This is a genomic window from Cupriavidus sp. 10L45, assembly GCF_056395225.1.
This window is the reverse complement of record NZ_JBFTJC010000006.1, coordinates 171,013-283,398: the sequence shown is the minus strand read 5'-3', so window position 1 is coordinate 283,398 and position 112,386 is coordinate 171,013. Positions and strand designations below refer to the sequence as shown.

Here is a 112,386-nt window from a genome sequence, read left to right as displayed (position 1 = left end):
TGGGAGATCAAAAACGGGGAGGGTGGGCGCCGGGTCCGGGGGGCAGGCCGGCAGGCATCCCAGAACATACTAGGCGACGGTCACGGCCGCACCATGTCAAAAATGCTCAGCACAGGGTTGCCGGATGTTAAAGGCACAACGGGGGTGTATCGCGGGTGAAACGAGTCTTGCCGCCGGATGGCGGCCGGGGGCGAACGCGGCGGCGTCAGATATTGCGATGCATATGGCTGACAGTGCAGACGCCGCCGCGCTGGCTTACTCGCCGATGATCTGCTTGGTGAACACGGCGCGCTCCATCTCCTGCACGTTCACGCTGACCTGCACGCTCTGGCCGGCGCCGGGGCGCACCGCGTCGGTGAGGACATCGCACACGGCCTGCGCCACCTGCTTGCGCACGGCCTGCTCGCGCCCGTCCAGAATCCAGACGGTGGCGTGCACGAAGGCGCGGTCACGGTTTTCCGTGCCCTGGCGGTAGGTGGTCAGCGTCACGCAGCGGGACTTGATGTCCGGCTCGCGGAACTGGCCGGTGGCCAGCAGCGCGGCGTTGGCTTCGTCCAGCAGCTCGTCCTGCGAGCAGGTCAGGCGGGTGTTTTCGGTGAGTTCGATGATCAGTTGCGGCATGGCGGGAGCGTCGAAGGATCGGAGGGAAAGCCAGCATCGTACGGCAAACCGGCGCCCTCCGGGAAACCCCCCGGCTCAGGCCGCCACGCCGAACGCGGCCTCGATGCGGCGGATGTGGTCGCGCAGCAGCGGGCGCACCTTTTCCAGCAGATGCGCCGGCGGCACGATGGCGTTCGGGCCGCTGCAGCTGAGGGTCATCGGCGGCAGGGACTGGCCGGGCCGGAAAGCGACGGCGATCGAGTTGATGTCGGGCAGCCATTCGCCGAACGAGGTGGTGCAGCCCAGCCGGCGCGCTTCGTCGCGGCTGGCGGAGAGCACGCCCTCGGCATGGGCCGCGCTGACGCGGTCATCGGCGCGGAAGGCGGTCAGCGCCTGGCGCTGCTCGGCCGGCGGCAGGGCCACAAGGTAGGCCCGCCCGGCCGCCGTATTGAGCCCGGAAACGCGGCTGCCCACGGCCACGCGCAGCGTGAGGTAGCTCTCCGACTGGCAGTTCTCGTAGATCAGCATGCGGCCCCGGTCGCGCACGATCAACGAGGCCACGCCCTGCGAGAGATCCGCCAGTTCCTGCATGTACGGCCGCGCAACCGCCAGCACGTCCGCGCCGGGCTGGCCGGACGGCACCAGCGCCAGCGCGGAACTGCCCAGCCGGTAGCGCATCGGCTCGGTCAGCGCCTGGAGGTAGCCGAGTTCGGTCAGCGTGTGCGTGAGCCGGGAAATGGTCGACTTCGGCAGCCCGCAGCGCTGGGCCAGTTCGGCATTGCCGAGTTCGCTGTCGAAGGCGCGGAAGCACGCCAGCACGTCGAGCCCGCGCGCCAGCGCGGTCACGAAATGGCGGTCTTCCTTGCGGTTGTCCACCTTGGGCGTGGCGGGCGGGAGGTCGGGGAGGGAATCGGCCTGGCTATCCATGTGCGTGGCTCAAAGGTTGCCGGAGGCAAGCTGCTCGCGCAGCTTCGCCTTGAGGATCTTGCCGGACGGCGCCGCGGGTAGCTGCGCCACCACGCGGATTTCGGCCGGCATCTTGTAGGGCGACAGGCGGTCGCGCAGGAAGGTGCGCAGCGCGGGCTCGTCCAGCGTCATGCCGCCGCGCACCTCGACGAAGGCGATCACTTCCTCGTTGCCCTCGGTGGCCCGGCCCACTACGGCCGATTGCAGCACGGCGGGGAACGCATTGAGCGACTGCTCGACTTCCTCCGGATACACGTTGAAGCCCGAGTGGATGATGATTTCCTTCGAGCGGCCGACGATGGACACCGCGCCGTCCGGATCGATGCGCGCGAGGTCGCCCGTATGGAGCCAGCCGTCGGCATCGATGGTCTGCGCCGTGAGGTCCGGGCGCCGGTAGTAGCCCTTCATCACGTTGGGGCCGCGCACCAGCAACTCGCCGCTGCCGTCCGGCAGGGGGGAGCCGAGGCGGATTTCCACGTCCGGCACCACCGGGCCGACCGAGCAGTCGGCGCGCGGGGCATCCACGCGGGTCTGGCACACGGTGGGCGAGGTCTCCGTCATGCCGTAGCCGTTGTTCAGCACGATGCCGAAGGCGTCTTCGAACGATGCCTTGAGCGACGCCGTGAGCGGCGCGCCGCCCGACTGCGCCATGCGCAGCGACGGCGTGCGCAGCGACTGGCCCTGCGCGCGGCTCCATTCGATCACCTTGGCGTACATCGCCGGCACGCCGTGCAGCACGGTGAGCTGTTCCTCGACCAGCGTGCGCGCCAGCTTCTCCGGGCGGAAACGCGGCTCGTAGTAGACCGTGGCGCCGTTGGACACCGGGCCCACCAGCAGCACGGACAGCCCATAGACGTGCGAGATCGGCAGCACGCCGTAGACGCGGTCGCCGGCCTGTACGCGGGCCTGCAGGCGGTTGGAATGGCCGATGAACATCAGGTTGGCGTGCGTCAGCATCACCGCCTTCGAGGCGCCCGTGGTGCCCGTCGTATAGATCAGCGCGGCCACCTGCTCGCGGGCCTCGGCGGCTACCGGCTCCGCCACGGCCGTCTCGTCGATGGCGCTGACAAGCAGCTTGCCGACGTGTGGCCACACGGCAGCATCGGCCCACTGCGCGCCGCGCGCCAGCCCGTGCTCGCGGGCTTCGGGGAAATCGTTGTCCAGATAGAAGGTCACGCGCGCGCCGGCGTGCTCGACGATATTGGCAATCTCGCGCGCCGACAGCCGGGCATTGACCGGCACCGACCAGGCGTCGATGGCGCTCAGCGCCAGCAGCAGCACGGCGCAGCCGACGCTGTTCTCGGTGACCAGCACCACGCGGTCGCCGCCGCGCACGCCGAGCGCGGTCAGCGTCTGGGCGGTTTCGCGCACGGCCAGGTCCAGTTCGCCATAGCGCAGCGCGCGGTGGGCATCCATCACGGCCACGCGGTCAGGATGGCTGGCCACCCACGGGCCCATGGTCTGGTGCAGGCGCTGGAAGGCGGGGCGGAAGGAGTCGGATTGGGCGGGGGTGGACGCGTGACCAGAACGGTCCGCGGGGGAAGCGGTACTGCGCATGCATGTCTCCGGGCAAGGCTTCCGGCGTGAAGTCGCCGGTATTGATGCGTGGCATCGTCCCATCGATCCCCGGAAGCTGTCAACCGCAGCGTGGAATGGGGGTTCTGCAATGCAGAATTACTGGGATTTCCGTCTATGGGCTTTTCGCGACATGTCTTCAATGTCTACCCCGCCATAACCCGCCGAAATGCGAGGTCTGAAAGACAATGCATATGAGAACGCTTATCATTGCTGCTTTCACGGAATTCGCAGCAACATGAAGCAGGGCATTTCGACCGGTTATCGCGTGGCGGTCGCGTCGCGGGCGATCGCCGGCATCCTGGGGGGCTACGGGCTCGCAGCACTCGCCACGGGCTGCGTCTCGCTCGCGCTGGCACGCTGGACCGATATGGCGCGCGCCGAAGCGGTAGTCACCGCCTCCCTGCTGTCGTTCCTCTGGTACGCGCTGGCCGTGATCTGGGTGTTCGCCGTCGAGTCGGCATGGCGCGCGTGGATCGGACTGGCCGTGCCCTGCGCGGTCCTGGGACTGGGCTGGCTGGCCCTGCGGAGCGCGTAATGGCCGAATTGCGAAAGGGTCAGGGGCTGCGCCAGTCGATGGCGTGGCTGCATACGTGGGCGGGCCTGCTGGTGTGCTGGGTGCTGTTCCTCGTCTTCTGTAGCGGCACCGCCAGCTATGTGAAGGACGAGATCACGCTCTGGATGAAGCCCGAACTGCACGCGCGGCTGGGTGGCGACACAGACGCCGACGCGACCCGCCGGGCTGCCGACGGCGCCATCGCCTTCCTCCGCGAACAGGCACCCAATGCCGAGCGCTGGTTCATCAATCTCCCCGACGACCGCCGTCCCACCACCTCGGTGTTCTGGCTGCGCCAGCCGCGCCCCGAGGATGCCGGCAAGGGCAACCGCGCCCGGCTGGAGACGCGCACGCTCGACGCCGTGACCGGCACGCCCGTGCCCGGCGCCCGCGAGACGCGCGGCGGCGAGTTCCTTTACCGCCTGCATTTCGATCTCCACTACATGTCGGCGATCTGGGCGCGCTGGGTCATCGGCTTCTGCACGATGTTCATGCTGGTGGCCATCCTGAGCGGCGTGATCACCCATCGGCGCATCTTCGCGGACTTCTTCACGTTCCGCGCCCGCAAGGGCCAGCGCTCGTGGCTCGATGCGCACAACGCCACCGCCGTGCTGGCGCTGCCGTTTCACCTGATGATTACCTACACGGGCCTCGTGACGCTGCTGTTCCTGTACATGCCGTGGGGCGTGCAGGCGGTCTATAAGGGCGATACGAAGCGGTTCGACACCGAGCTGGGCCTCCGCGCCCCGCGCGTGCAGGCGTCTGGCGTGCAGGTGCCGCTGGCCCCGGTGGGCCCGATGCTGGCGCAGGCGACCGCCCGGTGGGACGGCGTGGCCCCGGCCCGGATCACGGTGGAGCGCCCCAACGACGCCAACGCCCTCGTCACGATGACGCGCGATGCCGGGCGCAGCCTGTCGTCGGTGCAGCCGACCGTCCTGTTCGCCGGCACCACCGGCGCGCTCAAGGAAACCTTCGGCGACGATCCGGCCAATGCCAGCGCCACGCGTGGCGTGATGGTGGGGCTGCACATCGCGCACTTCGCGCCGCCGCTGCTGCGCGGGCTTTTCTTTGCCTCCGGGCTGGCCGGCTGCCTGATGGTGGCGACCGGCGCGCTGCTCTGGGCCGTGAGGACGCGCAAGAGCCACGCCCACACGATTGCTGCCACGGGCCGCACGCCGTTTGGGCTGCGGCTGGTGGAAGCGCTCAACCTTGGCGTGATTGCCGGCCTGCCGATCGCATTCGCCAGCTACTTCTGGGCCAACCGGCTCGTGCCGGTGGGTATCGCGCAGCGGCCCGACATGGAAATCCGCATGTTCTTCGCGGCCTGGGCCATCGCGGCGCTGGTCGCCCAGATCCGCCCGACGCGCGGCATGTGGCGCGTGCTGCTGGGCATCGGCGCCGTGCTGTTCGCGGGCCTGCCGCTGCTGAACGCGCTGACCGGCACCGCCCATCTGGGCGTGACGCTGCTGCATGGGCCGGCGGTGCTGGCGGGCTTCGACCTGACGGTGCTGGCGATTGGCCTCGGGCTGGGCGCGGCGGCGTGGTGGCTCGGGCGGACTCGTCCGGCGGCACGCGGCGCAGACGCGTCGGCGCGCACCGGTGCCATGGGGGAGGCGTCATGAGCGCACCCGCCATGTGGCCGGCCTGCGTGGCCGGCATCGGATTCGCCGTGGGCGGCTTCACCTGGCTGGCCCAGACCATCGACCGGCATCACGCCGACATCTTCGGCCGGGGCGCCGAGCCCCCGCCGGCCCGCGTGCGCCGCCTGCGCTGGCAGGGCTGGATCGCGCTGGCACTGGCCCTGGCGGCGTGCGTGGCCGCCCAGGGCTGGGCCTTCGGCGTGATCTATTGGGCCGGCCTGCTCACCGTCAGCGCCCTGACAGTGGTGGGCGCCTTCTCTTATGCACCGCAGGTCACGCCGCGCATCGCGCGCGGGGCGATCGGCATCGGTGTGGCGGCTGCGCTGAGCGCGATCCTGATCGTGCAGGCGTAGCGGCACAAACGAGCGTCGCCGTCAGAGCGACGCCACCATCCAGACGGATACGGGAAAAAACCCGCCCGCCGCGATCAGCGGCGCGGACGGGCATGAAATCGTTTTACTTGGGAGTGTCACCTTGTCTTATTCCGTACCGCGTGCCGGACGTGCATCCCGCACGCCGCTGCGCCATCTCGTGGCCGCGCTGGCCGCTGCCGGCGTGCTGCCGACCATCGCCTTCGCCCAGGAAGCGGCCCAGCCAGCCGCCAGCGCGGAGAGCGCCACGCTGCCCGCCGTCACCGTCCATGCCGACGCCTCGGCAGACCAGCTGCCCGCGCCCTATGCCGGCGGGCAGGTCGCACGCGGCGGCCGCCTTGGCGTGCTGGGCAACCAGGACTTCATGGATGTGCCGTTCAGCGTGACGTCGTACACGTCCCAGCAGATCCAGAACCAGCAGGCGCGCAGCATTGCCGGTGTGCTGGCCGATGATCCGGCGATCCGCACCGCCTACGGCTTCGGCAACTTCGCCGATACCTTCGTGGTGCGCGGCTTCCCGCTGACCACCGACGACATCCAGTACAACGGCCTGTTCGGCATCGCCCCGCGCCAGCTGGTGGCCATCGAAGGGCTGGAGCGCGTGGAAGTGTTCCGCGGCGCCAGCGCCTTCCTGAACGGCGTGTCGCCGAGTGGCTCCGGCACGGGCGGCATGATCAACCTCGTGCCCAAGTACGCCACGGCGGCGGACATCACCCAGGCGACCATCGACTATACGAGCGACTCGCAGGTGGGCGGCCATGTGGATGTGGGCCGCCGTTTCGGCAAGAACAAGGAATTCGGCGTGCGCGTCAACGCCATGGCGCGTGGCGGCGATACCCCGGTGGACAACGAGAGCCGGCAGCAGCGCCTGTTCACGCTGGGCCTGGACTACCAGGGCGACGCGTTCCGCGTGAATGCGGACTTCGGCTACCAGAAGCAGCGGATCAACCAGGGCCGCAGCACGGTCCAGCTGTCGGGTACGGCTTTGCCGGCGGTGCCGTCCGCCTCGACGAACTTCGCCCAGCCATGGACGTATTCCGAGCTGGAAGACACCTACGGCACGATCCGCGCCGAGTACGACGTCACCAGGAACTGGACCACCTACGCCGCCTTCGGCGCGCACCACAGCAACGAGTTCGGCAACTACAGCGGCGCGAACGTCGGGAATAACGGCTTTGGCACGGCCACGCGGCTGACCGTTCCGTTCAAGCAGGATACCTACACCGGTGAAGTGGGCGTGCGTGGCCGCTTCGAAACCGGCCCGGTCAAGCACACGGTGAACCTGAGCTGGTCCGGCCTGGAGCAGGAGAAGAGCAGCGCGTTCCAGTCCTCGCCCGCGTTCCCAACCAATCTCTACAACGCGCCGACCGTGCCGTACCCGGCCGCCCCGACCACCGGCAATATGGCCGATCCGAACGTGACGGGCCGGGTCAACATCAACGGGGTGTCGTTCTCGGACACGCTGTCGTTCCTGAACGACCGCGTGCTGCTGACCGGCGGCGTGCGCCAGCAGGTGATGAACATCCGTGGCTACGCAACGGCCACGGGCGTGCAGACGGCGAACTACAGCGAGTCCGCCACGTCGCCGATGTTCGGCCTGGTGGTCAAGCCGCTCCAGAACGTCTCGCTGTACTACAACTACATCGAGGGTCTGGCGCAGGGCGGCACCGCGCCGTCCAACACCATCAACGCCGGGCAGGTGTTCGCGCCGGCCAAGTCGAAGCAGCATGAAGTGGGCGCGAAGTACGACGCGGGCAGCTTCGGCACCACGCTGGCGTTCTTCCAGATCGAGCAGCCGACGGGCGTCACGCAGGGCAATGTGTTTGCCGTGCGGGACCAGCGCAATCGCGGCGTGGAGTTCAGCGTGTTCGGCGAGCCGCTGCGCGGCGTGCGCCTGCTGGGCGGCGTGTCCTATATCGACTCGAAGGTGTCGAACACGGGCAACGCCAACACCGAGGGCAAGCCGGGTGTGGGCGTGCCGATCTACACGCTGACGATGAGCGGCGAGTACGACCTGCCGTTCCTCCCGGGCGCGACGGTGTCCGGCCGCTATATCCAGACCGGCCGCCAGTCCGCCAACACGACCAACACCATCAGCCTGCCGTCGTGGAACCGATTCGATCTCGGGGCGCGCTACGCGTTCAAGGCGTCGCAGCTGCGCTATACGGTGCGGGCGGGCGTCGAGAACATCGCGGACAAGGACTACTGGGCGTCGTCGAGCGGCGGCATCCTCGTGATCGGCCAGCCGCGTACCTTCAAGCTGTCGATGACCGTGGACTACTGAGTCCGCAACCAGTCGCGCGGGGACTGGCCGACCTTGGCCAGGAACGCACGCGACAAGGCCGACGGGTTGGCGTAGCCCAGCTCGTCGGCCATCAGTTTCAGCGGCACGCCGTCACGCAGGCGCGCCTGCGCAAGGCTGATGCGCCAGTCGGCCAGATAGTCGGCTGGCGTCTGCCCCACCACCTCCCGAAACGTCGCCGCGAACGCGCTGCGCGACATCCCGGCGCAACCCGCCATCGACTCCACGCTCCATGCCTCGCCCGGTGCCTCGTGCACGGCGACCAGCGCCCGCGCCAGGCGCGCATCGGACAGGCCAGTGATCAGGCCCGGCTGGATGCCGGCTTGCTCGGGATGGTCGAGCAGCCAGCGCAGCAGCTGGATCAGCACCACTTCGAACAGCCGGTCGGCCAACAGGCGCTGGCCACAGCGCACGCGCTCCGTCTCGGCGAACAGCAGCGCGAGCGCGGGATCGAGCCCATCTACCTGTGCCAACGGCAGCACGATCAGGGGCGGCAGGGCGCGTGCCAGCGGATTCATGGCCCCGCCATCGAAATCGAGCGTGGCGCAGGTGAACTGGGAACCCTCCACCGGCGGATTGTGGAAGGTGTGGACGGCGTAGCGCGGATAGAACAGCAGCGACGGTTCCTCGATCACCAGCCGGGTGGGCAGGGCGCTCGCGCCATGCGTGACCTCGGACGCCAGGCGATTCAGCCGGCACCCCGGGAGCCTCTCTCACTGTCGCTCTATATATAGGAGTTCATCATGACCGCACGTGTTTCCCTGCCCAACGCCAGCAACGCCCCCGCCGGCAGCGCCGCCGCCCTGGCCCAGATCCAGGCCGCCTTCGGCACGACCCCGCAGATGTTCCGCGCCGTGGCCAATTCGCCGGCCGCGCTGCAATCGATGTGGGGCGCGTTTGGCGCGCTCGGTGGCGGTGTGATTCCGGCGCAACTCGGCGAGAAGATCGCCGTGGCCGTTGCCGACCGTAACCGCTGCGAATACTGCCTGGCCGCCCATACGGCGCTGGGCCGCAAGGCCGGCGCCACCGCTGAGGAGATGGCTGCCGCCCAGGCTGGGCGTGCCGAGGATGCCCGGACGGCCGCCGCGCTGGCCTTCGCGCTGAAGCTGGTGAACGACCGGGGCCAGGTGTCGGACGCCGACGTGGCCCAACTGCGGGAAGTCGGCTTCGGCGACGAAGAAATCGTGGAAATCGTCGCCCACGTGGCCCTGAACCTGTTCACCAACTACATCAACGTGGCGCTAAACGTGCCGGTGGATTTCCCCGGCGTGAAGCTCAACCCACGTTGAGCCGGTAAGCCGCCGTCTAGCGCAGCAGGTTCGACCGCGCCAGCTCGATGACCTCGTCGGCGCGGCCGTTCATCACGGCCTTCATCGCCCACAGGCTGAAGCCCTTGACCTGCTCCGCCTTCAGGGACGGCGGCATCGCCAGTTCCTGCGTGTTGGTCACCACGTCGAGCAGGGCGGGCCCGTCATGCGCCAGCATGGTGGCGATGGCCTCCGGCAGCAGCAGCGGGTCTTCCACGCGCTGGGCATGCACGCCGATGGCGCGCGCCATGGCCGCGAAATCGGGATTCTGCAGCGACGTGCCCGACTCCAGGTAGCCAGACGCCTTCATCTCCAGCGCGACAAAACCGAGCACGCTGTTGTTGAAGATCACCACTTTGACGGGCAGGCCCTGCTGGGAAAGCGTCAGGAAATCGCCCATCAGCATTGCAAAACCGCCGTCGCCGGACAGGCTGATGACCTGCCGCCCCGGATAGGCGGACTGGGCGCCAATCGCCTGCGGCAGCGCGTTCGCCATCGACCCATGCGCGAGCGACCCGATCAGCCGGCGCTGGCCGTTCATGCGCAGGTAGCGCGCGGCCCAGATCGTCGGCGTGCCGACGTCGAAGGTGAAGACGGCGTCCTCGGCGGCCTGCTCGCTCAGCAGGCGGGCCAGGTACTGCGGATGGATGGGCTTGCGGCCACTGTCGCCCGTGGCGAGGTCGTCCAGTTGACGGCGTGCGTCGCGATAGTGGCGCAGGCTCGCCGCCAGATGGGCTTCGTCGGCCTTGGGGGCCAGGCGGGGCAGCAGGGCGTCCAGCGTGGCGCCGACATCGCCGACCAGCCCCATGTCCAGCCGCGTGCGGCGCCCGAGGTTTTCCGGACGGATATCGATCTGCACGACCTGCGCGCCCTCGGGGTAGAACTGGCGATAGGGGAAATCGGTGCCGAGCATCAGCAGCGTGTCGCATTCCTGCATGGCGTGGTAGCCGGAGCTGAAGCCGATCAGCCCGGTCATGCCCACGTCGTACGGATTCTCGTATTCGATGTATTCCTTGCCGCCCAGGGCGTGCACCACGGGTGCCTTCAGCGTGGCCGCCAGTTGCACCACCTGGTCGTGCGCGCCGGCGCAGCCGCGCCCGCACAGCAGCGTTGTGCGCTGGCTGCCGCGCAGCAGGCTGGCCAGGGCGTCGAGCGAGTCGGCGTCCGGCGTGACCACGGGGGGCCGCAAGGCGATGGCGGCGGGCGCGGACTCGGCGAACGTGCCCTCGCGCAGCGCCACATCGCCCGGAATCACGATCACGGCCACGCCCCGCCGGCCCACTGCCGCGCGGATCGCGGATTCGAGTACGCCGGGCAACTGCTCGATGCTGGTGACGAGTTCGCAGTAGTGGCTGCACTCCCGGAACAACTGCTCGGGGTGCGTCTCCTGGAAGTAGCCGCGGCCGATTTCGGCGCTCGGGATATGGGCGGCGATGGCCAGCACCGGCACGCCGGAGCGGTGGCAATCGAACAACCCATTGATCAGGTGCAGGTTGCCGGGGCCGCAGCTCCCGGCGCAGACGGCCAGCTTGCCGGTCAGGTGCGCCTCGGCGCCCGCTGCGAATGCGGCGGTCTCCTCGTGGCGGGTATGAATCCAGTCGATGTCGCCGCGCTGGCGCAGCGATTCAGTGATGCCGTTGAGGCTGTCGCCGACGACGCCGTAGATGCGTTCGACGCCCACTGCGTGCAGGACGCGGGTGATGAGGTCGGCTGCGTGGTTGGCCATGGTGCTCTCCTTGTACGATCGGTGCCTGCGAGCGAGGCGGAATCCCAAGGTACAAGGGTAGGCGGTGATGGCCGGGGAGGATAGCGCGCGGGGCCGGTCCTGTCCGATCCGCACGGCGCGTCGGCATGTCGAATGCGCCCGGACCATGAAAAAGGCCGCCATGGCGGCGGCCTTGCGGGGGCGCGGCGCGTCGCTTAGGCGTGCAGCGCGGCCGGTTGCAGCGATTTGCCGGTCAGGCTGGCTACGGCGACGGCCATGGCCTGCTCGCGGGCCTCGGCGGCGGCCGGCGCGGGCATGAAGCGCTCGGGGGCTTCGCGCGCCAGTTGCTGGAGGTGGCGCAGCTTGGCCTGGAGGCCGGGTTCTACGCGCGAATCGGGCGTCACCGTCGACGGGCAGGCCACGCCGAGGATGTCCAGTGCCTGGCGGAAGTTCTCTACCGTCAGGCCCTCGACCGGATTCACCTGCACGAGGTGGCGGCGCTGCGCATCCGTCATCGAGGCCGGTGCGGCCGTCGACAGGATCACCCAGCTACCCGGCGCGGCACGCTGTGCGAACCACGCGTCGATCTCGGCGCCATGGCCGCCCGCCACGCGCGGGGTCATGCCTTCCACCTGGAGGTCGAGTTGTTGCAGGATCGCGGCCGGTGTGCCACGGCGCCAGGCGTCGGACACCACCACGCGGGCGCCGGCAATGCCGAACAGCCGGCGCAGGAAGCCCAGCGCGATCGGATCGAAGAAACGGACATCCCTCAGGGTGCCGCTCATTGGCGTACCGCCCAGGCGGGCAGCGGAGCGGTCCGAGTAGAGGACGCCGGGTACGTCCAGCATGATGAGGCGTTCAGACATGATTTCCCTGTGGTAGTCGGTACTGTTTGGTCGAGACAAGCGTACTCGGCAATTCGGCTTCTGCGGCGACACAAAACGTGCGTAAGTGCAACAGTTCTGTAACTTCTACACCGGAGGCGTAAATGCCCGTTACCCCTTGTTCTCAAATGTTTCCGGCCGACACACCTGCCTGAATCCGGGGTCGATTCCGGCGCGGATGTGGGGCCAATGGAGAAGAAAACGAATGCACCAGCGCATCGGTTGACACGTTGCGATTAGGGGAATTACTAGGATTTACCCGAGGCGGGATTGGAGGCTGAGAAGGGGCGGGCAGGGACGGTGGGGCGATGGGGGGGGCGGTGAGGCGGCTTACCGCTTGCGCAGTAAACGCATTTCGAAATGCTCGAATGATTGCTGGCACGCCGCGCTGCAAAACAGCACGGTCGGGGCCACGGGTTGCTCGCAGCCATGACAGGCGCCGCACGGCTTGAGCCGTGGCGCCCAGTCGCGGCCCGCCGCGTCGAGATCATCATGAAAGGACGAATCGTCCTGCACTGCCTTGCGTAGCGCCATGCCTGGTCCTTGCTGTGCGTCTCGATTGAGAGGCAAGCGATCATGCTAGCCGGGCCGTGACCCGGGGAGAATCAGCATTCGCTTATTTACGACAGCAAAGACCGGAAACTTTAACAATGGCGTGACATTGCTGCGGTGCAGCGTGGCAGGGCTACTGGAACTGGAAGCGCGACACGTCAGATTCCAGCGCGGCGGCTTCCTCGTCGAGCCGGTTGGCGTGCTGTGCCACGGTGTCCACCAGCGCGCCGTTCTGCGCCCCGGTCTGCCCGAGTTCCGCGAGGGCATCGCCCACGGTGCGGATGCCGGCGGCCTGTTCCTCGGCCAGCGCGCGCAGATGGCCCGCGAGGCTGTGGCTGCGATCGACCGCCGACTCGATCCCTTCCATCGCCGCCACCACGGTGCCGCTGAGGCTGGCGCCGCGTTCGATCTCGCGCGTGGCGTCGCCGACGATGCCGCCGATCTCGCGGGCGGCGTTGGCGCTGCGCTGGGCCAGCGCGCGCACTTCCTGCGCGACCACCGCGAAGCTGCGCCCCGCCGCGCCGGCGCGCGCGGCTTCCACGGCGGCGTTGAGCGCGAGGATATTGGTCTGGAACGCAATGCCCTCGATCACCGTGACCACCTCGGCGATATTGCGCGAATGGCCCAGCACGTTGGCCATGGTCCCGTTCATGTCGCGTACCACCGCCATGCCGGCGCCCGATGCAGTGCGCGCCTGGTTGGCCATCGTGCTCGATTCATTGGCCTGCTCATGCACCTGTTCGACGAGCGCGGTCAGGCGAGTCATGCTGGCCGCCGCGTGGCGCAGTGCCTCGGCCTGCTGCGCAGTGCGTGCCGCGAGTTGCTGGTTGCCGTCGGCAATATCGCCGCTGGTGTCCGTGATCTCGTGCGCTGACTCCTGAATGCGGGCCAGCACGCCGGCCAGTTCGTCGCGCATGCCAGCCAGGAAATAGAGCAGGCTGGTCTGATCGTCCCTGCGCAGGTTGATATGCGCGGTCAGGTCGCCGCTGGCGATGCGGTTGGCCGCCGCCGCGGCGTCGCGCGGTTCGCCGCCGAGTTCGCGCGTCAGGCTGCGCGCTGCAAACCACGCCAGCGCGCCGGCCGCCACGAAGCTGGCCACGAGCAGCGCGGCCATCAGCGTTTGTGCGCCGATCTGGCTCGCGGCAACGCCCGCCACGGTGTCGGCGGCCTGCCGCTCCAGGCCGGCGCGCGTGGCTTCCATCAGCGCGCCGAGCTTTTGCAGTTGCTCGCCCAGGAAATGGCCGTCGACGGAAACGGCGCTGTCGAACTGCAGGGCGTCCAGCGGCTGCTTGTTGATCAGCGCCACGTAGCCTTGCATCAGTTCACCTGCCGCTGCGCGCTCCTTTTGCAGCGCCTGTGCCTGGCGCGGCGCGGCCTGGCGCACGCCGTCCACGGCGGCGTCGAGCTGGCGCATGGCCTGCCGGATGTCCGCGCCGGCAGCGTCGCGCTCGGTGGTGCTCGTGGCCAGCGTCAGCGCCAGTTGCGCGCGGCCCAGCATAGCCAGTGCGGCCTGCGCGCGTTCCGCCGAAATGGCGCCGCGCATGTCGCGTTGATACAGGATGTCGGTGTCCTGCTTGAGGGTAACCAGATTGAGGATGCCGATCAGGCCGACCACGGCGCCGAAGACATAGACCAGAATGAATGCGGCGGACAGCCGCGCCGCCAGCGGCAGTCGCACCAGCCGTTGCCACACGGCTTCGCCGCGTGCGCGCGGCAGACTCAGTTGGATGGCTTGCAACACGAAACAGACTCCTGCCGGGATTGCCCCGGCCATGCCATGACCCGATGCCCGCCGCGTGGCTGCCTGACCGTGCCGCCCGGTGTGGACGACCGGGGCATATTCCCGTTGCGGTGCGCCGCCATGCTCGGCGAACGGTGTGACGCAGGCGTGACACCGTCGCACAACGGGGAGATCGGCGCAGGCCGCAGAGGGCGGGTTACGGCTGGAGCAACGGCTGGCCGGGTGGGCCCGTCAGGTCGGCGCGGACGGTCTGGTCGAGGATGTCGAGCCGGTAGCCCTGCGCGTACACGACATTGACGGTGACGCCGTTGGCCGGGCAGAGATCGAGCGTGCGGCGCATGCGCGAGACCAGCCCCGCCAGCGCGCGCGAGAGCGGTGGCAGGTCATGACCCCAGATCATATGTTCGATCCGCTTGCTGGCCAGGATGCGGCCCGCGTTGGCGAACAGCAGCGTGGCAAGGTCGAACTCCTTCGGCGTCATGGCGATGCGGCGCCCATTCAGCATGGCGAAGCGGCCGGGGCTGTTCAGCTCGTAGGGGCCGGCGCGCATCGGCAGGTTGTTGCGGAAGCGCGCGCCGCACATGCGTCGGCGCAGAGCGGAGATGCGCGCCAGCAGCACGCGGTTGCTCAGGGCCTCGAGCACGTAGTCGTCGGCGCCGGCGTCGAGCGCCTCCACGAGGTCGTTGTCGTTGTTATGCTGCCCGCCGATCATGATGATCGGCATGTCGCGGGCGCGCACGGCGCGCACGGCACGGATCACGTCGATGGCGGAAATGTCTTGCAGGTCGCGGTCGACCAGCAGCATGTCGTAGCTGTCATGGCTGAGGCCGTGGATCAGGTCCCGGCCGGCAAGGAAGAGGGTGCACTGGAAACCCGCGAGGGAGAGCAGGTCCTGGATGGGGTGGAGGCGGGCCGCGCGGCTGGCCAGTAAGGCAATGTTGGTCGAAACACTCATGCTACAACTACCAGAAAACTGAAACGGATTGACGGAGAGGAACCGTCAGAGCGTAGCGGCGGCATGCCCGGCCGGACAATCGCCATTCCCTTAAATGTGGGATCGCCGCGAACCGGGTCAGGCTTATCCACAGAACGTGTGGATAACTGGCGGGTGGGCGGAGGCGCACCGGCGCCGGCACGCCATTGCATCGGCGCGCCTAAAAATGAGGCAGCCCGACCGGCATATGGCGATCGGGGGATGCCCTCATGTGACGGGTATGCCAGAATACGGCTCATCCATGTACGGGCCCGCAGCGCCGAACCATCCGCCTATGTTGATGAGTCCTAGCGTGATCGCCGCAGTGATGGTCGCCTTCCATATCGTGGGCGTGATGGCCGCATTGCATGCCGTGATGACGGTCCGCACCGCGCCCGGCGCCATTGCGTGGGCGGGGTCGCTGGTGATGATGCCGTACTTCGCGCTGATTCCGTACCTGATCTTCGGCCGCAGCACCTTCGCCGGCTACGTCAATGCCCGCCGTTTCAATAATGACCGCCTGCGCGAGATCCGCCGTGGCATGACCGCGTCCGAGCGCGAGGCCATGTCAGCCTGCGTGGTGACGGCGCCGGCGCAGGCTTGCATGCGCGCGCTGCCCGGTCTGACCGGCATGCCGTGCCTGGCCAACAACGACGTGCGCCTGCTGATCAACGGCCAGCAGACCTTCGAAGCCATCTTCGCTGCCATCGACGCCGCCACGCAGGTCGTGCTGGTGCAGTTCTTCATCGTCCATGACGACGAACTGGGCCGCGAACTCCAGCGCCGCCTGTGCGAGCGCGCCCGCGCCGGCGTGAAGGTCTATTTCCTGTTCGACAGCATCGGCTGTCACGGACTCGGACGCGGCTATGTGCGCACGCTCCAGCAGGCAGGGGTGGAGGCGCGGTCCTTCGCCACGCATCCCGGCTTCGTCAATCGTTTCCAGCTGAATTTTCGCAACCACCGCAAGCTGGTGGTCGTGGACGGCGCGCGCGCCTTCCTGGGCGGGCACAACGTCGGCAACGAATACCTGGGCGCGCGGGCGCCGCTCTCGCCGTGGCGCGATACGCATATCGAAATTCGCGGCGCGGCGGTGCTGGAGCTGCAGATGGCGTTTGCCGAGGACTGGTACTGGGCTGCGAAGGAGGTGCCGTACCTGATGCTGCCGCCGCATGGCGATGTGGGCGAGATGATCTGCCAGGTCGTGCCGTCCGGCCCGGCTGACGCGCAGGAGACCTGCTCGCTGTTCTTCGTCGAGGCGATCCAGTCGGCGCAGAAGCGGGTCTGGATCACCTCGCCGTACTTCGTGCCGGACGAGGCGGTGTTCGCCATGCTGCGCCTTGCCGTGCTGCGCGGGGTGGACGTGCGCATCCTGATTCCGTCGCGCCCGGACCACCTCGTGGTGTACGCGGCGTCCACCATCTACGCCTACCAGGCGGTGTGCGCAGGCGTGAAGGTCTACCGCTACCAGCCCGGCTTCCTGCATCAGAAGGTGATCCTGATCGACGATGAGGCCGCCGCCGTGGGCACCGCCAATCTCGACAATCGCTCGTTCCGGCTCAATTTCGAGATGATGGTGATGACCGCGCATCCGGCCTTCGCGCGGGACGTCACGCGCATGCTCGAGGCCGACTTCGCCGAGGCGCGCGAGATCAGTCGCGACGAATTTTTGGCCTCGCCCGCGCTGCTCCGGGTGGCGATGCACGTTGCCAAGCTGTTCGCCCCCATCCTCTGAGCAAATCCGCTGCCGCCGTTGTCCACATTGGCGGCTGGCGCTCCTTGTGTACACTGTCTACTATACAAAGCAGAATGAGTGGACGATGTCCACATGGGAGTTTGATATGAGCCGAGTCGCCGCCACGCCGCCCACGCGGAGCACTTATCGACATGGCGATCTACGGCGCGCCTTGCTCGAAGCCGGGATCGATCTCGCACGCACTGGCGGCCCGGAGGCCGTGGTGCTGCGTGAAGCCACGCGCCGCGCGGGCGTGGTGCCGAATGCCGCGTACCGTCACTTCGCGAGCCGGCAGGACCTGTTGGAGGCGGTGCGCGCCGCGGCCTTGTCCGGCCTGGCCATGGCCATGGAGACCGAACTGGCAGCGCTGCCCGCCAATGCCTCCGCCACCGAGCGCGCGCGCGGGAGCCTGCGCGCGGTGGGTGCGGGCTACCTCCGTTATGCGCTGGCCGAGACAGGCCTGTTCCGCACCGCCTTCTCGGTGCCGGACGATGTAGAGGACGACCCGGACCCCGCCAAGGCCGGCAACAGCGGCCTCAACCCGTTCCAGTTGCTGGGCGCCGCGCTCGATCATTGGGTCGATGCGGGCCTGCTGCCAGCGGCGCGCCGCCCCGGCGCAGAGTATGTCGCCTGGTCCGCCGTCCACGGGTTAGCCATTTTGTTGATCGACGGCCCCCTGCGCAGCCGCGCGCAGGAACAGGCCGGCATCATCGGTGCGCGGCTATTGGACATGGTGGAGAACGGCCTGACGGTGGCCTGAGACCAAAAAAATGCCACGTGGCGGGGACCACGTGGCATCCAAGTAAAAGAATGCCAGCGAGGGGTCAACTCTGGCACTCCATCGGGTGCCTGCATTGCACAGGCGGGGCCAAGTGTAAGAAGACGATTCTGATTCGTGAATAGGAATAGTCCGAAAATGGATTTCCGCCCCGCAAATACTGTCTAACGGCCATGGGGCGACGGTCGAAGCCGCCCTCGGCTTTGATGCAGGTCAATGGGAGTGCACGATGAATGGGGCGCGCGGTTGGATGATGGCGGGCATTGCGGGCGCCACATGGATGCTGGGCGGCTGCGTGGCATATCCCGGCTATGACACGTACTACGGCAGCTATCCGTCCGGCTATGCCTCGTCAGGCTATGACTCGTCGGGGTATTACGGCGGCTACTACAGCGGCTATCCCGCCTATGCCTACGGCTATCCGTATGCCGGGTATCCGTATTACTACCGACCCTGGTATGGCGGCTTCTACGGCAGTGTCTGGTATGGCAGCGGCTATCGCGGCTACTACGGGCGTGGATATCGTGGCTATTACGGGGGCTACCACGGCTACCACGGGGGACACGGCGGGTACCACGGCGGCTATGGCGGCTACCGTGGCGGCGGTTATGGCTATGGCGGTGGGGGCGGGGGAAGAGGCGGCGGCGGGCGCGGTCGACGCTGAGTGCCAGCGCGCCCGCGCGATGCCGGCAGGAGCAATGCCTACGGCAACTGCCGAAGCTGTCCGATCACGGACATCAACCGCCCGTGTGCCACGATGACCGACGACTCGTCCTGCAGCGCCTCCTGATAGCGCTTGCGAAACGCCTCGTCCCCGCGCTCGCTGAACAGCTTCTGCGCGGCGGCGGCCACGGCCCGGCAGGTATCGTCATGATGTTCGTCGCCCTCGAGTTCTTCGTCGATCTCGATGATGAGGCGCGACAGCGGGTCCAGCCAGCGAAAGAAAGATTCTTCGGTGACCAGCTGCACGAACTGCCCGGCTGGAATCGGACCGTGCAGACGCTCGTATTGACCACGGTCGTAGCCGATGACTTCCTTGTGTACCTGGAGCAATGCCGCGCGCAGGGCGCGCAGGCCTAAGCGGCGGGTTTCCTGGGTGGCAAGGAACTGTTCGCTGGGCATGCCTTTTCTCCACTTTCCTGTTCCAGGGCAGGGCGTGTCGACATGACCCGTCGGCGGGGTCCTCCCGGGAACCGCCATCGCCTGCCCGATCGTTTTCGGTATGCATCGCCATGCGGCATGACATGGAGTATGCGTGAGTCAGTATAGGAAGCGCACGTGGCGCAGACCAGCGCGCAAGCCTAGCGAGATACCCGTATTGCGGCCCTGCGGCAAACCGTGGCGGCCATGTGGGTGAGTCTGAAACAAGATGTCGATGGTGCGATGCAAGGCACCGCTCAGGCACCCGGACCTTGCAACGATGCCCCCGCCGTGGCGATGATTTCCTCTGGGGAAGGATGTGCGCGCGCAGTCAACCGCATGCGTGCGAGCAGCGGAAGATGATCGGACGCCAGCCGCGTCAGCGCGCTGCGATGGCCCGCCACCGACACCAGGTGCGCGCGTGGCGAAGTCCAGATCCGGTCCAGCGCGAGGAAGGGCCAGCGCGACGGAAATGTCGAGACATGGGGTGTGCGTTCGAAGTACGCATGCAGCCAGCGCAGCGGGCGCCCCCACAGGAACCACTCGTTCACATCGCCGAGCAGGATGGTGGGCTGCTCGGGCGCCTCCGCCAGCGCGGTGAGCAGCCGGCGCACCTGCCAGCGCCGCTCGCCGGGCATCAGTCCGAGGTGCGTGGCAATCACGCGCAGCGCGAAGGTGTCGTGCTCCACGGCGTTGCATTCGAGCATGGCGTCGATGGCGCCGCGCGGTTCATGCCCCTTCACGCTGAGGTCGATATGGCGAATGCGCAGCGGCCGGTAACGCGTGAGCAGGCCGTTGCCGTAGTCGCCGTCCTCGCGGACCAGCGTGGGGCCGGGAATGGCGTGCAAGCCGCTGTGCGCGGCGAGGAAGCGCAGCATGTCGAAGCCGGTATGGCGCGACTCCACTTCCTGCAGGGCGATCAGGTCCGCGCGCAGTTCCGTCACCACATCCGCGATGCGCTTCGGCACGAAATGCCCATCGGTGCCCACCCCGCCGTGGATGTTGTAGCTGGCCACGGCGATGTCCGCGTGCAGGGACCCGGAGGCGTCCGACGCGGGATTCGATGCGGGAGGCAACGGCGCGTTCATCAGGCCCCCTCGCGCGAAGGCGCGCTGGTGCACGGTGGCGGGTGCCGCGCCGCCGCTGTCGCGGCCGTCGCAGCCGTCGCTGCCGCATGGAGTTCGGCGTTCGTCGCACGCTCCCGGCGCTTGCGCCGCCGGCGCAGCAACACTGCCACGGTGATCGGAATCAGCAGCACCAGCGCCAGCAGGGCGAAGGTGCCCGCGCCGGGGTCTTTCGCCACGGCGGCAATCCGGTCCACCAGCGAGGCCGTGACAACAATGCCCGGCGTCATGCCGATGGCAGTGCCCAGCAGGCAGTCCCGCAGCCGGATGCGCGAGGCGCCCACCACCAGGTTGACCAGCGTGAACGGCGCCACGGGCACAAGCCGCAGCACCACCATCGCCAGCACGCCATGCTGGCGCACCTTCTGGCTCACGCGGTTCAGCCGGCGTCCGCCAAGGCGCCGCACCGCGTGGCGGCCCAGCAGCCGGCCCGCCGTATAGCCGCCGGCCGCGCTCAGCACCGAGCCGCACAGCGCCAGCAGCGCGCCGTACCACGGCCCGAACACGACCAGCGTGACCACGATCAACAGCGTCACCGGAAACATCACCAGCCCGCCCGCCACGAAGGCGGCCATCATCGCGCCCGGCGCAAACGGTATGTCGCGCACGCGCTCGATCATCGTCAGCAGGTAGCGGAAATCGGCCCACTCGCGCAGCGGCGTATAGCGCCACGCGAAGGCCATGCCGCCCAGCACGAGTACCAGCAGCACGAACACCGCCACCCGGTTGGCCGCGTGGGGGCGGGCCTCCTGGCTGACGAACTCGGCCATGATCTGCTCGCTGTCGATGGGCTCGATGGGGTCCAGCAGCCGTGCATCGGGCAGCGCGGCATCCACTTCTTCCGGCACGGTCGGCGAGAACCGCTCCAGCGTGCGCCCGTCGCTGCGGTGCAGGGTTTCGATGGCGGCGTGCAGGCCGCCGGCATCCGCCAGCGCGGTGTCGAGTTCCTCCGGCGTGACGGCGAGGTGCTCGCTCAGCAGCCGCCCGCGCATGGCCCGGATGCCGGCGGCGATCTTTGGATGGCCGTTGGCCTCCACCACGAGGTTGCATTCGGTATCGAGCCCGAACGAGCGATTGCTGAGATTGGCCGACCCGATGGTCAGCAATTGGTCGTCTACCACCATGACCTTGCTGTGGACGTTGACGCAGGCGTCGCCAAGGTCCGGCACATGCGGGCAGTACAGGTGGAACCGTTCGTGCTGGTCCGCGCCGCGCAGCCGCCGGCAGAGCCGCGCGCGCAGCACCCCCATGCTCGCTTCTTCCAGCCAGCCGCTCTCGGTGCGCCGCGAGACCAGCGCAATCTCCGGCCCCTCGGGCTCGCGCAGGCGCTTGGTGAACGCGTCGGCGATCAGGCCGGAGCTGAAATACTGGTTCTCAAGGTAGATGCCCTCGCGCGCCGCGCCGATGGCATCCAGATACAACTCGCGGATCTCGGACACGCCGGGATCGTCCTCGCACGCCGGCGCGGTCCGGCTGATGCCGACGTCCACATTGGTGAGGTCAGGCTCGACGCTCTCCGGCCACGCATCCCCCAGCGGCTGGTCCGGCACGCGCGGCTGGCGGCCCGTGGCGCGCAGCCAGCGCGCCGCCGCCAGGTCGCCCAGCGCGGCGGCGGCGTCGCCATCGACCACGCACTGCACGTCATGGAAGGGCGGATAGGGCTTGCCATCCAGATCCACGCGGCGCGGGTCGTCGGCCAGATGATGATGGGTGTCCCAACGCCGGATGGTCAGGTCCAGGCCGCCCACGAAGGCCACCTGATGATCGACCACCACGACCTTCTGATGATGCGAGGCCCCGGGCGGATGGTTGCCATCGAGCCGGAAAGACAGCCGCCGATGGGTCTGCCAGTGCATCTTGGCGTCGGGCAGCCACTCGCGCTCCAGCGCGAACACCATCGCGAAATCCCAACTCAGCACGTAGATCCGCAGCCCACGCCGGCGTTTGCACAGCGTGTTCAGGAACTCGCGCAGCGTGGGCGGCAGGCCATCGGGCGGGTCATCGCCGCCCGGGTTCATCACCATCCGGCTGTCGATGTCCCAGCCGAGGATGAACACGCTGTGCGTGGCCTTGGCCAGCGCCTCACGGAGTGCGGAGAAATACGCATCGGCGTCGACCAGCATCGAAAACCGCTGGCACGGCTCCACCCGCCAGCAGTTGTGGCCGGGACGCAGGAGCGGGGAATTAGGAAGGGCGTCGGACATCACCCCGCCACAGGCGCAAGTTTTGTACCGGATGGGGATCTGGGGCTGAGGCTAGGGTCTGGCGATAGCGGAGCACCGCCGCCGGTGTGCGCTTTACTCGGCTTTGTAATTTTGACAATCGACGGAGAGGGATGGCGAGCGCGTCAGCCGCGCCGCGCCGCCCCACGCCAAGCTCCCGGCGGCAGGCCGAAGCGGCGGGCGAACGCGCGGGTAAAAGTCGTCTGGTCGGGATAGCCGACGCCGAAGGCGATGTCGGTCAGCGGCATCGTGCCGGCCATCAGCCATTGCACGGCCTGATCGAGGCGCAGGCGGGTCTGGTAGCCGTGCGGCGTGTCGCCGAAGGCTTCGCAGAAGAGGGTATGGAAGTGGCGGGCGCCCCAGCCGAAGCGGCTGGCGAGTTCGTCGGCGCGGGGTGGTTCGGCGAGGCTGGCGCGCAGGCAGGCGTCGATCGCCATGACCGGGAAGCGGGCGGCGTCGTGCCGGGTGAGGTCCTGCCCGAGCGAGGTGGCCAGATTGCCGGCGAGGATGGCCGCGCGCTGCCAGTCGTGCTGCGGCGGGGCGCCGGGGTGGGTTTTCGGGATGGTGACGAGCGTGCGCACTTGCGCGGCGAGCGGGCCCTCCAGCGCGAAGGTGCGCGGGCGGGCCATCAGCCGGGCCGGCAGGGCCACGGAACTGGCCGGGAAGTCGGCCACAAGCTGCAGGTTCTCGGTCAGGCCCACGCAGACATGGTGTTCGCCACCGGGCACGACCAGGCCGTGTTCGGCATCCACACGATAGGCGTGACCGTCGATTTCCAGTTCGATGGCGCCGTCCACGCCGAACAGCAACTGGTGGTAGTCGTGCGCATGGCCGAGCGGCTGCGGCTGGAATCGCCGCGGCTCGACCAGCGGGGCGGCGTGGTCAGCGCGCTTCGGCACGTTGCGTCCGTCCCTGGGTCTGGCACAGCCACACGCCGGCGCCGGCCACGGCCATGCCGAGCCACTGGAGCGGCACCAGATGGTCGCCAAACAGCAGCGCGGCCTGCACGGCGGCCAGCGGCGGGGCGAGGAACATCAGCGCGGCGGCGTTGGCGGCGCGCCCGCGGCGCACCAGCCCCAGCAGCAGCCACGTACCGAGCCCCGACAGCACCAGCGCCGCATAGGCCAGCGAGGCCCACAGCGTGAGGCCCGGCTCCCAGTGCAGCGCGCCCGGGCCGCCGTTGACCGTGACCAGCGCGCCGGCCACCAACATCGCGCCGGCATTCTGCCAGGCCGAGCTGGCGCGAATGTCGGCCTTGGCGATGGAGGTCTTCTGCAAGAGCGTACCCATGGTGATGGAAACAATGGCCAGCAGGCCGATCAGCACGATCCACGGCGACACCGCGTGCGGCGCGCCGGCCCGCATCGCCGGCAGGACGACCAGCCCCACGCCGGCCGCGCCGAGCGCGAGCCCGCGCCAGGTGCGCATCGAAGGTAGCTCTTTTAATAGTGGGATGGCAAGCAGCGCGGTCAGCAGCGGCTGCAGGGCGCCCAGCAGCGCCATCACGGACGGCGACAGCCCGTGCGCCACGGCGCCGTAGCCGGCACACAGGTAGATGCCCTGCATCAGCGCGCCAGCCAGCAGGTGGCGGGGCACCTCGCGCGCCGCCGGCCACGCCGCCCCGGCCAGCACCGCCGCCAGCGTGAACATCAGCCCGGCCAGCGCAAAGCGGGCGAGCAGGAACAGGCTGGTGTCGGCCACGGGCACGACCGCCTTGCCGACGATAAAGCCGGTGGACCAGATCAGGACGAAGGCCAGGCCAGGCAGCCAGGCGGGCAGGGGGCGCGACATGGAAGCGGTACTCGATCAGATTCCGGGCGGCCGGTCAGTGGCCGCATTGGGGGAGATTGTCCGGCAGGGTAGCGGGGCGGGAGGGGGCTGTCTTGGCGATTCCTGCAATCGACCTTCAGACAAATCCGATGGACCTCATGGACAATATGCGCCTTGTCCACGTCTTCCGGCCCCGATCGGGCCGCGTTCCCGCCATGCCAACGACCGCGCCGCATCACCGCCTGATCCAGGATCTCGGCCTCGTGCCCCATCCGGAGGGGGGATTCTACCGGGAGACCTACCGCGACGCCGCGCGGGTCCGCCGGGCCGACGGCGTGGAGCGCGCCGCCTCCACGGCCATCTATTACCTGCTGTGCGATGACGCGTATTCGGCGTGGCACCGCATCTGCGCGGACGAAGGCTGGCATTTCTACGCCGGCGGGCCGCTCGACGTGCATGTGATCGATGCCGCAGGCCGGTTGCACACCCACCACCTCGGCAACCCGCTGCACGACGCGGGCACCGCGTTCCAGGCGGTGGTGCCGGCCGGCTGCTGGTTCGCGGCGGAGCGGGTGGCGGGCTACGCCGGCGGCTATTCGCTGGTGGGCTGCACGGTGGCGCCCGGGTTCGAGTTCAGCGAGTTCGAACTGGCCGATGCGGCCGCCCTGGCCACGCTGGCCGCCGCCCATCCGCATCACGCCGAGGTGATCGCCCGGCTGGCGCCCCGGCTTCCGCAGGGCTGACCGGCCGCGCTCCCTACGTTCGCCGGCAAGTTTTACGCGTAGCGGGCGGGCCTGGCCGCTGCCGCACGCCGATTTGGCGGCGTCGGGCGGCCGGGAACGGCTTTTGCAGAACCGGTCCACGGACCCGTTTTCGCAATGTCCGCATCCCCACCCCGCAAAAACCCCACAGAACGAGGAGTCATCATGGATAAGTCCAAGATCCCGGTCGGCCAGCGTCCGGCCCTGAGCCTGTTGCTGGACGACCATCGCGCCGTCAAGAAGCTGTTCAAGCAGTTCGAGGAAGCCAAACAGGACAGCGCCAAGCAGTCGATTGCGGCGGAAACCTGCCACGCGCTGAGCATCCACGCCCAGATCGAGGAGGAGATCTTCTATCCCGCCCTGCGCGGCGTTTCGGACAAGATCGACGACATGCTGGACGAAGCCAAGGTCGAGCACATGGTGGCCAAGCAGTTGATCGCGAAGATCGAATCGGGCGATAAGGCCATGCTCGACGCCAACTACAAGGTGTTGACCGAGTACGTCGGGCACCACGTGGAGGAAGAGGAAAGCGAGCTGTTCAAGGCGGTGATCCAGGCCAAGGTCGACCTCAAGGCGGTGGCGGCGCAGCTCGAGGAGCGCAAGCACGAACTGGAAGGCGTGACGGCCTGATCGTTGGCGCGGACGAAAAAAGGCCCATCCGAGGTGGATGGGCCTTTCTTTATCGCTGCGATGCGTGGCGTTTAGATCGCTTTATCGYCCTTAACCTTGATTGGCGAGCAGATCGGCCAGTTCATCGGCGTGTTCTTCCTCGACGGCCAGGATCTCTTCCATCATGCGGCGCGTGGTCGGATCTTTGTCGCCCAGGTACTGGACGATCTCGCGATAGCTGTCGATCGCAATCCGCTCGGCCACGAGGTTCTCGCGGATCATGCTGGCGAGGTCGTCGCCCTCGGAGTACTCCGAATGGCTGCGCGTCAGCAGGCCGTCCGGCGACAGGTTGGGTTCGCCGCCCAGTTGGACGATGCGCTCGGAAATCTGGTCCGCGTGGCCTTGCTCCTCGTTGGAATGCTGGAGGAATTCGTCGGCAACGCTCTTCGAGTTCGGGCCCTTGGCCATGAAATAGTGGCGGCGATAGCGCAGCACGCAGACGATTTCCGTGGCGAGTGCGGTATTGAGCAACTCGATCACGGTGTTGCGGTCGCCGTCGTAGCCCTCGGTGACGGCGCCGTCTTCGATCTTCTTGCGGGCACGTTCGCGGAGAGTCTTGATGTCGGTGAGGAAGGGTTGGGATTGCATTGTGATGGACTCCTTTGCCAACCGTGAGCGGGGACTTGTGTGGGCACTTTATGTGGGGATTTGGTGCGTATCTATCTTAGAGTTCCGCGCACGCCGCGCGGCGTCAGCCCGTGCCCCATTCTGCTATCGGGTTCGGTCCTACAACCCGCCCGCCGGGGCTAGGCCGGCAGCAGCCGCGCGCGCAGGAAATCCACAAAAGCAGTGACTTTGGGCGATGCCACGCGGCGGCGCGGGAACACCGCGTGGAAGTCCTGCGCCGGCCCGGTCCACGCCGGCAGCACGCGGCGCAGCCGGCGCGCGGTCACGTCCGGGGCGAGGCTGCGGTCCATCGCCAGCGAGAGTCCTTCGCCGGCACACAGCGCGTCGTGCAGCAGCGCGGGGTCGCTCGCCACGATCACCGGATCGATCGGAAAATCCCGCGCACGGCCGGCGGCCTGCCGCAAGGGCCACGCATAGCCGCGCTCGCGCCGCGCCTGATGAAGCGCCAGCGTCGCGTGGTCGAGCAGGGCGGCGGGATGGTCTGGCACACCGTGCCGCTTCAGGTAGGCGGGGCTGGCATAGACGCCGGTCGGGAAACTGCCGAGCTGGCGTGCGATGAGGTCGGAATCGGGCAGCACGCCGAGGCGCAGCGCCACGTCGATCTCTTCGGCAACGAGGTCGAGCGGCACGTGCGAGGCAAGGATCTCCAGACGCACTTCGGGATAGGCCGCACGGAAGGCGGCCAGCAGTGGGGCGATCCACGTCGTGCCGAACGAGTACGGCAGCGTCACACGGAGCCAGCCGCGCGGGCCGTGCTGCAACTGCTCGACGGCGGCCTGGGCGTCGTCGAGGTGGCGGGCCAGGAGCTGGCTGTGCTCGAAGTAGGCCGCGCCGGCGTCCGTCAACGCCAGCCGGCGTGTGGTGCGGAGGAGTAGCTGCGTGCCGAGCTGGGCCTCCAGCGCCATCACGCGCCGGCTGACCGTGGTCTTGGGCATCTGCAACGCGCGCGCCGCCGCCGTGAAACTGCCCGATTGCACCACGCGCACGAAGATCAGCGTGTCGTTAAGGTCTGCCGCCATCGTTCTGGTCCCTGCTAAGGCCCGCTTTTAGGAGAAATGCGATTGTCCCATCAATGGGCCAATGCTGCCCGGATCCGGGGACTAATCACGACGCCACTCGCTCCGTAAGATCGCCCCATCGAATCCAACAAGGCAGGAAGGCGATCATGAAATTGAGCGAGTACGTGACCTATGACGCGGTCGGGCTGGGCCAACTGGTGGCGCGCGGTGAGGTGAGTGCGGGGGAACTGGCGGAAGTGGCCCGCCGTGCGATTGCCGCCGTGAATCCGAGGATTGGCGCGGTGGTGGAGGACTGGCCGGCCGATGCAGCCGGGTCTTCGGCGGCACCCGGCAGTGGGCCGCTGGCGGGCGTGCCGTTCCTCGTCAAAGATCTCGCGCTGTCGATGGCGGGCAAGCGGCTGGAGCTGGGCTCGCGGCTGGCGGCGGGCCTCGTGGCGCCATCGGACTCGTTCCTGATGCAGCGGCTGCGCGCCGCCGGGCTGATAACAATTGGCCGAACGGCTACGCCGGAGATGGCGTTCAGCACCGCGACCGAGTCCCTTCAGCAGGGCGCCACGCGCAACCCCTGGCAGCCGGCGTTGAGCGCGGGCGGTTCCAGCGGCGGGGCCGGTGCCGCCGTGGCGGCCGGGATAGTACCGCTGGCGCATGCGACTGATGCCGCTGGGTCGATCCGCGTGCCGGCGGCGTTCAACGGCCTGTTCGGGCTCAAATCCACGCGTGGCCGGGTCTCGAACGGTCCCGGTCTGGACGAAGTCTTCGCCGGGCTCGGCGTGCAGGGCGGGCTGAGCCGCACGGTGCGCGACAGCGCCGCGCTGCTCGACGCCATGCACGGCACCGCCGCCGGCGAGCCGTATCACACGCCCGCGCCGTCCCGACCCTTTCTCGACGAAGTGGGGCGGGAACCGGGCCGGCTGCGCATCGGCGTGATGGTGCCGCCGTTCAACGGGGCTGGCGTGGCCCCGGTCATGGCGCAGGCGGTGGCGGGCGTGGCCGCGCAGTTGGCAGGGCTGGGCCACCATGTCGATGACGTCACGCTGCCGCTGGGCGCATCGTGGGAGGCGGTCGTCCTGGCGAATGCGCGCATCTGGTGTGCCACGCTGGTCGGCTGGATCGATGGCGTGGCAGCGGCCACCGGGCGCCCCATCGACGCCACCACGCTGGAGCCGCAAACACTGGCGGCGTACCGCTACGGCCGGCGCGTCACCGGCCCCGCCTTCGCGGCAGCGCTCGACGTGCGCAACGCGGTGACGCGGGCCACGGCGACCTGGTTCGATGACATCGACGTCCTGCTGACGCCAACGATGCCGGCCCTGCCTGAGCCGGTGGGCACCTATGCCGCCGGCGCGGCAACCATGGATGGACTGGACTGGACCGACCGCGTGTTCCGGCACTCGCCCTACACGCCGGCGTTCAACGTGGCGGGGCTGCCGGCGATGTCCGTGCCGCTATGCGTGGACGCGGCGAGCGGGCTGCCGATCGGCATGCAGTTCGGGGCGGGGTTCGCGGAGGAGGGGATGCTGTTCCGGCTGGCGGGGCAACTGGAACGGGAGATGGGCTGGGCGGGGCGCCGGCCAGCCGTCTGGGCTGGCGCGGCGCAGGCTTGATGGGCGATCAATACCCGTAACGGTTGTAACCGGGGTTGTAACCTTGGTTGTAGCCCTGGTCATAGCCCTGCTGGTACTCGACCTGCCCGTAACCCGCCGGTGCGGCCGGCGCGCACGGCACGTAGGCGCGCTGGTAGTTGCTGTAGCAGTAGCCCGGTGGCACCTGCGGGGCGGCGTAGGCCACCGGCTGCGGCGGCGCGTAGACCGGCGCCGGTGCAGCCACCACGGGCTGGCTGAAGACCGCCGCGCCGATGGCCAGCGCCGCGATGGCGCCCACCGCCAGCGCAGCCGCGGCGCCGTCCGACCCGCCGCCACCGTGATGGCGGCCGCGGGCCGACGCCGGCCCGGCGGCCAGCATGGCGGCGCAGAGAACGGCAATACCGGTGTAACGAATCGATTGGCGCATGTCGGGCTCCTTGTCGGCCGATGATCGGCCTTGCTCGATGGAAGCCATCATGCCCTGCGACGCATTACAGTGGGTTACGCGATGGTGAGCAGATGTTACGGCTGCAACATATGGCGCCGTGCCCGGAAGCGACCCCGCTTACTCGCTGGCTTCGGCCAGGAACCAGGCGCGGCGCTGGGCCTCGTCGATCCAGTTCTCGAGCAGGCTCGCCGTGGCCACGTCGCCGTGGTCGTCGCAGACGGCGTGGGCGTCGAGCATGATCGCGGCCAGTTGCAGATTGTCGGCGCGCAGTTCCGCCAGCATGTCGCGCGGGGCCACGCGGTCGGCATCGTTGTCACGCAGGCGCTGCTGGCGGGTGACATCGCCGATGGAGCGCAGCGTGGTGGCGCCGAGCTTGCGCACCCGCTCGGCAATGTCGTCGGTGATGGCGAAGATCTGCGCCGACTGCTCGTCGAGCATCAGGTGATAGTCGCGGAAGTGCGGGCCGGACATGTGCCAGTGAAAGTTCTTGGTCTTCAGGTAGAGCGCGAAGACATCGGCAAGCAGCGGGTTGAGGTGCGCCGCGATGGCGGCGACGCCCTTGGCGTCCGGGACGGACGTGGCGACGGTGGTGGCAGTGACGAGGGAGGGTGCGGGCATGGTGGCTCCTGGTTGTCAGGGGGTTCGGCCCGCCATGATCGGGCCACGCCCCGCGCCGGCGTTGCCGCCGGCCCCCGGAATTGTCGATAACGCACGTTGGCGCGCCGGGCCGGGGGCGGCCGGGCAGGCTGCCCGCCGAGCCGGACCAGACTATACATACATATAGTTCCGCCGCAGGGATGGGCCTCGTATCATGCCAGCACGCATCCCGGCAAGTCGGTCCGGGCCCGCTGCGTGTTTCAGTCCGGTCGAGGTAGTCGCTTTGCACAACAAACAATTATTGGCCATCGTTGACGACGACGACTCCGTGCGAGTCGCCACGTCGCGCCTGGTTCGCTCCCTGGGCTGGGAAGTCATCCTTTTCGACACCGCCACGGCGTTCCTGAACTCCGGCTGTGCCGCCGAGGTGGATTGCGTGATCTCCGATGTCCAGATGCCCGGCATCACTGGCATCGAGATGCATCGCCGGCTGACAGAAGCCGGCGTGCACGTGCCCGTGATCTTCATTACCGCGTTTTCCGTGGAAGCCACGCGCAGGCAGGCGATGAAGAACGGTGCACTTTCCTTCCTCAATAAGCCGGTGGACGGCGCCGCACTGCAGGCGTGCCTGGATCGGATCGGCAAGGCGGCGCCGAGCGCATAAGTGCCGTGCCCTGCGGTGCGTCACTTTTGCCACCCGCTATGTATAATTCCTGCGCACACATCCCGCGGGATCGATGGCACGTCCGTGCCCGATCGCACCACGACTGTGCAAGCGACCGCCCCGCAAGACTGCCGACGGCCAGCGGTAGTTGAAACCGCCGAAGTCCCCCCCGAGGAGCCACCCAGAGCATGTCCGAGCCAACCGCCGTGCACAGGCCGAAATCCGAGAATCCGCGCGCGCTGCTGACCCTGGCGGCCCTGCTGACGCTGGGGATTTTCCTGATCGATGTCCTGACGCCGCTGACGATTGCCGTCGCCGTGCTCTACGTGGTGGTCGTGCTGCTGGTGGCTGCCACCGGCTCGCAGCAGGCCACGCTGTATTCGGCCATCGGCTGCGCCGCGCTCACCATCTTCGCCTTCCTGTTCCAGCGCACGGTCACCGAGGACGCCGGCCCGCTGGCGCGCTGCGTGTTCAGCCTGCTGGCGCTGGCCAGCACCTCGCTGCTGGCCATGCGCAACCTCGCCAAGACCGCCCAGCTCCACGAGGAAATGCAGATCCGCGCCACGGCCGAGGCTGCGCTCGCACGCAGTGAAGCCTTCCTGGCCGAAGCGCAGCAACTGAGCCAGACCGGCAGCATCGCCATGCGCGTGCCCGGCGACACGATGACGTGGTCCGACGAGGCCTACCGGATCTTCGGCTACGACCGCACGGTGACGCCGGGTCCGGACCTGGTCCTGGCGCGCGCCTATCCCGAAGACCTGCCGCTGGTGATATCCGTGCGCGACCAGATGCGGCAGGGCGTGCACCTGATCGACGTGCGGCATCGGCTGCGCATGCCGGATGGCACGGTCAAGCACGTGCACCTGGTGTCGCGCCTGCGCGAGTCGGCGTCGGACTATACCGAGTACGTAGGCGCGCTGATGGACATCACCGCCGCCGTCCAGACTCAGCAGGCCTTGCAGCGCACCTCCACCGAACTCGCGCACGTGATGCGCATGACCACGCTGGGCGAGCTGGCGGCGTCCATCGCCCATGAGGTGACGCAGCCGATCGCGGCCATCGTCACCTGTGGGGACTCCGCGCTACGCTGGCTGAACCGTGCGCAGCCGGACGTCGCCGAGGCCACCCAGTCCATCGACCAGATGATCCGCGACGCGCGGCGCTCCAGCGACATCATCCGGCAGATCCGCTCGATGGCGCAGAAGCGCGATCCGGTCTACGCCGAGACCGCGCTGGACAGCCTGGTGCGTGAGTCGATCGAACTGATGCGCCGGGAGCTGCAGGATCACCATGTGGAGTCGGCGATCGACCTGGCGCTGCCGGACGCGATGATCTGCGGCGACCGCGTGCAGCTTCAGCAGGTGCTGATCAATTTGCTCCTGAACGCCGTGCAGGCGATGGAGGGCACCGGCCGCCCCCGCAAGCTTTGGGTCAACACCGCGCTGGCCGAGTCGCGCCAGGCGCAAATCACCGTGCGGGACGCCGGCAAGGGCATCGCACCGGAAGAGGCCGGGCGGCTGTTCAGCGCGTTCTTCACCACCAAGGCCGAGGGGATGGGCATGGGCCTGTCGATCTGCCGCTCCATCGTCGAGGCGCACGGCGGCCGCATCTGGGCCGACTCGCCACCCGAGGGCGGCGCGGCCTTCCACATCATGCTGCCGCTGCATCTCGCCGATGCACCGGACGGCGAATGCGCGGCCCTACGGCAGACCGCGGAAGCAGGGAGCGAACATGGGCAATGAGTCGGGCGCGGTCAACGAGGCGGCGAGTGGCGTGGTCTATGTGGTCGATGACGACGAGTCGATGCGGATTGCCGTGGCGATGCTGCTGCGCTCCGTCGGGCATCAGGTGCAGACGTTCGCCTCCGCGCAGGAATTCCTGGCGTGCGAGCGGACCGACGCGCCAAGCTGCCTGATCCTCGATGTCCGGCTCAAGGGCCAGAGCGGCCTCGCCGTGCAGGAGCAGATCGGCGCGGACCAGGTCAGCATTCCCATTGTCTTCATGACCGCCCATGGCGACATTGCCATGTCGGTCAAGGCGATGAAGGCGGGTGCGACGGACTTCCTCGCCAAGCCGTTCCGGGACCAGGACATGCTGGACGCCGTGAACAGCGCCCTGGCGCGCGACGCCCAGCGGCGCGTGGCCGATCAGTCGAGCGCGGACTTGCGCCAGCGCTTTGCCACGCTGACCCAGCGTGAGCGGGAAGTGATGGCACAGGTGGTGCGCGGGCTGATGAACAAGCAGATCGCGTCGAACCTGGGCCTGAGCGAGATCACGGTAAAGATCCACCGTGGCCAGGCCATGAAGAAGATGGGCTCGCGTTCGCTGGCCGACTTCGTGCTGAAGGCCGAAGCGCTCGGCATGACGCCGGCGGCTTCGCAGTAAGCCATCAGCGATCGCGTCAGACCGGCGCCCACGTCGAGATCAGGGCCGCCATGCCGCAGCAGGCGGTGCAGACACCAAGCCAGTAGCAGATCATCTTGCGTTCGCGTCGCGTGACGGCGACGGGGTAAGACACGTGCTGGGCGGACATGGTCGGGGTGTGGATGTGCATGATGGGCTCCGGGGGGCAGGCCGGAGCATCGGCGTGCCGGATGCCTGTCGCGATGGCCCGCTGTCGGGGCATCGCAAGAGGCGGTCGCTGGGTGCGTGGGCCTGGACTTAGGCGTCCGACTTCTCGGGCGATGCCGAGACGCCGGTCAGGTCGCGCCCGGCCAGTTGCAGCGTGGCGGAGGCATTCGCGGGCTGGTCGAAGCGTGCGCCCTGGGTGTACGGGTCGCGCGGAGAATCGACACGGGCACCATCGGTGTAGGGGTCGCGCGGCGAGTCGACGCGGGCACCGTCGGTGTACGGGTCACGCGGCGAGCTGACGCTGGCGTGGGCCACGGAGGCGAGGCCGCCGAGGCTGCCCAGCACGAGCAGGGCGGTTGCGGAAACGATGCGTTGGGTGCGTGTGGTCATGGGAATCTCTCCATCAGTGAGGGTGCAGCTTTGGGTTTCCTGGCGGCTGCCGCGCATTGCTGGCTGCCTGGAATCAAGCTTAGAGACTCACGCCCCGAAAATCATTTGTACATCCGTCGCCGCCGATAGCGCATTCGTTGCGGGACCTCATCCTTAGGTTTAACTCGCCGCAACCCCGGCCACGACGGCCTGCGTGAGCAGGACGTCGGCGAGGATCATCGCGTCGGCATTGCGCGCACGCGGACGCTGCGGGCGGGGCTTGTAGATGGCATCGCCGGGCTCGATCTGGCGTCCGCTCATCGCGCAGAAGCCCGCCACGCGCGCGAAGGCCGTGCCCCATTGCTGCTCGCCGTAGCGGCAGTGGGTGGCATCGTTCCACGACAGCACAGCGGTGTGCGAATCGGGCATGTCGATGATGCGGATCAGCACGCCGGCCAGATCCTGGCGACCGCAGCGCTGGTAGGACACGGGGCTGCCGGCCGGTTGGTCGGACTGCGCAAACAGCAGCCCGAGTGCCTGCTGCCAGGGGTCGGGGCGGTTGCGCGTGGGCGCAACCTGGTCTGTCACGAGGTTGTCTGCAAGCATGATGGGGCTCCGGGTTGAGGGCGACGGCTGCTCAGGCAGCCTTGCGCTCCAGGCTGCGTTTTACGCGCCAGTTGTAGGGGGTCTCGCCCACAAAGCGCTTGAACACGGTGGTGAAGTGAGATTGCGAGCGGAAGCCGCAATGCATGGCGACGTCGAGAATCGACTGGCCGCTGGCGCTCAGCAGCGACTGCGCATGTTCCACGCGCCGCCGCAGCAGGTATTCGTGCGGCCGCAGGCCGGTGGCGCGGCGGAACTGCGCCGCGAAGTGCATGCGGGTAAGGCCGGTGCTCTGCGCGATATCGGCCAGACCAATCGCTTCGGACAAATGCGCGTCGATGTAGTCCGTGGCACGGCGCAGGCGCCACGGCGGCAGCGGCGCCAGGCTGCCGCCCGGGGCCTCCGTCGCACCGGCCTGGAAATGCCGCGCCACGAGGCGCGAGACGATGGCCAGGCTCACGCTCTCGACGAAGATGCGGCTCGCGCCGGCGTCTTGCACCTGGGTCATCGCCAGGGCCTGGCCGAGCCGTTCGAGCGCCGGATCCTGCAGCAGCTTGGGCGAGTCGAGCACGATGTCGCCGGCATGGGGGCGATCGAACAGGTCGGCGTGGCATTCGGCCAGCACCGCCTGCGTGGCGTAGAGGTGGAGCACGTCGGCGGGCGCCTGGAAGGTGGCGCGCACCGGTACGCCCGGCGCGGTCACCTGCACGGCCCCGGCGGTGACCCGCCCATCCACCAGCGGCCGGCCCGCATGCACGAACGCCAGCGTGGTGCAGCGCAGGTTCATGGCGATGCAGTGGTGGGCGTCGGCGCCGGGATGGGAAACCTGGAACGGTTCGCTGGGCTCGAGCGTCCAGCGCGAGACCGGGATCTGGGCGCCCGTGTCGTGGGAAGGTGCGCGCCACTGCTGCTCGGCGCCGATGAGTCCTGGTGGCGCGGGTAGGCGGGCGGTACTGACCGGGAAGAGCGAAGCGTGATGCATGACGGCCCCTTTGAACTGAACGTTGAAGCGGTTCTGGGCCGCTAGACCCAGCATGGCTTCAAGGTATATCAGGCAAAGAAGGCCGAATAGCCCTACAAACGGTTGCGCACGGTGTCAAATGGTTTGCGCAACTCATACCTTGGTTTAGTCGGCGGGGGGCCGGCCACCAAGGGAAATGGGCTTCCGAAGAAGCAAAACGGGCTTCCGAGGAAGCCCGTCGCCCGCTAGATATTACGCGGTCTCATAAGGATATGCGTTCAGGCGCTGACGGGCGCGCCGCCCGCCGCCGATTCCTTGGCGAACAGGCTCTTGGACGTCGCCACATGACCGGCCAGCACCGGCCGCAGCACCACGATGGCCAGGAAGGCCGCCGTCAGGTCCATGCCGGCCACGGTGTAGAGCACCGTGGACCACGTGCCGGTGGCCTCCATCATCAGGTTGCCGATCGGCACGAACAGCGCGCCAATCCCCTTCGCCGTGTAGAGCACGCCGTAGATCTTGCCGATGTGCTTGGTGCCGAAGGCGTCGCCGGCCAGTGCCGAGAACAGCGAGTAGACCTCGCCCCAGGCCAGGAACACCACGGCGGACAGGATCAGGAACGCGTACGGGTTGCTGCCGAAGTACCCCAGCGCGATGATCCCGATGCCCTCCAGCGTGAAGGCGATCACCATCGTCTTCTCCCGGCCGATATGGTCCGAGATCCACCCGAACATTGGCCGCGAGATGCCGTTCATGATGCGGTCCAGCATCAGCGCCAGCGGCAGGGCCGCCATCACGAAGAAGTGGAGATCGACCTTGAAGTCCTTGACGCCGAGGTCCTTGGCGATGACGCCAAGCTGGGCCACGGCCATCATGCCCCCCGTCACGACCAGGATGAACATGATGAACATCAGCCAGAACAGCCTGGTGCTCATGGCCTCCTTGAGCGTGTAGTCACGCGTGGCCTGGGCCAGTTTGTTCGACGCCCGGGTTTCCTGGCTACGCGGCGAACGCAGGAACCACGCGGCAACAAACGCGATGGAGCCTTGCAGCACGCCGAAGAAGAAGAACGTGTCCTGGAAGCCGGACGTCTCGATCATCGCCGCGATCGGCAGGATCGTGGCCGCCGAGCCCGCGCCGTAGCCGCCGGCGGTCAGGCCAACCGCCAGCCCGCGCCGGTCCGGGAACCATTTCAGGGCATTGTTGATACAGGTGGCATAGATCGACCCGACGCCAATCCCGCCCACCGCCGCGCCGAAGTAGAAGCCCGCCAGCGTGGTGGCCTGCGAGTTGATGATCCAGGCCGCGCCGATGAACAGTGCGCCGAACGCCACCATCAGGCGCGGGCCGAACTTGTCGATGAAGTAGCCCTCGATCGGCGCGAGCCAGGTCTGGACCAGCACGAACAACGTGAACGCCACCTGGATCTGCGCGCGCGGCCAGCCGTAGGTCTGCTGGATTTCCGGCACGAACAGCGTCCAGGCGTACTGGATGTTGGCCGTGGCGACCATACAGACGACGCCGAAGGCCAGCTGGATCCAGCGGGTCCGTTCCGATGCCTGCTGGTTCGGGGTGAGTGCGGCGGAGGATGGACTAGTCATGGCGCGCTCCCTGGGTGGTTTGTTGTGGCATGTTTTGTCTCCTGTTTCCTGGATGCGATGTGCGCTCGCGAAAAGGAATAAATCGTATGCCGGCCCATTTATCGATTGGGCGGTCAAATACAAAGTATGTGATATACCAGCGCAGCGCAAGATAAAGACGCAGCAGGGTTTTCACCAAATACAGTGATTATCGGAATCAATGCGGCTGGCTCAGATGAGGGACGAATCAATAATGGCAAAAAAAAATGCCCGCAGGCGTCCCGGCGGGCGGAGGCACGTTGCGTGACACCAGTCCGCAGCATGTAGTCGCAGTTATACGCACAAAATAAAGGGCGCGTACGTGGTTTTCCGCCAAATGACAAAAATGTAATGGAGATAATCCAGGCAGGGCGATGGATTAAATCGCAAATTGACGCGATGCGGAAAAATGAAAATACGTGGGAATAAGCGACGGGACGTCGCGCGGGAATAAATGCGGCCAGTCCGATTGATGGATTATCAGCGGGGACGAATCAGATTAACTCATGAATCCGCGCGGCAACGCGCGGCGGGGGCGAGGAAACCTCAACCCCAGTGCCGCACCCGCCCGGTATCCACGTGCACGAAGTTGTCGCGCGTGTAGAGGCCCACGCCGCCGCCGCCCAGGGACACCGCCGCGTCGCGCAGGTCCGCCAGCGGCACGCCGGGCAGGCGGATGTCGATGGCCATGCCATCCATATGCAGGCTGCGCCGGGCCACGCCACCGCCCCGGGTCTTGCGCAGGCGCTCATTGGTGACCGGGCTGCGGTAGCCGGAAATCACCTCGTACGCCTGCTCGGCGCCCAGCACCCCGCGCAGGTCGGAGAGCAGCCCGAACAGCTTCGGGTCGATGTTGCCCACGTCGCCCGAGTAGTGGTCGCGCAGGAAGCGGTTCAGCGCCTGCTGGGCGTCCGGCAGCACCTGATCACCCATCGCGTAGACCAGCGAGATCTGCTCGCCGGTATGCGTATGCGAGAACGACAGCGCCCGCGCGCCCGGCACGCTGGCCAGCGCCAGACGCGGTACCGACAGCGCTGACAGACCCGCAGCTAAGGCCACACCGCCGGATTGGCGGAGGAAACGGCGACGGGCTGGCGTGTTGTGGGAATACGTCATGGCGATGGCGGCGAAGGGGGCGATGCGCGAAATCGGCGGTTAGGAAGGACGCGCCGGACTGGCGGCAGCATCGGTCGTGGGGCTTTGCCGCCGCACGGCACGCTGCTGTAGCGCCTGATCGAGCACTTTGTCCTGCCCGTAAATGTCAGCGAGGAAGTATACCCGGCCATCGGCCCGCGCAATCGCCGTGCCGTAGGCCAGCACCACTGGCAACGGCGCCTGCAGTGACACCGTGTTCGAGCTGCCCTTGGTCATGGCCTGACGGATGCGCGCCTCGGTCCAGTCCGGCTTGTCCTGCAGGACGAACTTGGCGAGTTCGACCGGCGCCTCCACCCGGATGCAGCCATGGCTGAAGTCGCGCCGGTCGCGCTGGAACAGCTGCGGCGAGGGCGTGTGATGGAGGTAGATGTTCTGGTTGTTCGGAAACACGAACTTGATGTCGCCCAGCGCGTTCAGCGGCCCAGGCCGCTGGCGGATGCGCATCTTGCCGGCCAGCACCGCGCTCAGGTTGGCCTCGTTCAGCGTCGGCACGGCCGTCGTGCCGGACACGAACTCGAAGCCCTGCCGCGTGAAATAGCCCGGATCGCGCCGGAAGTGCGGCACCAGTTCGGCCCGCGCGATGGAGGGCGGCACGTTCCAGTAGGGACTGAACTCGATGTAGCGCATGTCCTCCTCGAACAGCGGCGTGCGCGTGTCCAGCGCCTTGCCGACGATGACCTTCATCTCCAGCCGGATGTCGAGCTTGCCGTCGCGATAGTCATAGGCGCGCAGCACGAATTCCGGCACGTTGACCACGATCATGCGCGGGCTGTCGGCCAGCGGGGTCCAGCGCAGCCGCTCCATGGTCAGCGCGATCTGCCTGACGCGTGCCGACGGGGGCGTATTCAGCTGGGCCAGCGTGCCCTTGCCGATCACCCCATCGGCGGTCATCCCATGACGGGACTGGAAGGTCTTCACGGCCTCCACCAGCGCGCCCTTGTAGCCGTCCGGTGCGGGCGTGCCAGCCGGCAGGTCGCCCAGCGCCGCCAGCCGTTGGGCCAGTTGGGGCAGGGCGCTGTAGGGCTGCCCCGGCGTCAGCTTGCCGCCGGGCGGCGCGGGCAGCGGTGCATTCCACAGCGGCTCGGCGGCCAGCGCGCGATAGCGGGCCAGCGCCGTGCGCAGCGTGCCATAGAGCGGGAACGCCGGCGGCGCTTCGCGAATCGCATCGGGCAGCCGGTTGGCGGCCAAGGCGGCGCGCAGGGTGGCGTCCGGGTCGAACGGCTTTTCCTTCGAGACATCGAAGCCCGCATGCACCTTGCGCGGATCGACGCGCCCCCGGTGCAGATCGGACAGATAGTGTTGCATCGACTGGGTCAACGCCCCGTCGATACGCTCCACGGCTTCCGGCGCCAGCGCGGGTCCGGCAGCGGCCTGCGTGACGATGCGGCCCAGCGACTCGGCATCGTAGTCCTGGGCTTCTAGCCCATCGGCGCCCGCATCGCTCAGTGCCGTCACGGCCTGCCGCGCGGCCTGCGTCGGCTTGCCATCGACAAACCAGAGCGGCTCCGCCCACGCACTGGCCGCGCCGCAGAGCAGCCACGCCACGCAGGTCGCGGCAAGGCGGTAGCGGGCACGGGAGGGGGAAGGGGCGGGCGGTATCGGCGGCGTTACGGCAAATGTCATCGTCATTGGCATGGGCGAGTGCATTGCGGGAACGGGGTATCGTACCCGATCGCCATGCGACGGTCGCTCACCCGGACGGCAATCTCCTCGTCGTGCGTGACCAGCATCAGTGCCGCGCCGGTGTCCGCGCAGGCTTCGAGGATCAGCGCCAGGGTGTCCTGCTGCGTTACCGGGTCCAGCCGCGAGGTGGGTTCGTCGGCGAACAGGAAGGCGGGCGTCAGCAGTAGCGCACGCAGCAGCGCAACGCGCTGGAGTTCGCCGCCAGACACCGCACCCGGCCGGCGCGCGAGCAGGTTCGGCGCCAGTTTCAGCCGCTTGAGCAGCGGCGCGATGCGCGCCCGGTCGATCCGGTGCAGCGCGGCCAGATCCTCCAGCGCGCGGCCAATGCTGGTATGCGGGGCGAACGCGCCGGCCGGGTCCTGATAAAGTGTTTGATAGCGCACTTTTGCGATCCCATCCGGCCGATGTACCGTGCCGCCGTCCGGTGCGACCAGCCCGAGCAGCACGTTGCCGAGGGTCGATTTGCCGCTGCCGCTGGGCCCGGTGACCGCCAGTCGCTCGCCGGCGTGCAGGGTCAGGTCGAGGGAACGGAACAAGGTCCGGTCGCCGAATTGCTTGGTCACGCCGCACGCGCGCAGGATGTCATCGCCACCGGGCGACGGGGCGGTCAGCGGCGGCCAGTTCGCTGGCTCGGCGGCCACCAGCGCGCGCGTATAGGCATGCCCGGGCGCACCGAGGACCGCCGCGGCGTCTCCCCGTTCGACCAGCTTGCCGTCGAGCATGACCGCCACATCGCCGCCCAGCGCACGGGCCACGGCGATGTCGTGCGTGATCGTCAGCAGCGCGCACCCTTCGCCGAGCGCCGCCTGCAGCCGGGCCACCAGTTCATCGCGCCAGACGCGGTCGAGGCCTTTGGTGGGCTCATCGACAATCAGCACCGGCGCGCCGCCCGCCCGAGTGATGGCGAAGGCCACCCGCTGCGCCATGCCGCCGGACAGCGTCGTCGGCCACGCCTGCGCCGCGTGCGCCATGCCCAGCCCGTGCAGGTCGTGCAAGGCCCGGCGCCACGCCTGCGCGTTGCCGATCCCGGCCAGCGCATGTGTCTCCGCCAGTTGCCGGCCCACCCGCATGGTTGGATCGAGCGCGAACCACGGCTCCTGCGGCAACAGCGCCAGTTGTCGGCCCCACATCGCCCGCCGCGTGGCGGGGTCGGCGGCGTCGCAGCGGCGGCCATCGACCGTGAGGGTGCCGCCCGCGCGCAGGCCGCGCGGCAGCGTGCCCATCAGCGCATGCGCCAGCAGGCTCTTGCCGGAGCCGCTTTCGCCGAGCAGCGTCAGGGCGCGTCCGGCCTCCAGCGTGAACGACACCGGCGCAAGCAGCTGGCCGTCGGCGCTGTCCACGGTCAGCGCATCCACGGCCAGCAGGGGATGGGTGTCGATGCGGGTCATGCGTCGGCCTCCGCCGGCGCGCCGGTCGATACCAGCACCAGCCCCAGGATGGCGATCCCGAGCAGCAGGATCGGCCAGGCGATGATCCACGGCGCCTCCGCCGCATAAGGGAGCAACTCGGTCATCATCAGCCCCAGTTCAGCCGCCGGCGGCTGCGCGCCCAGGCCGACAAAGCCCATCGCCGCCAGCGCCAGCACCGCCGCGCCGGCGCCAAAACTCATCAGCGTGGCCAGCAGCGGCGCCAGCTCGGGCAGCAGATGCCGCCGCACGATATAGCCGGGACCGAAGCCGAGCAGCCGCGCCGCTTCCACATGATGGCTGGCCAGTACCACGCGCGCCGTGGCCCGCGTCACGCGGTAGTACTCGACCCACAGCACCAGCGACAGGCCGACATAGAGCGGCCAGTAGTCGCCCGGCGCGAACGCGCTCAGCAACAACACCAGCAGCAGGCCCGGCAGCGCCAGCACCGCGTCCGCCACGGCGCCGGTCAGGCGCTCGGTCCAGCCGCCGCGCCACGCGGCCAGCAGGCCGAGCAGCGTGCCCGGCACGGCGGCAGAGGCCACGCTCAGCAGCGCCAGCCCGAGCGAGAGCCGCGCCGCGCTCGCCAGCCGCGCCAGCATGCTGCGGCCCAGATGGTCGGTGCCGAGCGGCTCGGCCAGTTGCGGCACTTGGAGAATGCCGTAGAGGTTCTGCTCGAACGGGGCGCGCGGCGCCAGCCAGGGGCCGACGATGGCGAACAGCGCCAGCATCAGCAGCAGGGCGGCGCCGGCTTTGCGGCGGGGATGCCAGGTCATCGGCCCCTCCCGATGCGCACGCGCGGATCGATCGCCGCGCAGGCCAGATCCACCAGCGTATTGAGCGCCACGAACAGCAGCCCCATGACCAGCGCCGTGCCCTGGATCATCGGCACGTCCCGCCCGAAGATCGCGTGAACCAGCGCATGGCCGATGCCGGGCCATGCGAACAGCGTCTCGATCACCACCACGCCCTCCACCAGAAAGACCAGTTGCACGCCGAGGTAGGCCACCAGCGGCACGGCGGCATTACGCACGCCGTGGCGCAGCAGCGCGGCCCGGTCAGAGAGCCCCTTGGTGCGCGCGAACAGGAAATACGGCGAGGCGGTCACCGTGGCCATCGCATCACGTGCCACGCGCATCGCCGTGGCGGCGAGGCCCAGCCCCAGCGTGAGCGCCGGAGCGATCAGCGAGCCGTGCGCGGCATCGCCGCCGGCTGGAATCAGGCCGAGTTGGACCGCCAGCACGGCCACCAGCACGATGCCGAGCACGAACGGCGGCAGCGCGCGCAGCAGCACGGACAGCCACAGCGTCAGCCGGTCCAGCCGGCCAGCGGGCCGCAGACCTGCCGCGAAGCCGAGCGGCACGGCGATGGCGCACGACACCGCCAGCGCCGCCAGCGCCAGCGACAGCGTATGGCCCAGTTGATGGGCGATTTCGGCGGCCACAGGCGCGCCCGTCACCGCCGAGACGCCCAGGTCCATCCGCAGCAGGTGCCCCCACCACGCCACGAGGCTCTCGAACCACGGCAGGCCGAGTCCCAGCTCCATGCGCACCGCTTCGGCGGCCTGCGCGGTGACCATGTCGTAGCCATAGCGGCCGGCGGCGATCCGGAACGCCATGTCGCCGGGCAACAGCCGCATCATCAGGAAGCTCACCGTGCCGACCAGCGCAGCCACCACGAGCGCCTGCACGCCACGCTGGAGCACGATGCGGCCAAGCTGGCGCGTGGTGTCGCGCCGGAGGGTGGCGGTAGGCACGGCCACCGGGTCGGCGCCGGGCAACGCGGCGCGGGTCAGGTTTTCCATTGCAGTTGCGTCAGCCGGTAGGAACGTTCGAAGGGATCGATGGACACCCCAGCCAGCCGGGGGCTGGCCGCCAGCGTCTGGCGATACCAGACCACGGGGATCAGCGGCATCGCGTCGTGCAGCGTGTCCGCCACCTGCCGACGCAGCGCCTCGGCGCGCGGGCCTTCCGGCGTGGACGGCAACGCGGCCAGCGCGGCCGTCACCGCCGGCGAAGACCAGCGCATCGGCCCCCAGTCCCCGCCCTGGACCGCGAAGTCCTGCGCCACCGCACCGAAGGCGTCCGGCACCACGCCGAAGTTGCGCGCCAGCAGGCCCACTTCGAGCGTGCCGTCGCGATGCCCGAACGGAATGTCGCTCGAATTGCCCACCGCTACGCGCACCGTCACGCCCACCTGCCGCCACTGCTCCTGGATGGCGGCGGCGATGACCGGCAGCTCGGGCCGGTCCGGGAAGGTGCGCAGCGTCAGCGCGAGCCGATCCGGGCCGCGCTGCAGGACGCCGTCGGCATCGGGCCGGAAGCCGGCCTCAGCCAGCAGGCCGCACGCGGCGGCAGGGTCGTAGGCCAGCGCAGGGAGTCGCGGATCGTGCCAGCCGGGCAGGGCGGGCGGGAACAACTGGCCTGCCGCCAGCGAAGGATCACGCAGGATGGCACTGGCGATGCCGCGCCGGTCCAGCGCCAGTGCCAGCGCGCGGCGCACTCGCGCATCGGCCAGCAGGGGATGGCTGGCATTGAGCTTCAGCAGCGTGGTGCGGGGAACGGTCACGGCATGCACGGCCACGGCGCGGCCACGCTGGAGCCGTGCGATGCTGCCCGGGTCGAGCCCATAGGCCAGCTGGGCTTGTCCGGCCTCGGCCATCAGCGCGCGCATCTCGGCGCGGCCCACTGACAGATACTCGGCCCGCGTCACGGCTGGCCGGGCGCCGTGCCATCCGTCGAACGCTTCCACGGCGAAGTGCTGCGGCGGCGCGAGTTCGGTCACGCGGTACGGGCCCGATCCGATGATCGCGCGCACCGTGCCGTCGGCGCCGAACGAGGCCGGCGCCAGCACCTGCGTGCTGCTATGGGAGAGCAGGGCTAGCAGGGGGGCGAAGGGGCGCGCGAGCCGGATGCTTACCGCACCGGTTTCGGCATCGATCCCCGCGATGGGCGCCGCACCCAGCACCCCGGCGGCATGGCGGGCGCGTCCGAGGGCAGCGACCACATCGGCGGCCATCACCGGCGTGCCGTCATGGAAACGCGCGCCCGGCCGCAGTGCGAAGCGCCATTGCAGGCCGTCTGGCGACATCTGCCAGCCGGCCGCCAGCCCCGGTACCGGCACGCCGGCCGGGGCGTAGTCGACCAGCGTCTCGGTGACCTGCATGCGCGAGAACAGGTAGCCGTTGCGCAGCGGATCGAGGCTGGACAGCTCCCACGGCCCGATCACGCGCAAGGTCGGCCGCGGCTGCGCGAACACGGCTTTCCCAGCGCCCACCGTCGACACAATCGGTGCCGCCAACGCAGCCTTCAGCAGCCGCCTGCGCTTCCCAATGTTCCCCATGGCGTCAGTAGCTGAGCCGCAGGCCCAGCCGCACCGTGCGGCCCGCGCCCGGCAGCACCCAGACGCTGCTGTAGGAACTGGCGTACCAGGTCTTGTCGAACAGGTTGTCCACGTTCAGCGTCACGCGCACGGTCTTGCTGTACTGCCAGTAGGCCAACAGGTCTGCCAGCGTGTAGGCGGGCAGCGAGAAGCTGTTCTGCGCATCGCCTGACCGTTTGCCGACGTAGCGCACGCCGCCGCCCACGCCGTAGCGCTGGCCGATGGGCGCAGCGTCCTCGTAGACCGCCATCAGGCTGCCGCTGGTGCGCGGGATGTTGAGCAGCGGCGTGCCGACGGGCAGCGTGCTGTCCTCGGTGATCTCGGCGTCGGTATAGGCCAGGTTGCCGCTCAGGCGCCAGTGCTTGCCGAGCTGCCCGGCCACGTCCAGTTCCACGCCCCGGCTGCGCGCCTCGCCGGCGGCCACCGAATAGGACGGATCGACCGGGTTCGCGGTCAGCACGTTGCGCTTGCGGATCTCGTACACCGCCAGCGTGCCGCCGATGCGGCGGTCGTCGCTGTCCACCTTCACGCCGGCCTCCACGGCGCGGCCGTGCTCGGGCGAGAACGCGTTGCCTGCGGCGTCGCTGCCGGCGTTGGGCCGGAACGAGCGGCTGGCGTTGGCGAACAGCGACACGTTGTGGCTGGCCAGATAGGTCAGCCCCACGCGCGGCGACACCGCCGTCTGGTGCTGGCTCGTCTCCGTGCCGCGCAGCCGGTTGTCGAGCGACTGGTTGAACGTATCGAAACGCACGCCCGCCAGCAGCCGCCAGCGCTCGCCCAGCCGCAACTGGTCCTGCGCATAGAGGCCGAGGCTGGTCTGGCGCTCGTAGGTGTCGGTGTTGGGGGCCAGCGCGGGCGGCGTCTGGCCGTACACGGGCTGATAGATGTCGATGGCGTAGGGCGCGGCGGCGCTGGGGTTGCGCCGCAGCTGCACCTGCGTATTGGCGAAGCGGTAGGTGTCGATGCCGACGATCACCTCGTGCCCGACTGGTCCGGTGGTGAACTTGCCGGTCACATCGGCCTGCAGCGACACATCGTCGGACTGATAGTCCCGATAGCGCCGCTGCCGCGTCAGCGTACGGTTGTCCGCCTGCAGCGCGCTCGCCTCGGTCGAATAGCCTTCCAGGCTGCCGCCGCGATAGGCCACGGCCAGCCGGCCCTTCCAGTCGGGCGAGAACTGGTGCTCCACACTCAACTGGTGCGACTGGCTGTCCAGCCGCATCGCGCCGTCATTGGGCTCGCCCAGGAAGCGCGAGCGCGGCACCGCGCCGAGCCGTCCCTGCACCGCCACCACGCCACGGTCCAGCGGCGTGGTGAAGCGCTGGAATTCGCCCGCGTACTGGACGATGGTGTCGGCGCCGAGCATCCACGTCAGGGACGGCGCCACCAGATAGCGCTGGCTGTCGATGAAGTCCCGCGTGCTGCCCTGGTGGTCGGCCACGGCCACCAGCCGGCCTGCCAGCGTCTCGGTAATCGGCCCGGTGAGGTCGGCGGCGGCGCGGTAGCCGTCGCGGCTGCCCACCTCGAGATCGTAGGTCTGGCCGGGCTGGAAGCGCGGCTGCTTGGTGACGATGTTGAGGCTGCCGCCGGGCTCGCCGCTGCCATAGAGCGACGAGGTCGGCCCCTTCAGCACCTCCACGCGCTCGATGGTGGCGGCATCGCGCGGGGCGGTGAAGCCCCGGTTTGCCGTGAAGCCGTTGACCAGATAGGCCGCGCCGGTGTTCTCGTTGCCGGAGAAGCCGCGGATCGCGTAGTTGTCCCACAGCCCGCCGAAGCTGTTCTGGCGCGCCACGCCGCTCGCGTAGTCGAAGGTCTGGTCCAGCCGCGTGGCGCCGATATCGTCCAGCAGCGCGCGCGGCAGCACCCGCACGGACTGCGGCACCTCGCGCAGCGGGGTCTCGGTCCGCGTGGCACCGCTGGCCAGCGCCGGCGCGTAGGCGTCGTCCGCCTGGCTGACCACGGATACCTCGGGCAGGAGCGGGGCGTCGTCGGCCTCGGCGGCAGTGGCGGCCATGGCGGTGGTCGTGACAAGCGCGGCGTAGCGCAGCCGGTGGCGGCGAGCGGAAAAATAACGAGTTCGCATCGGAAAAGATGGTCGGCGAGGGAAAAGGGACAACTTCCTTTTTGCAACAGGGTTGCATTATAGGGAAATTTGCGACGGATACGCCACCACTTTTTCCGCAGATCGACATGCGAAACAACCGCAACAAAACTATTGAAAAGGCCCCCGAAAAAATTGACTTCAGCCGCGCGGGCCGGCGGCGTAGCCTGTGCGGATCCCTATCCTGACCGCCCCCATGCCCGAGCTGGCCGACCTCGTCACGCCTTCGCCGCCCTCGTGGATGCCGCAGACCACTGGCTGGCTCGTGGTGGGACTGGTCATCCTGGCCGGTCTTGCCTGGCTGGGCTGGCGCGCCGGGCGGCGCTGGTATGCCAATCGGCATCGACGCGCGGCGCTGGCGGAGCTGACGCGCTGGACGCCCCAACTGGCTGGCGACGATCGCACCCGGGCCCAGGCCCTGCTGGGGCTGGCCGAACTGCTCAAGCGGGTGGCTTTGGCCGAATGGCCGCGCGAGGCCGTCGCGCCCTTGTCCGGCCCCGGCTGGCACCAATTCCTCCACGCCCACGCGGGCACGGCCGCCGACGCGGTGCCCGGGCTCGCCGCGCTGGTCGATGACGCCGAGTACCGGGGCGCCACCGTGCTGGCCGCGTGGCCGCCGCAACAGGCCCATGCCACAGCCGATGCCTGCCGCCGGTGGATCGCCGCCTACCGTCGGGATAGCCGGGATAGCCGGGACTCGCCGCCCAACCGCCAATGATCGTCTTCGCCTATCCGTGGCTGTTCGTGCTGTTGCCCCTGCCGCTGCTGGTCTGGTGGCGGCTGCCGCCGTACCGGGAGCGCAGCGCCTCCGTGCGACTGCCGTTCTTCGAGGAAGTGGCCGATGCGGTCGGCCTGAAGCCGGCCACCGGCGCCCACGTGCCGCGCCGCAACCTCGTCCAGCGCGTATTGGCCCCGATTGCCTGGGCGCTGGTGGTCACGGCGCTGGCCCGGCCGCAGTTCCTGGAGCCCCCTCTATATAAGAAGGAGCCCGTGCGCGACCTGCTGGTGGCGCTGGACCTCTCCCAGTCGATGGACACCCGCGACTTCCGCGATACCGCCGGTGCGCTGGACACCCGCGTGCATGCCGTGCGCCAGGTGGTGGGGGATTTCGTCGCCCACCGCCCCGGCGACCGCATCGGCCTCATCGTCTTCGGCGACGCCCCGTACCCGCTCGCCCCCTTCACGCTGGACCACGCGCTGGTGCGCACGCTGATCGCGGACATGGTGCCCGGCATGGCCGGCGCCAGCACGGCGCTGGGCGATGCCATCGGCCTCGGCATCAAGCTGTTCGACAACAGCCACGCCGCGGAGAAGGTGATGATCGTGCTGACCGATGGCAACGACACCGCCAGCCGCATGCCGCCGGCGCAGGCCGCCGAGATTGCCCGCACGCGCGGCGTGGTGGTCCATACGGTGGGGATCGGCGACCCGGCGGCCACGGGCGAGGCCAAGGTCGATCTGGATATGCTCAAGCGCATCGCCGGTAGCACGGGCGGGCGCTATTTCTTCGGCGCCGACCAGAACGCGCTGGCGGCGATCTACGCCACGCTGGACCGCGTCACCCCGCATCAGGAAAAGACGCTGAGCTGGCGCCCGCGCCGTGAGTTGTTCATGTGGCCGCTCGGCGTGGCCGTGTTGATCGTGCTGGGCTACCAGCTGGCGATGGCCGCCTACGCGCGCTGGACCTTCCGCGCCGCCCCACGCGCCTCCCGGGAGCCTGCCGCATGAGCGCGCTGTTCGAATCGCTCGCCCAGTTCCACTTCCTGCGCCCGTGGTGGCTGCTGGTGTTGCTGGCCGCCGTGTGGCTGCCGTGGGCGGTGGGGCGGCAGGGGGATGTGCGCCGGCGCTGGCGCGGCACCATCGCCCCGCATCTGCTCGATGCCCTCGTGGTGGGCGAGAAGCGCCGCCGCGCAGTGCGCCCGGTGCATGGGATTGCCGCGCTGCTGGCGCTGGGCGCCATCGCGCTGGCCGGCCCCACCTGGGAGCGCGAGCGCCCGCCGTTCCTGGCTGACAAGGCGCCGCTGGCCATCGCCATCGACCTCGGCACGACCATGGACGCCATCGACGTCAGCCCCACCCGTCTGGAGCGCGCCAAGCTCAAGGTCAAGGCGCTGCTGGCGCACCGCGACGGCGGCCGCACGGCGCTGTACGCCTACGCCGGCTCCACGCATATGGTCCTGCCGCTGACGGACGATGCGGACCTGCTCCAGACCTTCGTCGACGCGCTCCAGACCCGCATCATGCCGGTGCCGGGCAAGGACACCGCGCAGGCCGTGCGCACCATCGACACGGCGCTCGCCAAGGAGCCGGTGCCCGGCACGATCCTGTTGCTGACCGATGGCGTGGAAGCCGGCGCCGCCAAGGCGATACAGGCGCAGCACGGCAGCCGGCGCACGCAGGTGGTGGTGCTCGCCATCGGCACGGCGGAGGGCGGGCCGCTGCGCGCGGGCGACGGCGCCGCGCCGGGGCTCGATGCCGATGGCCTGCACGCGCTGCGGGACAGCGGTATCCCGGTGGCCACGCTGTCCACGGACAGCGACGCCGATGTGGCCTGGGTGCAGCGCCACGTGCAATCGCATGTGGAGCAGACCCACGCCAGTGACACGCAGCGCTGGCGCGACGCCGGCTGGCCCCTGACCATCCCCATCGCGCTGCTGGCCGTGCTGTGGTTCCGGAAGGGCTGGTCCGTGCGATGGATCGCCGGGCTGGCCGTGGCGATGGCGCTTGGCGCGCCGCCGATTCCCGCACAGGCCCAGGCCGCCGAGAAATCATGGACCTGGGCCGACCTCTGGCTCACCCCCGACCAGCAAGGCCGGCGCGCGTTCGAACGTGGCGATTACGCTATCGCCGCGCAGCGCTTCACCGATCCGATGTGGCGCGGCGTGGCCTACTACCGCAACGGCCAGTACGTGGAGGCCGCGCGCGCCTTCGGGCAGGTCAACACGACGGATGGCCAGTTCAACCTCGGCAACGCGCTGGCGCGGCAGGAAAAATATAAAGAAGCCTCGGCGCGCTATCGGCTGGTGCTGCAACAGCGTCCCGGCTGGCAGCCGGCGCAGAAAAACCTCGCGCTGATGACGCAAATGCTGGCGCGCAAGCCGCCCCCGCAGAGCGACGAGGAGTCGCCCGACATCCCGCCAGACAAAATCGTCGACGACCCGAGCAAGCCCCCACCGCCGCCCAGCGACCAGACCCAGCAGATGGGCCGCGTGCAGCAGAATGCCGAGATGTGGATGCGGGCGATCCAGACCTCGCCCACGGAGCTGCTGGCGCGCAAGTTCGCGCTGCAGGAGGGCAAGCCATGAGCGGGTGCCGGATGCGTCACGCCGTGGGCGTGGTCCTGCTGTGTGCCGCTACGCTCGCCCACGCGGCCGGGCCCACTGTGCACGTGAAGGTGGTCGGGCCGCAGCCGGTGGTGGCGGGCCAGTCGGTGCAGGTGGAAGTCACCGTGCTTGCGCCGAATTTCTTCCTGTCCGCGCCGGCCTTCCCGGTGCTGCAGATCCCGGGCGCGGTGGTGACCATGCCCGACGACCGTGGCATCAACTCCACCGAGACCATCGACGGCGCCAGCTTCGCAGGCATCCGCAAGACCTACGTGGTCACGCCGCAGGGCGCCGGGGACTTCGCGCTGCCGCCCATCGAGTTCCGCTTCACCCACGCCGGGAGCGATGGCAAACCGCAGGCGGCCACCGTCACGCTGCCGCCGACGACGATCCACGCCAGCGGGCAGGCGGGAAAGAGCGGGCAGGGCACGGCGACGCTTCCGGCTGGCGCGCTCCAGGTGACCCAGCAGTTCGACAAGCCCATCGACGAGAACACCAAGCTGCGCGCTGGCGACGCGCTGGTGCGCACCATCACCATCGTCGCGCCGGGCACCCCAGCGATGATGATCGCCCCGCCGGCCCCGCCCGCCCTTCAGCCGCCGCGCGGCGTGCGCCAGTTCCGTGCCGATCCGGTCCTGCAGGACGACGCCTCCGGTGGGCGCCGCATCGAAACCATTACCTATGTGTTCGAGGACAGCGGCCGCCACACCTTGCCGGCGGTGCCGGTGAGCTGGTACGACGCCGCCACGGGAAGGCGCGCGGCCTCGACGGCCCCGGCGGTGACCGTGATCGTGGCGCGCGCGGCACCCGGGCTGGGGCTGTCGCCGTCGGGCGGGCTGGCATGGCGCCCGCCGGCCTGGCTCGACGAGGTCGACTGGCGCATGACCGGCGCCATCGTCCTCGCGGTGCTGGTGCTGGGCTACGGGATCTGGCGATGGCGTAGGGGGCACGGTGCCGTCAGTGCCGCATGGCGCGCCCGCTGGCATCGCACCACGGAGACGTGCAGCAACCTCTGGCACCGCTCCGGCCTGCCGCCGCTGAATCCCGGCCAAGGTCCCGGCCAGGACTAGTTCTTTTCCGAAATCATTCAGATCGCACAAAAAAAGTTTGCATTCCTTTCGCTGCATGGAGCCTGCAAACTCCTCAGTGTTCACTGAAGTGCACTGGACGAGGGGTGGCATGTCACAGGGGCAGCGAGGGAAAGCTAAGTTGGGTGCGAAGGTGGCCCACGAATCCACATGGCGCGGCCGACTCTGGCTGGTGGCCCTGGCGGGCGCGATGGCGCTGGCTGGCGCGGGTGGCTCGTACTGGTATGCCTCGCGCAGCGGTCCAGGCGCGGGTGCGGGTGCATCGGCCGTCAAGTCGGGCGATGGCATCAGCGGGCCGCTCGGCATGGTCCATGTGCCCGGCGGCGAGTTCCTGATGGGCAGCGACCACAAGATGGCCCAGCCCAATGAACGTCCGGCCCACAAGGTGCGCGTGCCGGGCTTCTGGATGGACCAGCATCACGTCACCAATGCCGAATTCCGCAAGTTCGTCACCGCCACGGGCTACCTGACCACGGCCGAGCGCGCGCCTGACTGGGAGACCATGAAGGTCCAGCTTCCGACCGGCACGCCGCGTCCGCCCGATAGCGCGATGGTGGCCGGCGCGATGGTCTTCGTCGCCACCAACGGCCCGGTGCCGCTGCGCGAGAACTGGCGCTGGTGGCGCTTCGTGCCCGGTGCGGACTGGCGCCATCCCACCGGCCCCGGCAGCAGCATCGAGGGCAAGGACGATCATCCCGTGGTGCAGGTGTCCTATGAGGACGCCGAGGCCTACGCCAAATGGGCCGGCAAGCGCCTGCCGACCGAGGCCGAATGGGAATTCGCGGCGCGCGGCGGGCTGGAGCAGGCCACCTACGCCTGGGGCGACCAGTTCGCGCCGGATGGCCGCCAGATGGCCAACGTCTGGCAGGGCCAGCAGGTGCAGCCGTTCCCGGTGGTCAGCGCCAAGGCCGGCGGCGCGGCGGGCACCAGCCCCGTGCGCACCTTCCCGGCCAACGGGTACGGGCTCTATGACATGACCGGCAATGCGTGGCAGTGGGTGGCCGACTGGTATCGCGCCGACCAGTTCCGCCGCGAGGCCGCCGAGATGAAGACCGTGGTGCTCAACCCGGCCGGCCCCCGTGACTCCTGGGACCCGAGCGAGCCCGGCGTGCCCGTGAAGGCGCCCCGGCGCGTCACGCGCGGCGGCTCCTTCCTCTGCAACGAGGACTTCTGCCTGAGCTACCGCCCCAGCGCGCGGCGCGGCACGGACCCGTACACCAGCATGTCGCACCTCGGCTTCCGGCTCGTGATGGATGACAGCCGATGGACAGCCCTGCGCAAGCAGCCCGCCACGGCGATGCAGCCCCCGCCCCAGGACAGCGCGATGCCCCTGTCCGCCCAACTTTCCTCAACCGGAGTCAATCGATGAACGCGAAAGGACTTCCCTCGCAGCGGGCTACGGCGCGCCGCTGGCAACTCGCGGCCACGGCCGTCGTCGCGGCGCTCGCGATAGCGGGCTGTAAGCGGGCCGATGAGAACAAGCCTGCCGAGACGCAGGCCCCGGCCGCCCCGGCTGCTCAGGCCCCGGCCCCGGCAGCGCCGCCGCCCGTGACATCGACGACACCAGCCCCCACCACCCCCGTCCCGGCCACCGCCCCGGCGCAGGGCGCCTCGCCGGTGGCCGCCGCCCCGGCTGGCGCACGCAGCGGCAAGCCCAACATCGTCGTGATCTTTGGCGACGATGTCGGCCTCGGCAACGTCAGCGCGTTCAGCCACGGCGTGGTCGGCTACAAGACGCCGAACATCGACCGCATCGCCAAGGAAGGGATGATGCTGACCGACTACTACGCCGAGAACAGCTGCACGGCGGGCCGCTCCACCTTCATCACCGGACAGACCGTGTTCCGCACCGGGCTCTCCAAGGTGGGCCTGCCAGGCGCGCCGGTGGGCCTGCAGGACCGCGACATCACCATCGCCCAGGCCCTCAAGCCGCTGGGGTACAACACCGCGCAGTTCGGCAAGAACCACCTGGGCGACCAGGACCGCTTCCTGCCCACCAAGCACGGCTTCGACGAGTTCTTTGGCAACCTGTACCACCTGAACGCCGAGGAGGAACCCGAGCGCCCGTACTGGCCCAAGGACAACCCCGACTTCCTCAAGTACTACAACCCGCGCGGCGTGATCCACAGCACGGCGGACGGCAAGATCGAGGACACCGGGCCGCTGAACCGCAAGCGCATGGAGACCATCGACGACGAAACCACCGGCGCGGCGATCCAGTACATCCAGAAGCAGGCGCAGGGGGACAAGCCGTTCTTCCTGTGGATGAACTTCACGCGCATGCACCTGTTCACGCACGTGCGCCCCGAGTACCGCGGCAAGGCCGGGCTGGGCGGCGGCCACGAGTATGCGGACGGCATGTGGGAGATGGATCAGAACGTGGGCAAGCTGCTCAAGTCGATCGATGACGCCGGCATCACCAACAACACCATCGTGGTCTACACCACGGACAACGGGCCGAACTTCTTCACCTGGCCGGACGCCGCCAATACGCCGTTCCGTAGCGAGAAGGATTCGAACTGGGAAGGCGCCTACCGGGTCCCGGCGATGATCCGCTGGCCGGGGAAGATCCAGCCGGGCACGGTTTCCAACGGGCTGATGTCCGGGCTCGACTGGTTCCCCACGCTGCTGGCCGCCGCCGGTGACGGCGACGTCAAGGATCGCCTGGTCAAAGGAACCACGCTGGGCGGCAAGAGCGCCAAGGTGCACCTGGACGGCTACAACCAGTTGCCGATGCTGACCGGCCAGACCGAGAAAAGCGCGCGTAACGAGTTCTTCTACTTCAACGACGATGCCGAACTCGTGGCCATGCGCTATGACGTGCTCACGCAGGGCGCCACCCAGCCCACCGCGTGGAAGGTGGTGTTCTGCGAGCAGCGGGCGCGGGGCGGTTTCGAGGTCTGGAAGGAGCCGTTCACCTGCCTGCGCGCGCCAAAGTACTTCAACCTGCGCATGGACCCCTACGAGCGCGCGGACACCGGGCCGACCAATCTTTACCACCAGCTCGAGACCGAGAACCCGTACCTGTTCATCGAGGGTAACCGGCGCGCCATCCAGTTCCTGCAGACCTTTGTCGACTATCCGCCCAGCCAGTTGCCGGCCAGCTTCACGATTGACCAGGCCGAGGCAAGCGTGAAACGCAAGGTGGCCGAGCAGATGGCCAAGGCGCAGTCCGCCCAACCGCCGAAGAAGTGACGGCGGCGGACCGGAAGCTGGAACCCGCCATGGGCGCGCGCCAGAGTCGTGGCACGCGCACCGCCGCCCAGGCGGCGGTGCGGGCCGGCACGGCCTGGCGGGTGCCCGCCGCGCTGCTGGTCCTGTCCGGCGCGGCCGGGCTGGTCTATCAGGTCCTGTGGGTCAAGCAGCTCTCGCTGGTGCTCGGCGTGGATGTGCACGCCGTCACCGTCGGCGTCAGCGCGTTCTTCGCCGGGCTGGCGCTGGGCGGCTGGACCATTGGCCGATGGGCCGACCGCGCCGCTTCGCCCTGGCGGCTCTACCTGTGGCTGGAATGCGCGATTGCCGTGCTGGCGCTGGGCGCTACCCTGGCGCTGGCCCACGCGGCGGCGCCGTTCGCGTGGCTGGAAACCCGCGCCGGCATCGTGGCGTGGGCCTTGCCCGTGCTGCTGGTGGCCCTGCCGGCGGTAGCCATGGGCGGCACCATGCCCGTGCTGCTGCGCGCGATCCGTCCTTCCGGAGAACTTGGCGCCCATGGCGGGCGGCTCTATGCCGCCAATACCGCCGGGGCGATTGCCGGCACGCTGCTGGCGGCGTTCGTCGCCATTCCGCTGCTCGGTGTGTTCGGCAGCGCCTGCGCGGCGGCAGGGCTGAACCTGCTGGCTGGTGCCGGGGCGCTCTGGCAGAGCCGGCGGGTGCAGGCCGTCGCTGTTGCCTCTCCTTCGCCATCCATCGCGCCTGCCACGGGCACCGCGCAGCGGCGGCTGGCGCTGGGGCTCTACGCCGTGGCGGGCGGCATCGCGCTGGGCTACGAAGTGGTCTGGTCACAGGCCATCGTCCAGTTCCTGAGTACGCGGGCGTTTGCCTTCGCGGTGGTGCTGGCGACTTATCTGGCCGGGCTGGTGCTGGGCAGCGCGCTGGTGGCGCGCCGCGTGGACCGTTCGCGTGACCCGTGGAGTGCCTTCGCGCTGCTGGTGGTCGGGGCGGGGCTGGTGGCGCTGGTCGAATTCGCGTGGCTCGGGGAATGGCTGCCGGCCCTGCAATCCGCCGCCTACGCGCGGGTGCTGGAGGGCACGGGCAACCTGCTCGTCGCCTCCAGCGCGCGCTTTGCCGTGGCGGCGCTGTGCATCGTCTTCGTGCCCACCGTGTTGCTGGGCGCGGCGTTTCCGTACGCGGTGCGGCTCTCGGTCGATCCGGCACGGGTCGGGGCCGGGCTGGGCGCCGTGCTGGCGCTCAACACGCTGGGCGGCATCGCCGGATCGGTGCTGGCGGGCGTGGTGCTGGTGCCGTGGATTGGCGTGGTGCATACGCTGGGCGTGCTCGCTGCCGCCAGCGCGCTGGTAGCCGTGCTGGCGATGGCCTTTGGCGATGGCGTCACGCGTCGCGCCCGGGTGGCGATTCCGCTGCTGGCCGTGATCACGCTGATGGTGGCCGTGGCCACGCCGGCAGACCGGCTGGCTCGCCTGCTGGCGCAGGCGCGTGGCGGCGAACTGGTGTTCTACGAGGAAAGCCGGGGCGCCACGGTGGCCGTGGTCGAGCAGGCCAAGGGCACGCAGAGCTTCCGGCGGCTCTATATCCAAGGGGTGTCGAACTCGGGCGATACCATGACGTCGCTGCGCTATATGCGCCTGCAGGCGCTGTTGCCGCTGATCGTCCACAACGGCACGCCGCGCTCGGCGCTGGTGATCGGGCTCGGCACCGGCATTACCGCCGGCGCGCTGCTCCAGTACCCGGGCCTGGAACACCGCGTGGTGGCGGAGCTGCTGCCAGCCGTGGTGCGCGCCGCGCCGAACTTCCGGGGCAATTTCGACGCCAGCCACGACAAGCGCATCGACATCCGCCTGCGCGACGGCCGCCGCGAACTGCTGCAGGGCACGCAGCGCTACGACCTCGTCACGCTGGAGCCGCCGCCGCCGTCCGCGAGCGGCGTGGTCAACCTCTATTCGCGCGAGTTCTACCAGTTGGCCGCCAGCCGCCTGCAACCGGGCGGCATCGTCGCCCAGTGGCTGCCGCTGCCGACCCAGAACCGCGACGACACCCGCTCGCTGGTGCGCAGCTTCCTCGACGTCTTCCCGCATGCCTCGCTCTGGACTACCGAACTCCACGAGATGCTGCTGGTGGGCTCGGCCGAACCGCTGAAGCTCGATGCGCCGACGATCGCCGCCCGCTTCCAGCAGCCCGAAGTCGCCAGCGCGCTGCGCGCCGTCGGCGTGGCCTCGCCGGCGGCACTGCTGGCCACCTACATCACCGACCGCGATGGTCTCGACTGGTTTGCCGGTGACGCGCCCGCCGTGACCGATGACCGCCCGCGCATCGAGTACACCGGCTGGGTGCGCCAGAAGGCGTTCGTGCCAGTGCTGCGCGAGCTGCTGGCGCTGCAATCGGACCCGCCGCTCACCGGCGGCGACGATGCCCTGCAACAGGCGATCCGCCGGGAGCGCGACAACCTCCAGACCTTCTACGCCGCCGGCCTGGACGCCTACGAGGGCAACCGGCAAGCCTGGAGCCACCACATCACCGAGGCGATCCAGGCCGACCCCGACAACCCCTACTACCGCTGGTTCACCGGAGGCGGCCGATGAGTGCCCGCGACGACATCCTCACGCTGCAGGCCCGCATGGGCGAGTCCATCGTCGGGCAGGCGCGCATGATCGAACGGCTGCTGCTCGGCCTGCTGGCGGATGGCCACCTGCTGGTGGAGGGCCTGCCGGGGCTGGCCAAGACCCGGGCGATCAAGAGCCTGGCGCGCCATCTGGACGCGCGGCTCTCGCGCATCCAGTTCACGCCCGACCTGCTGCCGGCCGACATCACCGGCTCCGATATCTATGTGACGGACGCTGGCCGGGGCGACTTCCGCTTCCAGGCCGGGCCGATCTTCGCCAACCTGATCCTCGCCGACGAGGTCAACCGCTCGCCCGCCAAGGTGCAGGCCGCGCTGCTAGAAGCCATGGAGGAGCGGCAGGTGACCGTGGGGGGCCAGACACACAAGCTCGAGCCGCTGTTCCTGGTCATGGCGACGCAGAACCCCATCGAGGAGGAAGGCACCTATCCGCTGCCCGAGGCGCAGATGGACCGCTTCCTGATGCATGTGAACGTGGGCTACCCCGAGGCCAGCGCGGAGGCCGAGATCATCCGGCTGGCGCGCAGCGAGGAAGCGCCGCCGCCGCAGGCCGCTGGTGGCGCCACGGCGGACAAGCTCTCGCCCGAGTCCGTGTTCGCGGCGCGGGCGGCCATCCACGGCATTGCCGTCAGTGAGCCGGTGGAGCGCTATATCGTCGCGCTGGTGCAGGCCACGCGTGACCCGGGCCAGTTCGACGATGACCTCAAGCGCTGGATTCAGGTGGGCGCGAGCCCGCGCGGGTCGATCGGGCTGGACAAGGTGGCGCGCGCCATCGCCTGGCTGCGCGGGCGCGATCACGTGACCCCGGACGATGTGCAGGCCGTGGTGCACGACGTGTTCCGCCATCGGCTGATCCTGTCCTACGAGGCCCACGCCGCGTCCGTCAGCGCCGATGCGGTGATCGACCGCCTGCTGCAACGCGTGGCCGTGGCCTGACAGCCACCCCAGCATGCCGCGCGACTTCGCCGCCCGCGACCGAGCCGCCACCGGTGCCGGCGCGGCCCCCTCGACCGCCACGCCGGGCGTCAACGTCGACATGAACGCGCTGGCCGCCCTGGAGGCCACGGCCCGCGACTTCCACTTCCGCACGCGCCAGCCGGTGCACAGCCTGCTGTCCGGCCGGCACGGCTCACGGGTGCGCGGGCGCGGGCTGGCCTTCGAGGAGGTGCGCGGCTACCTGCCCGGCGACGATGTGCGGACCATGGACTGGCGCGTGACGGCGCGCACCGGCAAGCCGCACGTGCGCGTCTATGCCGAGGAGAAGGAGCGCCCGGTGCTGCTGGTGGTGGACCAGCGCATGAACATGTTCTTCGGCAGCCGGCGCGCGATGAAATCGGTCGTGGCGGCAGAAGTGGCCGCACTGGCCGCGTGGCGCATCGTGGCCGATGGTGATCGCGTCGGCGGCATCCTGTTCGGCGATACCGACCTGACCGCCAGCGCGCCGCGCCGCAGCCGGGATGCCGTGCTGCACCTGCTGGGCGATCTCGTCGCCCATAACCGCCGCCTGCATGCCGAGGCAACCGCCCGGCGCGGCGCCGACCAGTTCAACGCAGCGCTGGAGCGCGCGGTGCGGCTGGCGGGCCACGACCATCTCGTCATCGTCATCAGCGACTTCGACGGCGCCGACGACCGCACGCGCCGGCTGATGCTGGCGCTGCGCAGCCGTAATGACGTGCTGTCGGTGCTGGTCTACGACCCCTTCCTGCTGGAGTTGCCCGATTCCGGCCACCTCGTGGTCAGCGACGGCGAGCTGCAGGTGGAACTAGGCTTCGGCCGCGCCGCGCTGCGTGACCAGATCGGCAGCTTCGCCAGCCAGCACAGCCAGGCGCTGTTCGACTGGCACCACGGCATCGGCGTGCCGCTGCTGCCGGTTTCCGCCGCCGAGGACGTGGCCGTGCAGCTGCGGCGGCTGTTGGGGTAGGCGGGACGGCGATTACATCCCGTAATACGGCCGATTCGCCTCGATTCGGGCGCGCTCAGACTCGGGGAACGCCCCTTCGGCGAGCAGCCGGATCAGCGCGGCGCGGCCTTGTTCCTGGGCGCCGATGTAGTAGGCGCAGACCGTCAGCTCGTCCAGCGCACGCCAGCGGTAGACCGAGGTATCGACGAACAGCGCGTCGGCGGGGAGCGGCATGGCCGCCGCCTGCTGGGCGTAGAGGTGCCCGAGCGCGTATTCCCCGCGCTGGCGGTGCCAGCGGGCCAGGTCGCACAGCGGCTCGGCGCGGGTGGGGCGGGCCTGATAGGCGGCCAGGTAGGCCGCGGTCACCGTCTCGGCCGGCGCGCCGTCCAGCGCGAGCATCGCCGCGCACTGGTAGGTGGCGAACCACTGCTCCTCGTCCCATCCCCCCATGGCGGCCCGCGCGCGGTAGTGGCGCAGGGCGTCCGCCGGCCGGCCAGCGTCCCGGCAGCTTTGGGCGAGGTAGAAACGGTAGCGCGTGTTGTCCGGGGCGTCGGCCACGGCGCGCTCCAGCACCTCGATATCGCGCAGATAGGTGTTCGGGTCGCGGGCCCGCGCGCCGTCGCGCGAGACCACGATGGATGGGCCCTGCAGGTCGTCCCAGACCGCCGGGGTATCGCAGGTCAGGTATTCGTGGATCACCCCTTCCCAGCGCCACGGCACCCCCGCCCGCACCAGCGCGTTGCGCTGGTACTGCCAGCCGCTCAGTTCGCAGCGCAGCCGGTAGCCATCCGTGCCGAGCGCCGGCCAGCGGAAGCCGTCCGGCACGCCCAGCATTTCGTCGGCATCGATGAACAGGATGTAGTCGTCCGGCTGGCACTGTGCCCGGGCCAGTGTGAGCGCCTCGTTGCGGTTGTGGGCGAAGTCGCGCCAGGGCCGCTCGTGCACCGCGCCCGGCAGGCCCGCCATGCACGCGGCAATGCGCTGCTGCGTGCCATCGGTGGAGCCGGTATCGACGATCAGCCAGCTATCGATCCATGGGCGCACGGACGCGAGGCAGCGCGCGATGACCGGCGCCTCGTTCTTGACGATCATGTTCAGGCAGATGCGTGGCATGGAGCTTGGGGTGGGGTGGGTTGGGTGGCGCATCTTGCGGCCACGGCGGTGTGGGCTGCCGTGGCCGGAGGCGGTGCTGCTGCCGTCAGATGTGCTGCGGGAACAGCCCCTCGGTACAGATCATATAGGTCAGGTTCGCCGGCGCCTGGCCAGTCAGGTTCGGCAGCGCGAAGTTCGTCGTGCCGTCGCCGCCATACGTGGTGCCGATGAGCGAGAACAAGGCCGTATAGGTCCAGATCGGCAGGAGCTGGCCCTTGGCGACCATGCCGCCCAGCTCGTAGTTCTCCGGGTAGGGCAGGGCGGTCAGCCAGACCTCGCCGAGCGTGCACACGCCGGTTGCGCCGTCCTGGCCTTGATTGCCTTGCGGGCCCTGGGCACCGGTTGCGCCGGTGGCACCCGTTGCACCGGTTGCCCCCGTGGCGCCGGTCGCGCCCGTGACACCCGTAGCACCAGTGTTGCCGGTCGGGCCTTGCGGGCCGGACGGGCCGGTGATACCCGTGGCGCCGGTGGCCCCCGTGGCACCCGTCACACCAGTGGGGCCTGCCGCGCCAGTGGTGCCGGTGGCACCCGAGGGGCCGGAGGCGCCGGTGCTGCCCGTCGCCCCAGTCGCACCCGTGGCGCCAGTCGGCCCGGTTGCGCCCGTGGCACCCGCGGCGCCCGGACTGCCCACATCGCCACGCGCCACGTCCTGCGAGATCGCGCCCAGCGAGGTCTGGCGGGCGGCCAACTGCATGGCGAGGGCTTCGAGCTTGTCGTCATAGGCATCGCCAAACACCGGCTTGAACGGCTGGTTCAGCAGGTTCAGGCCGCTGGTGTCCACGCCCAGGTTGACCAGACGGGCGCGCACGAGGGTGAGCACCGAGGCCAGGTTGGACTGCATCAGGCTGGCCAGCGTGGGGTTGAACGCGTTGAACACCGTGCCGGTGTCGGGGTTCTGCGCGGCGCCCGCGACCACCAGTTCCGTGATCGGCGTGATGTTGGTCGTGCCGGGACCTTGAATGTAGGAATGCAGCGTCAGCCCGGCGGGGCCGGTCACGCGCGCCACGCAGGGCAGCGCCAGACCGGCGGACGACACCGACCATGCACCGTTGGCGTCACTCGTGGTCGAGGCCGTGCCAGCGGCGCAGCGCAGATCGACGGCGCCGTTCTGGACCGGCGCGCCGGTGGCCGCCGTGCCCGAGAGCGTGGCCGCCGCCGGCGCAGCCGCCGCTGGGGCGCTGGTGCCCGCATCGTCGCCGCCGCCGCAGGCGGTCAGCAGTTGGGCCGTGGCCATGGAAAGGGCGAGCGCCCACCGGTTCTGTTTCATCGTATTCCCCTGAATGGCGCGTCGCCGGCGTGTGAGTTGCCGGTCCGGAGCCTGTTATGTATCGAACGTGTGTTGAACGGAAAGGCCGTGACCAAACGGCCGTGGCGTGCGCCGGGTGGAGCCACCCGTCACGCCGGGCGTGATGATATGTCAACAAACCCGGAATATCTGCCACCGATAAGGGGCAAGTGCGGAGTGCTGGGACTTGCGGGAGGTCGGGGGATGCACATGCGGGGTGTGTGACGTTTAAGCCTCCTGTCACAGCCCCGCATGGCTATTGCGGATTAAAAGCTGCTCAGACCGTGCCCATCGCCGGGTCGGTGATGGTGTGCTGGCCGGTTTCCACGCGGCCGGCAAAGCGGCGGTAGTACGCGCTGTCGTGCGGGGTCGTCACGGCGAAGTCGTACCACTGTCCGCTGTCCTTCAGCGACCAGTGCAGCGTCTGCGTGCCGCCGGCAGCCACCGTGGCTTCCCACGGACCGTCCGTGCGATAGGCCAGCGGGGCCACGCGGAAGGTGCAGGCGGCCTTGCCGGTGTTCATCAGGTCGACGTAGACGTCGCCATTGGCGATGTCATAGCAGACGCGCACCTCCGCCACACCGAGCGCGCCGCCCAGCACGGTCGTATCGCCCTTGAAATGGCGATGGAAACCGTTCGGGCCGAGCACCCACAGGTCGTACTGGCCCGGCGCGGCGGCCGACGTGCTCCAGCTATCGGACAGATTCTTGCCTGCCTCCACCATGTAGCGGCGCGGAATGCTGTTCAGGTCGTTGCGGTCGTACACGTGGAACACGGCCGCCTGCGTGCCCGAGTTGGCGAACAGGATCTCCACCTGGCCGTTCACATGGGCGCGCGCGCTGGCGTGCAGCTCGTAGGGCAGGGCGCGCGACGGACGCGTGCCGGTGGCCTGCTCCGGCAGGTTGATGTCGGAGGGCACCGGCACGGCCGGCAACGCCTGCTGGGCCACGCGCAGGGCGTCCGCCGCAGCGCGCGAGCCGCGGCCGGCGAGCGTGGGCAGCGCCTCGCTGTTCGGCGTCTTGAAATTGAACGCCGAGGTCAGGTCGCCGCAGACCGCGCGGCGGAACGGGCTGATGTTGGGCTCCTGCACGCCGAAACGGGCCTCCAGGAAGCGCAGCACCGAGGTGTGGTCGAACACCTGCGAATTGACCCAGCCGCCCCGGCTCCACGGGGAAATCACGAACATCGGCACGCGCGGGCCCGGGCCGAACACGCGGCCATCGCGGGCCGGCTGGCTGGTGCTGCCTACCGGCGGCGACTGCGTGTAGTACTCGGCGGCCATGTCGGCATCGGTCAGCGTGGTCTTGCCGGCCAGCGTGCTGTCGGCATTGCGCGACGGGGCGGACGGCGACGGCACGTGGTCGAAGTAGCCATCGTTCTCGTCGAAGTTGACCAGCAGCACGGTCTTGCTCCAGACGTCCGGATTGGCGGTCAGCGCGTCCAGCACTTCCTGGAGGAACCACGCGCCCTGCACGGGCGTGGACGGCCCCGGGTGCTCGCAGTAGATCGACGGCGCGTTGATCCACGACACCGCCGGCAGCTTGCCATTGGCGATGTCCTGCTTGAAGGCGTCGAGGTACTGCTCCGGCTGGGTGCCCGGCAGCGTGTTGGCCACGCCCTTGTAGAGCGGATTGGCGGCGTTGTCGGTGGCCGCGTCATAGGCCTTGTACGGCACGGCCTGCCCGGTGTTGGTGTACGGGGCGCCCGGCGAGCCGCCGCTGGACACCGGGAAACCCGAGTTCAGGTTGGCACGGCGGAAGTTCTGGAACGCGCCCAGCATGTTGTCGCCCCATTCGTCGGGCATGTTCTGGTAGCTGATCCAGTTGATGCCGGCTTCCTCGAGCCGCTCGGCGTAGGTTTTCCACGTGTAGCCGATGTTGGCGTCGGCGGCCACGCCGTTGATGGCATCCCACTCGTTGTTCACGAAGGCCACGTTCAGCGGCATGGCGCCGTTGGTGCCGGTCATGTGGAACGAGCGGTTGGCGTCGGTGCCGGTGTGCATCGCGCAGTGGTAGGCGTCGCACAGCGTAAAGGCATTGGCCAGCGCGAACTGGAACGGGATCTCCTGTTCCTTGAAGTAGCCCATCGACGTGTCCGTCTTGGCCACCGGCCAGCGCGACATGCGGCCGTGGTCCCAGGCGGCCTGGCTGTCCGACCAGGCGTGCGGCGTGCCGGCCGTGCGCTGGGCGTTGTTGGCGGCGCCGTTCAGGTGGTACGGCGTGATCAGCGAGCCGTTGGTGCGCGCCTGCTGCCAGACGTTGCGGCCGCTCGGCATCGGGATGGTCAGGCGGTCGCCAAACCCGCGCACGCCGCTGAGCGTGCCGAAGTAATGGTCGAACGAGCGGTTTTCCTGCATCAGGATGACCACGTGCTCCACATCGGCGATGGTGCCGGTGGCGTTATTGGCCGGAATGGCCAGCGCGCGGCGGATGCTGGGCGGAAAGGCGGCCAGGGCGGCGGCGGAGAAAGCCGTGCCCATGCTCGCCTGCAAGAACTTGCGGCGGGAGATCATTGTTCGGGTTCTGGAGTGTTGGAGAGAGGTGCCGTCAGGGACGGTCAGGGCGCGCAGCGCTTGTCCGGGGCCGGCGCGGAGGCGGGCGGCGGATCGCCGGCGGGCGGCTGGCTCGGGCTGGGCTTGTTGTCGTCGCCGCCGCAGGCGGCCAGCAGCAGCGCGGCAAGGCACGCGGCCGCGAGGGCGGTCGTCAAACTGGCTTGTTTCATGGGGTCAGGGCTGGTTGGATCGGGTCTGCCACATCAGCAGACCCGCAAGCCTATGTGTCAGGAATGACACAATCGTGACCTTTGCTGCATTAGGGTGATCTGTGCAGCACGCGGGGGAGACGCCTACAACGGTCCTCGAAGTGACTTGAGTCCCACCCAGATCACGCCGATCACCACATTGATCGGCACGCTGAGCACGCTAGGGACGTAGAAGATGGCCGACAGCGCGGGCGCGCTCATCATGGATTCGGCGATGCCCCCGAGGGCGAACAGGATCAGGCCGCACCAGAGCCAGCGCCGCATATAGGTGGGCAGCCAGTGGGCGCGCGACTGGTTGAAGCGCCACGCCGCCGCGCGCTCGAACAGGTCGCCCCGGCTGGCGTCCTTGAACAGCCAGCCGAAGAAGAAAAAGCGGTACAGCAGCGTGCGAAACGCAAGCTCTTGCATGATGCGCGGGGCAGCCGGGCTGCCAGGTTGCCGATTCAAGAAAACGGGGCTTCCTGACGTAATAGGCCGAATAGGCGGGTTTCGCAATATGGATGCGAGCCCGGGAAAACGGCGCCCCAAAATGGGGACCGGGTTGGGCTGCAACCCGGGTTTTCCCCGTGGGCGTTACGCCCGCTAGTCCCCCCATTTGGGGACAGTCAAAACGTGACAGCGCTGTTACAGTCGCGCGCAATGCACCGGTCAACAAGGCCGGGCGAAACATCAAAAAAAACGGGTTGGGTCCATGTTTTCACACTTCTCCGCCGGCGCACGCGCGTTCGGCGTCGCCTTGCTTGCCGCCGCGGTGCTCACCGCCTGCGGCTCCGATGACAACACCACGCCGGCCCCCTCGGCCACGCCAGCGGCGACCAGGGTGGTGGTCGACACGACCAGCGCGCAGCCAGTGGCGGGCGGCACGCTGACGCTGAAGGCGACCCTGCTGGCCGCCGATGGAAGCGAGGTCAAGGGCGCCAGCTTCGCCTGGACATCTTCGGACGAGTCGGTCGCCGTGGTCACGGCGGCTTCGGACAAGGCGCCGGCCGGGGTCTCGGCCTCGGTCTTCGTCGGTACCTACGCCACGGTGCAGACCCGGAATGCCGGGGAAGTCGATATCACGGCCACGGCGACGCTGGCCGATGGCAGCCGCGCGACGTCCGTCACCCATCTGGTGGTGCAGGCCGCCCCGGCAAAGTCCTACACGCTGACCCTGTCGCCGTCGAATCTGACCGTGACGGCTGGCGCAGCGGCGCAGACGGTGTCCGCAGCCGTACGGCGCTCGGATGGTGTCGATGGGATCGCCGATCTGACCAACTGGTCGTGGACTACCGGCGACGCCACCTTCCCCGTGACGACGGCAGCGGACGGCCATTCGGCGCAAGTCGGCAGCCCATCCTCGGCCACGTTGGCTGGCTCGGCGGTGCTCGCCGCCTGCGCGGATGCTCCCACCGGCACCCGCCTGTGCGCCAATGCCGCGCTGGCTCGCCCGGCCACGCCGCCGCCGCCCACCTACACCCTGGGTGGCACGGTGTCCGGACTGGCGGCTGGCAAGAGCCTGCTGCTCGCAGGCCCCAATGGCGATTCGCTGGCGATCAGTGCCGACGGCGCCTTCACGCTGCCCACCGCGCTGGCCGCCGCCTCGGCGTACAGCGTCACCGTGACCGGCCACCCCGCCGGCCAGACCTGCACCGTGCAGAACGGCAGCGGCACCATCGCCGCCGCCAACGTCACCAACGTGGGCATTACCTGCGTGCAGGCGCAGTTCGCGGTGGTGCCAAACAGCATGGGCTCGACGATTTCGGTCTATCGGATCGATCCCGGCACCGGGGCGCTCTCGGACGTGCCGGGCAGCCCGTTCACCACCACGCGGCCGGTCACCGACATCGCCTTCCTGCCGGACGGGTTGGTGGGCTATGCGGTTATGGCCAACGACAGCGCGGTCGAGGCCTACCAGCTGAACCCTGCCACCGGCGCGCTGAGCGTCATCCCCGGCACGAACATGCCGACCGACCCGGGTCCGGAGGTCGTCGCCGTGCACCCCTCGGGCAAGTGGCTGATCATTGGCGCCGGCCGGTCTGTCATGCCGTACAGCCTCGACCCCGTCACCCACGCGCTGTCGCTTCGGCTTGGGTATATCAGCGGCGACCTGGCAGGCCGTACGTCAGGGATCGCCGTGTCGTCGGACGGGCAGTATGTCTATTCGGTGAACACCGGGACCGGCGAGATCTGGTCCATGCCCTTCGACACGTCGCTGGGCAACCTTGGCTTGCCCAGCGTCAGGCAAACGACTGGCTTGGGTACGCGCGGGGCGGCGCTGTCGGCCGATGCGAACTTCCTGTACTTCGTGGGCATGACCGCCAACCTGCTTGGCGCCGGCGTGATCGATGCTGTCAACCGTGCCGTAGGCGCGATCGGGTTCTCCTCCTCGGGCATGTTCCAGCCGACCGACGTCGTCCTCGCCCCGTCGGGCCCGTTTGCCTATGTCTTGACCGGGGGGGCGCTCACCACCAATCAAATTCAAGTGGTTCGGCGCGATCTCACGACGGGTCTGATTGACCGGGACCTGGGGGCCACGCCGACTGGCGTCAATGGGCAACGCCTAAGCATGGATCCGAACGGCCGCTTCCTGTACACGCCGTCTTTCGTCGGCCTGGTGTACGGCTTTGCCATCGACGCGACCACTGGCCTGCTGACGCCGGTGCCGGGCAGTCCGTTCCGCACGGGTATCGGCAATATCGGCATGGCCATTGTGCAGCCGACGCCATAAGCCAGTCGGCTCCCCACCATTCAAGACAACTACGGGTCAGGTTTCATGTTCCTTCGTCTTCCTGCCGGCGCGCGCTCGCTCGGCATTGCCTTGCTTGCCGCGGCGGTGCTTGCCGCCTGCGGCTCCGATGACAACGCCGCGCCGGCTCCCTCGGCCACGCCAGCGGCGACCAAGGTGGTGGTCGACACCACCAGCGGCGCGCCGGTGGCTGGCAGCAGCTTGACGCTCAAGGCGACACTGCTGGGTGCCGATGGTAGCGAGGTCAAGGGCGCCAGCTTTGGCTGGACGTCTTCCGATGAATCGGTCGCCGTAGTCACGGCGGCTTCGGACAAGGCGCCGACGGGGGTCTCGGCCTCGGTGTTCGTCGGCACCTATGCCACGGTGGAGACCCGGAACGCCGGGGAAGTCGATATCACCGCCACGGCCACACTGGCCAATGGCAGCCGAGCGACCTCGGTCACCCATCTGGTCGTGCAGGCAGCACCGGCGAAGTCGTACACGCTGACGCTGTCGCCGTCGAACCTGACCCTGACCGCTGGCGGGGCGGCGCAGACCGTGATCGCAGCCGTGCGCCGCTCGGATGGGGTCGATGGGATCGCCGACCTGACCAACTGGACTTGGACCACGGGCGACGCCACCTTCCCCGTGACGCAGGCAGCGGACGGCCATTCGGCGCAAGTCAGCAGCCCATCCTCAGCCACGCTGGCCGGCTCCGCCGTGCTGGCAGCCTGCGCCGATGCCCCCACCGGCACCCGCCTATGCGCCAATGCCGCGCTGGCTCGCCCGGCCACGCCGCCGCCGCCCACCTACACCCTGGGTGGCACGGTGTCCGGCCTGGCGGCTGGCAAGAGCCTGCTGCTGGCAGGCCCCAATGGCGATTCGCTGGCGATCAGTGCCGACGGCGCGTTCACGCTGCCCACCGCGCTGGCCGCCGCCTCGGCCTACAGCGTCACGGTGTCCGGCCAGCCTGCCGGCCAGACCTGTGCCGTCCAGAATGGCAGCGGCACCATCGCCGCCGCCAACGTCACCAACGTGGCGATCACCTGCGTGCAGGCCCAGTTCGTGGTAGTGGCCAACCGCGGAGACCGGACCCTGTCGGTCTATCGGATCGACCCCGTTACCGGCGCGCTGGCCGCCGTGCCGGACAGCCCGTTCCCGACGGTGAACCAGGTCAACGACATCGCCTTCCTGCCGTCCGGCCGGGTGGGCTATGCGGTGATGGTGGATAACAACACGATCGTCCCCTTCCAGCTGGATGCCGCCACCGGCAGGCTGACCATGATTGCGGCGGCGAGTGCCCCGACGCCGCTCGCGCCTCAGGTCGTCGCGGTGGATCCGACAGGCCGGCATCTCTATGTCGGCGGCCTAGGTACGCTGGCGAGCTTTGCCATCAATCCCGTGACGCAAGCCGCGGAGTTGACGTCAAGCCTGTCCCCAGGCGGATCGGCCAGTGCGGGCGGGGTCGCGGTGTCCGCCGACGGGCAGAACGTCTATGCCACGAGCATCGCGACGGACGCGTTGTGGCACGCTCCCGTCAGTGTGGCGACGGGCTCCCTTACGTTCGCCTACACCCGATCATCGCTTGGCTCACGGCCGATGGGAACGGCCCTGTCACGCGACGGCAGCGCGCTGTACTTCGCCAACATGGGCACCAATAGCTTCGGTAGCTGCACGCTCGATGCCACAGGGGCGATTACGAGCGTCATGGACATGCTGATTGGGGTGTCGCGTCCCATCGACGTCGCTGTCACGCCGTCGGGCCAATTTGTCTATGTACTCGGTTCAGGGAGCAACAATATCCAGACGATGCGGATCGACCCCATGTTTGGCCCCTTGCCGCTCGCCATCACGCCCGCCAGCATCAGCGGCCAGCGTCTGCGGATCGAGCCGAACGGGCGCTTCCTGTACACGCCGTCCCTCAACGGCACGCTGTACGGCTTCGCCATCGATGCAGGCAGCGGCGCGCTGACACCGGTGCCAGGCAGTCCGTTCGCCACGGGCAACGTCAACGCTGCCATGGCGATTGTCCAGCCGGCGCCATAAGCCAGTCGGATCAAACCATTCCAATCACATTACGGGGTCGGGTTCCATGTTCCTTCGTCTTCCTGCCGGCGCACGCGCGTTCGGCGTTGCCTTGCTTGCCGCTGCGGTGCTCACCGCCTGCGGTTCCGATGACAAGGCCGCGCCGGCTCCCTCGGCCACACCTGCGGCGACCAAGGTGGTGGTCGACACCACCAGCGGCGCGCCGGTGGCTGGCAGCAGCTTGACGCTCAAGGCGACCTTGCTGGCCGCCGATGGGAGCGAGGTCAAAGGCGCCAGCTTTGCCTGGACGTCTTCCGATGAATCGGTCGCCGTAGTCACGGCGGCTTCGGACAAGGCGCCGACGGGTGTTTCGGCCTCGGTCTTTGTCGGTACCTACGCCACCGTGCAGACCCGGAATGCCGGGAAAGTCGATATCACCGCCACGGCGACGCTTGCCGATGGCAGCCGCGCTACCTCGGTCACCCATCTCGTGGTGCAGGCAGCGCCGGCCAAGTCATACACGCTGACCCTGTCGCCGGCAAACCTGACCCTGACCGCTGGCGCGGCGGCGCAGACCGTGACCGCAGCCGTACGCCGCTCGGATGGGGTCGATGGGATCGCCGACCTGACCAACTGGTCGTGGACCACCGGCGACGCCACCTTCCCCGTGACGGCAGCGGCGGACGGCCATTCGGCACAGGTCAGCAGCCCGTCCTCGGCCAGGCTGGCCGGCTCGGCCGTGCTGGCCGCCTGCGCGGACGCCCCCACGGGCACTCGCCTGTGCGCCAACGCCGCGCTGGCGCGTCCGACCGCGCCGCCGCCTACCTACAGCGTCGGCGGTACGGTCACCGGGCTGGCGGCGGGCAAGAGCCTGACGCTTTCCGGCGTGAATGGGGATACGGCGGTTGTCAGCGCCAACGGCGCCTTCACCGTCTCCAGCGGGCTGGCCGATGCCACGCCCTACAACGTCACCGTGTTCGCCCAGCCGGCCGGCCAGACCTGCACGGTGCAGAACGGCAGCGGCACCATCGCCGCCGCCAACGTCACCAACGTGGCGATTACCTGCGTGCAGGCGCAGTTCGTGGTGGTGCCCAATAACATCGATCTGACGATTTCGGTCTATCGGATCGATCCGAATACCGGCGTGCTGGCCGCCGTGCCCAACAGTCCGTTCCCGAGCGTGAACCAGATCAACGACATCGCCTTCCTGCCCTCGGGACTGGTGGGCTATGCGATAGCGGGGGACAACAGCACGGTCGTCGGATTCCGGCTGGACCCGGTCACCGGCGCGCTGGCGGCCATCCCCGGGGCGACGGCCCTGACCCTGCCGGGTCCGGAGGTTATCGCCATGCACCCGTCCGGCAAGTGGCTGTTTGTTGGTGGGCTCGTATCCGTGGCAACGTATGGCATCGACGCCGCGACGTACGCGCTGACGCCTTCGACCACGCAGCCGAGCGGCATGTCGAGTGTCACGACGGGGCTCACCGTGTCCCCGGACGGCCAGTATGTCTACGCGATGAACGCCATGCCGGACCTGCTCTGGAGCATGCCTTTCGATGCGATGACCGGTGTCCTGTCCACGCCGAACACCGCGCCGAGCCTTGGCGCCCGGCCGGGCGGGGGCGCCGTGTCTGCCGATGGCCGTTCCCTGTTCTTCGCGAACCTTTTCAGCAATTCGCTCGGCATCGGCCTGATCGACACCAGCACTGGGATGGTCGCGGCGGTCGCGGACTTCCCGACGGCCGCGGCCGGGCCGACCGATGTCGCGCTCGCGCCTTCGTTCGCCTATGTCCTTGGCTCGATGAGTAACAGCATCGAAGTGTTCCGTCGCAATCTCGCGACGGGGTTGGTCGACTTCAGTGTCGGGAGCACGCCCGCCAGCGTCACCGGCCAGCGCCTGCGGATCGAACCGAACGGCCGCTACCTCTACACGCCGTCCTACACGGGGCCGGTGTATGGATTCGAGATCAATGCGACGACTGGCTTGCTGACGCCGCTGCCGGGCAGCCCATTCGCCTCGGGCAGGGGCAATGTCGGCATGGCGATTGTGCAGCCTACGCCATAAATCGGCGGCTCGTTACGCTGTCCAGGCCTGCGCCGGGTTGCAGGCCAGGTAGCGCGCCGGTTCGGCAATCCCGAGCCGGGCGCGCGCCGCGTCCATCGGCTCGTGCAGCAGGGTTTCGTAGTCTTCCCCCAGCAGCCAGCCGGCACGGCGGCCCCGGCGGTAGCCTTCCAGCACCGCGCGGGCGAAGGCCGTGCTGCGCGAGACGCGCAGGCTTTTCAGGGCGGCGGCCACGGCGATGAAGGCCCAGCCGGTGCCGCCGGTCTGGGCGTAGCTGAAGGCCACCAGCGCCGCCTCGCCCAGGCTCTCATCGGCGCGATAGCCGGTCAGGACGTGCCAGATGTCGTGGATGTCCCGCGTGCGGCGCCCAAACCACAGATAGGCGTCCTCCATCACCGGCTCCTGGTTCAGGTTCGACACCTTGGCCAGTCCATCGGCGCTATAGCCGGTCTTTTCCAGAAATTGCCGATAGGCAGCGCCCACCGTGCCCGGCGCGAAGCTGGCGATAAAGGCCGGGTCGGTGAGCCGCTCGGCCAGTTCGATGCGCTGGTAGGCCAGCCGCCGCCCCTGCCGCGTACTGAGCAGGCGGCGGTAGTTCTTCGGCATGGCGGGGCCGTTCAGCGCCCGCATGATGAGGAAGACCTGCTCGGTGTCGTTGCCGTCCGCCAGCAGTTTGCGCACGGCGCGGAAGGCGGTGAGCAGGTCGCGCTGGTAGGGATCGGACGCAGTCGAGGGGGCGGGAGAGGGGGAAGCGGAACTGGCCATGGCAGGCTCCTCGGTCATCACGGGCAGGAAGGTCAGGCGGGCACCGCCGCGCGCAGGCTGGCGGCGGCGTTACGCACGAAATCAACACTGGCCTCGACGGCCGTCACCGGCAGCATATGCCCGCCGGCCACCAATGTCAGCCGGGCTGCCGGCAGCTTGGCGACCAGCGCCTCGCCGTTCTCGCGGTAATCGAGAATGCGGTCCTCGCGGCCGAACAGGATGCTGACCGGCATCTTCAGATCGCCATAGGTGGGCAGCAGCGGCGGCAGGCTGTGCGCCACGCCGTGCAGGTCTTCGGACGCCCCGAGGAAATGGCCGGGCCGCAGCCCCAGCAGGCCGCCGCCGCGCGTGGGGAAGTCCGCTGGCGCCGCGTCCGGGCCGAAGACGACCTCCATGACCTGCTCGCGGTTGCGGATCGACATCGGAATCAGCAGCGTCCAGGCGATCAGCTTGCGCATCAGCGCGCTCTGCATGGCCATCGCCTTGAACACCGGCGAGACCACCTCGGGCGGATGGGTGAGCGGGGCGATCAACGCCAGCCCGCCCACGCGCGCCGGGTGATAGGTGGCCAGCGCCAGCGCGATGGCGCCGCCGAGCGAATGGCCGACCACCAGCGGCTGCTCCAGCCCGAGATGGTCAATTAGCGCGGCGAGCGTGTCGGCCTGCGCGCGCAGGTCCGCCGGGGCGCCGGGCGTGCGGGTGGAGTAGCCGGCGCCGGGGCGGTCGACCGCAATCACGCGGAAGTCACGCGCCAGCGGCGCGATCATGCCGTAGTCGAAATTGGCGAGCTGACCGGCCAGGCCGTGCACCAGCAGCACCGGCTGCCCCTCGCCACGCTCCACCACGTGCAGGCGGGCGCCGGGCACCTCGACGAACCGGCCGGTGGGCGGCAGGGCCGCCTCGATCTTGCGTGCCGTGCGCCAGGTGAACAGGAACAGCAGCGCCAGCGGTACCAGCACCACTATCGCTATGACGAGTACGAAAATCAGCAAGGCATTCATGATTGGGCTTCGGCGAGGGGGTCTTGGGTGGGCATCGTGGTGGCCTGCGTGGTGTCGAAGCGGAGCACGCCATCGTCGATGCGGCCATGGCGGATCGTCAGCATGTCCATCAGATAATTCTGATACACGCGCCACGGCTTGCGGTGGCCCTGGCGCGGCAGTACGGCGGCGGCGCGCTGCACGTAGCCGGAACTGAAATCGAGGAAGGGCACGCGCTGCACGTCCGGGTCCACCTGCGGCAGGGCGTAGCGATGGCCGTGGTGATCCATGTACTTGAGCAGCCGGCAGACGTACTCGGCGGTCAGGTCGGCCTTCAGCGTCCAGGACGCATTGGTGTAGCCGAAAGCCAGCACCAGGTTCGGCACGTTGCTCAGCATCATGCCCTTGTAGGCGAGCAGCTCGGACGGCCGGCGCGGCTGGCCATCCACATGGACGGCGATGTCCCCGAGCATGTTCAGCTTGAGCCCGGTGGCCACCACCACCAGATCGGCCGGCAGCGTCTGGCCGGACTTCAGCACGATGCCATCTTCGGTAAAGCGTTCGATCTGATCGGTGACGATGGAGGCGCGGCCGTTACGGATCGACTGGAACAGGTCGCCATCGGGCACCAGACAGACGCGCTGGTCCCACGGGTTGTAGCGCGGGGTCAGGTGCGTGGCGGCGTCGAAGCCCGGCTGGAGCTGCGCGGCGGCCATGCTGACCAGCCGCTGCTTGACCTTCTCGGGCCGGCGGCGGGCGAGCTGGAAGAAGAACATCCCCAGCAGCACGTTTTTCCAGCGCGTGGCGCGGTAGGCCAGCCGCTCCGGCAGCAGGCGCCGCAGCTTGTTGGCGATGGCGTCCTCGCCGGGGCGGGTCACGATATAGGTGGGCGAGCGCTGGAGCATGGTCACGTGCGCGGCGGTGTCGGCCATGGCCGGCACCAGCGTCACGGCGGTGGCGCCGCTGCCGATCACCACCACGCGCTTATCGGCATAGTCGATCGACGGATCCCAGAACTGCGGGTGCACCATCTGGCCCCGGAAGGTTTCCTCGCCCGGGAAGGCGGGGCGGTGCCCCTCGGCATAGCTGTAGTAGCCGGCGCAGACGTAGAGGAAGCGGGCGCGCAGCCGCACGCGGACGGCCGGAGTGGTGTTTTGCGCACGTTCGGCGTCGATGGTCCAGCAGGCGTCGCGGCTGTCCCACGCCGCGCCCACCACCTTGTGGCCGAAGCGGATGTGGGGCGTGATGCCGGCTTCCTCGGCGGTTTCCTGGATGTAGCTGAGGATGGACGGGCCGTCCGCAATGGCCTTGGCGCCGCGCCACGGCTTGAAGCGGTAGCCGAGCGTGTACATGTCCGAGTCGGAGCGGATGCCGGGATAGCGGAACAGGTCCCAGGTGCCGCCCAGGGTGTCGCGGGCTTCGAGGATGGCGAAGCGCTTGTCGGGGCAGCGCTGCTGGAGCTGGCGGGCGGCGCCGATGCCGGACAGGCCGGCGCCGACGATCAGGACATCGAGGACTGCGTCATCGGGAGTGGGGGCGGTCATGACGGGCATCCGGATCTTGGGAGTTCTGACAACATAGGTTGTCAGACGCCATCTGACAATAGGGAATGTCATACTGGCGCCCATGACTGCCGAGCTGATCCCCGCCCGCCGCTATCGCGGCGCCGAAGCCGAAGAGCGGCGCGCCCAGCGCCGCGCCCAGCTGATTGCCGCTGCCGTGCAGGTCTACGGCGAGCGCGGCTACCAGAACGCCACGGTCAAGGCCGTGTGCGAAGCCGCCGGCCTGACCGAGCGTTACTTCTACGAATCGTTCGCCAATAGCGAAGCGTTGCTGCTGGCTTCGTTTGAAACGGTCACGCACCGGTTGCTGTTGCGCATCGAACAGGCGGGCGAGGATGCCGGGGGCGATGGCGAGCATCGCGCGCTGGCTATCCTGCATGCTTATTTCGGCACATTGCAGTGCGAGCCCCGCTCGGCCCGGGTGTTCCTGGTGGAGATCCGGGGCGTGAGCCGGTTGGTGGACGAGGCGCTGGGGCGGTCCCTGCGCGAATTCGGCGGACTGCTCGCCCGGACGCTGCTGCCGGGTGCGCCCGAGCCCGATCCGATGCTGCTGGCCGGCGTGGCGGGCGGCATCATCCACGTGGCGCTGCACTGGATTCGTCACGAGCATGTGCCGGAGGTGGATACGGTGGCCGCTACCGCGCTCCAATTGGCGCTGGTGTTGAAACTGGGCGCGAGGGACTGAGCGCGTCCATCGGAATTTCTTGATTTATTTGCCTGAGGCAACAAATAATTTGCCTCAGGCAAATAAATCGTCCCCGACATGTCTCCCAATCCGCAAGTTCTTGCGCGCGCCGAAACCGTGCGCCGCTTCAATCGCTTCTACACCCGCCAGATCGGCCTGCTGCACGAGCATCTGCTGGAAAGCGAGTTTTCTCTCACCGAAGCCCGGATCCTCTACGAGCTGGCCCATCGCACGGGCCTGACCTCGTCCGACCTGTGCCGTGAGCTGGGCCTGAACGCCGGCTACCTGAGCCGGGTGATCGCCGGTTTCGAGAAGCAGGGGCTGGTCGCCAAGACCCGCTCGCAGGCCGATGCCCGCGTCAGCGAACTGGCGCTGACCGATGCCGGCCGGGCCACCTTCGAGGTGCTGAACCTGGCCTCGCGCAACGAGGTGACCGCGATGCTGGGCCGCATGACCGAGTCCACCCAGCAGCAACTGGTGGACGCCATGACGCAGATCGAAGCCCTGCTCGGCGAATCGACCCCGAGCTACATCCTGCGTGACCCGCAGGCGGGCGACATGGGCTGGGTCGTGCGCCAGCAGGCGGTGCTGTACACGCGCGAGTACGGCTGGAATAGCGAGTTCGAGGCGCTGGTGGCGGAGATCGTCGCCAAGTACCTGCGCGACTACGACCCGAGCGCCGAGCGCTGCTGGATTGCGGAGAAGGACGGCAAGGCGGTGGGTTCGGTGTTCGTCGTGCGGCATGACGCGGAGACCGCCCAGCTACGCATGCTCTATGTGGATGCCAGCGCGCGCGGGCTGGGTATCGGCCATCGGCTGGTGGATGAGTGCCTGCGCTTCGCGCGCGGGGTGGGCTACAAGCGGATGATGCTGTGGACCAACGACATCCTGACCGACGCGCGCAAGATCTACGAAAAGGCCGGCTTCACGCTCGTGGAGGAGGAGGCCCACCACAGTTTCGGCAAGGATCTTGTCGGTCAGATCTGGGCGCGGGATCTGTGAGGGGCGACCCCTCGGCCATCGTCGCGGCCGCGCTGACTGGCATTCTGGTGGGCGCGGCGATGGTGTCGACCCGGGCGGTGTCGGCCGATGCGTCGCCAGCCACGTTGGCCTTCCTGCGCTATCTGATTGGCCTGTGCGTGCTGATCGGGCCGGCCTGGCTCGGCATGCGCGCCCGGACCCGCACCCGCTTTGCCCGGAAGGATGTGGCGGTGCTCGCCGGGCTGGGCGTGTGCCAGTTCGCCGTGCTGATCGTGCTGCTGAACCACGCGATCGGCGTGCTCTCGGCCGCCACCTGCGCGCTGGTTTTCTCGACCATGCCGCTGTTCACGATGCTGCTGGCCGTGCTGAGCGGGCAGGAGGCGTTCAGCCTGCCCAAGCTGACGGGGCTGGTTTGCGCCGTCTCGGGCGTGGCGGTGTTGCTGCATGGGGCGCCCCTCGGTGGCGTCGGCGGCGGCACACACCTTGGTGCGATGGCCGCGCTGATCGGGGCGACCGTGATCGGCGCCGTGAGCAGCCTGTTGGTTCGGCCCTTGCTGCAGCGCTATCCCGCCTTGCCGACCAGCGTGCTGGCGATGTGCGCGGCGGTGGTGTTCCTGCTGGCGCTCTGCGCGACGACCGGGCAGCCGCTGTGGCCGTCCCTGTCGTTGACGCAGTGGGGGCATGTCGCGTTTATCGGGCTGTCCAGCGGCGTGGGGTACTTTTGCTGGCTCTGGGCGCTGACGCGGCTGGAAGCGAGCCGGGTCGTCGGCTTCCAGGCGCTGGGGCCGGTGGCGGCGGCGGTGCTGGAACTGCTGGTGGGTCGCCAGTGGCCGTCGGGGTCGTTGCTGGTGTCGATTGCGCTGGTGGTCAGCGGGCTGCTGATCACCCAGCAGGGCCGCACGGTCGCGCGATCAGGTACCCGCCGCCAGCCGGGCCTGCTCGAGGAAGGAGCGGATCACGCTGGCCCCGGGCGACGTCCGGCGCCATAGCAGGCCGAAGCGGCGCGGCTCCGGCTCGATCGGCAGATGGAGCTTGGCGATATGGAGCCCGGCGGTCAGCGGCGAGGCGATGTCCGGCACCAGCGACACCCCGAGCCCACGGTCCACCATCATGGCGATGGCCAGCAGCGAACTCAGCTCGAAGCGCTCCTGCGCGGGCGTGATGCCGGCCCGGCGCAGGTAGTCGCTGGCCTGCTTGCCGCCGCCCAGGCTGCGGTCATAGCGGATCAGGGGCCGGGTGCGCAGGAGTTCGTGCGGATCGGCGTCGCGGTCCTGCGCCGGCGCCAGTACCACCAGCGGCTCCTGCCGCAGCAAATCCCAGGCGAAGGTCTTGGGAAGGGCGAAGGGCGGATGCAGGCAGACGGCGGCATCGAGTGATTCATCCTTCACCGCATCGAACAATTCGTGGGACAGCGCCGAGCGGATATGCACCGACACCCCGGGGTGCACCGCCGCGAACCGCGCGAGCGCGTCCGGCAGCAGGCTGTGCAGCGCGGTGTTGATCGTGCCGATGCGCAGTTCGCGTACGGCGTCCGCCTGATTCACCCATCCCCTCAGTTCATCCACTTCCCGCAGCAGGGTCACGCAGCGCTCCGCCAGCCGTCGCCCGGACTCGGTGGGCGCCACGGTACGGCCGGCCCGGCCCAGCAACGTGGTGCCGAGTTGCCGCTCCAGCACCTGGATCTGCTGCGAGATCGCCGCCGGGGTCACATTGAGCCGCCGCGCGGCTTCCGCCAGCGTGCCGGTTTCTACCACCAGCGCGAACGCCTTCAGGTAAGCGGTTTCCATAGAATTTCTAATGTACGAACGTAGTAAAGGATAGTTTATCTTTTTCATCGGTTCGCGGACACTGCCTGTCACCCCCACGGAGATACGGTATTCGCCATGAGAAGCAAGCTGTTCGTGCCCGGTTCACGCCCCGAGTTTTTCGCCAAGGCGCTGGCGAGCGATGCCGACGCGCTGTCGTTCGACCTCGAGGACGCGGTGGCCGAGGAGAAGAAGGGCGAGGCCCGGGTGCTGCTGTCCGGCCTGCTGCGCGCCGCCGAGACGCGCGCCAGCACCAAGACGCTGATCGTGCGCGTCAATGGTCTCGATACGCCACATTTCGAGGCTGATCTGGCGGCGGTGGTCGTGCCGGGTTTGCATCTGGTGAACCTGCCCAAGCCGGAAAGTGCCGATGACGTGCGCCGCGCGGCGGCGGCCATCGAACAGGCCGAACGGGCCAATGGGTTTGGCGATAGTGATGCGAAGGTTGGACTGCTGCTGAATATCGAAACGCCCCGGGCGCTGCGGCTGGCCGCCGAACTGGCCGGCGCCCATCCGCGTGTGGCGGGCCTCCAGCTTGGGCTGGGCGACCTGTTCGAGCCGGCTGGCGTACATCGACGCAATACGGCGGCGATTGCCTCCGCCATGTTCGCCGTGCGGATGGCGGCCGCCGAGGCCAATGTCTATGCCTACGACACGGTGTTCGCCAATATCCGCGACACCGAGGGCTTCCGCGCCGAGGCCGAGATGTCCCGCCAGATGGGCTTCCTGGGCAAGAGCTGCATCCACCCGAGCCAGATCGCGCTGGCCAACGAAGTCTACCGGCCGTCCGACGAGGAAATCGCCCACGCGCTGCGCGTGGTGGTGGCTGCCGAGGAGGCGGACGCCAAGGGCGTGGGCGCCTATGTGGTGGACGGCAAGATGATCGATCCCCCGTTTGTGCGCCGCGCGCAGGCGATTGTCGAGATTGGCCGGAAGCTTGGATTGATCGCCGCCTGATCGGATTCCCCGCAGTATCTATATAAAAAACACACAGGAGACAAACACCATGACGAATCCATCGTCGCTGCGTGCCGTGGCATGCCTTGGCCTGACGGTTGCTGCAACGGCCGCGATCTCTGTGCCGGCTGTGGCCGTCGCCGAGGGCGCCTACCCCTCCAAGCCCATCACCCTGATCGTGCCGTACCCGCCGGGCGGCTCGAACGACATCTTCGCGCGCATCGTGGCCAAGGAGATCGGCGAGGAACTGAAGCAGCCCGTGGTCATCGACAACCGCCCCGGCGCGAGCGGCAACACCGGCACCGGCCTGGCGGCCAAGGCGGCGCCGGACGGCTACACGCTCGTCGCGGTGTCCTCCAGCATGACCACCAACGCGGCCATCCAGAGCAAGCTGCCGTTCGACGCCTTGAAGAGCTTCGCGCCGGTGGCGATGGTGGCCCACGGGCCGTTCATCGTGGCGGTCAGCAATGACTTCCCGGCCAAGACGCCGCAGGAGCTGGTCAACGCCATCCGCGCCAATCCGGGCAAATACAACTACGCGTCGTCCGGCCCGGGCAGCGTCAACCAGTTCGGCACCGAACTGCTCAAGGCGCAGGCCGGCAAGCTCGCCATCACCCACGTGCCGTACCGGGGCATGGGCCCGGCCGTGACCGACCTGATCGGCAACCAGACGCAACTGCTGATCTCCAGCGGGCCGTCGCTGCTGCCGATGGTGCGCGCCGGCAAGGTCCGCGCCGTGGGCATCACCAGCCTGAAGCCCAGCCCGATTGCGCCGGATCTGGTGCCGATGGCCACCGCCGTGCCCGGCTACGAGTTCGAACTCTGGTGGGGCTTCCTGGCGCCGGCTGGCACCCCGCCGGCGATTGTCGCGCGGCTCAACGCGGCGGTGAATCAGGCGCTGGCCAAGCCCGCCGTCAAGGAGGCGATCCTGAAGGAAGGCGCCGAGGTCACGCCGGGCACGCCGCAGAAGTTCGCCGAGACGATTGCCGCCGATGTGACCCGCTGGAAGGCGCTGGCCAAGCAGCAGAACATCGTCGCGGATTGAGTATTTAGAGAATTTTCGGAGTGAGTATGCAACCCAACACCAAGGGCCAGACCGAGGGCCAGGCGGGCGGTTTCGGCGCGCCACGGGCAGGACAGCCCGGTCCGCTGAGCGGCGTGCGCGTGCTGGACCTGAGCGCCTATATCGCGGGGCCGTACGGCTGCTCGCTGCTGGCGGATCAGGGCGCGGACGTGATCAAGGTGGAGCCGCCCGTCGGCGACAACCTGCGCAAGTACCCGTCCACGCTGGAGACGGAGTCCCGCGCCTTCCTGGGCGTGAACCGCAGCAAGCTGGGCGTGGTGCTCGACCTGAAGGCTCCGGCCGATCTGGAGCGACTGCTGGCGCTGGTGCGCGAGGCCGACGTGCTGGTGCACAACTTCCGGCCCAGCGTGCCGGGGCGGCTGGGGATCGGCTACGCGCAGTTGGCCGCCGTCAATCCGCGCCTGATCTACTGCGCGGTCACCGGCTACGGCGAGGCCGGGCCGCTCAAGGACAAGGCCGGCTACGACCAGGTGCTGCAAACCATGACCGGCATGTGCACGCTGCAGGGCAAGCACGGCGGGCCGCCCGAGATCCTGTACGGCTCGGTGGTGGACTACTACGCCTCGGCGCTGGTGGCGGGCGGCGTGGCGTCCGCGCTCTATGAGCGGGAGAAGAGTGGGGTGGGGCAGTACGTGGGCGTGTCGCTGCTGCGGGCGGCGCTGACCATGCAGTCGGCCCGCATGGTCTGGGCCGATTCGGAGCCGCGCGACGTGGGGCGCGACATGCGCTCGGGCGGCATCACCGGCATCCATCCCACCCGGGACGGCTATCTCTACATCTCGGCCAACACCCCGCACTTCTGGCGCGCCCTGTGCGAGAAGACGGGTTTGGGGGAATTGCTCTCCACCGACCGCTACGACAGCGTGCGCAAGCGCGCCCAGCATCAGGGCGAGATCCTGCCCAAGCTGCACGCGGCCCTGCAGCAGCGGTCGGCGCTGGAATGGGAGGCCGAGTTCGGCGAGGAAGTGCCCTGCGCGGCGGCGCGCTCGGTGGAAGACATGTTCGATTTCCCGCAGGTGCTGGCCGAGGAGATGGTGACGACGTTCGATCACCCGGTGGTGGGCCGCTATCGCGGCTTCACGCGCGCCGTGAAGTTTGGCCGCACGCCGGGCCCGGAGCCGTTTGCCGCGCCGGCGCTGGACCAGCACGGGGACACCGTCCGCGAGGCGGCCGACCGGCTGGCTGGCCGTGGCTGAGGGGGAGACCGAGGCTGGCTTCCATCCCGTGCCGAACAGTTCGGCCAGCGCCGCGCCACGCAGCACGGCATGGCCGGACGCCTGCGACGCCCATCTCCATATCTACGACTCGCGTTTCCCGGCCATCGCCCCGGCTGTGGCCAACGCCACCGTGGCGGACTACCGGCGCGTGCAGGCGCTGCTGGGCACGCGTCGCGCGGTGATCGTCCAGCCCCGCTGCTACGGCACCGATCACGGCTGCACCCTCGATGCGATTCGGCAGCTTGGCATCGCCAGCACGCGCGGTGTGGGGGTGGTGCGGCCCGATGTGTCCGACGAGACGCTGGAGACGCTCCATGCCGGCGGTATCCGGGGCATCCGCTTCTCGTTGTACACCCCGGCCCACGCCGTGGTGGGCTTCGAGATGGTGGAGACGCTGGCGCACCGCATCGCCGAACTGGGCTGGCATCTGCAACTGCACTGGACTGCCGACCAGATCGTCGCCCATGGCGACCTGCTGGCGCGGCTGCCCACGCCGCTGGTATTCGACCATCTGGCCCGCCTGCCGCTGCCCGGCGGCACGGCGCACCCGGCGTTCGCGCTGGTGTCCAGGCTGCTGGCGGAGGGCCGTGCGTGGCTGAAGCTGTCGGGCGCCTATCTGGATTCGATGGTCGGCGCCGGCGGTGGGTATGCCGACATCGCGCCGGTGGCCCGTGCGTGGGTGCAGGCGGCGCCGGAGCGGCTCGTCTGGGGCAGCGACTGGCCCCATTCCACCGAGCCGCACGCCAAGCCGGACGATGCCTTGCTGTTCGACCTGCTGGCCGATTGGGCCGGCACCGAGTCGGCGCGCCGCCGCATCCTGGTGGACAACCCCGCCACGCTGTACGGATTCGAGGCCGCGTAAGCCGGTCCATAGAACTCAAGAACGGAGACAACCATGAGCAAGACCCTGCAACGCCTCGGCAAGGCCGTGGCGACCCTGGCTGCGGCCGTGCCGCTCGCCGCTTTCGCCTTCCCGGACAAGCCCATCCGCATGGTGGTGCCGTACTCGGCCGGCGGCGGGGCGGACAACACCGCGCGGGTCGTCGCCCAGAAGGTGGGCGAACTCCTCGGCCAGACCGTGGTGATCGACAACAAGCCGGGTGCCGGCGGCGTGATCGGCGCGGACGCCGTGGCGAAGGCCCCGGCGGATGGCTACACGGTGCTCTACGACGCCTCGGCCTTCGCCGTGAACGGCGCGCTGCGCAAGCTGCCGTTCGACCCATCGGCCGATTTCATTCCGATCTCGCTGGTCGCCACGGCGCCCCAGATCCTCGTGGTGGCCATCAACGCGCCGTACAAGACCGTGGCCGAGTTCATCGCTGCCGCAAAGAAGACGCCCGGCAAGCTGACCTACGCGTCCGCCGGCGCTGGCACGGGTTCCCATCTGGCCGCCGAGATGTTCAACGAGCAGGGCAAGATCGAATTGCTTCACGTGCCATACAAAGGCGGCGCGCCGGCGCTGACCGATGTGATGGGCGGCCAGGTGGCGTCCTACTTCGGCAATACGGCCTCTACGCTCCAGTACGTGACCGGCGGCAAGCTGCGCGCGCTGGCGGTGACCTCGAAGACGCGCCTGAAGGCGCTGCCCGATACGCCGACGCTGGCCGAGAGCGGCATGCCGAACTACGAGGTGCTGGAGTGGAACGGCGTCTTCGTGCCCAAGGGCACGCCGCCGGACCGCGTGCAGACCATCGCGAACGCGGTGCAGAAGGCGGTGGCGGACCCGGCCGTGCGCGCCAAGCTCCAGCAGGCCGGGCTCGATCCGGTCGGCAACATGCCGCAGGCGTTCAAGAGCTTCCTGCACACCGAATCGACGCGCTGGCAGGCGCTGGTCAAGGCGCGCGGGATTCGGGTGGAGTAAGTTCCTGGCGCTCGGCTTCGGCGGCGTGCACGAAGCGCCGCTGCCGCATCCACTTCGTCGCCACCCATTTCTCGCCGGCCAGCACTTCGGCGGCTGCATGCAAGGTGCGGCCGTCTAGCTGGCCGTGGTCGTCGCAGTACTCGAAGTACAGCGCATTGCCCTTGCGCGGCACCACGGACAGGCCGAGCTCGGGGAAGAGCGTTTCCCCGCCCGCCGGCACGTCGTTCAGGTAGATCACCATCGTGCTCACACGCTGCCCACTGCGCGCAATCGACGCCCGATTGGCGGCGTTGTTCGGCATCAGGAAGTCGAAGTGCGGGCGGCTCTGCGCCCCCGGGGCGTAGCGCAGCACCTGCAAGCCCTCGCCGTTCTCCATCGGCATCTGCATCAAGGCTGAAATGCGGGCGTCGAGCGTAGCCAGCCACGGCGCCTCGGCCAGGCGGAAGAACATGCCCTCGCTGGTGCGGTCCGGGCTCACGATGTGCTCGCCGGTGCGTGGATCGACAAGGGTCGATGGCGCGAGGCGAGGCCGCGCCGCCGCCATCAATGCATCGCACTCATCATGGCTGAGCACGCCTTCGAGCACGGCCACCACGGGGCGCTCGGTGCGGGATAGCACGGGTACGTCGCGGTCGCCACCGTGCAGCACCGACGCACGCGGCAGCCGGGGCTGGGCTGGCGCCGTGGCGGGGGCGGTGCGCTCCACCGTGATGCTGCCCTCCGGCATTGGCAGTCCCTCGCGCAGCACGCGGGCGAAAGCCTCCACCAGTTCGCGCGCCACGTCCGGCGCAAAGCGCTGCGCGGCCAGCGCGCGCACCAGTTCATCCGGACGGCCGCCGCGCTGCAAGGCCTGCACGATCCAGTCGCGCAACTCGGCGGTGAAATGCAGCGTGGCAAGCTGGCGCGGCGGGGTAGTCAAGGATTGGGGCGAGGCGTGCATGGGACGGCATGGGTAACGGGCGGCGCCAGTATCCCGGCATTGCGCGCGGCATGCAACCGGTTGCCGGCTTGAAATTTTCTGTAACTTTCGTGTGGTACCGGAGCAATCAAACGGTCATATTTGGCTCCTAGGATCAGGTCCGCTGCACACATGACAGGGAATCGCGTACCGGCTTTCCCCCGTCGAAAAACTCCCTCGCGCAGGCGGGCCACCCGCCAGAACCATCGCGACGGGGCGGGCTTTTGGGTGCGGCACTCCAACGATACCCACTACATATCGCCCTAGCCCGGCGAGCCAAAAATACAATGCACCCAAACCACCACAGCTTTGTTCCGTTACTCACGGCGCTGGCCGCAGCCGCCATGCTGACCGCCTGCGGCGGCGATGACGGCGGCACCCCGGCCGCGTCCACGCCCAACGCCACCCCGGCCACGGTCAGCGGCAGCGTGATGGGCACGGCGATCAAGAACCCGACTGGCGTCGCCCAATCGTCCGCCACGGGCGTGGACTACGCCAAGAGCAGCACGGGCGATGCCGTCCAGCAGACCATCGTCCCCATCGCCTATGCCAACGCCACCGTGTGTGCCGACACCAACGGCAACGGCGCGTGCGACAGCGGCGAAGCCTCCACCCGCACCGGCGCCGATGGCCGCTTCACGCTGACCACGGCGGCCACGAGCCTGGTGGCCGTGGTCGGCACGGACGCCACCTACACGGACGCCAGCGGCGCCCCGGCCAAGGTCGCCAGCAAGCTGGTGCTGCGCAGCGCGGCCGACCAGGCGGCAAATGGCGCTCAGGTAGTCATCAGTCCGTTATCGACGGAAGTGGTGCGCCTGACCGAAGCCGAATCGCTGACGGTGGCCGATGCCAAGACCGCCATCGCCAGCCGCCTGAGCCTCACCGGCGGCACCGCCGATGTGACGGTCAAGGCCGATGACGTGCTGGCCCTGCCGGCCAGCGTGGCCGACGCCCACGCCGCCACCGCGCTGCTGACCGAGTCGAACACGCTCGCCGGGCGCTACACGCTGGCCTCGAAGATCCTCGACCGTGGCTTTATCAGCGATGCCGCCACCGATCCGGTCACCACGCTGAAGGCTGCGCAGGACGCTGCGTTCAACCCGGAAGGTATCCCGCGCTACGACCACCTGTTCGTGGTGGTCTTCGAGAACCACAGCAACCAGACCATCGACGATCCGGCCTACCCGAACTTCTACAAGTACCTGAACCAGGAAGGCAACAAGGCGGCCAACTATTTCTCCACCGGCAACCCCAGCGAGCCGAACTACATCTCGCTGGCCAGCGCCGACGACTGGGGCGTGGCCGACGACAACGCCTGGAACTGCCTGCCGGCCGGCGACACCGCCAACCAGCCGACCGACGTCTACCAGCCGCTGGCCGCCTGCAACGCCGACACCAAGGTCCACAACCTCAAGGGCCGCCGCAACCTGTTCACGGCGATGTACAACGCCGGCATGGGCACGCGGGTGTACAGCGAGTCGATGGACCCGGGCCAGGACCCGCGCAAGGACGGCGCCGGCAACGCGGCCATCACCGCCGTCAACGTGACGTCCGGCGCGGGCGCCACCGAGCCCATGATCTCCAGCCTGTACAAGACCAAGCACCACCCGGCGGTGAATTTCGACGAGGTGCGCAATCGTCCGGACTTCTTCAAGAACCTGAACCGTACCGTGGGCGGCGGCCAGTGGGATGCGGCCATCCAGACCTATGCGCAGGGCCACGGCATCACCTGGAACACCCACCAGTTCGAGGATGACCTGAAGAGCGGCGACGTGGGCGCGCTGAACTACATCGTCCCCGACCAGTGCGATGACATCCACGGCACCGGCTCGGCGGTGGCGGACTGCACCTCGGGCGTGCCGGGCATCAAGCGCGGCGACGCCTACGCCAAGTACCTGGTGGAGACCATCAAGGCATCGCCGGTGTGGCAGAACACCAGCCGCCGGTCGGCCATCGTCATGCTGTTCGACGAAGGGTCGAGCTTCTTCGGCAGTTCGTCGTGCTGCGGCTGGAACGTGGGCGGTACTGCCACCAGCGGCGCTCCGCTGGACGAAGGCATCACCACGGCGATTCCGCGCTACAACGGCGGCAACAAGGGCGATGGTCCGACCATCTTCGGTCTGCTGACCAACCAGCCGGGCGCGCCCAAGCAGGTCATCGACTCGGATGCCTACAGCCACTTCTCGTTCGTGCGCACGATGCAGGACATGTTCGCGCTGGCCGACCCGGGCGTGCCGACGTCGTACATGAACCGCTCGAAGTACACCGAGCAGTACATCGCCCAGAACCTGGCCAATCTGGCCGAGTACTCGGGTAGCGCCAACACCCACTTCGATTCGGTGCGTCCGATGAACCACAACTACGTGGTCAAGGCCGGCGATATCGTCTCGGGCGGCGCCACGCGCGGTGTGAGCGGCAGCGGCACGCTGAGCGGCGGCAACACGGCCAGCGGGCCGGATGCCACGCAGACCAATATCTGGGCGATCAAGTCCTGATGTGGCGGGGCGCCGGGCGCGCGGCGCAGGCCGTCGCCCGGGGCCCCGATCTTCTTATGGTGCGCAACCGGGCCTGGCCCGGCTGTGCGCCCGGCTGCCACCGCTGATCCAGACCATGTCCCACTCCATTCTTGCCGCCAGCCTGCTGGCGGCCGCGTGTGCTGTCACGCTCGTCGGCTGCAAGCCGGCCACCGAGACGGCGCCGCACGCTGCCACGCCAGCCAAGGCCGCGGTGCAGACCGTTTCCGCGCCGGCGCCATCGGCTCCGGCATCGCCCCTGTCACCCGCCGCGCAGCTCGGCGCGAAGCTGTTTTTCGATCCCTCGCTGTCCGGCACGGGCAAGATGTCCTGCGCCACCTGCCACGACCCCAACCACGCCTACGCACCAGCCAATGACCTCTCGGTGCAGCTGGGCGGGGCCGACGGCAAGGCGCCGGGCACGCGCGCGGTGCCCACGCTGATGTACAAGGAGTACACCAACGCCTACTCGGATACCTTCGAGAACCCCGACATGGTCAGCCCGCCCGGTCCCGGCGGCGGCCTGACCTGGGACGGCCGCGCCAACACCATCGCCGAGCAGGCCGCGATTCCGCTGCTGGCGTCCAACGAGATGGCCAATGCGAGCAAAGCCGCCGTGGTCGAGGCCGTACAGCACGGCGCCCACGCCGACGCCTTCCGCCAGACCTACGGCGCCACCGTGTTCGATGACACCGAGCGCGCCTTCACGCTGGTCGGCGCCGCGCTCCAGGCGTTCCAGGTGGAAGACCGCAGCTTCCACCCCTACAGCAGCAAGTTCGACCGCTACCGCAACAACAAGCTCGGCGGCGCGCTGACCGATGCGGAGGTCCGCGGCCTGCGCGTGTTCCTGGATCCCAACAAGGGCAACTGCATGGCCTGCCACCTGATCGGCGGTGGCAACGACGGCAGCCAGGACATGACGAGCGATTACTCGTTCGCCGCCATCGGCGTGCCGCGCAATATGGAGATCCCGGCCAACGCCGATCCGAAGTACTTCGACCTCGGCCTGTGCGGCCCGCTGCGCACCGACCATCGCCCCGGCAAGGACAAGGGTGCGGCGGCCACCTGCGGCATGTTCAAGACGCCGGTGCTGCGCAACGTGGCCACGCGCCACGTGTTCATGCACAACGGGGTGTTCAAGTCGCTGGAGGAGGTGGTGCGCTTCTACAACACCCGGGACACCGCGCCGGAGAAGTGGTACCCGCGTGATGCCCGGGGCCGCGTGAACAAGTTCAACGACCTGCCGGCGTCGTACCGCGCCAACCTGGACGACCAGATGCCGCTGGACTTGCGCAAGCCGGGGAGCGCCACGCCGATGACTGACTCGGAGATGCAGGACCTGATCGTCTTCCTGAAGACGCTGACCGATGGCTTCGTGCCGCCGGCGGGCACCGCCGAGAGCGGTCCGCAGGCCCACACGGTGGCGGAAGCCGCGGCCGAGAACGCCGCCCGGAACGCCGCGCACAAGGCACAGACGCCATGACCCCTTATTCCATCGACACCAAGACCATGAAACCGATCCTTTTCGCCACCCTTGCTGCGCTGGCTATGCTCGCCGGCTGCAGCGCCCCGGACGCCCCCAACGAAGCCAACTTCCGCGCCGCGCTGGAGAAGCAGCTCGAAGCCCACGGCGACCTCTGCATCGGCCGCCATAGCTGGCCCGTGGATGTGCCGGACCTGCCCGTGGCGGGGACACTGCGCGACGGCATCCAGATGCCCGCGCTCGAACATGCCGGGCTGGTGGCGCACACCAGTGCCGAGATGACGCTGCGTCACCAGAACGGCGAGACGGAAACCGTGAAGGCGCTGCGCTATGACCTGACCGACAAGGGGCGCGGCTTCGTCAATGCCCATCCCGGGACGGCAGCGAAAGGCACGGACACCGCCGAGCCGGATCTCTGCTACGGGCACGTCCGCGTGAACAAGGTGACTGGCTGGGACACGCCCAAGGCCAGCGGCGTGGGCGACAGGGCGGCGCACGCCACCACCACCGTCCGCTACACCTACATGCTCGATCCGGCCCCGTGGGCCAGTGACGCGGCGGTGCAGGGCGCCTTCCCGGTGCTGGCCCGCGTGGTGCGGGGCAGCGGCACGATGGAGCTGACGCAGCAGTTGGTGGCCACCAGCGGCGGCTGGCAGCCGATGTAAGGAGGGGAAATCAGGCGTTGACGACGCGGCGCGCGAAGCGCTCCAGGTAGTCCATCAGCCGCTCCGCGCCGTCGGCGGCTTCGGCTTCGTTACCGCTGGCGATGGCCTGCGCCATGACCAGGTGGGCCTGGGCGCCTTCGGCAATCTCGCCCTCGTGCTGATAGGCGTACCAGAAGCGCCGGCATTGCACGATCAGCGGGATCACCGCCTTGACCGCCGAGCGGTTGCGGCAGGCCGCGTGGTTCACGTGGTCCAGCGCCTGGTCGGCGGCCATGTATTCGTCGAGGTTGCCACGCTGGGCGGCCTTGACCATCTTCTGGGCGCTGGCGATCAGCGCCTTGCGCTGGGTATCGGTGGCGCGGCGCGCGGCATTGGCGGCAATCAGCCGCTCCAGCACGCGGCGCGTGGCCAGCACGTCCAGATGGTCCATCACGTCGATGGTCGAGACGATCAGCCCGCGCCGGGGCTGCTGGAGCACCAGCCCCATCGACACCATGCGCACCAGCGCCTCCCGCACGGGCGTGCGGCCCAGCCCGGTGAGTTCGGCCAGCTCGGCCTCCACCACGGGGCTGCCGGGGGCGATCTCGAGCTTGGAGATCAGCGTCTCGATGCGGTCGTAGGCCACGTCGGCGGCGCGGCGCTTTTCACGGTTGTCAGTCTCGGCGCTCTGGTTTCTGGAAGGTGTCGGCATCTCGAACAGGTTGGCAGCGGGGGCGGCGGTCGACATTATGCCGTGACCGCCGCCGGGGGGCTCAGGGGGCCTTGGCGCACTCAGAGCGTGGCGCCGATCTTGCGCAGCTCCGGAATCGCCGGGGCCTTGGCCACCCACAGGGCGTCGAACTTCTGGATCGCCGGCGCCGGGTCGTAGTTGGCGACGCTCTTGAAATGGACCGACGATTGCTTGAGCTTCTCGATCAGCCCCGCCTCGGTGGTGACGATGTCGTTGATCTGCGCGGTCAGCGACTGCGTGACCAGCGCGCGCACGATGTCCTTGTCCTTCGCGTCCAGCCCTTGCCAGATCCGGCCCGAGACCAGCGGCGCGAACGGCATGAACAGCGCGTTCATCGGCAGCAGGGACTTGGAAATCTTGTCGTAGCGCTGGTTCCAGGACAGTTCGATGTCGGCCTCCAGCCCATCCACCTGGCCATTGGTCATGGCGTCGAACACAGCCGGGGTGGGGATCGGCGTGGGCGCGGCGCCCAGCATCGAATAGAAGTCGCGGTAGACCGGCGTGGGGTTGATGCGCAGCTTCATGCCCTTGAGGTCGTCCGGCGAATTGATGTCGCGCGTGGCGAACACGACCCGCATGCCGGTGATGCCCCAGCCCAGGCCGATGGTGCCGGTTTCGCGCGGCAGGGCGTCCAGCAGCTTCAGGGCCGCCGGCGTGCGCACCAGCTTGGCCACGCTGCTGGTGGAGCGCACCAGATAGGGCGCGTTGATGGCGGCCACGCTGGAGACGCGCGAGCCGAGTTCGGCCGCCTGGATCCAGCCCATGTCGAGCGCGCCGGACTGGAGCTGCTGCATCATCGCCGATTCATTGCCAAGCTGGCCCGAGTGGAACACGGTCACGGTCAGGCGGCCGTCGGTTTCCTTCTTGAGCGACTCGCCGAAGGCCACGGCGGCCCGGTTCCACGAGTGCCCGGCGGGCGTGATCAGCCCGAGGCGGAACTCCTTGGTCGTGGCGGCGCGCGTGGTCGAGGTGATGACCATGGGCGCGGCAACGGTGGCCAGCGCGGTGGTCTTGAGGAAACGGCGGCGGGTGATGAGGGTCATGGCGGCTCCTGTGCGGTTCGATGGGTAACGGCGAGGCGGATGGGACGGCTATGGATCGGGTTGGATCGGGTTGGATCGGTCGGCTAGTCCAGCAGGGCGATGGACAGGCTCGGGAACAGCGAGAGCAGCACCAGGGCCACGCAGCTGATCAGGAAGAAGGGCAGCGTGACCATGAACATCTTCCCCGGCTTGGCGCCGGTGACGGCGGAGGCCACGAAGAAGCTCAGCCCCACGGGCGGGGACATCAGCCCGAGCACGAGGTTGATGACGATGACCACCCCGAAGTGGCGCGGGTCGATGTGGTAGACCTCGGTGGCGATTGGCAGCAGGATCGGCACGGTCATGATCAGGCCCGGAATGCCGTCGATCACCGTGCCGATGATCAGCAGGATCACGTTGGCCAGCAGCAGGAATTCGACCGGGCTGTGGGCGATGGTCTGGATCCAGGCCGCCACCATCTGCGGGATCTTGCCGTAGATCAGCAGCCACGAGAACACGGCGGCGGCTGCCACCAGGAACAGCACGATGGCCGAATAGATGGCCGAGCGCAGCAGGATGGCCGGCATCGTGCGCAGGTCGAACTCCTTGGTCACGTAACGGCCGACCATCGCCGCGGCCAGCGCGCCCACGGCGGCGGCCTCGGTCGGGTTAGCCACGCCGGCGAGGATGGAGCCGACGATCACCACCGGAATCAGCAGCGTCGGGCTGGCCTGGATCACGGTGGTGGCGCGCTCGCGCAGCGTCTTGCGCGCGCTGCGGGGGTAGTTGTAGAAGAGCCCCATGATGGCGATGATGATGAAGAACAGCACCGTCAGCAGCAGCCCGGGCAGGATGCCGGCGATCAGCATGTCGCCCACGGCCACCTGGGCCAGCACGCTGTAGACCACGAACATTACCGAGGGCGGGATGATCGGCCCCAGCATGCCGCCGTAGACGGTCAGCCCCGCCGCGAAGGTCTTGTCGTAGCCCTGTTTCTCCATCTCGGGCACCATCACCTGCGACATGATCGCCACCTGGGCTGTGGCCGAGCCGATGATCGACGACACCAGCATATTGGCCAGAATGTTGACGTAGGCCAGGCCGCCCTTGATCGAGCCGACGAAGGCCATCGACAGGTCTACCAGCCGGCGCGTGATGCCGCCGCTGTTCATGATCTCGCCGATCAGGATGAACAGGGGGATGGCGATCAGGCCGTAGCTGTCCACGCCCGCGAACATCTGCGAGGGGAACGATTGCAGCAGCACGGTGGCGCCGGTGCTGAAGATGAACGCCAGTCCGGCCAGGCACAGGCAGATGCCGATCGGCACGCCGACCAGCATCACGCCGCAGAAGAAGAAGGTTGTCGGCATGTCAGTTCACCGTCTCGGAGTTGCCCACCTGGAACTCGGGGTAGGCGCGGCGCGGCGCCAGGGCGAGATCTTCGAGCAGGTTGGCCAGCGCGTGCAGGCTCAGGGTGCAGGAGAACAGCGGCATGATCAGCTGGAGCACCCAGACCGGCCATTCGAGCGTCTGGGTGTGCTCGGTGTAGAGGAAGTTGAACGATTCGGCCGCGTACTCGCGGGCGTCGAAGCCGTAGCGGACGATGCCGACCGGGTCCATCCAGACCCAGCACATCGCCAGGAGCGCCAGCCCGAACAGCAGCACGCCGCCCGTGGAGATGGCCTTGGCAGCGCGGGCGGCCTTCGGGGGCAGGTGCTCGGTGAGCAGCCCGACGGCAAAATCGAGCCGCAGGCGGGTCATGACCGACGCCCCGACGAAGGTCAGCCAGACCACCGCGTAGACCGACGCTTCGTCCACCCAGTACAGCGGCAGCCCCGCGTAGCGCGTGACCACGTTGAGCAGGATCAGCAGCACGAGCAGCGTCATCAGGCCGCCGAGCGCATGGCGCTCCACGGCGAGCACGGCGTCCGAGGCGCGCATCACCCAGCGCACCGGTCGCTTGACGGTGGCCGTGGCCGTGGCGGGCGCATCGGTGGCAGTGAGGGAGGGAAGGTCAGGCATGGCAGGCAGACTCCAGGACGAAGGGGGCGGTCGTGACGATCACGGACACGACGGCTGGTGCAAGTTGGATGCCTGCTGCGGCCCCGGGGGCCGCCGCAGGCATGCATCACGCAGTTGGCCTCATACCACCGACTGGTACTTCGCCGGCCGCGTCTCCAGCGCCTGGCGCACCACGCGTTCGACGAAGGCGCGCTCCTCGCCCACCAGCGGCAGGCGCGGGCGGCGCATGAACTCGGAGCCTACGCCGACCAGGGTGTCGATCAGCTTGAGGTTCTGCACCAGCTTGTTCGAGACATCGAGGTGGAGCATCGGGGTCATCCACTGATACAGCTTGAGCGCCTCGGCGAAATTGCCCGCTTTCATCAGGTCGAACAGCGCCACGGTTTCGCGCGGGAAGGCGCAGCCCACGCCGGCCAGCAGGCCGTCGCAACCCAGCGCCAGCCCTTCGTAGGCCAGGTCGTCCACGCCCATGAAGATCTGGTAGCGGTCGCCCAGGGTGTTGCGCAGGTCCGTCACGCGGCGGATATCGCCCGTGCTTTCCTTGATCGCCGCCACCCACTTGCAGTCGGCCAGCTCCACCATGTGCTCGGGCTTGAGGTCCACCCGGTAGGCGACCGGGTTGTTGTAGACCATCACCGGCTTCTGGGCGGCTTCCGCCATGACGCGCACGTTCTGCATCGCCTCGCGGGCATCGGCCACGTAGATCACCGAGGGCATCACCATGAAGCCGGACACGCCGAGCTTGTTCGCGCCGTCGATATAGCGCAGGGCGTCTCGCGTGCTGGTCTCGGAGACGTTGGCCAGCACCGGGATGCGGCCATCGGCGGCTTCCACGGCGATGCGCGCCACGTCGAGCTTCTCCTCCAGCGACAGCGTGCTGGCTTCGCCCAGCGAACCGCAGGTCACCAGGCCATGGATGCCATTGCGGATCTGGAATTCGATGTGACGGCTAGTGCCCTCGGCGTCGATCCGCTCGTCGGCGTGGAACTTGGTGGTGATGGCGGGGAAGATGCCGGTCCAGCGGGGATTGGTGGCGTTGCTCGAATTGGTCGAATTGGTCACAGGGGACTCCTCGGTTGGGTCGGGTTGGGCTCGCAAATATCTGCTTAATATATTTAGAATATCTTCCAGCATTGGTCTAGCAAGAGCAATGCCAGTGAATACCCTGATAGCCGGCGCGCCCGGAATCCGGCTTGGGGACTGGGATTGGGGGAAATGGGGTGGGAAAGGCGGGCGGAAGGGGGGAGGAAGCCCGGGCCCCGGAGCGGGGCATGCCGTGCACCGCCGGCGGGTCCGGTGCACCGGCGCGGACGCGCCGCGTCAGCTAGATGGGCGGCTGTGTGGGCGCTTCAGCCCGCCAGTGCGAAGCCGTAGAGCGCGGCGGCATTGCGCCAGCGCAAGCCTTCCGACAAATCCGGCCGCTGTGCGAGCCAGGCCATCACCGCGCGGCATTCGTCGGCACGTGCGGGGGCCTCGTGGTTGGTCCACGGCCAGTCGCTGCCCCAGAGCAGGCGGTCCGGCCCGGCTATCTCGGCCCAATGCGCGGCCAGTGTCGGCCACTGGTCAGGGCTGGCCAGCCGGTAGGGCGCGCTGATCTTGATCCAGAGCGGGCGTCGCACGGCCACGGTGCGGGCCGTGTCGAAGACCGGGTCGTCCACGCCGAGCGGGCCGGGGCGGCCGAAGTGATCGAGCACGATGGGGGCCGGCGCATTGTCGAGCGCGGCATCGAGCGCGGCCAGCACCATCGCGCCGTCGCCATTGTTCGTGTGGACTTCCACGTGCCAGCCCAGCGCTGCCACGCGCTGGAACAGCGAGCGCCACGGCGCGGTGTCGATGCGCCGCCAGCCGGCATCGCCATACAGGTTCAGGCGGATGCCCCGGACCCCGGCGGCATCCAGCGTGGCGAGTTCGGCGTCGTCCACGGCCGGATCGACCACGGCCACGCCGCGCAGCCGCCCCGGCATGCGGCGCAGCGCAGCCAGCATCGCCGCGTTGTCGGTGCCGAGGAAGCTGGTCTGGACCACCACGCCGTAGGGGTCCACGGTCGCGTCGCCCATCGACCCGGCCATGGACAGCCAGTCCGCCAGCGGCGCGGCGTAGGGCGGCCGATAGCGCGCCGACGCCACGGCCACGCCGGCATCGAAGACATGAAAGTGGCAGTCCACCAGCGTCTGGCTTGTCGTCATCGGCACGATTCTCCTCTGTGCGGGTTAGCCCCGATATGGCGGGCTGGCCCGGTCCGGGTACTCTAGTCCTCTATAGGAGTGGAATCTAACACGGACACCAGATGCCAGACAATGCCACGCGCCAACCGGCCGCCGCCTCGGCAGGCATGAGCCGCTACGGGCAGATTGCCGCGCTATTGCAGCAGAAGATCGTCACGGGCGAGTGGTCGCCGGGCACTGCCATTCCGGCCGAAAGTGCGCTGGCGGGCGAGTTTGGCATCGCGCTCGGCACGATCCGGCAGGCGATTGCCGTGCTGGTGCAGCAGGGGCTGCTGGAGCGGGTGCAGGGCAAGGGTACTTTCGTGTGCACCGGGCTGACCGGGGGGAGCGGCGCCAGCATGATGCGCTTCTTCCGCTTCCGCTCGGAGGCCGATGCCGATGCGGCGCCCACGGCGGTGCCGCGCTCGGAGATCCTGTCCTGCCGCAGCGTGCGGCTGGACAAGGCCATGGCCAGCCGCTTCGGGCTGGAGGCCGGCGCGCGGGGTCTGGCCATCTCGCGCCGGCGCTGGGTGGCGGACACCCCGCGCCTGCTCGAATCGATCTGGCTGCCGTTGCCGCGCTGCGCGGCGCTGCAGGAGACGCCGATGGCCGAGTGGGGCGAGCTGCTCTATCCGCTGCTGAGCCAGCGCTGCGGCATCACCGTGCACCGGGCGATGGACGAGGTGACCTTCCGGCTGCTCGATGCCGAGGAAGCCGAGCTGCTCGCGCTGCCGCCCTCCCATCCCTGTGCGCTGGTCACGCGTCAGGCGTTCGATATCCAGGGCCAGTGCGTCGAATACCGGCTGACCCGGGGCGATGCCTATGCCTTCCGCTACACGGCCGAGATTCGCTGACCTCGCCCCAACATTGATTTGACGGAGACACCCCCATGCGTTCCCTGATCCCCCTCACGCTGGCAGGCCTGGCCTTGCAGCCGACCTTGCTGCACGCCGCCGACGCCGCCCAGCCGTGGCCGACGCGCCCGCTGACCATCGTCGTCACCTATCCGCCCGGCGGTGGTGCCGACCTGATGGCGCGGCTGATCGCGCCGGGGCTGGGACGGGAACTCGGCCAGACGGTGATCGTGGAAAACCGCCCAGGGGCGGGCGGGCAGATCGGCGCGTCGTACGTGGCCAAGGCCGCGCCCGATGGCTACACGCTGATGGTGGACGCGTCGTCCTACGCGGTGAACCCGAGCCTCTATCCGCGCCTGCCCTACGATCCCGCCAAGGCGTTCCGGGCGGTGGGCGTGCTGGCGCGCTATCCCAATGTGCTGGTGGCCAATCCCGCCTTCCCGGCGACGAACGTCAAGGACGTGCTGGCGCTGGCGAAGCAGAAGCCGGGCACGGTGGCGTTCGCCTCGTCGGGCAATGGCTCGGCGCAGCACCTGTCCGGCGTGCTGTTCGAGCAGCGCGCCAGCGTGGACCTGCTCCACGTGCCATACAAGGGCGGCGGTCCGGCGATGACCGATGTCATCGCCGGACAGGTGCCGCTGTTCTTCGCCAACGTGGCTTCCAGCCTCCAGCACATCAAGGCAGGCAAGCTGCGCCCGCTGGCGGTGACCAGCCATACACGCACCTCGGCGCTGCCCAACGTGCCGACCATGCAGGAAGCCGGCGTGGCGGGCTACGAGGTCTATGAATGGAATGCCGCCTTCCTGCCCGCCAACACGCCGGAAGCCGTGGTGGCCAGGCTGTCGGACGCGCTCCAGAAGGTCATGGGCAGTCCGGAGATCCGCCAGCGCGTGGCCGAGCTGGGCGGCGAGGTGGTAGGCGCCCCGCCGGCCGAGGCGGCGCGTTATATCGACACCCAGACGCGGCTCTGGGCCAAGGTCATCAAGGACGGTAACGTCAAGCCGGAATAAGCGCCGGCTTGACGTCGTAGCACACTAAAAACGAAGGAGACCCCCATGTCCACAGATTCCCCCTTTGACGCCGATCGCCGGCACCTGCTCGGGTTGATGGCTGCGCTGGGCGCCGGCGCCCTGGCGCCCACGCTGGCGCGCGCGCAGGCAACCTGGCCGTCCAAACCCATCCGGCTGGTGGTGCCGTTCGCGCCGGGCGGCAGTTCCGAGATCGTGGCGCGCTCCACGGCGGCGGAGCTGACCAAGCTGCTCGGCGTATCGGTATTCGTCGAAAACAAGCCGGGCGGGGCGGGCAATATCGCCATGGGCGAGGTAGCGCGGGCCGACGACAACCACACGCTGATCCTCGGCCATATCGGCACGCTGGCGGTCAATCCGTACATCTTCCCCAAGCTGCCGTACGACCCGAACAGGGACTTCCGGCCGATTTCGCTGCTGTCGAAGGTGCCCAGCCTGTACGTGGTGCACCCGGACCTGCCGGCGAAGAACCTCAAGGAGTTCGTGGCCCTGGCCAAGAGCAAGCCGGGCAAGCTGAACTACGGCTCGGCGGGCAATGGCAGCGCCGGCCACCTGGCTTTCGAGTACCTGAAGGCGACCACCGGCACCTTTATCACCCACGTGCCGTATCGCGGCAGCGGCCCGCAGATCACCGACCTGCTGTCCGGGCGGCTCGATGCGGCGGCGGTGGGCGCGCCGGCCATCATCCAGTTCATCAAGACGGGCAAGGTGCGCTGTATCGCCACGGGCACGGCGCAGCGCATTCCGCAGCTCCCCGATGTGCCGACGGTGGCGGAGCAGGGCTATCCGGGCTTCGAGATGACGCAGTGGTACGGGCTGCTGGCGCCGGCCTCGCTGCCGCAGCCGGCGGTGGCCAAGCTGGCGGAGGCCACGATCAAGGCGGTGAAGAGTCCCACCTCGGTGGAGCGGCTGGGCGCGGACGCCGCCCTGGTGGTGGGCAGCACGCCCGAGGAATTCGCCCGCTTTATCGCGGCGGAGCAGCAACGCTGGAAGCCGATCGTGGCGCGCGCGGGCATCAAGCCGGACTAGGCGTTGCCGCCGTCCTACCTATACTTCAAGGTACCGGCCCCAGGCCGGTGTCAGGAGGCGATATGGGACGCAAGTACATCGATTGCCGCGACTATCCGAGCGAGAAAAACTGCACTGTGGCGCTGAGCGCCGACAATGAAGACGAACTGCTCGAGGCTGCGGTCCAGCATGCGGTGGCGGTGCATCAGCATCAGGATTCCCCTGAACTGCGCACGCAGCTGAAGTCCTTGTTCAAGGAGGGTGCCCCGCCGGCCTGAGCGCCGGCGTTGTCAAGCGAGAGGCGGGACCGGCCAGCGGCTGATCCCGCACTTCCGGCGCGCGGCTAGCGGTCCTGATACGGGTCGTACCATGCCCTGCGCAGGTGCACGTCCCCATCGTGACGATGGATGTGCAACTCGGCGTGCTCGCGCCGGGCCATGTCCCAGCCGGCGGCGATGGCCGCTTCCATGGTCGTGAAGCGCTGGGGCTTGATATCGAGACCACCGAACTGCAGTGCCCAGCCATACTCGGCGGGCAGAACGCGAATGATGCGCGATTGCATATCGTTCTCTCTCCGTATTCCCCGCCATTTTCTTCCGTCAGATTTACCGCTAGGCTAGATCCGTACCAAGGTACGGAGTCAAGTGCAATGCATCACACCATGACAATCGGGAAGCTGGCCCAGGCCGCAGGCGTTGGCGTGGAGACGGTGCGTTACTACCACCGCTGCGGGCTGCTGCCGATGCCGGAGCGCGCGTTCGGCGCCGTCCGCCAGTATCCGGAGGCGAGCCTGCAGCGGCTGCAGTTCATTCGCCAGGCGCAGTCGTTCGGCTTCACGCTGGACGAAGTGCGAGTCCTGCTGCGGCAGGGCCATGGCGACACGTGCGGCACGGCCCGGGTGCTGGCCGAGCAGAAACTCGGGCTGGTGGAAGATCGATTGAAGGATCTGCTACGCCTGCGCGACGAACTGAAGACCCTCATTGCGCAATGCCACGCCAATGGCAGCGGGACGTCCTGCCCCTTGATCGATAGCTTGTCCAACGTCAGACGGCAATCGCCGCCACCCGGGCCCTGAGCCGGGGCGCGGCGAAGTCCAGGAAGGCGCGCAGCTTCAGCGGAAGGAGGCCCTGCCCGGTGTGGACCAGGCTGATGGGCCACGGCGGCGGCTCGAACGCTTCGAGCACGATCTGCAACGCGCCCGCGCGCAGGGCGCCCGCCATCTGGTAGGACACCACGCGCGTAATGCCCACGCCGGCCACCGCCGCATCGACAGCCGCCTCGGCCGTGCTCACGGCCAGCCGCGAACGCACCGGCACCGCAATCTCCGCCTTGCCCGCCTTCGCCCCCTTCGCCACCTTGCCCGCCGTGAAATGCCAGACCTGCCGGGAGGTCATCTGCTCGAACGTGATGCAGGCATGCTCGGCGAGATCCTGGGGGCGAGCGGGCGTGCCGTGCGCGGCGAAGTAGGCCGGGCTGGCGCACACCACCCGCCGGACGGTGCCGATCGGCATCGCAATGAAATTGCTGTCCGGCAGGTCGGCAATGCGCAGGGCGATATCGACATGCTCGTCCAGCAGGGCCACCACGCGGTCGGTCAGCACCATGCGGACGTCGATGTCCGGATAGGTTTTCAGGAAATCCGCCACCACGGGCAGCAGGTGCAGGCGGCCGAAGACGATGGGCGCCGTGATGACGAGTTCGCCCTTGGGCGCGGCATATTCGCCGGACGCGGCGCGCTCCGCCTCGCCTACCTCCTCGAGGATGCGCCGGCAGGCGGCCACGTAGGCGTGGCCGGTCTCGGTCAGCGAGAGCTGCCGGGTGGAGCGATGCAGGAGCCGGGTGTTCAGGTGCGCCTCCAGCTCGCCCACCTTCCGGCTCACGGTGGCAAGCGGCATCCGGAGCTGGCGCGCGGCGGCGGAAAAGCTGCCGGCCTCCACCACGGCCACCAGGATCGACATGGATTCGAAACGATCCGCCATATTCTCGATTTTTGGGAGAGTGATTCCCGATCGTGCCAGATTATCTTTATGGGTGGAAGGGCCTAGTATCGGGCGAACCCCTCAATCTGGAGTCCTGCCGTGTCCACGCTTTCGAACCCTCACCCCCAAACCCTGCGCAAATCCGCCTCCGTCAAGCACCTGCCCGTCAACCTGTTCGCGTCGGTGATGGGGATCGCCGGGCTGTCGCTGGCATGGCGGCAGGCCAGCCAGGCGTTCGGGGCCAGCCCGTGGATTGCCGATGTGGCCGGCTGGCTGGCGCTGGCTGTGTTCGTCGTTCTGGGCACGGGCTATCTGGTCAAGGCGGCGAAGTACCCGGCGGCGGTGGCCAGCGAGTACCGGCATCCAGTCGCGGGGAATTTCTTCGGCACGATCACCATCGCCATCCTGCTGCTGTCCACGGTGGTCGCCCCGCTGAGCCAGCCGCTGGCCGAGGGGATGTGGACCGTGGGCACCGTGGCGACGCTCGCCATCTGCTTCGCCATCTCCAGCCGCCTGCTGCGCGGCAAGATCGACGCGGCGCACGCCGTGCCGGCCTGGTTCATCCCCGGCGTGGCCACGCTCGATATCGCCGTGGCCGGCGCCACCATGCCGATGCCGTGGGCCCATGAGGTGAACCTGTTCGCCATGGCCGTGGGGACGATGATCGCGCTGCTGTTCTTCACGATGATCATGGCGCGCATGATCCACCACGAGCCGGTGCCGGCCGGCATGGTGCCGTCGCTGCTGATCCTGATGGCGCCGTTCGAGGTCGGCTTCCTGGCCTATACGAACATGACGCAGCGCGTGGATACCTTCGCCGCCTTGCTGTTCTACTTCGGCCTGTTCATCTTCCTGGCGCTGGCGCCCAAGGTGTTCCGCCGCGGCCTGCCGTTCGCCTCCGGCTGGTGGGCCATCAGTTTCCCGCTGGCGGCGCTGGCCATCGCCGCACTGAAGTACGCGATGTTCGTCCAGGCCTGGCCGGTGACGGCGATTGCCATCGTCCTGCTGGCCCTGCTGAGCATCGCCATCGTGGTGCTGTTCGTCCTGACCCTGCACATCCTGTTCAACGGCGATTTGCTGGGCGGTTGATATAGATGCAAGCCCGGGGCCTGCCGAGGCCGCTGGCACCTAGACTGGTTCCGTTGCAGCTTATCTTTGCGCACTGCGCGAAAGGCCGGGGTTCAAGCATTGGAGGACCCATCATGCACACCGTCGTCAGAACGTATTCAGGAAGCGGCGCCAGCGAGCTATTCGACCTGCTGGCACAACACAAGGATGAGATCGAGCCGTTGATGCGGGAGGTTCAGGGCCTGCTCAGCTACACGCTGGTGCGCGGAGACGCCGGCGGCTTTTCGGTGACCACCTGCACCGACAAGGCGGGCACGGACGAAAGCGTCAAGGTCGCCAAGACCTGGATCGCGGAGCACGCTACCGGAATCTCCGTGGGCGCACCGACGATTACCGAAGGCACAGTGATCGTGCAGTCGAAGTGATGGATAGGGTAAGGCGCGGCGGTTCCTCGAAGGTAGAATCGCCGCCATGACTGGCCCCGATGACACCACCGAGTTCTGGCGCGACCCCGCCATGCCCTGCGCCGAGAGCCGCCGGGTGTGCCGGAGCCGTGCCGCCTATCGGCCGCACAGCCATCCGACCTGGTCGATTGGCGCCGTGGATGGCGGCGCCAGCGTTTTCACGGGGGCCGGCCCCCCGCCGGTGGCGCTGCCGCCAGCTCGCGGAACTGGCGGCGCTGGCCGGCCTGAGCCGCTACCAGATGATCCGCGCCTTCCGCCGGGCCACCGGCATGACGCCGCACGCGTGGCAGGTCAACCAGCGCGTCAACTTGGCTCGCGACCGCCTGCGGGCCGGCGAAGCGATTGCCGAGGTGGCTTACGGGCTCGGTTTTGCGGATCAGAGCCACTTCCAGCGCGTGTTCAAGGCGCACGCCGCCGTGACACCGGCGCGGTATCGGGCCTGATCGGGCCTGATTGGGCCTGATCCTCCCAATCCTGCAATTTCCTTCAAGACGCGGCCCGCGCGGGGCGGCAGACTCCGGCGGTTTCCTCAGCGAGTCTGCGTCATGCACCTATTCCTCATCGTCGCCACGGCCCACTTTCTGGCGCTGCTATCGCCCGGCCCCGACTTCTTCCTGATCGCCCGTACCTCGCTGGCCGCCGGCTGGCGACGCGCCGCCGGGGCGTGCCTCGGCATCGCGCTGGCCAACGGCGTGTTCATCGCCGGGGCATTTGCGGGGGTCTCGGCGATGCGGGCCGACAGCGCGCTGTTCAGCCTGACGCAACTGGCCGGCGGCCTGTACCTGCTCTACCTCGGCTGGCAGTTCGTGCGGTTCGCCGGGACCACGCCCCTGGGAGAGGCAAAGGCGGGCGGCGGGGCGGCGACCGGCTTCGCGCAGGCGGTGGCCAGCGGCTTCCTGTCCGGCATCCTCAACCCCAAGAACGCCTTGTTCTACGCCAGCCTGGCCGCCATGCTCAGCGGGCCGCACGCCAGCGCGCCGTGGAAGGTGGCGTACGGCGTGTGGATGTTCGCCGCGGTGCTGGGGTGGGACCTGCTGGTCGCGGTGTCCATCGGCCACCCGCGCGTGCTGCGGCGCTTCGCCCGGGCGCTGCCCAAGCTGGAGCGCGCGGCGGGCGGCATGCTGATGGTGTTCGGGGCGGGAGTGCTCGTGGCGGTGGGCCGGCGGGCAGTCGGCGCGGTTCAACGTCTTTAACTCGCTTTGCCAAAAGTTTCACTTGCCCGACAGATTTGACATTCCATACTGGTTCGACCACGTCTGACTGTGACACGGGAGACTCTATGGGCCGGCCGGCACGTTGTGTGAGGACGCGGATCGCGCTGGGCGCCGCAGCATTGTTCCCCTCGGCCCTGCAAGCGCAGACGTCCATGTGCAGTACGAGTATCAGCGGAACGTTCTCGGTGGGCGTGTTCTGCCAACCGGCTGCGGGCACGCCATCCAATATCGGCACCTTGACGGGCACCACGTTCAATACGACGACCGGGGCCAGTATCCGGGCGACCACGTCCGCAGCCAACGCCACGGCGACCGTGGCGGGCACGACCATTACCAACCAGCCGGCCGCCGCAGCAAACGGGGTGACGGCCCAGGTCACCGGCACGGTAACGGCCGGCAATGCCGCCGCAAACATCGATGGCGGCACCACGTCGATCACCATGCAGGGCGCTGGCCTGGACGGGATTGGCGTGATCAACCTGAGCCCGGGTAGCTCGACGATTACGGTAACGTCCGGCACGACGCTCAACGTGACGAACCGGGTCACCGGCAACGAGCACGATGGGCTCGACATTACTGCCAACGGCGGCGGCAGCGCCACTATCGTGCATCAGGGCAGCGGGACCATTTCGACGGTCGGTGGCCATGGCATGAACCTGAAGACCACGGCGACCAGCGCGGGCGCGGTCTCGGCCACGGTCGGCAGCGGCGTGACCTTCCTTATCGACAACACCACGGCAATCGAGGATCCGTCGGACCCGGGTCTCGAGGCTGGCCCCGCCAATCATGCCGGCATACGCGCCTACAGCCCCGGCAGCGGCACCATCACCATCGACAGCAACGCCACGGTCCGCGCCACCGCGACCAATGCGTTCGGCATCATGACCGATGCCGGCACCGGCACCACCCGCATCCGCAACGGCGGCGCCATCACCACCGACGGGCTGAACGGCTTCGGCATCCGATCCAGCACGCAGGGCGGCGACGTCGCGGTGGTCAACGAGGGCGCCATTTTGGCCACGGGGCAGGCGGGCCATGGCATCTATGTCACGTCGGGACTGAACACGTCCGGCTCGCTGTCGGTCGACAACCGGGCGCCGATCACGGTTGGCGCCACGGGGAATGCCGAGGGCTCACGCGGCATCTATATGATCGCCCGGGCTGGCGGGACGGCCACCGTCACGGGCACTGGTGACATCACGGTGTACGGCAACCCGGCGACAGTGCGCGCCTTCGGCATTACCGTGGGCGCGGAAGCTGGCGCCGTCACCGTCGACTATTCGGGCAACATCACCACCTACGGCGATGGCTCGGCCGCCATTCGCGCGCATTCCGTCAGCGGCAATACGCAGGTGACCTACACCGGTGCCCGCCTCGAAACCTTCAACGGCAATGCCAACGGGATCTACGCTACCACGGGTGCGGCGACCAACACGGTCGGCATCACGGCGCAGGGCACGATCATCACGCACTCGGACAATGGCGGTGGAGAAGGATCCGGCGGCGGCTCGTTCGGTCTGCAAGGCACCAGTCTGGGCGGCGATGTCGACATCAATTTCCTGAGCGGCAGCATCGACGTGAATGGCAGCGGCGCGGCCATCGTGGCGGGCAGCGGCTACAACGGCGGCACGGGGCTGGGGAAAGTCACCGTGCAGAATGCCGGCACGCTGACGGCGCGCGGCAACGCCCAGCGTGGGATCGCCACGCTCTCGGGAACGGGCGCGCAGACCATCATCAATCGCGGCGCGATCCAGACGCTCGGCGCGATCGACGCGCAGGGCATCCTGGCGCGGGGCAGCGGCGCGGCGGCGATGTCCGTCGTCAATGAAGGGGCGATCTCGACCGTCGGGAACAATGCGTCGGGCCTGGAGATCACCTCGGTGGGCGGCGCGGTCGATGTGCAGAACCTCCAGCCGGTTCGGGCGGGATGGGGCACGAGCGCGGGCATCGCCACGGCCGGGCTGACACAGGCCGTGCGGAATGCGTCCTCCATCGAGGCCCTGAGCGATCAGGCCGTGCGCGCCGACAGCAACGGCTCGGCGGGATCGTTCCGGCTCGACAACGCTGGCACGATGACGGGCGTGGTCTCGGCGGCGACGTCGGACGTCACGCTCAACAACAGCGGCACGTGGAACCTGCGCAGCTTCGCGGATAGCACGGGAAGCGGTTCGCGGGACTCCTGGAACGTCGCCATCGCCAACCTCGGCACGGGCTTGAACAACACGGTCGACAACACCGGCACGCTGGCGCTGGCCGCGCAGCCGGTGAGCGGGGCGGGCGGCACGCGGCAACCGGCGGACGCCATCGTCACCTTCAACCCCGCCGGCGCCTACCTGCCGCTGGGCCAGGCCGCCAACACGCCGGTCGCTGGCGGCGCGGTGCAGGGACAAATCCTCGGCGTGCGGACGTTCACCAACAGCGGCACCATCGATCTGACCGGAGGCGGTGCGGCGGTCGGCAACGTCCTGGTGATCGGGGGCGGCCAGACGGCAGGGCAGTACGGCGGGGGCCTCTATGTCTCCAATGGCGGGACGCTGAAGCTCAATGCCGTGCTCAATGAGGGAGGGCCCGCCTCCCGTGCCGACATGCTCGTGGCGGATGCCACGGCGACCGGGGCCGGCGGTGCCACACGGCTCCGTGTGAACAATGTCGGGGGGCAGGGCGCGCTCACGGTCGCCAACGGGATACCGCTCGTGGAAATCCTGAGCCCCGTGGCCACCGACAGCGCTCCCGGTGCCTTCGCGCTGGAAGGCCGCGCCGTGGCGGGCGCCTACGAATACCGGCTGTTCCAGGGCGCGCCGGATGGCAGCGCGGGTAACGTCTGGTATCTGCGGTCCGAGCAGGACCCGAATCCAACCCCAACTCCGACGCCGGGCGGGGCGCTCTATCGGCCCGAGGTGGCGGCCTACCTCGCCAATCAGCGCCTGGCTGGCCAGATGTTCGTCCATAGCCTCCATGACCGGCTGGGCGAGCCCCAGTACGTGGAAGGGCAGGATTTCGACCACGAGAACGACAAGCCGCGGTCGGGCTGGCTGCGCGCGGTGGGCAAGTGGGAGGGCAGCCGCAGCAGCAATGGTGTGTTCAAGACCAGCACGGACGCCTTTCTGCTGCAAGGGGGCGCCGAAATGGCCAAGTGGAAGGTCTTCGGCGAAGCCGCCCGCGCCCACCTTGGCCTGATGGGCAGCTACGGCAACGCCTGGACGGACGCGCAAGCGCAAGGCAACGCCTTCCGCGCCAAGGGCAAGGTGGAAGGCTGGAGCGTGGGCGCCTACGGCACCTGGTACCAGAACGATGAGCACAAGCTCGGCGCCTACGTCGACACCTGGTTCCAGTACGGCTGGTTCACCAATCGCGTGGAAGGCGACCTGCTGCCGGTGGTCCGCTACCATGCGCAGGGTTTCGCCGTATCGGCGGAGGGTGGGTATGCCATGCCGCTGCGCAACGATTGGGTGATCGAGCCGCAAGGGCAGCTGATCTACGTCGGCTACAGCGAGGACGACATCACGGAGCCGAATGGCACCCGCGTGAGCGGGGCGGACTCGCACGGCTGGATCACGCGGCTCGGGGCGCGGCTGCATCGCACCTACGTTCGCGATGACGCGCGCAAATGGCAACCGTACCTGACCCTCAACTGGTGGCATACCAGCGTTGGCAGCAACGTCTCGTTCAATCAGCTTCCCGTGGGCAGCATGTACCCGGATAATCGGTACGAATTGAAAATCGGCGTCAATGTGGATTTGCGCAAGCGCTGGACTGGCTGGACCAATGTGTCCGGCGCGTGGGGCGCGCAGAGCTTCTATCAGTATGTGGTGCGCGCCGGGGTGAAGTACACGTGGTAGCTGTCGTCAGGGCAAATAGAGCATGAAACTCGCGGTAATCGGACGGGGAATGATCGGCGCGGCGGCGGCGCGCCATTTGTCGAAGATGGGCCATGAGGTGGCGCTGATCGGGCCCGATGAGCCGGCCGACTACGCTGGCCATGCCGGGGTCTTTGGTAGCCACTACGATGAAGGCCGTATCACGCGGCAGTTCGATTCGACGCCATTCTGGCGGGACATGAACCGCGCATCGATTGCGCGCTACGGCGAGATTTTTGCGGAAAGCGGGGTCGAGTTCTACCGGGAAGTCGGCGTGCTTCACGTGGGCCCTGGTCAGAGCCCGGGACGTGTCCTCCATCGGCGGCATTGCGGCGGACGCCGGCATTCTTGTTGAAGCCTATGACGATGCGGGGCTCGCTCAGCGATTCCCGTACCTGGGATTTCCGGCTGGAACCCGGGGCTACTTCGAGCCGCAACACGCTGGCTATATCAGCCCGCGCCGCCTGGTCCGTGCGCAGACGATTGCGGCGCAGCGCGCCGGGGCGCGGATTATCGCCGAACCTGCGCTGGGCATCTCGGAAAGCGCCACTGGCGTGACGATCCGGACGCGATCGGGCGATGTGGAGGTGGAGCGCGTTCTCGTTGCGGCCGGCGGACATACCCAATCGCTGCTCGGCCAATCCCTGGGTTTTGTGGTGTACGCACGGACTGCCGCGATGTTTCGGCTCGATGCGGCGGAGGTGCAACGCCTGGCCGGCATGCCATCGATGCGTTGTTTCGGACCCAAGGGTGCCGATCCCTATATCCTGCCGCCCATCCTCTATCCGGACGGCCAGACCTGGCTGAAGCTCGGCGGCGATCCGGTGGATATTCCCCTCGAAAGCGAGGGGAATATCCAGGACTGGTTTCGGTCCGGCGGCTCGATTCCCGTGGCGGAAGGGCTCGAAGCGCAGCTCCTCGAGCGTATCCCCGGCCTGCAAATCGAAGAACGGCGCGTCGTGCCCTGCATGACCACCTTCGGCACAACGGGCCTGCCGCGCATCGGGCCGCTTTCGGATCGCGTTACCGTTGCATTCGGCTGCTACGGCAAAAGCGCGAAGTGTTCGGACGAATTGGGCAGATTGGGATCCATGGCGCTGCTCGGTGAAAACCACGGGGTGCTTGCGGCTTGAAATATGCCGGCACGTACTTGCAATGCCGCCCCTTGCGCGCTGAAACGAGCCATTAACGCGTCTTGGTTACTGGCCGTTGCCACGCTGTTGAAGAATTCATCGAGGGGAATGCTGTCCTTGAATTCCGCGCCAGATACCTGACCGTCCTTGTCGATGTCCATGGCCTCATGGATGCTCGCCAGTTCCGCCTCACTCTTGCCGGCCAACTGCTTGCCCAGTTCGCTGAGGGATACCACGTTATCGCTGTTGAGGTCGGTGGCCTTGAGCTGCTCTGTCTTGAACGCATCGACCATGTCCACCAACTTCAGGGCCATGCCCCGTGCCTTGAAACGATCCACGGCACCCGCATTCGCACTGGCCGTTTCCGCGGCCTGCGTGCGCCTGAGTGACGACGATGCCTGTGCACTGCGAATCGCATCGAGTCCACCGAGTCTGAGTTGGCTCATCAATATTTCCTTAGGAGAAAAGTGATGCCGGGGAATTCCGGCGCTGACGATTCTAGGCAGCGCGATAGGTCGCAATGCGCGGAAAAAGGGGTGTTTACTAAGTCACTTTGAATCTGCCGAGGCATCTTTCAAAAGAAGGCCGCCACGTTGTCAGTTATCAAGGGAAACATGGCAGTTTCCCTTGATCAGCGCGTCATGCGCGCGCCAACTCGACTTGCCCGCGGAGCGCGGCGACGATGGCCTCGCCGACGGCGCTGCCCGATGCCGGATTCTGGCCAGTGATCAGGCGACCATCGACCACGAGCTTGGACTGCCACGGATCGGCGGAAGCGAACTCGGCGCCTGCCGCGCGCAGCGCATCCTCCAGCAGGAACGGGACGTCCGCCTTGGCGTAGCCCTCTTCCTCGGCGTTCGAGAAGGAGGTCAGGCGGCGACCCTGGACCAGCGGCGTGCCGTCCTCAAGCGTGACGCCGAGCAGCGCGGCCGGCCCGTGGCAAACGGCGGCGACGATCTTGCCGCCGTTCCAGGCGCGCAGCACCGCACGCTTGACGTCGGGGTCGTTTGCGATATCCACCATGGGGCCAAGGCCGCCGGGGAAGAAGATCGCGTCGTAGTCCAGGACATCGACTTCCGAGAGCTTGCGGCTATGCGCCATGCGCCGGATCGCCTGGCTCTTGCTGAACGCGAGCTGCGCGGGATCGGTCTCGTCGTAGCCGTCGAACGGTGGGTTGCCACCGAGGGGCGACGCGTACTCCACGGCAATGCCGGCGGCGTCGAGCACTTCGAAGGGGTGGGCCACCTCCGGATAGAAGTAGCCGGTGGCGCGCTTGTTCGGCCCGATCTCGGCCGCATTTGTCAAAATGAACAGGACATGCTTGACGGTCATGATGAACTCCTTCTGGTCTGCATTTCGCCGCACAGCGCGGTTAAATGAACTGTAGCCAGACAGGCAGCCTGGGAGTAGATAGCATCGCATTGACACATTGGCTCATGGCATAAGACAATCGGCCATGGACCCGACCAATACGATCCTCGACGAACTCCGCGCGATGGCGATCTTCGCCACCGTCGTGCGCTGTGGCAGCTTCGCCGCCGCGGCGCGCTCGCTTGGGCTCACCCGCGCCGTGGTGAGCCACCATATCCGCGCCCTCGAAACGAAACTTGGTGTGCCCCTGGCCCAGCGCAGCACACGCAGCTTCAGCCTCACCCCGGCGGGGCAGGCGTTCCGCGTGCATTGCGAGCGGCTACTCGATGAGGCCGTGGACGGCATCCGTAGCATGGAGTTGATGCGCGCCGAGCCACGCGGCGAGGTGTGGCTGACCTGCTCGCACCACTTCGGCACCAAGCGGATCCTGCCGGCGCTGGTCGCGTTCCGGCGGCGCTATCCGGCGGTTCGCCTTCATGTCGCGATGTCGGATGCCAACGTGGATATCGTCCACCACGGTGTGGAACTGGCCGTGCGGGCGGGGCCGCTGGCGGATTCGTCACTGCTTGCTCGCCGCTTGCTTCGGGAAGCCACCATGCTGTGCGCATCCCCGGCCTACCTACGTCAGCACGGGGCGCCCGGTTCGGTCGAGGAACTGGACGGTCATCGCTGGGTCGTCTATCCGCCGAGCCAGCGCACCACGGTCGTACGCGCTGGCGGCAAGGACATCGAGGTCCCGGTGCAGGGCGATGTCGTGACGGACAGCGCCGCCTCGCGGCTCGCGTTCGTGCTCGCGGGTGACGGCATCGCCAGGCTGCCGGCCTACGACGCCGCGTCGCTCCTGGCCTCCGGCGATCTGGTGCGCGTGCTGCCAGACGCCGAGACCGCGCCGCTGGAGATCTTCCTGGTCCATTCGAAGCAGATCGGCCCTAGCGCCAAGCTCCTGCGGGACTTCCTGCTGGCCACCGCGAGCGAGGACAACTGGTGATCGATTTCGGATAGCCTCCGGCGAACCGCCTCAGGCCCGGGGCGGCTGTGTTGTTCCTGTCTCACACGCTTCGTGGCGCGGAATAGTGCTGGGCGGAGAAGGCCTACCCGAAGCTGATTCACTTCAACCGCCTGCCCAAGGGCGGCCACTTCGCGGCCTGGGAACAACCGCAAGCATTCACGGAAGACGTCCGCAAGAGCTTCGTGTCGTTGCGATAGCGCGGACACGTGAGTCGGGGACTTTGGGGCGCGGACTTGTTCCACCATGTATCAATTCAAGTTCTCCTGGATGGCTTCATCGGGCCAATCCGCGCTTCTATAGTGCTCTCCATCGCTGGAGGCAAGGCAGCACGCCGATGCTTCAAGCACGTCAGGAGATAGACACATGACATTCTTTGCGAAACGCATCGGCGTAGGGTTGGCACTGGCCACCACCCTCGCGGCCGGGACTGGATGGGCGGCCGGCCTGTCGCCCACGTCCAACGGGGCCATCCTGCAGGAGGACCTTCAGTGGTCGTCCTTCCCAGCCTTTCCAAAACGTGCGCGCCTGTCGGTGCTGGTTGGAGATCCGTCGGCCGCGGGGCCTTACGTGGTGCGCGTCAACGTGCCCGCAGGCGTGAAGTTGATGCCGCACGTGCATCGAGAGGATCGGGTTTACACCGTGATCTCAGGGGTGTTCTATATCGGTATCGGCGAGGAGTTCGAGCCGCAGAAGCTGGTCGCATATCCCCCGGGCAGCGTCATCGTGTTGCCGGGTGGCACGCCGCATTTCCACTGGGCCCGGTCGGGGGACTATGTCACCCAGGTAAGCGGGAATGGCCCGCTTGGGATCGACTACGTGAACGTCGAAGACGATCCGCGCCAGAAGGCACACATCCACTGAGTCGCAGCCTTGCGGCGAGCTAAAAAAGATTGAAGGAATGATATGGAACTGCTCTATGTTGCCGACCCGATGTGCTCGTGGTGCTATGGATTCGGCAAGGAATTGACGGAAGTCCGCAAAATCTTGCCCGATCTGCCGCTGCGGATCGTAGTGGGTGGCATCCGAGCGGGGGCCACCGATATCCTCGACGACGCCGGCAAGCGATTCCGCCTGCATCATTGGGGCCTGGTGGAGAACGCAAGCGGCCTGCCGTTCAATCGCGAGGGGCTGATGGCTCGGGAGAACTTCGTCTACGACACGGAACCCATCTGCCGCGCCGTCGTCACGGCTCGCCTGCTGGTCCCGCAGTGCGACCTCCTGACGCTATTCCGTGCCTTGCAGGAAGCGTTCTATGTCGATGCCCGCGACACCACCGACGGCAAGGTGCTAGCGGAAGTCGCCGCGCAAGCGCTGAATCGGCAAGGCCATGACGTCTCCGCGAAGACGTTCCTGGATCAGTGGTCCAGCGACGCCGCCATCGCGGCCACCATCGAAGACTTCCATACCGCACGCAGCTGGGGCATTTCAAGTTTCCCGGCGCTGCGCTTGCATCATGGCGGTCGTCTGTACCGCGTCTCGGACGGCTACGCACGAGCCGGCGATATCGCGCAACAACTGACGCGTGTGATCGATGCCGCCAGTGCGGCCGCTTGACGAAGGAGGAAGCCGCTAGCCCACATCCAGCGAAGCGGTCACCGGCGCAATTGGCAGGCTCAACGTGAACCACGTGCCTGTTGCGTCCGGCTCCCAGGATACCGCTGCATCGAGGGCCGACGCGCGGCGCTGCACGTTGGCGAGGCCTCTGCCGCCGTGTGCCAGTGGCACGCCGGTGGGGTCGAACGGCGTGCCGTTGTCGTGCACACGCACCATCACTGCGTGGTCGTCGTGGCTGGTCTGCACGCGGATCGCGGTCGCGTGGCTGTGCTTGAGCACGTTCGTGAACACTTCCTGCAGGATGCGCAGGATGTGGAGGGCGCTCTGGGCGCCGAGCCACTGCAGCGGCGGGATGTCGTCGACGTCCCACGTAAGCGAGATGCCCGCGGCTTCGAGCCTCGACCCCAGCCGGTAGCGCAACGTGGCCAGCAGCAGCAACAGGTCCGTCGATACCGGTTCCAGCGAGTCAATTGTCAGCTTGAGGTCGTCGATGCATTCGCGCAGCACCTGGGCGATATCGTCGGCGCGCGCCGTGCCGGATGGGTCCTTCTCGACCATGCGCAAGGCGCTGATCAACGATGATCCGAGGCCGTCATGCATGTCCTGCAGCAGCCGCTGTCGCTCACGCGTCAGCGTCTCGCGGCGCTCCACATCGCGCAGTTGCCGATGGCTTTCCAGCAGTTCCGCCTCCCGCTGCGCCAGACGCAGCGAGAGGTTGGCGTTGGCCTGCGCCACCTCATCCAGCGCGCTGGTATAGCGGCGATACATCAGCACCATGAACAGCAGCAGCTGCACGCATCCCAGGTAGGACAGCAGGTAGATACCCTCGATATCGATGCGGTAGTTCTGCAGCAGCACGTCATGCACGGCGATCGGCGTGCTCATCGCATTCCAGGCCGAGAACGTCAGCGCCTCGCGCGACCTGGCTAGCCAGGCAGCCCGCAAGGCCGCAATCGACACCACGAGGTTCAGCGCCACCAGCAGCAACTGGGACAGCGGGTAGAGGAACACCACATGCGTGAGCCACGATAGTGGCAGCGTGCTGGTGGCCAGGAACACGACCGAGCAGTACAGCGCGGCTTCCAGGCGCCGGTAGCGCAGGCCCAGATATCGGAAGATGAACAGGTAGCAGGCCAGGATCAGCCACGCGATACTGTTGAAGGCCAGCCAGCTGAACCAGGCCTCCGGAATCGGCAATGGGTCCTGGCCAACCAGATACTGGAGTGTGTGCAGGAAATAGGCCCCTGCGGCCAGGAAGCACAGCAGGTAGCGCGTTTCGTCGCGGCGCCGGAGCCAGACCAGCAACGAGAAGATGCCGACCGCAAGCAGGCCGCCGCTGGACAGATAGGGAAACTGCGTCTGGAGGAAGCTTCGTGCTGCGTAGCGCCAGAACAAGTCGTCGCGCGTGCCAATCCGCACCGACGACAGGGCGGCGCCGACCTGACCCACCACATCGATACGGATGACGATGTCGCGCGGCGCCTGCCCGAGTGCGATCCACAAGGGATAGTTGTAGCCGTTCCATACCGGCCCGCCGCGAGACTGCCAGAGCTGCTCGCCGTCCGCGTACACGGTGAGGCGTCCCACGGTCTGCCAGCGCGGCGCGTAGAGGTAGAGGGGTTCGCCGGCAGCGGCCGTGGCCGCCGGAAGCGCCAGTCTCACCCAGACCGTTTCGATCTGGCCTGACCCCACCTCATCGGGTGTCACGTGACGCGGCACGGCCATCGGCAGCGGCGTATCCCGCCATGCTTCGCCGGCGGCGGGCAGCGCGAGCTGCGGCGGAAGCCGGTCGAGCGTGCCGCCGGGCGTGATCCGTAGCTGCGCCGAGGTGATGTGCCAGGGCAGGACCTCCGCCAGCGCGCCCTGGAGCGAACCCGCCAGCAACAGGGCGAGGACGAAGGGGAGCCACCGCCGCCATGCCGGCGTGCCCGCGCCGTCAGTCATCGCGCAGCAGGCCATGTTGCCGGGCCACGTTGATGGCCTCGACCTTCGAATGGACGTCCAGTTTGACGTAGATGCGTCGGACATAGGTCAGCAGCGTATGTCTCGATACGCCGATCCGTTGCGCAATTTCGTCGTGCGAGAAGCCCCGCGTGATGTCG

The 112,386-nt window shown here is 68.4% G+C and carries 103 protein-coding genes and 1 pseudogene (1 of these 104 only partly in view); 52 read left to right on the top strand and 52 right to left on the bottom strand.

Going from position 1 to position 112,386, the window contains the following annotated elements:
• Window positions 1-255 precede the first annotated feature (255 nt).
• The 3 genes from AC1DFU_RS13465 to AC1DFU_RS13455 all read right to left on the bottom strand — a co-directional run bounded on the left by AC1DFU_RS13465 (window position 256) and on the right by AC1DFU_RS13455 (window position 3,123).
• Complete coding sequence (locus AC1DFU_RS13465) at window positions 256-621, bottom strand: 5-carboxymethyl-2-hydroxymuconate Delta-isomerase (RefSeq protein WP_092296615.1); 366 nt, start codon at window positions 619-621, stop codon at window positions 256-258.
• 75 nt (window positions 622-696) lie between these two features.
• Window positions 697-1,527 carry an IclR family transcriptional regulator gene (locus AC1DFU_RS13460; protein WP_092296612.1) on the bottom strand — a complete coding sequence of 277 codons (831 nt, stop codon included), beginning with the start codon at window positions 1,525-1,527 and terminating at the stop codon, window positions 697-699.
• A gap of 9 nt (window positions 1,528-1,536) precedes the next feature.
• Window positions 1,537-3,123 (bottom strand): class I adenylate-forming enzyme family protein, encoded by a 1,587-nt coding sequence (locus tag AC1DFU_RS13455; RefSeq protein WP_441593238.1) that lies wholly within the window; start codon window positions 3,121-3,123, stop codon window positions 1,537-1,539.
• Window positions 3,124-3,379: 256 nt separating this feature from the next.
• Here AC1DFU_RS13455 and AC1DFU_RS13450 point away from each other — a divergent pair, with 256 nt between their 5' ends.
• The 4 genes from AC1DFU_RS13450 to AC1DFU_RS13435 all read left to right on the top strand — a co-directional run bounded on the left by AC1DFU_RS13450 (window position 3,380) and on the right by AC1DFU_RS13435 (window position 7,992).
• Window positions 3,380-3,679 carry a DUF3649 domain-containing protein gene (locus AC1DFU_RS13450; RefSeq protein WP_092296606.1) on the top strand — a complete coding sequence of 100 codons (300 nt, stop codon included), beginning with the start codon at window positions 3,380-3,382 and terminating at the stop codon, window positions 3,677-3,679.
• On the top strand, window positions 3,679-5,319 hold the full coding sequence (locus AC1DFU_RS13445) for a PepSY-associated TM helix domain-containing protein (RefSeq protein ID WP_092296603.1): 1,641 nt from the start codon (window positions 3,679-3,681) through the stop codon (window positions 5,317-5,319). The genes AC1DFU_RS13450 and AC1DFU_RS13445 overlap by 1 nt, the downstream gene beginning before the upstream one ends.
• Entirely contained in the window at window positions 5,316-5,690 is a 375-nt protein-coding gene (locus AC1DFU_RS13440) for a DUF3325 domain-containing protein (RefSeq protein WP_441593236.1), read from the top strand. The genes AC1DFU_RS13445 and AC1DFU_RS13440 overlap by 4 nt, the downstream gene beginning before the upstream one ends.
• A gap of 121 nt (window positions 5,691-5,811) precedes the next feature.
• Window positions 5,812-7,992 (top strand): TonB-dependent receptor, encoded by a 2,181-nt coding sequence (locus tag AC1DFU_RS13435; protein ID WP_255370882.1) that lies wholly within the window; start codon window positions 5,812-5,814, stop codon window positions 7,990-7,992.
• Here AC1DFU_RS13435 and AC1DFU_RS13430 read toward each other — a convergent pair.
• Window positions 7,986-8,687: pseudogene (locus AC1DFU_RS13430) on the bottom strand (helix-turn-helix transcriptional regulator); the annotation flags it as partial. The gene AC1DFU_RS13435 and the pseudogene AC1DFU_RS13430 sit on opposite strands and share 7 nt — an antisense overlap.
• Before the next feature lie 66 nt (window positions 8,688-8,753).
• Here AC1DFU_RS13430 and AC1DFU_RS13425 point away from each other — a divergent pair.
• Entirely contained in the window at window positions 8,754-9,299 is a 546-nt protein-coding gene (locus AC1DFU_RS13425; RefSeq protein ID WP_092296595.1) for a carboxymuconolactone decarboxylase family protein, read from the top strand.
• A 16-nt stretch (window positions 9,300-9,315) separates the two neighbouring features.
• On the opposite strand, the gene poxB is transcribed toward AC1DFU_RS13425, so the two are convergent.
• The 5 genes from poxB to AC1DFU_RS13400 form a co-directional block, all read right to left on the bottom strand.
• Window positions 9,316-11,043 carry a ubiquinone-dependent pyruvate dehydrogenase gene (gene poxB, locus AC1DFU_RS13420; protein WP_092296592.1) on the bottom strand — a complete coding sequence of 576 codons (1,728 nt, stop codon included), beginning with the start codon at window positions 11,041-11,043 and terminating at the stop codon, window positions 9,316-9,318.
• A 194-nt stretch (window positions 11,044-11,237) separates the two neighbouring features.
• Window positions 11,238-11,888: an HAD domain-containing protein gene (locus AC1DFU_RS13415; RefSeq protein WP_092296589.1), complete on the bottom strand. Its 651-nt coding sequence runs from the start codon at window positions 11,886-11,888 to the stop codon at window positions 11,238-11,240.
• Window positions 11,889-12,236: 348 nt separating this feature from the next.
• Complete coding sequence (locus AC1DFU_RS13410) at window positions 12,237-12,440, bottom strand: hypothetical protein (protein ID WP_441593232.1); 204 nt, start codon at window positions 12,438-12,440, stop codon at window positions 12,237-12,239.
• 151 nt (window positions 12,441-12,591) lie between these two features.
• Window positions 12,592-14,199 (bottom strand): methyl-accepting chemotaxis protein, encoded by a 1,608-nt coding sequence (locus tag AC1DFU_RS13405; protein ID WP_092296584.1) that lies wholly within the window; start codon window positions 14,197-14,199, stop codon window positions 12,592-12,594.
• A 196-nt stretch (window positions 14,200-14,395) separates the two neighbouring features.
• Window positions 14,396-15,154, bottom strand: coding sequence for a response regulator transcription factor (locus AC1DFU_RS13400; RefSeq protein WP_092296581.1), 759 nt, complete (start codon window positions 15,152-15,154; stop codon window positions 14,396-14,398).
• Window positions 15,155-15,467: 313 nt separating this feature from the next.
• Between AC1DFU_RS13400 and cls the strand changes: the two genes are divergently transcribed.
• The 3 genes from cls to AC1DFU_RS13385 all read left to right on the top strand — a co-directional run bounded on the left by cls (window position 15,468) and on the right by AC1DFU_RS13385 (window position 18,346).
• Window positions 15,468-16,904, top strand: a complete 1,437-nt coding sequence (gene cls, locus AC1DFU_RS13395) for a cardiolipin synthase (protein WP_441593230.1) — start codon at window positions 15,468-15,470, stop codon at window positions 16,902-16,904.
• Window positions 16,905-17,010: 106 nt separating this feature from the next.
• Window positions 17,011-17,664 carry a TetR/AcrR family transcriptional regulator gene (locus AC1DFU_RS13390; protein ID WP_092296575.1) on the top strand — a complete coding sequence of 218 codons (654 nt, stop codon included), beginning with the start codon at window positions 17,011-17,013 and terminating at the stop codon, window positions 17,662-17,664.
• A 247-nt stretch (window positions 17,665-17,911) separates the two neighbouring features.
• Window positions 17,912-18,346: a hypothetical protein gene (locus AC1DFU_RS13385; RefSeq protein WP_441593228.1), complete on the top strand. Its 435-nt coding sequence runs from the start codon at window positions 17,912-17,914 to the stop codon at window positions 18,344-18,346.
• 38 nt (window positions 18,347-18,384) lie between these two features.
• Here AC1DFU_RS13385 and AC1DFU_RS13380 read toward each other — a convergent pair whose 3' ends face one another.
• The 5 genes from AC1DFU_RS13380 to AC1DFU_RS13360 all read right to left on the bottom strand — a co-directional run bounded on the left by AC1DFU_RS13380 (window position 18,385) and on the right by AC1DFU_RS13360 (window position 23,959).
• A complete protein-coding gene (locus AC1DFU_RS13380) occupies window positions 18,385-18,804 on the bottom strand; it encodes a hypothetical protein (protein ID WP_092296569.1) in 420 nt (139 codons plus the stop codon).
• Between the two features lie 275 nt (window positions 18,805-19,079).
• Window positions 19,080-19,910 carry an endonuclease/exonuclease/phosphatase family protein gene (locus tag AC1DFU_RS13375; protein ID WP_092296855.1) on the bottom strand — a complete coding sequence of 277 codons (831 nt, stop codon included), beginning with the start codon at window positions 19,908-19,910 and terminating at the stop codon, window positions 19,080-19,082.
• Window positions 19,910-22,150: a VTT domain-containing protein gene (locus tag AC1DFU_RS13370; protein WP_441593226.1), complete on the bottom strand. Its 2,241-nt coding sequence runs from the start codon at window positions 22,148-22,150 to the stop codon at window positions 19,910-19,912. Before AC1DFU_RS13370 ends, AC1DFU_RS13375 begins: the two co-directional genes overlap by 1 nt.
• Before the next feature lie 143 nt (window positions 22,151-22,293).
• The gene (locus tag AC1DFU_RS13365) at window positions 22,294-23,067 is read right to left on the bottom strand and encodes a helix-turn-helix transcriptional regulator (RefSeq protein ID WP_441593224.1); all 774 of its coding nucleotides are present in this window, start codon (window positions 23,065-23,067) and stop codon (window positions 22,294-22,296) included.
• Window positions 23,051-23,959, bottom strand: coding sequence for a DMT family transporter (locus AC1DFU_RS13360; RefSeq protein ID WP_441593222.1), 909 nt, complete (start codon window positions 23,957-23,959; stop codon window positions 23,051-23,053). Before AC1DFU_RS13360 ends, AC1DFU_RS13365 begins: the two co-directional genes overlap by 17 nt.
• A 194-nt stretch (window positions 23,960-24,153) precedes the next feature.
• Here AC1DFU_RS13360 and AC1DFU_RS13355 point away from each other — a divergent pair, with 194 nt between their 5' ends.
• Complete coding sequence (locus tag AC1DFU_RS13355; RefSeq protein WP_441593220.1) at window positions 24,154-24,681, top strand: cupin domain-containing protein; 528 nt, start codon at window positions 24,154-24,156, stop codon at window positions 24,679-24,681.
• Between the two features lie 183 nt (window positions 24,682-24,864).
• On the top strand, window positions 24,865-25,329 hold the full coding sequence (locus AC1DFU_RS13350) for a hemerythrin domain-containing protein (protein WP_092296557.1): 465 nt from the start codon (window positions 24,865-24,867) through the stop codon (window positions 25,327-25,329).
• A 90-nt stretch (window positions 25,330-25,419) separates the two neighbouring features.
• Here AC1DFU_RS13350 and AC1DFU_RS13345 read toward each other — a convergent pair whose 3' ends face one another.
• Together AC1DFU_RS13345 and AC1DFU_RS13340 are read right to left on the bottom strand one after the other, a co-directional pair.
• On the bottom strand, window positions 25,420-25,956 hold the full coding sequence (locus AC1DFU_RS13345) for a ferritin-like domain-containing protein (RefSeq protein WP_441593218.1): 537 nt from the start codon (window positions 25,954-25,956) through the stop codon (window positions 25,420-25,422).
• A 158-nt stretch (window positions 25,957-26,114) separates the two neighbouring features.
• Complete coding sequence (locus tag AC1DFU_RS13340; protein WP_441593216.1) at window positions 26,115-27,014, bottom strand: LysR family transcriptional regulator; 900 nt, start codon at window positions 27,012-27,014, stop codon at window positions 26,115-26,117.
• A gap of 146 nt (window positions 27,015-27,160) precedes the next feature.
• Here AC1DFU_RS13340 and AC1DFU_RS13335 point away from each other — a divergent pair, with 146 nt between their 5' ends.
• Window positions 27,161-28,618 (top strand): amidase, encoded by a 1,458-nt coding sequence (locus AC1DFU_RS13335; RefSeq protein WP_477105478.1) that lies wholly within the window; start codon window positions 27,161-27,163, stop codon window positions 28,616-28,618.
• A 7-nt stretch (window positions 28,619-28,625) separates the two neighbouring features.
• Here the strand turns inward: AC1DFU_RS13335 and AC1DFU_RS13330 are convergent, their stop codons facing one another.
• Entirely contained in the window at window positions 28,626-29,024 is a 399-nt protein-coding gene (locus AC1DFU_RS13330; protein WP_092296849.1) for a mechanosensitive ion channel protein MscS, read from the bottom strand.
• A gap of 138 nt (window positions 29,025-29,162) precedes the next feature.
• On the bottom strand, window positions 29,163-29,663 hold the full coding sequence (locus AC1DFU_RS13325) for a Dps family protein (protein ID WP_092296546.1): 501 nt from the start codon (window positions 29,661-29,663) through the stop codon (window positions 29,163-29,165).
• A gap of 193 nt (window positions 29,664-29,856) precedes the next feature.
• On the opposite strand from AC1DFU_RS13325, the gene AC1DFU_RS13320 reads away from it, so the two are divergent.
• The 3 genes from AC1DFU_RS13320 to AC1DFU_RS13310 all read left to right on the top strand — a co-directional run bounded on the left by AC1DFU_RS13320 (window position 29,857) and on the right by AC1DFU_RS13310 (window position 32,691).
• Window positions 29,857-30,306 carry a response regulator transcription factor gene (locus tag AC1DFU_RS13320; protein ID WP_369823483.1) on the top strand — a complete coding sequence of 150 codons (450 nt, stop codon included), beginning with the start codon at window positions 29,857-29,859 and terminating at the stop codon, window positions 30,304-30,306.
• 188 nt (window positions 30,307-30,494) lie between these two features.
• Complete coding sequence (locus tag AC1DFU_RS13315) at window positions 30,495-32,048, top strand: sensor histidine kinase (protein ID WP_441593211.1); 1,554 nt, start codon at window positions 30,495-30,497, stop codon at window positions 32,046-32,048.
• Complete coding sequence (locus AC1DFU_RS13310) at window positions 32,038-32,691, top strand: response regulator transcription factor (RefSeq protein ID WP_092296537.1); 654 nt, start codon at window positions 32,038-32,040, stop codon at window positions 32,689-32,691. Before AC1DFU_RS13315 ends, AC1DFU_RS13310 begins: the two co-directional genes overlap by 11 nt.
• Window positions 32,692-32,707: 16 nt before the next feature.
• Here the strand turns inward: AC1DFU_RS13310 and AC1DFU_RS13305 are convergent, their stop codons facing one another.
• The 12 genes from AC1DFU_RS13305 to AC1DFU_RS13250 all read right to left on the bottom strand — a co-directional run bounded on the left by AC1DFU_RS13305 (window position 32,708) and on the right by AC1DFU_RS13250 (window position 46,137).
• Window positions 32,708-32,860 carry a hypothetical protein gene (locus AC1DFU_RS13305; protein ID WP_177219953.1) on the bottom strand — a complete coding sequence of 51 codons (153 nt, stop codon included), beginning with the start codon at window positions 32,858-32,860 and terminating at the stop codon, window positions 32,708-32,710.
• 107 nt (window positions 32,861-32,967) lie between these two features.
• Entirely contained in the window at window positions 32,968-33,267 is a 300-nt protein-coding gene (locus tag AC1DFU_RS13300; protein ID WP_441593209.1) for a hypothetical protein, read from the bottom strand.
• Window positions 33,268-33,426: 159 nt separating this feature from the next.
• Complete coding sequence (locus AC1DFU_RS13295; protein WP_092296528.1) at window positions 33,427-33,852, bottom strand: DUF3331 domain-containing protein; 426 nt, start codon at window positions 33,850-33,852, stop codon at window positions 33,427-33,429.
• A gap of 31 nt (window positions 33,853-33,883) precedes the next feature.
• Window positions 33,884-34,831, bottom strand: coding sequence for a helix-turn-helix transcriptional regulator (locus tag AC1DFU_RS13290; RefSeq protein WP_092296846.1), 948 nt, complete (start codon window positions 34,829-34,831; stop codon window positions 33,884-33,886).
• A gap of 257 nt (window positions 34,832-35,088) precedes the next feature.
• Window positions 35,089-36,411: an oxalate/formate MFS antiporter gene (oxlT, locus tag AC1DFU_RS13285; RefSeq protein ID WP_441593207.1), complete on the bottom strand. Its 1,323-nt coding sequence runs from the start codon at window positions 36,409-36,411 to the stop codon at window positions 35,089-35,091.
• 564 nt (window positions 36,412-36,975) lie between these two features.
• Window positions 36,976-37,545 carry a YcbK family protein gene (locus AC1DFU_RS13280; protein WP_441593205.1) on the bottom strand — a complete coding sequence of 190 codons (570 nt, stop codon included), beginning with the start codon at window positions 37,543-37,545 and terminating at the stop codon, window positions 36,976-36,978.
• 39 nt (window positions 37,546-37,584) lie between these two features.
• On the bottom strand, window positions 37,585-39,207 hold the full coding sequence (locus AC1DFU_RS13275) for a L,D-transpeptidase family protein (protein WP_441593203.1): 1,623 nt from the start codon (window positions 39,205-39,207) through the stop codon (window positions 37,585-37,587).
• Between the two features lie 2 nt (window positions 39,208-39,209).
• Window positions 39,210-40,655 (bottom strand): ABC transporter ATP-binding protein, encoded by a 1,446-nt coding sequence (locus AC1DFU_RS13270; protein ID WP_441593201.1) that lies wholly within the window; start codon window positions 40,653-40,655, stop codon window positions 39,210-39,212.
• The gene (locus AC1DFU_RS13265; RefSeq protein WP_092296516.1) at window positions 40,652-41,449 is read right to left on the bottom strand and encodes an ABC transporter permease; all 798 of its coding nucleotides are present in this window, start codon (window positions 41,447-41,449) and stop codon (window positions 40,652-40,654) included. Before AC1DFU_RS13265 ends, AC1DFU_RS13270 begins: the two co-directional genes overlap by 4 nt.
• Entirely contained in the window at window positions 41,446-42,477 is a 1,032-nt protein-coding gene (locus tag AC1DFU_RS13260) for an ABC transporter permease (protein ID WP_255370880.1), read from the bottom strand. The genes AC1DFU_RS13265 and AC1DFU_RS13260 overlap by 4 nt, the downstream gene beginning before the upstream one ends.
• Complete coding sequence (locus AC1DFU_RS13255) at window positions 42,465-43,931, bottom strand: ABC transporter substrate-binding protein (protein WP_441593198.1); 1,467 nt, start codon at window positions 43,929-43,931, stop codon at window positions 42,465-42,467. The genes AC1DFU_RS13260 and AC1DFU_RS13255 overlap by 13 nt, the downstream gene beginning before the upstream one ends.
• A gap of 88 nt (window positions 43,932-44,019) precedes the next feature.
• Window positions 44,020-46,137, bottom strand: a complete 2,118-nt coding sequence (locus tag AC1DFU_RS13250; protein ID WP_092296510.1) for a TonB-dependent siderophore receptor — start codon at window positions 46,135-46,137, stop codon at window positions 44,020-44,022.
• Window positions 46,138-46,324: 187 nt separating this feature from the next.
• On the opposite strand from AC1DFU_RS13250, the gene AC1DFU_RS13245 reads away from it, so the two are divergent.
• The 9 genes from AC1DFU_RS13245 (at window position 46,325) to AC1DFU_RS13205 (ending at window position 58,281) form a co-directional block, all read left to right on the top strand.
• Complete coding sequence (locus AC1DFU_RS13245) at window positions 46,325-46,873, top strand: DUF4381 domain-containing protein (protein WP_441593196.1); 549 nt, start codon at window positions 46,325-46,327, stop codon at window positions 46,871-46,873.
• A complete protein-coding gene (locus AC1DFU_RS13240; RefSeq protein WP_441593194.1) occupies window positions 46,870-47,883 on the top strand; it encodes a vWA domain-containing protein in 1,014 nt (337 codons plus the stop codon). Before AC1DFU_RS13245 ends, AC1DFU_RS13240 begins: the two co-directional genes overlap by 4 nt.
• Window positions 47,880-49,460: a vWA domain-containing protein gene (locus tag AC1DFU_RS13235; RefSeq protein WP_441593192.1), complete on the top strand. Its 1,581-nt coding sequence runs from the start codon at window positions 47,880-47,882 to the stop codon at window positions 49,458-49,460. The genes AC1DFU_RS13240 and AC1DFU_RS13235 overlap by 4 nt, the downstream gene beginning before the upstream one ends.
• Window positions 49,457-50,548 (top strand): BatD family protein, encoded by a 1,092-nt coding sequence (locus tag AC1DFU_RS13230; RefSeq protein WP_441593190.1) that lies wholly within the window; start codon window positions 49,457-49,459, stop codon window positions 50,546-50,548. The genes AC1DFU_RS13235 and AC1DFU_RS13230 overlap by 4 nt, the downstream gene beginning before the upstream one ends.
• A gap of 208 nt (window positions 50,549-50,756) precedes the next feature.
• The gene (locus tag AC1DFU_RS13225) at window positions 50,757-51,935 is read left to right on the top strand and encodes a formylglycine-generating enzyme family protein (protein ID WP_441593331.1); all 1,179 of its coding nucleotides are present in this window, start codon (window positions 50,757-50,759) and stop codon (window positions 51,933-51,935) included.
• Entirely contained in the window at window positions 51,932-53,761 is a 1,830-nt protein-coding gene (locus tag AC1DFU_RS13220) for an arylsulfatase (RefSeq protein ID WP_441593188.1), read from the top strand. Before AC1DFU_RS13225 ends, AC1DFU_RS13220 begins: the two co-directional genes overlap by 4 nt.
• A 29-nt stretch (window positions 53,762-53,790) precedes the next feature.
• Window positions 53,791-56,322, top strand: a complete 2,532-nt coding sequence (locus AC1DFU_RS13215) for a fused MFS/spermidine synthase (protein WP_441593186.1) — start codon at window positions 53,791-53,793, stop codon at window positions 56,320-56,322.
• Entirely contained in the window at window positions 56,319-57,296 is a 978-nt protein-coding gene (locus AC1DFU_RS13210) for an AAA family ATPase (RefSeq protein ID WP_441593184.1), read from the top strand. Before AC1DFU_RS13215 ends, AC1DFU_RS13210 begins: the two co-directional genes overlap by 4 nt.
• 13 nt (window positions 57,297-57,309) lie before the next feature.
• Entirely contained in the window at window positions 57,310-58,281 is a 972-nt protein-coding gene (locus AC1DFU_RS13205) for a DUF58 domain-containing protein (RefSeq protein WP_441593182.1), read from the top strand.
• A 12-nt stretch (window positions 58,282-58,293) separates the two neighbouring features.
• On the opposite strand, the gene AC1DFU_RS13200 is transcribed toward AC1DFU_RS13205, so the two are convergent.
• The 5 genes from AC1DFU_RS13200 to AC1DFU_RS13180 all read right to left on the bottom strand — a co-directional run bounded on the left by AC1DFU_RS13200 (window position 58,294) and on the right by AC1DFU_RS13180 (window position 63,865).
• Window positions 58,294-59,373: a glycosyltransferase gene (locus tag AC1DFU_RS13200; protein WP_092296484.1), complete on the bottom strand. Its 1,080-nt coding sequence runs from the start codon at window positions 59,371-59,373 to the stop codon at window positions 58,294-58,296.
• 85 nt (window positions 59,374-59,458) lie between these two features.
• Window positions 59,459-60,679 carry a phage tail protein gene (locus tag AC1DFU_RS13195; RefSeq protein ID WP_441593180.1) on the bottom strand — a complete coding sequence of 407 codons (1,221 nt, stop codon included), beginning with the start codon at window positions 60,677-60,679 and terminating at the stop codon, window positions 59,459-59,461.
• Window positions 60,680-60,974: 295 nt separating this feature from the next.
• Window positions 60,975-63,209 (bottom strand): phosphocholine-specific phospholipase C, encoded by a 2,235-nt coding sequence (locus tag AC1DFU_RS13190; protein ID WP_441593178.1) that lies wholly within the window; start codon window positions 63,207-63,209, stop codon window positions 60,975-60,977.
• A 44-nt stretch (window positions 63,210-63,253) separates the two neighbouring features.
• On the bottom strand, window positions 63,254-63,418 hold the full coding sequence (locus AC1DFU_RS13185) for a hypothetical protein (RefSeq protein WP_177219952.1): 165 nt from the start codon (window positions 63,416-63,418) through the stop codon (window positions 63,254-63,256).
• Between the two features lie 123 nt (window positions 63,419-63,541).
• On the bottom strand, window positions 63,542-63,865 hold the full coding sequence (locus tag AC1DFU_RS13180) for a hypothetical protein (RefSeq protein WP_092296475.1): 324 nt from the start codon (window positions 63,863-63,865) through the stop codon (window positions 63,542-63,544).
• 283 nt (window positions 63,866-64,148) lie between these two features.
• Between AC1DFU_RS13180 and AC1DFU_RS13175 the strand changes: the two genes are divergently transcribed.
• Genes AC1DFU_RS13175 through AC1DFU_RS13165 form a run of 3 tightly spaced genes read left to right on the top strand, consistent with a single transcriptional unit; the run spans window position 64,149 to window position 70,254 of the window.
• The gene (locus AC1DFU_RS13175) at window positions 64,149-66,167 is read left to right on the top strand and encodes a lactonase family protein (protein ID WP_441593176.1); all 2,019 of its coding nucleotides are present in this window, start codon (window positions 64,149-64,151) and stop codon (window positions 66,165-66,167) included.
• A 45-nt stretch (window positions 66,168-66,212) separates the two neighbouring features.
• Window positions 66,213-68,210: a lactonase family protein gene (locus tag AC1DFU_RS13170; protein ID WP_441593174.1), complete on the top strand. Its 1,998-nt coding sequence runs from the start codon at window positions 66,213-66,215 to the stop codon at window positions 68,208-68,210.
• 46 nt (window positions 68,211-68,256) lie between these two features.
• Window positions 68,257-70,254, top strand: coding sequence for a lactonase family protein (locus tag AC1DFU_RS13165; protein WP_441593172.1), 1,998 nt, complete (start codon window positions 68,257-68,259; stop codon window positions 70,252-70,254).
• 12 nt (window positions 70,255-70,266) lie between these two features.
• On the opposite strand, the gene AC1DFU_RS13160 is transcribed toward AC1DFU_RS13165, so the two are convergent.
• From AC1DFU_RS13160 to AC1DFU_RS13150, 3 genes are read right to left on the bottom strand one after another with little or no spacing between them, the layout of a single operon-like run.
• Entirely contained in the window at window positions 70,267-71,016 is a 750-nt protein-coding gene (locus tag AC1DFU_RS13160; RefSeq protein ID WP_092296463.1) for a Coq4 family protein, read from the bottom strand.
• Between the two features lie 32 nt (window positions 71,017-71,048).
• Window positions 71,049-72,017 carry an alpha/beta fold hydrolase gene (locus tag AC1DFU_RS13155; RefSeq protein ID WP_441593170.1) on the bottom strand — a complete coding sequence of 323 codons (969 nt, stop codon included), beginning with the start codon at window positions 72,015-72,017 and terminating at the stop codon, window positions 71,049-71,051.
• On the bottom strand, window positions 72,014-73,540 hold the full coding sequence (locus AC1DFU_RS13150; RefSeq protein ID WP_092296457.1) for a flavin-containing monooxygenase: 1,527 nt from the start codon (window positions 73,538-73,540) through the stop codon (window positions 72,014-72,016). Before AC1DFU_RS13150 ends, AC1DFU_RS13155 begins: the two co-directional genes overlap by 4 nt.
• A 73-nt stretch (window positions 73,541-73,613) precedes the next feature.
• Between AC1DFU_RS13150 and AC1DFU_RS13145 the strand changes: the two genes are divergently transcribed.
• From AC1DFU_RS13145 to AC1DFU_RS13135, 3 genes are all read left to right on the top strand, one after another.
• Window positions 73,614-74,243, top strand: coding sequence for a TetR/AcrR family transcriptional regulator (locus AC1DFU_RS13145; protein WP_441593329.1), 630 nt, complete (start codon window positions 73,614-73,616; stop codon window positions 74,241-74,243).
• Window positions 74,244-74,321: 78 nt separating this feature from the next.
• Complete coding sequence (locus AC1DFU_RS13140) at window positions 74,322-75,245, top strand: bifunctional helix-turn-helix transcriptional regulator/GNAT family N-acetyltransferase (protein ID WP_092296451.1); 924 nt, start codon at window positions 74,322-74,324, stop codon at window positions 75,243-75,245.
• Complete coding sequence (locus tag AC1DFU_RS13135) at window positions 75,242-76,213, top strand: DMT family transporter (RefSeq protein WP_441593167.1); 972 nt, start codon at window positions 75,242-75,244, stop codon at window positions 76,211-76,213. The genes AC1DFU_RS13140 and AC1DFU_RS13135 overlap by 4 nt, the downstream gene beginning before the upstream one ends.
• Here AC1DFU_RS13135 and AC1DFU_RS13130 read toward each other — a convergent pair.
• Window positions 76,136-77,011 (bottom strand): LysR substrate-binding domain-containing protein, encoded by an 876-nt coding sequence (locus tag AC1DFU_RS13130; RefSeq protein WP_092296448.1) that lies wholly within the window; start codon window positions 77,009-77,011, stop codon window positions 76,136-76,138. The genes AC1DFU_RS13135 and AC1DFU_RS13130 overlap by 78 nt on opposite strands.
• 96 nt (window positions 77,012-77,107) lie before the next feature.
• Here AC1DFU_RS13130 and AC1DFU_RS13125 point away from each other — a divergent pair, with 96 nt between their 5' ends.
• From AC1DFU_RS13125 to AC1DFU_RS13105, 5 genes are read left to right on the top strand one after another with little or no spacing between them, the layout of a single operon-like run.
• On the top strand, window positions 77,108-77,986 hold the full coding sequence (locus AC1DFU_RS13125) for an HpcH/HpaI aldolase/citrate lyase family protein (protein WP_441593165.1): 879 nt from the start codon (window positions 77,108-77,110) through the stop codon (window positions 77,984-77,986).
• A 49-nt stretch (window positions 77,987-78,035) separates the two neighbouring features.
• Entirely contained in the window at window positions 78,036-79,031 is a 996-nt protein-coding gene (locus tag AC1DFU_RS13120) for a tripartite tricarboxylate transporter substrate binding protein (protein WP_441593163.1), read from the top strand.
• A 26-nt stretch (window positions 79,032-79,057) separates the two neighbouring features.
• Window positions 79,058-80,266: a CaiB/BaiF CoA transferase family protein gene (locus AC1DFU_RS13115; RefSeq protein WP_092296439.1), complete on the top strand. Its 1,209-nt coding sequence runs from the start codon at window positions 79,058-79,060 to the stop codon at window positions 80,264-80,266.
• 28 nt (window positions 80,267-80,294) lie between these two features.
• Entirely contained in the window at window positions 80,295-81,149 is an 855-nt protein-coding gene (locus tag AC1DFU_RS13110) for an amidohydrolase family protein (protein WP_441593327.1), read from the top strand.
• A gap of 33 nt (window positions 81,150-81,182) precedes the next feature.
• Entirely contained in the window at window positions 81,183-82,148 is a 966-nt protein-coding gene (locus AC1DFU_RS13105; RefSeq protein ID WP_477159784.1) for a tripartite tricarboxylate transporter substrate binding protein, read from the top strand.
• On the opposite strand, the gene AC1DFU_RS13100 is transcribed toward AC1DFU_RS13105, so the two are convergent.
• Entirely contained in the window at window positions 82,120-83,067 is a 948-nt protein-coding gene (locus tag AC1DFU_RS13100) for a 2OG-Fe(II) oxygenase (protein ID WP_441593159.1), read from the bottom strand. The two genes, AC1DFU_RS13105 and AC1DFU_RS13100, sit on opposite strands and share 29 nt — an antisense overlap.
• 383 nt (window positions 83,068-83,450) lie before the next feature.
• Here AC1DFU_RS13100 and AC1DFU_RS13095 point away from each other — a divergent pair, with 383 nt between their 5' ends.
• The 3 genes from AC1DFU_RS13095 to AC1DFU_RS13085 all read left to right on the top strand — a co-directional run bounded on the left by AC1DFU_RS13095 (window position 83,451) and on the right by AC1DFU_RS13085 (window position 87,767).
• Window positions 83,451-85,601 (top strand): alkaline phosphatase family protein, encoded by a 2,151-nt coding sequence (locus AC1DFU_RS13095; protein ID WP_092296430.1) that lies wholly within the window; start codon window positions 83,451-83,453, stop codon window positions 85,599-85,601.
• A 115-nt stretch (window positions 85,602-85,716) separates the two neighbouring features.
• Window positions 85,717-87,102 (top strand): cytochrome-c peroxidase, encoded by a 1,386-nt coding sequence (locus AC1DFU_RS13090; protein ID WP_092296427.1) that lies wholly within the window; start codon window positions 85,717-85,719, stop codon window positions 87,100-87,102.
• Window positions 87,099-87,767, top strand: a complete 669-nt coding sequence (locus tag AC1DFU_RS13085) for a hypothetical protein (RefSeq protein WP_441593156.1) — start codon at window positions 87,099-87,101, stop codon at window positions 87,765-87,767. Before AC1DFU_RS13090 ends, AC1DFU_RS13085 begins: the two co-directional genes overlap by 4 nt.
• A gap of 10 nt (window positions 87,768-87,777) precedes the next feature.
• On the opposite strand, the gene AC1DFU_RS13080 is transcribed toward AC1DFU_RS13085, so the two are convergent.
• From AC1DFU_RS13080 to AC1DFU_RS13055, 6 genes are all read right to left on the bottom strand, one after another.
• On the bottom strand, window positions 87,778-88,458 hold the full coding sequence (locus tag AC1DFU_RS13080; RefSeq protein WP_441593325.1) for a GntR family transcriptional regulator: 681 nt from the start codon (window positions 88,456-88,458) through the stop codon (window positions 87,778-87,780).
• 80 nt (window positions 88,459-88,538) lie between these two features.
• The gene (locus AC1DFU_RS13075) at window positions 88,539-89,540 is read right to left on the bottom strand and encodes a TRAP transporter substrate-binding protein (protein ID WP_092296418.1); all 1,002 of its coding nucleotides are present in this window, start codon (window positions 89,538-89,540) and stop codon (window positions 88,539-88,541) included.
• 83 nt (window positions 89,541-89,623) lie between these two features.
• Entirely contained in the window at window positions 89,624-90,889 is a 1,266-nt protein-coding gene (locus tag AC1DFU_RS13070) for a TRAP transporter large permease (RefSeq protein ID WP_441593154.1), read from the bottom strand.
• 1 nt (window position 90,890) lies between these two features.
• Entirely contained in the window at window positions 90,891-91,541 is a 651-nt protein-coding gene (locus tag AC1DFU_RS13065) for a TRAP transporter small permease (RefSeq protein ID WP_441593152.1), read from the bottom strand.
• A gap of 120 nt (window positions 91,542-91,661) precedes the next feature.
• Window positions 91,662-92,603, bottom strand: a complete 942-nt coding sequence (locus tag AC1DFU_RS13060; RefSeq protein ID WP_441593150.1) for a dihydrodipicolinate synthase family protein — start codon at window positions 92,601-92,603, stop codon at window positions 91,662-91,664.
• Window positions 92,604-92,890: 287 nt separating this feature from the next.
• Window positions 92,891-93,727 carry an amidohydrolase family protein gene (locus AC1DFU_RS13055; protein WP_441593148.1) on the bottom strand — a complete coding sequence of 279 codons (837 nt, stop codon included), beginning with the start codon at window positions 93,725-93,727 and terminating at the stop codon, window positions 92,891-92,893.
• 101 nt (window positions 93,728-93,828) lie between these two features.
• On the opposite strand from AC1DFU_RS13055, the gene AC1DFU_RS13050 reads away from it, so the two are divergent.
• The 4 genes from AC1DFU_RS13050 (at window position 93,829) to AC1DFU_RS13035 (ending at window position 96,913) form a co-directional block, all read left to right on the top strand.
• Entirely contained in the window at window positions 93,829-94,599 is a 771-nt protein-coding gene (locus tag AC1DFU_RS13050) for a GntR family transcriptional regulator (RefSeq protein ID WP_092296404.1), read from the top strand.
• 35 nt (window positions 94,600-94,634) lie between these two features.
• Window positions 94,635-95,609 carry a tripartite tricarboxylate transporter substrate binding protein gene (locus AC1DFU_RS13045; RefSeq protein ID WP_092296401.1) on the top strand — a complete coding sequence of 325 codons (975 nt, stop codon included), beginning with the start codon at window positions 94,635-94,637 and terminating at the stop codon, window positions 95,607-95,609.
• Between the two features lie 45 nt (window positions 95,610-95,654).
• Entirely contained in the window at window positions 95,655-96,656 is a 1,002-nt protein-coding gene (locus AC1DFU_RS13040; RefSeq protein ID WP_092296398.1) for a Bug family tripartite tricarboxylate transporter substrate binding protein, read from the top strand.
• Between the two features lie 62 nt (window positions 96,657-96,718).
• Window positions 96,719-96,913 (top strand): DUF1059 domain-containing protein, encoded by a 195-nt coding sequence (locus AC1DFU_RS13035; protein ID WP_092296395.1) that lies wholly within the window; start codon window positions 96,719-96,721, stop codon window positions 96,911-96,913.
• 65 nt (window positions 96,914-96,978) lie between these two features.
• Here AC1DFU_RS13035 and AC1DFU_RS13030 read toward each other — a convergent pair whose 3' ends face one another.
• Window positions 96,979-97,197, bottom strand: a complete 219-nt coding sequence (locus AC1DFU_RS13030) for a DUF2188 domain-containing protein (protein WP_092296392.1) — start codon at window positions 97,195-97,197, stop codon at window positions 96,979-96,981.
• Window positions 97,198-97,296: 99 nt separating this feature from the next.
• Here AC1DFU_RS13030 and AC1DFU_RS13025 point away from each other — a divergent pair, with 99 nt between their 5' ends.
• Window positions 97,297-97,710 (top strand): MerR family transcriptional regulator, encoded by a 414-nt coding sequence (locus AC1DFU_RS13025; RefSeq protein WP_441593145.1) that lies wholly within the window; start codon window positions 97,297-97,299, stop codon window positions 97,708-97,710.
• On the opposite strand, the gene AC1DFU_RS13020 is transcribed toward AC1DFU_RS13025, so the two are convergent.
• On the bottom strand, window positions 97,679-98,593 hold the full coding sequence (locus tag AC1DFU_RS13020; RefSeq protein WP_477159783.1) for a LysR family transcriptional regulator: 915 nt from the start codon (window positions 98,591-98,593) through the stop codon (window positions 97,679-97,681). The genes AC1DFU_RS13025 and AC1DFU_RS13020 overlap by 32 nt on opposite strands.
• A gap of 120 nt (window positions 98,594-98,713) precedes the next feature.
• On the opposite strand from AC1DFU_RS13020, the gene AC1DFU_RS13015 reads away from it, so the two are divergent.
• The 7 genes from AC1DFU_RS13015 to AC1DFU_RS12985 all read left to right on the top strand — a co-directional run bounded on the left by AC1DFU_RS13015 (window position 98,714) and on the right by AC1DFU_RS12985 (window position 106,350).
• Window positions 98,714-99,703, top strand: coding sequence for an SLAC1 anion channel family protein (locus AC1DFU_RS13015; protein WP_441593142.1), 990 nt, complete (start codon window positions 98,714-98,716; stop codon window positions 99,701-99,703).
• A 113-nt stretch (window positions 99,704-99,816) separates the two neighbouring features.
• Window positions 99,817-100,107 carry a hypothetical protein gene (locus AC1DFU_RS13010; protein WP_092296383.1) on the top strand — a complete coding sequence of 97 codons (291 nt, stop codon included), beginning with the start codon at window positions 99,817-99,819 and terminating at the stop codon, window positions 100,105-100,107.
• Window positions 100,108-100,286: 179 nt separating this feature from the next.
• Window positions 100,287-100,589 (top strand): helix-turn-helix transcriptional regulator, encoded by a 303-nt coding sequence (locus tag AC1DFU_RS13005; protein ID WP_441593140.1) that lies wholly within the window; start codon window positions 100,287-100,289, stop codon window positions 100,587-100,589.
• A 102-nt stretch (window positions 100,590-100,691) separates the two neighbouring features.
• Window positions 100,692-101,339, top strand: a complete 648-nt coding sequence (locus AC1DFU_RS13000; RefSeq protein ID WP_441593138.1) for a LysE family translocator — start codon at window positions 100,692-100,694, stop codon at window positions 101,337-101,339.
• A 173-nt stretch (window positions 101,340-101,512) separates the two neighbouring features.
• Complete coding sequence (locus AC1DFU_RS12995) at window positions 101,513-105,199, top strand: autotransporter outer membrane beta-barrel domain-containing protein (protein ID WP_441593136.1); 3,687 nt, start codon at window positions 101,513-101,515, stop codon at window positions 105,197-105,199.
• A 22-nt stretch (window positions 105,200-105,221) separates the two neighbouring features.
• The gene (locus AC1DFU_RS12990) at window positions 105,222-105,572 is read left to right on the top strand and encodes an FAD-dependent oxidoreductase (protein ID WP_441593134.1); all 351 of its coding nucleotides are present in this window, start codon (window positions 105,222-105,224) and stop codon (window positions 105,570-105,572) included.
• A complete protein-coding gene (locus tag AC1DFU_RS12985) occupies window positions 105,526-106,350 on the top strand; it encodes an NAD(P)/FAD-dependent oxidoreductase (RefSeq protein WP_441593132.1) in 825 nt (274 codons plus the stop codon). The genes AC1DFU_RS12990 and AC1DFU_RS12985 overlap by 47 nt, the downstream gene beginning before the upstream one ends.
• On the opposite strand, the gene AC1DFU_RS12980 is transcribed toward AC1DFU_RS12985, so the two are convergent.
• Together AC1DFU_RS12980 and AC1DFU_RS12975 are read right to left on the bottom strand one after the other, a co-directional pair.
• Complete coding sequence (locus AC1DFU_RS12980; protein WP_143093914.1) at window positions 106,260-106,796, bottom strand: EF-hand domain-containing protein; 537 nt, start codon at window positions 106,794-106,796, stop codon at window positions 106,260-106,262. The genes AC1DFU_RS12985 and AC1DFU_RS12980 overlap by 91 nt on opposite strands.
• Window positions 106,797-106,989: 193 nt before the next feature.
• Window positions 106,990-107,682, bottom strand: a complete 693-nt coding sequence (locus AC1DFU_RS12975) for a type 1 glutamine amidotransferase domain-containing protein (RefSeq protein WP_092296370.1) — start codon at window positions 107,680-107,682, stop codon at window positions 106,990-106,992.
• Window positions 107,683-107,806: 124 nt separating this feature from the next.
• Between AC1DFU_RS12975 and AC1DFU_RS12970 the strand changes: the two genes are divergently transcribed.
• The 3 genes from AC1DFU_RS12970 to AC1DFU_RS12960 all read left to right on the top strand — a co-directional run bounded on the left by AC1DFU_RS12970 (window position 107,807) and on the right by AC1DFU_RS12960 (window position 110,284).
• The gene (locus AC1DFU_RS12970) at window positions 107,807-108,709 is read left to right on the top strand and encodes a LysR family transcriptional regulator (RefSeq protein WP_441593129.1); all 903 of its coding nucleotides are present in this window, start codon (window positions 107,807-107,809) and stop codon (window positions 108,707-108,709) included.
• A 384-nt stretch (window positions 108,710-109,093) separates the two neighbouring features.
• Window positions 109,094-109,591 carry a cupin domain-containing protein gene (locus AC1DFU_RS12965; RefSeq protein WP_441593127.1) on the top strand — a complete coding sequence of 166 codons (498 nt, stop codon included), beginning with the start codon at window positions 109,094-109,096 and terminating at the stop codon, window positions 109,589-109,591.
• A gap of 42 nt (window positions 109,592-109,633) precedes the next feature.
• On the top strand, window positions 109,634-110,284 hold the full coding sequence (locus tag AC1DFU_RS12960; RefSeq protein ID WP_441593126.1) for a DsbA family protein: 651 nt from the start codon (window positions 109,634-109,636) through the stop codon (window positions 110,282-110,284).
• A 15-nt stretch (window positions 110,285-110,299) separates the two neighbouring features.
• Here AC1DFU_RS12960 and AC1DFU_RS12955 read toward each other — a convergent pair whose 3' ends face one another.
• The gene (locus tag AC1DFU_RS12955; protein ID WP_441593125.1) at window positions 110,300-112,228 is read right to left on the bottom strand and encodes a sensor histidine kinase; all 1,929 of its coding nucleotides are present in this window, start codon (window positions 112,226-112,228) and stop codon (window positions 110,300-110,302) included.
• Window positions 112,221-112,386: the 3' portion of a LuxR C-terminal-related transcriptional regulator gene (locus AC1DFU_RS12950; RefSeq protein ID WP_441593123.1), read on the bottom strand. The gene runs 542 nt beyond the window's last position; the window shows 166 of its 708 coding nt (coding positions 543-708); its start codon lies beyond the right edge, outside the window; the stop codon is at window positions 112,221-112,223. The genes AC1DFU_RS12955 and AC1DFU_RS12950 overlap by 8 nt, the downstream gene beginning before the upstream one ends.

Bases quoted from the DNA above. Each gene is read 5' to 3' on its own strand.
- AC1DFU_RS12990 (WP_441593134.1), top strand. From the start codon at position 105,222: ATGAAACTCGCGGTAATCGGACGGGGAATGATCGGCGCGGCGGCGGCG.
- AC1DFU_RS12980 (WP_143093914.1), bottom strand. From the start codon at position 106,796: ATGAGCCAACTCAGACTCGGTGGACTCGATGCGATTCGCAGTGCACAG.
- AC1DFU_RS12965 (WP_441593127.1), top strand. From the start codon at position 109,094: ATGACATTCTTTGCGAAACGCATCGGCGTAGGGTTGGCACTGGCCACC.
- AC1DFU_RS13445 (WP_092296603.1), top strand. From the start codon at position 3,679: ATGGCCGAATTGCGAAAGGGTCAGGGGCTGCGCCAGTCGATGGCGTGG.
- AC1DFU_RS13140 (WP_092296451.1), top strand. From the start codon at position 74,322: ATGTCTCCCAATCCGCAAGTTCTTGCGCGCGCCGAAACCGTGCGCCGC.
- AC1DFU_RS13190 (WP_441593178.1), bottom strand. From the start codon at position 63,209: ATGATCTCCCGCCGCAAGTTCTTGCAGGCGAGCATGGGCACGGCTTTC.
- AC1DFU_RS13235 (WP_441593192.1), top strand. From the start codon at position 47,880: ATGAGCGCGCTGTTCGAATCGCTCGCCCAGTTCCACTTCCTGCGCCCG.
- AC1DFU_RS13220 (WP_441593188.1), top strand. From the start codon at position 51,932: ATGAACGCGAAAGGACTTCCCTCGCAGCGGGCTACGGCGCGCCGCTGG.
- AC1DFU_RS12955 (WP_441593125.1), bottom strand. From the start codon at position 112,228: ATGACTGACGGCGCGGGCACGCCGGCATGGCGGCGGTGGCTCCCCTTC.
- AC1DFU_RS13055 (WP_441593148.1), bottom strand. From the start codon at position 93,727: ATGACGACAAGCCAGACGCTGGTGGACTGCCACTTTCATGTCTTCGAT.
- AC1DFU_RS13360 (WP_441593222.1), bottom strand. From the start codon at position 23,959: ATGTCGCGCCCCCTGCCCGCCTGGCTGCCTGGCCTGGCCTTCGTCCTG.
- AC1DFU_RS13265 (WP_092296516.1), bottom strand. From the start codon at position 41,449: ATGACCTGGCATCCCCGCCGCAAAGCCGGCGCCGCCCTGCTGCTGATG.
- AC1DFU_RS13270 (WP_441593201.1), bottom strand. From the start codon at position 40,655: ATGACCCGCATCGACACCCATCCCCTGCTGGCCGTGGATGCGCTGACC.
- AC1DFU_RS13275 (WP_441593203.1), bottom strand. From the start codon at position 39,207: ATGACATTTGCCGTAACGCCGCCGATACCGCCCGCCCCTTCCCCCTCC.
- AC1DFU_RS13205 (WP_441593182.1), top strand. From the start codon at position 57,310: ATGCCGCGCGACTTCGCCGCCCGCGACCGAGCCGCCACCGGTGCCGGC.
- AC1DFU_RS13340 (WP_441593216.1), bottom strand. From the start codon at position 27,014: ATGGCGGCAGACCTTAACGACACGCTGATCTTCGTGCGCGTGGTGCAA.
- AC1DFU_RS12995 (WP_441593136.1), top strand. From the start codon at position 101,513: ATGTGCAGTACGAGTATCAGCGGAACGTTCTCGGTGGGCGTGTTCTGC.
- AC1DFU_RS13050 (WP_092296404.1), top strand. From the start codon at position 93,829: ATGCCAGACAATGCCACGCGCCAACCGGCCGCCGCCTCGGCAGGCATG.
- AC1DFU_RS13045 (WP_092296401.1), top strand. From the start codon at position 94,635: ATGCGTTCCCTGATCCCCCTCACGCTGGCAGGCCTGGCCTTGCAGCCG.
- AC1DFU_RS13375 (WP_092296855.1), bottom strand. From the start codon at position 19,910: ATGAACGCGCCGTTGCCTCCCGCATCGAATCCCGCGTCGGACGCCTCC.
- AC1DFU_RS13230 (WP_441593190.1), top strand. From the start codon at position 49,457: ATGAGCGGGTGCCGGATGCGTCACGCCGTGGGCGTGGTCCTGCTGTGT.
- AC1DFU_RS13090 (WP_092296427.1), top strand. From the start codon at position 85,717: ATGTCCCACTCCATTCTTGCCGCCAGCCTGCTGGCGGCCGCGTGTGCT.
- AC1DFU_RS13350 (WP_092296557.1), top strand. From the start codon at position 24,865: ATGGATAAGTCCAAGATCCCGGTCGGCCAGCGTCCGGCCCTGAGCCTG.
- AC1DFU_RS13035 (WP_092296395.1), top strand. From the start codon at position 96,719: ATGGGACGCAAGTACATCGATTGCCGCGACTATCCGAGCGAGAAAAAC.
- AC1DFU_RS13125 (WP_441593165.1), top strand. From the start codon at position 77,108: ATGAGAAGCAAGCTGTTCGTGCCCGGTTCACGCCCCGAGTTTTTCGCC.
- AC1DFU_RS13005 (WP_441593140.1), top strand. From the start codon at position 100,287: ATGGCGGCGCCAGCGTTTTCACGGGGGCCGGCCCCCCGCCGGTGGCGC.
- AC1DFU_RS13425 (WP_092296595.1), top strand. From the start codon at position 8,754: ATGACCGCACGTGTTTCCCTGCCCAACGCCAGCAACGCCCCCGCCGGC.
- AC1DFU_RS13195 (WP_441593180.1), bottom strand. From the start codon at position 60,679: ATGAAACAGAACCGGTGGGCGCTCGCCCTTTCCATGGCCACGGCCCAA.
- AC1DFU_RS13450 (WP_092296606.1), top strand. From the start codon at position 3,380: ATGAAGCAGGGCATTTCGACCGGTTATCGCGTGGCGGTCGCGTCGCGG.
- AC1DFU_RS13040 (WP_092296398.1), top strand. From the start codon at position 95,655: ATGTCCACAGATTCCCCCTTTGACGCCGATCGCCGGCACCTGCTCGGG.
- AC1DFU_RS13075 (WP_092296418.1), bottom strand. From the start codon at position 89,540: ATGACCCTCATCACCCGCCGCCGTTTCCTCAAGACCACCGCGCTGGCC.
- AC1DFU_RS13320 (WP_369823483.1), top strand. From the start codon at position 29,857: ATGCCAGCACGCATCCCGGCAAGTCGGTCCGGGCCCGCTGCGTGTTTC.
- AC1DFU_RS13330 (WP_092296849.1), bottom strand. From the start codon at position 29,024: ATGCGCCAATCGATTCGTTACACCGGTATTGCCGTTCTCTGCGCCGCC.
- AC1DFU_RS13385 (WP_441593228.1), top strand. From the start codon at position 17,912: ATGAATGGGGCGCGCGGTTGGATGATGGCGGGCATTGCGGGCGCCACA.
- AC1DFU_RS13465 (WP_092296615.1), bottom strand. From the start codon at position 621: ATGCCGCAACTGATCATCGAACTCACCGAAAACACCCGCCTGACCTGC.
- AC1DFU_RS13180 (WP_092296475.1), bottom strand. From the start codon at position 63,865: ATGCAAGAGCTTGCGTTTCGCACGCTGCTGTACCGCTTTTTCTTCTTC.
- AC1DFU_RS13440 (WP_441593236.1), top strand. From the start codon at position 5,316: ATGAGCGCACCCGCCATGTGGCCGGCCTGCGTGGCCGGCATCGGATTC.
- AC1DFU_RS13380 (WP_092296569.1), bottom strand. From the start codon at position 18,804: ATGCCCAGCGAACAGTTCCTTGCCACCCAGGAAACCCGCCGCTTAGGC.
- AC1DFU_RS13160 (WP_092296463.1), bottom strand. From the start codon at position 71,016: ATGGCCAGTTCCGCTTCCCCCTCTCCCGCCCCCTCGACTGCGTCCGAT.
- AC1DFU_RS13310 (WP_092296537.1), top strand. From the start codon at position 32,038: ATGGGCAATGAGTCGGGCGCGGTCAACGAGGCGGCGAGTGGCGTGGTC.
- AC1DFU_RS13225 (WP_441593331.1), top strand. From the start codon at position 50,757: ATGGCGCTGGCTGGCGCGGGTGGCTCGTACTGGTATGCCTCGCGCAGC.
- AC1DFU_RS13200 (WP_092296484.1), bottom strand. From the start codon at position 59,373: ATGCCACGCATCTGCCTGAACATGATCGTCAAGAACGAGGCGCCGGTC.
- AC1DFU_RS13030 (WP_092296392.1), bottom strand. From the start codon at position 97,197: ATGCAATCGCGCATCATTCGCGTTCTGCCCGCCGAGTATGGCTGGGCA.
- AC1DFU_RS13325 (WP_092296546.1), bottom strand. From the start codon at position 29,663: ATGCCCGCACCCTCCCTCGTCACTGCCACCACCGTCGCCACGTCCGTC.
- AC1DFU_RS13170 (WP_441593174.1), top strand. From the start codon at position 66,213: ATGTTCCTTCGTCTTCCTGCCGGCGCGCGCTCGCTCGGCATTGCCTTG.
- AC1DFU_RS13210 (WP_441593184.1), top strand. From the start codon at position 56,319: ATGAGTGCCCGCGACGACATCCTCACGCTGCAGGCCCGCATGGGCGAG.
- AC1DFU_RS13345 (WP_441593218.1), bottom strand. From the start codon at position 25,956: ATGCAATCCCAACCCTTCCTCACCGACATCAAGACTCTCCGCGAACGT.
- AC1DFU_RS13410 (WP_441593232.1), bottom strand. From the start codon at position 12,440: ATGGCGCTACGCAAGGCAGTGCAGGACGATTCGTCCTTTCATGATGAT.
- AC1DFU_RS13025 (WP_441593145.1), top strand. From the start codon at position 97,297: ATGACAATCGGGAAGCTGGCCCAGGCCGCAGGCGTTGGCGTGGAGACG.
- AC1DFU_RS13335 (WP_477105478.1), top strand. From the start codon at position 27,161: ATGAAATTGAGCGAGTACGTGACCTATGACGCGGTCGGGCTGGGCCAA.
- AC1DFU_RS13165 (WP_441593172.1), top strand. From the start codon at position 68,257: ATGTTCCTTCGTCTTCCTGCCGGCGCACGCGCGTTCGGCGTTGCCTTG.
- AC1DFU_RS13260 (WP_255370880.1), bottom strand. From the start codon at position 42,477: ATGGAAAACCTGACCCGCGCCGCGTTGCCCGGCGCCGACCCGGTGGCC.
- AC1DFU_RS13095 (WP_092296430.1), top strand. From the start codon at position 83,451: ATGCTGACCGCCTGCGGCGGCGATGACGGCGGCACCCCGGCCGCGTCC.
- AC1DFU_RS13355 (WP_441593220.1), top strand. From the start codon at position 24,154: ATGCCAACGACCGCGCCGCATCACCGCCTGATCCAGGATCTCGGCCTC.
- AC1DFU_RS13080 (WP_441593325.1), bottom strand. From the start codon at position 88,458: ATGCCGACACCTTCCAGAAACCAGAGCGCCGAGACTGACAACCGTGAA.
- AC1DFU_RS13010 (WP_092296383.1), top strand. From the start codon at position 99,817: ATGCACACCGTCGTCAGAACGTATTCAGGAAGCGGCGCCAGCGAGCTA.
- AC1DFU_RS13455 (WP_441593238.1), bottom strand. From the start codon at position 3,123: ATGCGCAGTACCGCTTCCCCCGCGGACCGTTCTGGTCACGCGTCCACC.
- AC1DFU_RS13400 (WP_092296581.1), bottom strand. From the start codon at position 15,154: ATGAGTGTTTCGACCAACATTGCCTTACTGGCCAGCCGCGCGGCCCGC.
- AC1DFU_RS13085 (WP_441593156.1), top strand. From the start codon at position 87,099: ATGACCCCTTATTCCATCGACACCAAGACCATGAAACCGATCCTTTTC.
- AC1DFU_RS13305 (WP_177219953.1), bottom strand. From the start codon at position 32,860: ATGCACATCCACACCCCGACCATGTCCGCCCAGCACGTGTCTTACCCC.
- AC1DFU_RS13315 (WP_441593211.1), top strand. From the start codon at position 30,495: ATGTCCGAGCCAACCGCCGTGCACAGGCCGAAATCCGAGAATCCGCGC.
- AC1DFU_RS13250 (WP_092296510.1), bottom strand. From the start codon at position 46,137: ATGCGAACTCGTTATTTTTCCGCTCGCCGCCACCGGCTGCGCTACGCC.
- AC1DFU_RS13280 (WP_441593205.1), bottom strand. From the start codon at position 37,545: ATGACGTATTCCCACAACACGCCAGCCCGTCGCCGTTTCCTCCGCCAA.
- AC1DFU_RS13130 (WP_092296448.1), bottom strand. From the start codon at position 77,011: ATGGAAACCGCTTACCTGAAGGCGTTCGCGCTGGTGGTAGAAACCGGC.
- AC1DFU_RS13105 (WP_477159784.1), top strand. From the start codon at position 81,183: ATGAGCAAGACCCTGCAACGCCTCGGCAAGGCCGTGGCGACCCTGGCT.
- AC1DFU_RS12975 (WP_092296370.1), bottom strand. From the start codon at position 107,682: ATGACCGTCAAGCATGTCCTGTTCATTTTGACAAATGCGGCCGAGATC.
- AC1DFU_RS13070 (WP_441593154.1), bottom strand. From the start codon at position 90,889: ATGCCGACAACCTTCTTCTTCTGCGGCGTGATGCTGGTCGGCGTGCCG.
- AC1DFU_RS12960 (WP_441593126.1), top strand. From the start codon at position 109,634: ATGGAACTGCTCTATGTTGCCGACCCGATGTGCTCGTGGTGCTATGGA.
- AC1DFU_RS13020 (WP_477159783.1), bottom strand. From the start codon at position 98,593: ATGTCGATCCTGGTGGCCGTGGTGGAGGCCGGCAGCTTTTCCGCCGCC.
- AC1DFU_RS13185 (WP_177219952.1), bottom strand. From the start codon at position 63,418: ATGAAACAAGCCAGTTTGACGACCGCCCTCGCGGCCGCGTGCCTTGCC.
- AC1DFU_RS13120 (WP_441593163.1), top strand. From the start codon at position 78,036: ATGACGAATCCATCGTCGCTGCGTGCCGTGGCATGCCTTGGCCTGACG.
- AC1DFU_RS12970 (WP_441593129.1), top strand. From the start codon at position 107,807: ATGGACCCGACCAATACGATCCTCGACGAACTCCGCGCGATGGCGATC.
- AC1DFU_RS13000 (WP_441593138.1), top strand. From the start codon at position 100,692: ATGCACCTATTCCTCATCGTCGCCACGGCCCACTTTCTGGCGCTGCTA.
- AC1DFU_RS13390 (WP_092296575.1), top strand. From the start codon at position 17,011: ATGAGCCGAGTCGCCGCCACGCCGCCCACGCGGAGCACTTATCGACAT.
- AC1DFU_RS13460 (WP_092296612.1), bottom strand. From the start codon at position 1,527: ATGGATAGCCAGGCCGATTCCCTCCCCGACCTCCCGCCCGCCACGCCC.
- AC1DFU_RS13370 (WP_441593226.1), bottom strand. From the start codon at position 22,150: ATGTCCGACGCCCTTCCTAATTCCCCGCTCCTGCGTCCCGGCCACAAC.
- AC1DFU_RS13290 (WP_092296846.1), bottom strand. From the start codon at position 34,831: ATGCATCACGCTTCGCTCTTCCCGGTCAGTACCGCCCGCCTACCCGCG.
- AC1DFU_RS13115 (WP_092296439.1), top strand. From the start codon at position 79,058: ATGCAACCCAACACCAAGGGCCAGACCGAGGGCCAGGCGGGCGGTTTC.
- AC1DFU_RS13150 (WP_092296457.1), bottom strand. From the start codon at position 73,540: ATGACCGCCCCCACTCCCGATGACGCAGTCCTCGATGTCCTGATCGTC.
- AC1DFU_RS13175 (WP_441593176.1), top strand. From the start codon at position 64,149: ATGTTTTCACACTTCTCCGCCGGCGCACGCGCGTTCGGCGTCGCCTTG.
- AC1DFU_RS13065 (WP_441593152.1), bottom strand. From the start codon at position 91,541: ATGCCTGACCTTCCCTCCCTCACTGCCACCGATGCGCCCGCCACGGCC.
- AC1DFU_RS13415 (WP_092296589.1), bottom strand. From the start codon at position 11,888: ATGTCTGAACGCCTCATCATGCTGGACGTACCCGGCGTCCTCTACTCG.
- cls (WP_441593230.1), top strand. From the start codon at position 15,468: ATGTTGATGAGTCCTAGCGTGATCGCCGCAGTGATGGTCGCCTTCCAT.
- oxlT (WP_441593207.1), bottom strand. From the start codon at position 36,411: ATGACTAGTCCATCCTCCGCCGCACTCACCCCGAACCAGCAGGCATCG.
- AC1DFU_RS13240 (WP_441593194.1), top strand. From the start codon at position 46,870: ATGATCGTCTTCGCCTATCCGTGGCTGTTCGTGCTGTTGCCCCTGCCG.
- AC1DFU_RS13300 (WP_441593209.1), bottom strand. From the start codon at position 33,267: ATGACCACACGCACCCAACGCATCGTTTCCGCAACCGCCCTGCTCGTG.
- AC1DFU_RS13155 (WP_441593170.1), bottom strand. From the start codon at position 72,017: ATGAATGCCTTGCTGATTTTCGTACTCGTCATAGCGATAGTGGTGCTG.
- poxB (WP_092296592.1), bottom strand. From the start codon at position 11,043: ATGGCCAACCACGCAGCCGACCTCATCACCCGCGTCCTGCACGCAGTG.
- AC1DFU_RS13215 (WP_441593186.1), top strand. From the start codon at position 53,791: ATGGGCGCGCGCCAGAGTCGTGGCACGCGCACCGCCGCCCAGGCGGCG.
- AC1DFU_RS13295 (WP_092296528.1), bottom strand. From the start codon at position 33,852: ATGCTTGCAGACAACCTCGTGACAGACCAGGTTGCGCCCACGCGCAAC.